This is a genomic window from Stenotrophomonas sp. SY1 (assembly GCF_021202945.1).
Classification (GTDB): domain Bacteria; phylum Pseudomonadota; class Gammaproteobacteria; order Xanthomonadales; family Xanthomonadaceae; genus Stenotrophomonas.
This window is the reverse complement of record NZ_JAJOYR010000002.1, coordinates 1-113,798: the sequence shown is the minus strand read 5'-3', so window position 1 is coordinate 113,798 and position 113,798 is coordinate 1. Positions and strand designations below refer to the sequence as shown.

Sequence of the window (113,798 nt, the reverse complement as noted above, 5' to 3'; positions counted from 1 at the left end):
GCGCTGGTCGATGGCAAGGTTGAGTTCTCGGTGAAGGGCGCCAACAAGCGCCGCACCGTCAGCGTGGTGACGGAAGTCTGATTCCGCACGCGCAGGCGCCCACGCCCAGCGTGGGCAGCTGACGAAAGCCCCGCTTCGGCGGGGTTTTTCGTTGGCGGCAGAAATGAAGCAGCGGGTTTTCGGGCCCGTTTTCCCTGGCAGCGCCAGGGCCGTTAGACTTTGCGGTCGGGCAATTCGCCTGCCGCCATCAGTGGGCAACCAGAATCATGAAACTTGTAGACGAAGCGGAGATCCAGGTCATCGCTGGCAACGGCGGTAACGGCTGCATCGGCTTTCGCCGAGAGAAGTTCATCCCGCTGGGTGGCCCGGATGGTGGTGACGGTGGCAATGGCGGCAGCGTGTGGATCCGCGCCGACGAGAACCTGAACACCCTGGTCGACTTCCGCCATGACCGCATCTTCAAGGCGCAGCGCGGCGAGAACGGCATGGGCCGGCAGGCCTACGGCAAGGGTGGCGAAGACCTGGTCATCACCGTGCCGGTCGGCACCGTGATCATCAACGTGGCCACCGACGAGGTGATCGGCGACCTGACCCAGCACGGCGACCGCCTGCTGGTGGCCAAGGGCGGCCGTGGCGGCCTGGGCAACATGCACTTCAAGAGCTCCACCAACCGCGCGCCGCGCCAGGCGCTGCCGGGCGAGGAGGGCGAGGAGCGCCTGCTCAAGCTGGAGCTGAAGCTGCTGGCCGACGTCGGCCTGCTGGGCTTCCCCAATGCCGGCAAGAGCACCCTGATTCGCGCGGTCTCGGCGGCGACGCCGAAGGTGGCCGATTACCCGTTCACCACGCTGTACCCGAACCTGGGTGTGGTGAAGGTGGAGAACTACCGCAGCTTCGTGATTGCCGACATTCCGGGCCTGATCGAGGGTGCGGCCGACGGCGCTGGCCTTGGTGCGCAGTTCCTGCGCCACCTGCAGCGCACCCGCCTGTTGCTGCACCTCGTGGACATCTCGCCGATGGAAGGGGGCGTGGAGGGCATCTCGCCGATCGAGCAGGTGCGCGCCATCGAGCGCGAGCTGGGCAAGCATGATCCGGAGCTGCTGGAGAAGCCGCGCTGGCTGGTGCTGAACAAGGCCGACCTGATGTTCGAGGACGAGGCGAAGGCCGCGGCCGAGCAGGTGGTCAAGGAGCTTGGCTGGACCGGCCCGTGGTACCTGGTGTCGGCGCTAGGCCGTGAGGGAACCTGGCCGATCATGAAGGACATCATGGCCTTCTTCGATCAGCAGAAGATCCTCGAGGCCGAGGAGCGCCACGCGCAGGGCTGAGGAATTCTCGGCATCTTCAGAAAGGCGCCGTTTTCCCAATGGGGAGGCGGCGTTTTTTGTGCCGATCATCCGGTGGTGCCGGGCCGCGCTCGGCAGGTGCTTCTCCGGATGGGCTTCAGCGGGGCGTGGTTCCGATCTGCGGGCAACAAAAAACCCGGCACGGGGCCGGGCTTTTCATGCCGGGAGCCTTGTGGCTCCTGGTGATCGCGCGAATCAGGCGGCCTTGATGGCCTTGATGCGGGCGGTCAGGCGGCTCTTGTGACGCGCAGCCTTGTTCTTGTGAATCAGGCCACGGGCGCTGAAACGGTCGAGGATCGGCTGGGCGACGGCAAAGGCAGCCTCGGCGCCAGCGGCGTCGTTGGCGTCCAGAGCCTTGATCACCTTCTTGACGGCGGTGCGCAGCATCGAACGCTGAGCCGTGTTACGCGCGTTGCGCACAACGGTCTGCTTGGCGCGCTTCTTGGCGGACTTGATATTGGCCACAGTGGTGGTTTCCTGAAAATCGATGTGGTGGGAACAGCAAGCTCACAAGTATGATGGCAGACCAAATGAACGTCAAGTCAAGTTGTCAAGGGGGAGTCGCGTGAGCGGCCGGTTACTGAAATCCACGGCTGTATTCAGCGCGATGACCTTCCTTTCCCGCATCAGTGGCTTGGTGCGGGACCAAGTGTACGCGCAGGTCTTTGGTGCGAGTGCGGCGATGGATGCTTTCGTCGTTGCATTCAGGATTCCAAACTTCATGCGCCGGCTTTCGGCTGAAGGCTCGTTTTCCATGGCCTTCGTCCCGGTTCTGGCCGAATACAAGGCCAAGGGCGACCATGCCGCGGTCAAAGCGCTGGTAGACCGGGTGGCCGGGGTGCTGACGGCCTCGTTGCTGGTGGTTACCGGCCTGGCAATCGTGCTGGCGCCGTGGGTGATGCGGGTGTTTGCCCCCGGATTTGCACCGGGCAGCGAGCAGGCCGAGCTGGCCACCCTGATGCTGCAGATCACCTTTCCTTATGCGCTGTTCATCTCCCTAGCATCGCTGGCGGGCGGGATACTGAACAGCTACCAGCGCTTTGCCATCCCGGCGCTGTCGCCAATCCTGCTCAACCTTTCGATGATCGCCGCGGCGCTGTGCCTGGTGCCGCATATGAAGGCCTGGGGATATGAACCGGTGCTGGCACTGGCCTGGGGTGTGTTTGTGGCCGGCATTCTGCAACTGGTGTTCCAGTTGCCGTCCCTGGCCCGGCTGGGGCTGTTGCCGAGGCCGCGCCTGGATATCGCCCATGCTGGGGTCCGCAAGATCATGAAGCTGATGGTGCCGACCCTGTTCGGCTCCTCGGTGGCCCAGGTGAACCTTCTGTTCAACACCTTGGCGGCGTCGTTGTTGATGGGCGGCAGCGTGACCTGGCTGTACTACAGCGACCGCCTGTTGGAGTTTCCGTTGGGCATGTTCGGCGTGGCGATCGGTACGGTGATCCTGCCCCATCTGTCCAGCCGGCATGCTGCGGTTGATCCTGCGGGCTATTCCAAGGGGCTGGACTGGGGTTTCCGCCTCTGTCTGTTGATTGGTGTACCGGCCTGCCTTGGGCTGGTGCTGTGTGCCCAGCCGTTGCTGGCAACGTTGTTCCAGTACGGCCGCTTCTCCGAGCAGGACATGCGCATGAGCAGTCTGAGCCTGATGGCGCAGTCGCTGGCGGTGCCGGCGTTCCTGCTGGTGAAGGTGCTGGCACCCGCGTTCTATTCGCGGCAGGACACCCGTACGCCGGTGAAAGCGGCCCTGGCGTCCATTGCCATCAACATCATCTGCACGATCGCGCTGTTTGTCGGGCTGCTCTGGTTCACTCCCTTGGGGCAGTCGGCGATGGCGGCGGCCGGTGGTGACTGGTTGGAGGCGCTCAAGAAGGTGGAGGGCGCGCACGCCCTGCTGGCCCTGGCCATCGCGGTGGCGGGTTGGGCCAATGCATTGCAACTGTGGTGGTACCTGCGCCGGGCTCAGGTCTACCAGCTGCAGCCTGGCTGGGGGCGCTTCCTCCGGCAGTTGCTTGTTGCCAGCGTACTGATGATTGTAGTGGTGCTGGCACTGCGCCTGCACTGGGCTGATTGGACGCCGTGGACCTGGCTGGGGCGCAGTTGGCGCCTGGCGGTGCTGGTCGGGGCCGGGGGCGCGGTGTACGCCGCAGGCCTGCTGCTGATGGGTTACCGGCCGCGTGAACTACGCGGGCAGTAAGCCGATAGCGGGGCGGGCGCCGCTATACTGCCCGGCTACATACGACAGAACCGGCCCGTATGGGGTCGGATCAATCCGGATTGAATGAGCAGGCTTTTTAGAGACGTCGAAGGCGGGGTGTTGTTCCCGCAGGGAAGCGTGGTCTGCATCGGTGCTTTCGACGGCCTGCACCTGGGCCACCGGGCACTGGTGCGCCACGCGGTCGCGCGTGCCCGTGCGCTGGGGGTTCCGGCCGTGGCGCTGGCCTTCGAGCCGCTGCCGCGTGAGTTTTTTGCCAAGGACAACCCGCCGCCGCGCCTGATGCTGGCCCGCGACAAGGTCGCCGCGCTGCGTGAGCTGGACGTGGACAGCGTCGGCCTGCTGCGCTTCGACGCCAAGATGGCGGCCACCTCGGCCGAGGATTTCGTGCGCGACATGCTGGTCCGCCGGTTGGGCGCGCGCGAGGTCTGGATCGGCCCCAAATTCCATTTCGGCAACCGCCGGGGCGGTGATATCGCGTTGTTGCAGGCGATGGGGGCCGAGCTGGGCTTCGTCGCCGGCGAGATCCAGCCGATCCACCTGAACGGTGAACGCATCTCCAGCACCCGCATCCGCGAGCTGCTGGTGGCCGGCAACTTCGCCCATGCCGGCGAGCTGCTGGGGCGCCCGTACGCGATCGGTGGGCGGGTGGTACGCGGGCGGCAGCTGGGGCGGACGCTGGGTTTCCCGACGGCCAACTTGCGTTTCCCTAAAACACCCGCACTTTCTGGTATCTACGCCACGTGGGTGCATGGCGTTTTCGATCGACCATGGCCGTCGGTGTCGAGCTTTGGCACGCGTCCGACCGTCGATGGCGTGGAGCCGCTGCTGGAAGCGCATCTGTTTGATTTCCAGGGCGACCTGTACGGCCGTCATATCCAGGTCGAATTCGTCGCCAAGCTGCGCGATGAAGAAAAGTTCAACGATCTGCCTGCGTTGACCGAGCAGATGCACCGCGATGCCGAACTGGCGCGCCGCATCCTTGCCGATCATGCGAGCGCCTCGCAACCGTCCGCTCATCCGAGCGCGGACGCCTCACTAAACGCTGCACAACGGTAAATGCCCGTGACCCAAGACTACAAAGCCACTCTCCATCTGCCGGCAACGGAATTCCCGATGCGCGGCGACCTGCCCAAGCGCGAGCCGGGCATCCTGGCGCGTTGGGAAGAGCAGGGCATTTACACGCAGCTTCGCGAGAACGCCAAGGGGCGTCCGCTGTTCGTGCTGCACGATGGCCCGCCGTATGCCAACGGCCAGATCCACCTGGGCCATGCGGTCAACAAGATCCTCAAGGACATCATCGTCAAGTCACGTTACCTCGACGGCTTCGATGCGCCGTACGTGCCCGGCTGGGATTGCCATGGCCTGCCGATCGAAATCGCGGTGGAGAAGAAGTGGGGCAAGGTTGGCACCAAGCTCGACGCCGAACAGTTCCGCCAGAAATGCCGCGAGTACGCCGAGGAGCAGATCGACATCCAGCGTCGCGACTTCAAGCGCCTGGGTGTGATCGGCGATTGGGACAACCCCTACAAGACGCTGAGCTTCGACTTCGAAGCCAACGAAATCCGCGCGCTGGCCAAGGTCGTGGCCAACGGTCACCTGGTGCGTGGCGCCAAGCCGGTGCATTGGTGCTTTGACTGTGGCTCGGCGCTGGCCGAGGCCGAGATCGAGTACCAGGACAAGACGTCGCCGGCCGTTGACGTGGCCTATGCCGCGCGCGATTCCAAGGCGCTGGCGGCCAGCTTCGGCGTTGAGCTACCGGCCGGCGTGGAAGTGGCGGTGCCGATCTGGACCACCACGCCATGGACGCTGCCCGCTTCGCTGGCGGTGTCGCTGGGCGCGGACATCGAATACGCGCTGGTCGAAGGCCCGGCCCACAACGGCCAGCCGCGCTGGCTGGTGCTGGCCTCGGCGCTGGCCGAGCGCTCGCTGTCGCGCTACGGCGTGACCGGGCTGGTCGTGCATGGCCATGCCAAGGGTTCGGCGCTGGAAAACCAGCTGCTGGCGCATCCGTTCTATGGGGATCGCGACATCCCGCTGCTCAATGGCGAGCACGTGTCCGATGCCGACGGTACCGGTGCGGTGCATACCGCTCCCGGCCACGGCCAGGAGGACTTCGCGGTCAGCCAGCAGTACGGCGTGATGGACAAGTACAACGCCGGCCAGATCAACCCGATCGATGGTCGCGGCGTGTACCTGTCTTCGACCCCGGCTGCCGGTGACGTGGTGCTGGCGGGCCAGCACCTGTGGAAGGCGCAGCCGCAGATCGTCGACGTGCTGAAGGCCAGTGGCGCACTGCTGGCGTTCTTCGAGATCCAGCACAGCTACCCGCATTGCTGGCGACACAAGACGCCGGTGGTGTTCCGCGCGACGCCGCAGTGGTTCATTTCGATGGACAAGGCCGGCCTGCGCGATGACGCCATGCGCGCCATCGACAACGTCAGCTGGTTCCCGAGCTGGGGCAAGGCGCGTATCTCGAGCATGGTCGACGGCCGTCCGGACTGGTGCATCAGCCGCCAGCGCACTTGGGGCGTGCCGATCGCGCTGTTCACGCATCGCGAAACCGGCGAGCCGCACCCGCGCACCGTCGAGCTGATGCAGCAGGTGGCCGACCGCGTGGAGCAGGGCGGCATCGATGTCTGGTATTCGCTGGATGCGGCCGAACTGCTCGGCGATGAAGCTGCGCAGTACGAAAAGGTCACCGACATCCTGGATGTCTGGTTCGACTCCGGTGTCACCCATGAAGGCGTGCTTTTGGCGCGTGGCTTTGGCAAGCCCGCCGACCTGTACCTGGAAGGTTCGGATCAGCACCGCGGCTGGTTCCAGTCCTCGCTGCTGACCGGCGTGGCCATCGACAAGGCTGCGCCGTACAAGCAATGCCTGACCCACGGTTTCACCGTGGACGAGCATGGCCGCAAGATGTCCAAGTCGTTGGGCAACGGCATCGAGCCGCAGGACATCATGAACAAGCTGGGCGCGGACATCCTGCGCCTGTGGATTGCCTCGGCCGACTACAGCAATGAAATGTCGCTGTCGCAGGAAATCCTCAAGCGCAACGCCGATGCCTACCGTCGCCTGCGCAACACCGCGCGCTTCCTGCTGGGCAACCTGGACGGTTTCGACCCGGTCCAGCACCTGCGCCCGCTGGAAGACATGGTCGCGCTGGACCGCTGGATCGTGCATCGCGCCTTCGAGCTGCAGGAGAAGATCAAGGCCGCGTACGCCAACTACAACATGGCCGAGATCGTGCAGCTGCTGCTGAACTTCTGCAGCGTGGATCTGGGTTCGCTGTACCTGGACGTGACCAAGGACCGCCTGTACACGATGCCGGAAGATTCGCGCGGCCGCCGTTCGGCGCAGAGCGCGATGTACCGCATCGCCGAGGCGTTCGTGCGCTGGGTGGCACCGATCCTGACCTTCACCGCCGAAGAGTTGTGGGGCTACCTGCCGGGCGAGCGCGTGGACAACGTGCTGTTCACCACGTGGTACGACGGGCTGGCACCGTTGCCGGCCGATGCGCAGCTGTCCGCTGCCGACTTCGACCAGCTGCTGGCGCTGCGTGAGCAGGTGTCCAAGGTACTGGAGCCGATGCGTGCCAATGGCGCCATCGGTGCCGCACTGGAAGCGGAGATCACTGTCGCTGCGAGTGAGGAGCAGGCCGCACGTTGGCAGCCGCTGGCCGAGGAAATGCGTTTCCTGTTCATCAGTGGTGACGTGAGCGTGCGCCCGGCGACCACCGACGAGGTGTTCGTCAGCGCCCAGCCCACCGAAAAGGCCAAGTGCGTGCGCTGCTGGCATTACCGCGCCGATGTCGGCTCGGTGGCAGCGCATCCGGAGCTGTGCGGCCGTTGTGTCAGCAACATCGACGGTGCCGGCGAAGACCGGCGCTGGTTCTAAGGCCCGGAAACGGGTGAGGAGGCGTGGAGACGAACGCAGGCCGCCGTGCTGGTTCGTTTCCACTCCCATTCTGATGAATTCGCACAGGCGTCCACATGCAAGCAAAAGCAGTTAAACCCAACGCATTGATCTGGCTGCTGGTGTCGGTGCTCGTCATAGTCCTGGACCAGTGGAGCAAGGCGTGGGTGCTGGCCAGCCTGCCCGAGTTCACGCCGGTGCCGGTGATCGACGGCTTCTGGAACTGGTACCGCACCTACAACACCGGCGCGGCATTCAGCTTCCTCAGCAATGCCGGTGGCTGGCAGCTGTGGTTCTTCACCGTGCTGGCGGTCGGCATCAGCGGGCTGATGGCGTTCTGGCTGTCGCGCACGCCGCGCGCGGCCTGGCGCAGCGCCCTGCCATACGCACTGGTGATCGGCGGCGCCATCGGCAACATCATCGACCGGCAGATTCACGGTCACGTGGTGGACTTCATCCAGTGGTACGTCGGCAGCTATTACTGGCCATCCTTCAATATCGCCGATTCAGCGATTGTGGTGGGCGCCATCGGCATCGCGTTGTCGGGGTTTTTAACCAAAGATGAAAAGCCGGCAGCCAATAATGGTTGATGCCGTACCGGTTCCCGTTCCTTCCCAGCCAGTTCCCGCTTCACAGGTATTCCAGATGGACGTCTTGCTCGCCAATCCCCGTGGTTTCTGCGCCGGTGTCGACCGCGCGATCGAGATCGTCAAGCGTGCGATCGAAACGCTGGGCGCACCCATCTATGTGCGGCACGAAGTGGTGCACAACCGTTTCGTGGTTGATGACCTGAAGGCGCGCGGCGCGATCTTCGTCGAGGAACTGGATGAGGTTCCGGACGGCAATACGGTCATCTTCAGTGCGCATGGCGTCTCGCAGGCGGTGCGCGGTGAAGCCGAGCGTCGTGGCCTGAAGGTGTTCGACGCCACCTGTCCGCTGGTGACCAAGGTTCACCTGGAAGTGGCGCGCCATTGCCGCGCGGGCCGCGACGTGGTGCTGATCGGCCACGAGGGCCACCCGGAGGTGGAAGGCACGATGGGCCAGTGGAACCGCGAGAAGGGCAGCGGCCACATCTACCTGGTGGAAAGCGTCGAGGACGTGGAAGCGTTGCAGGTCAGCCAGCCTGAGAACTTCGCCTACACCACCCAGACCACGCTGTCGGTGGACGATACCCGCGCGGTGATCGAAGCCCTGCGCACCCATTTCCCGGCCATCCAGGGCCCCAAGAACGACGACATCTGCTACGCCACGCAGAATCGCCAGGATGCGGTGCGCGATCTGGCCAAGCAGTGTGACCTGGTGCTGGTGGTGGGCTCGCCGAACAGCTCCAACTCCAATCGCCTCAGCGAACTGGCGCGGCGTGAAGGGGTGGAGTCGTACCTGATCGACGGTGCTCACGAAATCGACCCGCAGTGGGTGGTCGGCAAGCAGCGCATTGGCCTGACTGCAGGTGCCTCGGCGCCGCAGGTGCTGGTGGATGGCGTGATCGCCCGTCTGCGCGAGCTGGGTGCCAATGGCGTGGGCGAGCTGGATGGCGAGCCGGAATCGATGGTGTTCGCGTTGCCCAAGGAACTGCGGCTGCGTCTGGTTGACTGAGACGCCGGTTGCGCGTGACGGCCTCTACGCTGCGTTTGCAGATTGTCCGTAAAGCTGCGCGGTGATGCGCGCGGCGATGAAGTCGATGAAAACCCGGACGCGCGGCACTTTGCCGAGCATCTGCGGCCACACCAGGGAAACACTGCCGCGCTCCACCGCGTGGCTGACCAGTACGGGCTGCAATCGCCCCGCTGCGATCTCATCGGCGACTAGGTAAGCCGGTGTCTGAGCCAGGCCGAGTCCGGCGATGGCAGCGGCCGCGATGGCCTCTTCGTCATTGAGTATGGTCACCGGTGCCGGTGACCTGAATGGTGTGCAGCCCTCGAACAACCACGCCTCGACGCGACCGCTGCGGGTTGCCTGGTAGTGGATGCAGTGATGTCCTGCAAGTTCCGCTGGCGTGATCGGGATGCCGTGCCTGGATAGATAGCCGGGGGCGGCGAAGGTTGCGAGCGGGAGTGGCCCAAGTCGCCGCGCATGCAGGCTGGAGTCGGCCAGCTCACCCAGCCACAGCGCTACGTCGTACCCCTCTTCGATCAGGTCCAGCCGGCGGTCGTCCAGGCTGAGGCTGAGCATGACGTCCGGAAAGCGTTCGTGAAAGTCGAACATGGCCGGCAACACGATCCTGCGGCCAATGACCGTAGGCAAGCGGATCTTCAGCGGCCCGCGCGGCGCATGCTCCAGTAGATGCAGTTCGTGTTCGGCTTCGTTGAGGTTTCTGACGATATCCACGACATGCCGATACAGCACCTCACCTTCGGCGGTCAGCGACAGCGCTCGCGTGGTTCTGTTGAGCAGGCGTTTTCCCAGCCGCAGTTCGAGTCGTTCGATGGCTTTCCCAACGGCCGAAGCCGATAGCCCAAGCTCCCGGCTCGCCGCGGAAAAACTGCGCGCGTCCACCGCCGCGGCAAATGCAACAAGACCGCTGGGTGAATCGAGCGATGTCAGGCGGCTGGACATTCTGTCGGCAATGTTGAGACGGCTGGACGTATTCCGTCAACGACGCCGACGATCAATCATGGCTCCAGCGCATTGCTGCAGTGGTGTACCCGCGATCAATCGAAACAGTCGGTCGCGCAGATGCGTCACCAATGGAGGACGGGCAAATGAGCGATCAACACAAAGCCCCTGCGTCTCCGCGCCGGCAGCAGGATGCCGCGGCATTTGATTGCATCGTGGTAGGCGGCGGTTCTGCCGGAGCGGTGATGGCGGCACGTCTGAGCGAAGACGCCGATCGGCAGGTGTTGCTGCTTGAAGCCGGCCCGGCGTATGCGCCTGCCAACTATCCCGATTCCCTGCGTCTGCAGCACATCATTGGAGGTGATGCCGCGCACGATTGGGGGTACATGTCCGAGCCGGGCTGGCGTGGGGTGCACTTTCCGGTGCCGCGCGGCAAAGTGCTTGGTGGTTCATCGGCGATCAATGCCGGCGTGGCAATGCGTGCGCCGGCCGGAGATTTCGCACGTTGGACCGCGGCGGGACTGGAACACTGGACGGCCAGGGATGTGTTGCCGTTCTTCAGGAGAAGCGAGCGGACCGTGCATGGTCCGGATGCTGTCCATGGTCGCGATGGACCGTGGCCGATCCACCATCTGCTCGATGATGAGCTCTCCGACATGCAGCGCGCCTTCATTGCCTCGGCGGCAATGGCGGGGTTTGCCAACGTGCAGGATTTCAATGGTGAGCAGCCATTCGGCGCAGGTGCCTATCCGATGAACAATCGCGTGGGCCAGCGGCTGAATAGCGGCATGACGTATCTGTCGCAGGACGTGCGCGAGCGTCCCAACCTGACAATCCGTACGCAGCAGCTGGTGGATCGGGTCGAGGTCGATGATGGACGAGCGGTCGCTGTGGTGCTTGGTGATGGTCAGCGCTTCGCCGCCAAGGACATCGTGTTGTGCGCTGGCGCCTATGGCACCCCGGCGATACTGCTGCGCTCCGGCATCGGGCCGGCCGCGGATCTGCCTGCGCTGGGTGTGGAGCTTGTGGCTGATCTACCAGTTGGGCAGCGGCTGCAGGAGCATCCGTTCTACTACACGACGTGGGCGGCGCGGCCGGAGAAACTGGGGATCCCGTTGCCATTGGTGGGGGCCATGCTGTGGGCGCAATCCTCGGAGGCTGCAGCGGACGTCGGTGACCTGCATGTATCAGCGGTGCATTACGGTGATCCGGATAGTTCACCGACCGGTGCGGTGTTCGTGCTGGCACTTGGACTGACACGGCCACATTCGCTGGGCACCGTGACGCTGCGCTCGCGTGATCCAGCCGTCGCTCCGCGCATTGCGTTGAACGTGCTTGGCGATGAGCGTGACCGCCGGTTGATGGTGGAAGGGATCGAGTTGATCCGGCGCATCGTCCGGCATGGGCCGTTGGCCGAGATGATCACCGAGGAACTGGTGCCCGGGGCGGGGATTACCGGTTACGACGCACTGGAGGCGGCGCTGCCACTGGCCCTGGACATCTATCGCCATCCCGCTTCAACAGCGCCGATGGGTGGAGCGGGAGACGAGCACGCGGTGACGGACTATCAGGGTCGCGTGCTGGGCGTGGATGGCCTGCGTGTGGCGGATGCATCCTCGTTCCCGGATGTGCCCTGTGTAGCCCTCAACCCGACGGTCATCATGCTGGCCGAACGTATCAGCCAATGGATGCGGGGCGGTTGAGATGGCCTGGCGGGCGGACATCGTCCAGCGACTGAAGCAGACCGCAATGATCTGGCTGGCGGTGTATCCAAGCGTGCTGCTGGTGATGGCGCTTGCCGGAGATCGCTTCCGACAATGGCCGTTGCCACTGCGTGTACTGGCGTCGACGTTGCTGGTGGTACCGCTGGTCGTCAATTTGAGCGCGCCCTTGGTGCAGTTCATCGTCGCTGCCGTGGCCGATGCCTGGCGTCGGATCGGCCGGACCCGTACCCATCACAGATGAGCAGTGTTCACGGAGGTCGTATGGCTGTCACCCAGACATCCTTGCCCCGGCTGCCACATGCATCCAACTGGATCGGTGGTGCCGAGCGTTCCGAAGGGGCGCTTGAGGATTCCATCAATCCGGCGACCTATGAAGTGATTGGTCGCTACCCCGATGCAGGCCTTGCGGCAGCAATCGAGGCCGTCACAGCGGCCTCGGTGGCGTTCCGCCAGACACCGTGGGCGCATGATCACGCGTTGCGCGCGCGGGTGCTGGAGCAGCTGGCGGTGGCCTTTGAGCGCAATCGCGAGCGCTTGCTTCACATGTTGTCGCTGGAGAACGGCAAGGTCATGGGTGAGGCCGCCTTCGAGCTGGACATGGTGCCGAGCAAGCTGCGTTATGCCGCCGCGAGCGCAACACTGGACAGTGGGCGGGCAATGCGGCCGGCACCTGGTCGCCTGTCATTGATCCTGCGTCAGCCGATGGGCGTGGCCGGGGTGATCGCGCCGTGGAATTCGCCGGTGATACTGACCATCCGTTCATTGGCCCCGGCATTGGCTGCCGGTTGTACGGCAGTGATCAAGCTGCCTGCGCAGGTCGCGCAGACGGCGAGCATGATGGCGCGGATCATGGCCGAGGTGGAGGAGCTGCCGCGCGGGGTCATCAATCTGTTCTTCGAGCGTGGCGCAGAAGGATCGGCCTACATGGTGGAAAGCCCGTTGGTGCCGGTCATCAGTTTCACCGGTTCGACCCGTACCGGGCGTGCGATTGCCAGCGTGGGCGCGAAACATCTGAAGCGCTTCGGCATGGAGCTGGGTGGCAAGACGCCGATGATCGTATTCGATGATGCGGACCTGGAGGCGGCGTTGCCGGTGCTGGTGAAGGCGCTGACGGTCTTCGGTGGGCAGTTCTGCATGACCGGGTCGCGGTTGCTGGTGCAGCGGGGCGTTTACGAGACGGTGCGTGAGCGCATGGCGGAGCGATTGCACGCGGTCAACGTCGGGCCGGCGGCCGATTCGGGCAGCGACATGGGGCCGTTGATCGATCGGGCCAACGTGCAGCGGGTGGAGCAAGTGGTGGAGTCGGCACTGGCGGCGGGCGCTCGGGTGGTCGAGCGTGGCGGTGCCATCGACAGCGGCGTGCTGGCACGTGGGGCGTTCTTCCGTCCCGCGCTGTTGGAGGTGTTTGATAACGGATTGGACATCATCCAGCAGGAAACCTTTGGGCCGGTGCTGACCCTGCAGCGCTTCGACGACGAAGCCGAGGCCATCCAGCTGGCCAATGACAACGAGTACGGTCTGGCCGCCAGTGTCTGGACGCGTGACGTGGACCGGTCGCTGCGCATGGCGCAGGCCATCGATGCCGGCACGGTCTGGATCAACGATTGGGCGCAGGTGTTCGACGGCACCGAAGAAGGCGGGTTCAAGCAATCCGGCCTGGGTCGCCTGAATGGTCTGGCGGCGCTGGAGGACTTTCTGGAATACAAGCACATCGCGCTGCACCCCGGATTGGCCGGGCGGTGAAGGCGGAGCGTTGGTGCTGCTTGTGGCCAGTGATGGCGAGAAGGATGCATCCATGACGACGGAGATGGCCCAGGCGCTGATCGATGCCCTGCAGGCGGCAGGGCAGGTGGGTGTCGGCGAGCGGCTCAATCATGCGCGGGGCATCGTGCTCGATGGTCGCTTTCGTGCGACTGACATTGCGTCGGAGTTCTGTCTGGCGGAGATGTTTGCGGGCGCCGAACAGCCCGTGTTGGCGCGTTTTTCCAGTTCCGGTGCCGATCCGCATATCGATCAACGCAGCCCCCGCGCAGAACCTCGCGGACTGGCGCTGCGCATTGGCAACCATGCACCCATGGTGCTGGTGGGGCATGCGGTCGAGGGCTTTCCCGCCGCCGATCCGGCGCAGTTTCTCGCGGTGTTGAACGCGCTGCGCGCCGGTGCGCAGCCTGCCGCGGAATTGCTCGCGAATGCGGCCAAATGCCCGGCATGGGTGCGTTTCGAGGGCATGCGGCAGCGGCAGGCGGACAGCTTCAGTGGGTTGGACTACCACATGCTGCACCCGTACCAACTGGTTGGTGAGGGCGGGCAGGTGCATGTGGGGCGGCTGAGCGTGCGTGCGACCCGTCGCAGGCAGGGCGGGGAAGCGTTCGAGGGTCCGGATTGTCTGGACCGGCGGCTGTGCGATGAACTGGCGCATGGCTCGGTGGTTTTCGCGTTGCGGTTTACCCCGGTGGCGGGCGGGGCGGATCTGGCCGATCTGAGTGCCCCCTGGGACCCCGCACTGCCTTCGGTGACCCTGGGCCATGTGTGGCTGGAGCAACTGGCGGCTGAGCAGGACGCGCAGCGTCAGCGGGTATTCGACCCGGCCTTGCTGCCAGAGGACGTGGATTTCGCCGGCGACCCGATGATCGAGGTGCGGCTGCAAGCCTACCGTCTGGCGGCGCAGCGGCGATTGGGTGGATGAACCAGCGTCGGTCGGGCCGCCGTGGGGGCGGGTGCGCAGCCGGTACGCACATGAATTGACCATCGGCTTCAGCTTCGCCTAGAATTGGCGGCTCGCCGGAATAGCTCAGTTGGTAGAGCGGCGCATTCGTAATGCGTAGGTCGTAGGTTCGATTCCTATTTCCGGCACCAAGTTGTTTGCTTCAAGCGAAAGGCCAGTTCTTTATGAATTGGCCTTTTCCGTATTTGTACCTGCCTGTGCAGGCGTGAGATGTCTGGGGCTGGAAGCCAAAAGGGGGCGGACGTGCGTGACGCAAGGCTTGATGCGGCCAAGTTTGGTCTCATCGTACTGGTTGTTTTTGGTCATCTGCTCGAGCTGTTCAAAGGAGGCTCTCCTTGGTTCGAGTTGACGTACCGTTTTGTGTACATGTTCCACATGCCGGCGTTTGTGTTCCTTTCCGGAATGGTGAGCTCGGACTCTCTGGACGCTCGTACGGGGCGTCGCTTGCTGGCGACTGTGGTGATACCCCTGTTGGTTTTTCAAGCAGTTTTGCCCGCTTGGGAGGCTTACCTGAAGGGGGGCGAGTGGCGCTATAGCTTTGTGACGCCGTACTGGATCCTGTGGTACCTGGCCAGTCTGGTTGCCTGGAGATTGTTGTTGCCGCTGTTGACTGGTAGCGGCATGCCGATGTTGCTCTCAGTCCTTGTTTGCCTGGGAGCTGGCCTTGTTCCTGACATCGGTTACGCATACTCGGCGTCAAGAACGGCGACGTTCCTGCCATTTTTTGTTGCCGGATACCTCTACGCGCGTCGGCAGGGGTTGGTTTTGCCATCCATCAACCCTAGGGTGTGGATTGGCGCCGCGTTAATGATCGGCGTGTGGTTGGTAGCGAAGTGGAGTATTGGTTCCCCGATGCCCTGGTTATACGGGAGCGTGTCATATGCGGCCATGGGTATGGAGGGGGCAGAGGGAGTGATGTGGCGCACGCTGCTTCTGATTGTTGGCGGTTGTGGCCTGGTGGGATTCTTCTGCCTGGTGCCCAAGAGTGAACTGTTGGCAGGTTTGGGCCGGTACAGCATTGCTGCCTTTCTGTTGCACGCTTTTCTCATGAAACTAGCCCTTTACAAGGGGTGGCTCGCACCGCTTGTGAAGGCAAATCCACTCTATTCTTTGGTGCTTGCCATGTTGGTAGCGATCTTGCTGGCGGCGGGCCTTTGCTGGATTGGGAGGCTGCTCAACCCATTGTTCGACTACCGGTGGCTTTGGTCGGGTTTCGAGAAGCAGGACAGGCGAGCTGCTGTTTGAGGATTTAGCGCGAAACAGCTGGGTCCAACGGTCACGGAAGGCCGCCTGTTGGTTGTGCGACAGCCGGTTTTGGCGGGAGTGCGACAACATGTCGCACGGCTGTGAAGGCGTTTGCTGCGTTAAATCATTGTCAATGCCTATCTTAAGTGCTGCGTGAAGGCCTAAAATTGCGGCGCTGAATCTGGCACCCCCATGCACGCGTTCCCCCGGTGGCAATCTCCGGGCGGGCGTTCGCGTTAGCGCGCACGGGAATGCCGGACCAGGTACTCCCTCGCAATTGGATCGACCGATGATTCCGTTGAATACCCTTGGACGCTTGCTGCGTCCGGGCCTCGTTGTCGCTATGGCCGTCATGATGACGGGCTGCGACTGGGCCTTGTTTGACCCGAAGGGCCAGATCGCCCGGGACGAGCTCACGCTGCTGATCACCTGCACCGTGTTGATGCTGCTGGTGGTCGTGCCAGTGATCGTGATGACGCTGGTGTTTGCGTGGAAGTATCGCGCTTCCAACACCAAGGCCCGCTACGAGCCGAACTGGTCGCACTCCACCGCCATTGAAGTGGTGGTCTGGTCGATCCCGTGCATGATCATCCTGGTCCTGGCGGTGCTGACCTGGCGCTCTTCGCATGCGCTGGATCCGTACAAGCCGCTGGAATCGGATACCAAGCCGGTGGTGATCGAAGCGATCTCGCTGGATTGGAAGTGGCTGTTCGTGTACCCGGAAGAGAACATCGCCGTGGTCAACGAGCTGACCTTCCCGGTCGATGCGCCGCTGAACTTCAAGATCACCGCCGATACGGTGATGAACGCGTTCTTCATTCCGCATCTGGGCAGCATGATCTACTCGATGGCCGGCATGGAAACCAAGCTGCACCTGATCGCCAACGAGGCAGGCAGCTATGAAGGCCGCTCCTCGCATTACAGCGGTGCCGGCTTCAGCAAGATGCACTTCATGGCCCACGCGGTGAGCAATGAGGAATACCAGGCATGGCTGGCCAAGGTGCGTGCCGACGCCAAGGTGATGGACCAGAAGTCCTTCACTGAGCTGAGCGCCGAGAAGAACCACGACTGGCACCCGGTGACCTACTACGGCAGCACCGAGAAGGGGTTGTTCGACGCGATCCTGGCCAAGCACATGGGCGACAACCATCACTTCGGCATGAAGCACGATGGCAAGGCGATGTCGCACGAGGCCATGGGCCACGGCGCGATGAACCATGAAGCGATGGACCACGAGGCCGCCGGCCACGAAGGTCACGACGCTGCCGCCGCGCCTGCCGCCGTCGAGGCGGAAGGCCAGGCGGGTCACAATGCAAACGAGCACGCCGAGGCCGCGCATGCCGGCCACGGTCCCTCGGGAGAATGACGATGCTTGGAAAACTCTCATTTGATTCACTGCCGCACGATCCGATCGTGCTCACCACCCTGATCGGCGCGATCCTGGGCGGCCTGGCTGTTGTCGGTGCCATCACCAAGTTCAAGCTGTGGGGCTACCTGTGGAAGGAGTGGTTCACCTCGGTGGACCACAAGAAGATTGGCGCGATGTACCTGATCGTGGCGTTCGTGATGCTGCTGCGCGGCTTCTCCGACGCGATCATGATGCGTGCCCAGCAGGCTGTCGCCGCTGGTGGCGCCGAGGGCTACCTGCCGCCGCACCACTACGACCAGATCTTCACCGCCCACGGCGTGATCATGATCTTCTTCGTGGCCATGCCGCTGATCACCGGTTTGATGAACCTGGTGGTGCCGCTGCAGATCGGTGCACGCGACGTTGCCTTCCCGTTCCTGAACTCGCTTAGCTTCTGGCTGTTCGTCGCAGGCTGCGGCCTGATGATGATCTCGCTGTGGGTCGGTGAATTCGCTGCGACCGGCTGGCTGGCGTTCCCGCCGTTGTCGGGGCTGGAATACAGTCAAAGCGTGGGCATGGATTACTACATCTGGGCCCTGCAGGTTTCCGGCCTGGGTACCACGCTGAGCGGTATCAACTTCTTCATCACCATCCTCAAGATGCGTACCCCGGGTATGCCGCTGATGAAGATGCCGGTGTTCAGCTGGACCGCACTGGTCACCAACCTGCTGATCATCGCCGCCTTCCCGGTGCTGACCATCACCCTGGTGCTGCTGACCCTGGACCGTTACCTGGGCACGCACTTCTTCACCAACGATGGTGGCGGCAACGCCATGCTGTACATCAACCTGATCTGGATCTGGGGTCACCCGGAGGTCTACATCCTGGTGCTGCCGGCATTTGGCGTGTTCTCTGAAGTCATCGCCACGTTCTCGCGCAAGACGCTGTTCGGCTACAAGGGCATGGTCTACGCGACCTGTGCCATCGGCGTGCTGTCGTTCCTGGTGTGGCTGCACCACTTCTTCACCATGGGCTCGGGTGCCAACGTCAATGCCTTCTTCGGCATCACGACGATGATCATCTCGATCCCGACCGGCGTGAAGATCTTCAACTGGCTGTTCACGATGTACCGCGGTCGCGTGCACTTCACCTCCCCGGTGCTGTGGACGATCGGCTTCATGGTCACCTTCACCATCGGCGGCATGACCGGCGTGATGCTGGCGATCCCGGCCATCGACTTCGTGTTGCACAACTCGCTGTTCCTGATTGCGCACTTCCACAACGTCATCATCGGCGGCGTGGTGTTCGGCATGTTCGCCGGTATCACCTACTGGTGGCCGAAGATGTTCGGCTTCAAGCTGGATGAGACCTGGGGCAAGCGTGCGTTCTGGGGCTGGTTCATCGGCTTCTACGTGGCCTTCATGCCGCTGTACGCACTGGGCTTCATGGGTGCAACGCGCCGCATGCAGAGCTACCCGAACATGGAGTACCAGCCGTTCTTCATCGTCGCCGCCGTCGGCGCCGCGATCATCGCCCTGGGCATCGCATGCCAGGTCATCCAGATCGCCGTGTCCATCCGCGACCGCAAGAAGAACATGGACCTGACCGGCGACCCGTGGGATGCCCGTACCCTGGAGTGGGAAACCTCTTCTCCGGTGCAGTTCTACAACTTCGCCGTCCTGCCCAAGGGCGAGGAGCTGGATGATTTCTGGCAGCGCAAGCAGCGTGGCGAAGCCTGGGTCAAGCCGGCCAAGTACAGCGACATCCACATGCCGAAGAACACCGGCACCGGCGTCGTCATCGGTGCGTTCAGCCTGGTGCTGGGCTTTGCGATGGTGTGGCACGTGTGGTGGCTGGCCATCGTCGGCCTGGTCGGCATGATCGGCACCTTCATCTACCGCACCTTCGACAAGGACGTGGACTACTGGGTGCCGGCTGCCGAAGTCGAACGTATCGAGAATGAACACCGCCAGCACCTGGTCGCCCAGGGCCTGGTGAAGACCGAGGTGAAGGCATGAGCACTAACGCCCACACGATGACCCACGGTTCCGCCGCGCACGCGGCGGACCATGGTCACGACCACGAGCATCACGACACCGGCGAGAACACCGTCTTCGGTTTCTGGGTGTACCTGATGAGCGATCTGCTCATCTTCGCCACCCTGTTCGTGACCTACGTGGTGCTGTCCGGCGGCACCAACGGTGGCCCTGCGGCCAAGGATCTGTTCGACCTGTCCTTCGTTGCCTGGGAAACCGCGCTGCTGCTGATGTCCTCGCTGACCTTCGGCCTGGGCATGATTGCCCTGCACCAGTCCAAGCAGGGTTTGATGTTCTTCTGGCTGGCCATCACCTGGCTGCTCGGTGCCGGCTTCATGGGCATGGAAATCTGGGAGTTCAATCACCTGATCCATCAGGGCCACGGTCCGGACCAGAGTGCCTTCCTGTCGGCGTTCTTCGCCCTGGTCGGTACCCACGGTCTGCACGTGAGCGCCGGCATGCTGTGGCTGCTGGTGATGTTCATCCAGCTCAAGCGCGATGGCCTGACCCCGCGCAACAAGACCCGCATGGCGTGCCTGAGCCTGTTCTGGCACTTCCTGGATCTGGTCTGGATCGGCGTGTTCTCTGTCGTCTATCTGTCGGGAGCGATGTAATGTCCGCACATGACAATCATGCACACGGTGCCGGCGGCGAGAGCCACGGCAGCGTCAAGTCCTACCTGATCGGCTTCGTGCTGGCCGCAGTGCTCACCATCATCCCGTTCTGGGTGGTGATGAGCGGCGGTCTGTCCTCGAGCTTTGCCACCGGCGCGGTGATCGTGGTTGCAGGCATCCTGCAGCTGCTGGTGCACCTGGTGTTCTTCCTGCACCTGGACCGTTCCTCGGCCCAGCGCTGGAACGTCAACGCCGGCCTGTTCACCCTGGTGGTGATCGGCATCATCGTGCTCGGCACGCTGTGGGTGATGTGGAACATGAACTTCCACATGATGCACTGAGCGAGCTGATCGCTTGCGTCAACGAAAAAGGCCACCGCGAGGTGGCCTTTTTCGTTCCGGGGGAAAAGGGACGGGCGGATGAGGCCGAAGCCGGGGCACCCCAGTCCTGCCCTTCGTCAGGGAAGGGAAGGGGGAGCTCACGGGACCTGCCCGTCTGAGGTGAAGCGCTTCCAACGCCCTGCCTTTCACTTCACGAAGGGCGCCGTTGGGGAGGGGCTCGGCCGTAGTGTTCCCGAAGCCCGGCAACTCACTCCGGCTTTTCCGGGGTTTGCTACCCTGTGCTCCTTTACGGATGTGTCCCCGGTACTTCTATGGTGTGGTTGCGCGTTGCCCTGATTCTGCCGCTGATTGCCATCAATACGCTGCTTCACTGCCTGCCGCTGTTCGTGGTGGCGTTGGTGAAAGCGGTGTTGCCTTTCGGCGGTGTGCGTCGGTTCTGCAATCCGTTGCTGACCGGGCTGGCGGAGAGCTGGATCAGCGTCAACAGCAGAATGATCGCGCTGTTCACCGCGACCCGCTTCCAGGTCAGTGGCATCAGCGATCTCGAAAAGGACGGGCACTACCTGGTGCTGGCCAACCACCAGAGCTGGGTGGACATCCTGGTGCTGCAGAAGGTGTTCAACCGGCGCATTCCGCTGCTGCGTTTCTTCCTCAAGCGCTCGTTGTTCTGGGTGCCGGTGTTGGGCCTGGCATGGTGGGCGCTGGATTTCCCGTTCATGGGCCGCTACACGCGCAAGCAGATCGCAAAGAATCCCGAGCTGGGCCGCCGTGACATGGAAGCAACGCGCAAGGCCTGCGAGAAGTTCGCCAGCATTCCGGTGTCGGTGATGAATTTCGTCGAAGGCACCCGCTTCACCCAGAGCAAGCATGACGGCCAGAACTCGCCGTTCAAGTACCTGCTCAAGCCCAAATCCGGCGGCGTTGCGTTCGTGCTGGATGCGATGGGCAAGGGCCTGCATGCATTGCTGGACGTGACCATCGTTTACCCAAAGGGCATCCCGTCGATGATCGACCTGATGGCCAACCGTGTTCCTGAAGTGAAGGTGCTGGTGCGCAAGCGCCCGATCCCGGCCGAGCTGGTGGGGGGCAACTATCAGGATGACCGGACCTTCCGTGCCCAGTTCCAGCAATGGATGAACGGCGTGTGGCAGCAGAAGGACGAGGACATCAGCGCGATGCTTGAAGGCAAAGCCTGATCGCGGTTGCGCTCATGACAAAGGCCCCGAAAGGGGCCTTTGTCTTTGATACGGATGGCTCAGCGGTAAACGCGTTCGCAACGCGTCTCGACGACGCGCTGGCCGTTGCGCTCTTGGTTGCGGCCCTGCACGTTGCGCCCGACCAGGCCACCCGCCACCGCGCCTGCAGCAGTGGCGACCTTGCGGCCACTGCCGCCGCCGACCTGGTTGCCGAGCAGGCCACCAACCACCGCACCGGTGGCGGTGCCGGCGATACGGTTCTGGTCGCGGGCATTGTTGGCCACTTCGACCTTGCGGCATTCGACCCGGCTGCCATCGTTGAAACGGCGGCCTTCATCCTGGGGGCCGTAGGTCTGCGCCTGGGCACTGGCGGCGAACAGCATTCCCAGGCCGACGATAGTGGTCGCAAGCGTGCTGTGGAAAATGCGCATGATCGGCTCCTTACGAGTGTTGGCAGACGGGATCGGTGATCCCACGCGACAACCCTGCGCGCATGCGGGAAAACCGGAAGTGAAGGCCGGCCGCCGGGTTGAAGTGGGGTTCATCCTGCATGGCTTTCGGCAACTGAACACAGCCCGGCTTGGGTGTAGAGTGCGCGCCTGACCGTCATCTTCAACGAGGTACTGCATGAACACTGTTGCCGCTTTCTATCCGGTAGGCACGCCGGGCCAGCCGTGGGGTGCCCCCGAACGCGCGCAGTGGCTGGAACGCCAGGTGGTGCAGCGCAGTCATGCAGATGAAGTGGTGGCGAAGATCGATGCGCTGCGTGATCGTTTCGACGTGTCGCAATATGGTGAACTGGACTACCCAAGTGGCCGCTACCCGTTGTTGGCGGTGCGCAGCCGCGACTGGAACGACGCCTTGCCGGTGATGCTGGTCACCGGCGGCATACATGGCTACGAGACCAGTGGCGTGCAGGGCGCGCTGCAGTTCATCGATCAACATGCGGCTGCCTATGCCGGAAAGTGCAATCTGCTGGTCGTGCCGTGCGTAAGCCCCTGGGGTTATGAACGTATCCAGCGCTGGAACGCATTGGCGCTGGACCCGAACCGCTCCTTCGTGCCGAACAGCCCTGCGCCGGAGTCGGCTGCGCTGATGGCGCTGGTGGCGCCGCTGAAGGGCCAGATCGTGATGCATATCGATCTGCACGAAACCACCGATACCGATGAATCCGAGTTCCGTCCGGCGTTGGCTGCACGCGATGGCAAGCCGTTCGAGCCGGGTGAGATTCCCGACGGTTTCTATCTGGTGGATGACAGTGAGAACCGTCAGCCGGCATTCCAGCAGGCGGTGAATGCCGAGGTTGCGAAGGTCACACATATCGCTCCGGCCGATGCACGCGGCGAGATCATTGGTTCACCGGTGGTGGCTCCGGGCGTGATCGAGTACCCGCTCAAGGCGCTGGGCCTGTGCGCGAGTGTCAGCGGTGCGCGTTACACCACGACCACCGAGGTGTATCCGGACAGCCCCAAGGCAACGCCGCAGCAGTGCAACGATGCGCAGGTGGCTGCGGTGATTGGTGCACTGGATTACGCGCTGGGCAACGGCTGAAGCGGAGTTCCGGGTGAGCCGGGCAGGGGTTCTGCCAAAGGCCGCCCTCATCCGCCCTTCGGGCACCTTCTCCCGCTTGCGGGAGAAGGGCACTGCAGAGCAACAGCAACTGCAAAGCGCAGCTAGAGCAACAGCTGGAGCAAGAACAACAGCTGGAGCAAGAACAACAGCTGGAGCAAGAACAACAGCCAGGGCAACAGCAACAGCTAGTGCAAGAGCAACGGCAAGAGCAACGGCAAGAGCAACGGCAAGAGCAGCAGTAAGAGCAGCAGTAAGAGCAGCAGCAAGAGCCGGCGACATGCACACTCAGATCGCGTTGTTGCCTGACTACTCCCTTCTCCCGCAGGCGGGAGAAGGTGCCCGAAGGGCGGATGAGGGCGAAGTTGCTCCTGCCTCAGGATTGATCCCTGCAGGCTTCACACCCTGACTGCACTCCCTCATGTGAACTTCGGCATATGAAAAACGCCGCAACAGCAAGCCTGCTTCTGTCATTGATTGGCTTCGACGCCAGCGCCGACGAAGCGCCCGAGTACGACCGCCCTGGCATCGGCTTTTCCACGAGCACCTTGGGCAAAGGTGTCTTTGTCTGGGAGCAGGGCCTTCCCGACGGCAGCCGTGATCGCAGTGATGGCATCACCGTCACCGCCTGGACCGCCGATACGCTGCTCCGCCTTGGTCTGTCCGAAACCCTTGAGGTGCAGTTGGCCGCCGATACCTGGGGTGGCCTGCGCGTGCACGGTGCCGGCATCGACGAACAGGACACTGGCGGGGGCGACGGCAGCGTCGCATTGAAATGGGCGCCAGCCTTGGCCAGCGAGCGCTTCTCACTGGGACTCAAAGCCGGAGCCACCTTGCCATGGGGCAGCGCGCCCTTGGGCGACGGTGGGCAGGATTACGACCTGGGCGTCACCGTGGCGTGGGAGTTACCGGCCGGAACCAGCCTGGCGCTCTACGCGGACCGGCAATGGGGCGACAACGGCAGCGGCTGGCTGTTCTCGCCGAGCTACGGCTTCGCACTGGGCGAAGACGTCAGCGCCTATGTGGAAGGTGGTTACGGCACCGGCGCGCAGCACATGCGTGCGGCCGGTGCCGGCGTGACCTGGATGGCCACCTCGCGCCTGCAACTGGATGCGTCGTTCCTGCGTGGGCTGGATGACGAAACCATCGATTGGCAGGGCGGCGTGGGCCTGGCGTTGTACTTCGATTGACGCGCTCGCTCAGCGGTTGACCGCTGGCCCGTACACGCCGCTGTAACCGGACGCGCAATCGCTGCCGCAATTGCTGGTGAGCATGTTGCGCACGATCAGGCCGCTGTTGTTCTTGGAGCGGAAATGGCCGACGCCATTGCTGGTGTCACCACCGCCGAAGTTGTACGGGCCGCCGTCGCTCCAGTCCCAGTCGAAGCTGTAGGCGCTGCTGCCGGCGCCGATATCCACCTGCGCCTGGACGTTGGTTGCGCTGTTGAACAAGGCGCCGTCACTGCACCCGCTGCTGTAGCTGGTGGTGAAGCATTGCACCTGGTCACGCAGGCCGGCAGTGATCGTGTAGAAGCGGATGCCGGTGTAGGTCGCCGGGAAGGTGCGCAGGCTGCCACTGCCGCTGCCGGTCCAGCGGTTGTAGCCGTAGTAGGTCACGCCGCTGCTCGGGTACAGGCCGAAGGTGTAGTAGTTGTACGGGTAGACGTAGGCTTCGGCATTGCAGGTAGGTGCCAACGCGGACTGGTAGCCGGTGCTGCGGCAGGTCTGCAGCCCACGCAGGCCACCGGCGATGTTGATGAAGCGGCGCACGCTGCCCTGGTAGGCGTGGTACTTGATCGTCGCCAGGGCCATCGATGAACCCAGCGAATGCGTCACCAGGTCCACCTGGCTCTTGCCGGTATACGCCTTGACCTTGTCGATGAAGGTCTTGAGGACTTGATACGTGGCCGGCGAATGGTAGTTGTACTGCGGCGCCGCGCGTTCGCTGGCGCTCAGGTAGGTGATGCCGAACAGTTCGCAGTCGTTGTAGCCGGCGGCCTTGAGTTCGGCGTAGATCGAGCGTGGCGGCGTGGTGTAACCGCTGACCGCGCCAGCCGGCATGTCGAAGCTGATGGCGCTGTCGCCATTGCCGTGGATGAACACCACCGGGGTCCGGCTCGCGGTGCAGCTGCCACCGCCGAAGCCGCCCTGGCCGACGCCGGGGTTGAAGCCGCCCGCGTACTGGTTGGCGGTGCCGGCGCAGGTGTAGCCGTTGTTGCTGCCGCAATCCAGGGCACTGGCCGAGCCTGGCGCCAGCAGCGCGGCGGCAAGTGTCAGCGGAGCGGCGAGGGTACCGAACAACCAGGAAGCAAGGACGGGGACAGATCGGGTGATCGACATGCGGCAGCTCCGGCTAGTGATCCAGATGGATCGGGCCAGCATCGGGCCGCCGATGACCGACCGGCAGTGTCCTTTGGGGAAACTTGCAGCGCAGCAAAGCCGATGCGTTATTTCCGCTTGCGCACCAGGGTGGTGGCCGCCTGCAGGATCGCGCGGGTCAGCAGCGCCATGGTTTTGACTTCGCCCTTCCAGTGCTGCCAGTACAGCGGCACGTCTTCCCAGGCGCGGGCCTTCACGTAGACCAGGCGTCCGCTTTCCAGGTGGCGGCGTACCAGCGGCAGGGGGTTCATGGTCCAGCCCAGGCCACCGAGGTTGGCGTGGACGAACGCGCGGGTGGAGGGAATCCACCAGGTGGGTGCGTGCAGCGGCTGTTCGATCGGAGCCAGCCGACGCGCATAGCGGGCCTGCAGGTCATCCTTGCGGTTGAACACCAGCACCGGTGCCTGCGCCAGCGATTGCGCGTTCACCCCCTTGGCGAAGTAGCGGGCGTGGAATTCCGGGGTGCAGGTGGCCGCATAACGGATGCTGCCCAGTTCGTGGATCTGGCAGCCCTGTACCGGCTCGGACAGGGTGGTTACCGCACCGAGCACCGCGCCCTGGCGGAGCAGGGCGACGGTGTGGTCCTGGTCTTCGGTGTGCAGGTCCAACGTGGTGCTGGTGGTCTGCGAGAACGCCTGCACCGCGTCGGGAAACCAGGTTTCCATGCTGTCGTGGTTGACCGCCACCGGGATGCTGGCGCGGGGCAGTTCGCTGTCGGACAGGCCAATGCGCTCGAATGCATCACGTTCCAGCAGCGCGGTCTGCTCGGCCAGCTGCACCAGTACCTGGCCTTCCAAGGTGGCCTCGGTGGGGATGCTGCGCTTGACCAGCAGCTTGCCGACCCGGTCCTCCAGCGCCTTGATCCGCTGGGAAATGGCCGAGGAGGTCACGTTCAGGGTCAGCGCGGCGCGCTCGAAGCTGCCTTCCCGGATCACCGCCGCCAGCGCCCGCAATTGTGAGTGGTCGATGCGCATGATTAAGTTTTGCTAAAGATGGTTTAAGAAGTTTAGCTCTACTTTTTGATGCTGCGTTGCGACAATTGCCGCGTCAGGCCGGTCTGGTGCGTCTTCCCCAGCGGCCCTCCCCCCGTAGAAAAGGCAGTTCCCCCATGTTTTCCGTTGTTTCCGCCCAAGCCGCCGGTAGTGCCTGGCTCAGTGGTGCCGGTATCGGTATCGGTCTGTTCGCCATCGTGGGTGCGCAGAGTGCGTTCATCCTGCGCCAGGGCATCATGCGCCAGCACGTGATCCCGATCATCGCCACCTGCTTCGCCATCGATGCGGTTTTCATCCTGGCCAGCGTGGCCGGGCTGCGCACGCTTACCGCGCAGCTGCCGTGGCTGACCACGGTGCTGTTGTGGGGCGGCGTGGCGTTCCTGACCTGGTACGCGCTGCAGTCGGCACGGCGGGCGGTGGCCGGCGGTGGTGGCATGAACCTGGACGACAACGCCGAACAGTCGCTGCGCACGGCGTTGATGGCGGCAGCCGGCTTTTCCATCATCAACCCGCATTTCTGGCTGGACATGATGGTGATCGGGTCGATTGCCGACAATTTCGGCGAGTCGCGCATGGCCTTCGCTGCCGGCGTAGTCACCGCCAGCGGCATCTGGTTGACCGCTCAGGGCCTGGGCGCACGGCTGCTGGCGCCGTTGTTCACCAAGCCGTCGACCTGGCGCATTCTGGACGGCACCATCGCGGTGATCCTCAGCGTGCTGGCACTGACGCTGGCTCTGCGCGGAACTCATTGATCCGAGCGGACAGGTAACCATTGAAGGCCACGGCGCAGGCGCTGTGGCCTTCAATCGCTTACTGGTTGCCTGCACTCACCGCCGGCTCAACCCCAGCGTTCCGGCCATTGCCGGATGAACTCCTCGATCTGCGCCTGCGGCATCGGCCGGCCGAACACATACCCCTGACCTTCGCTGCAGTGTTCCTGCCTGAGCTGGGTCAGCTGGTCGTGGGTTTCCACGCCTTCGATGGTGGCGATGATGCCCAGCTTGTCGCACAGGTGCGATACCGCACCGATGATCGCGCTGCCCTGGCTCTGTTGGCCCAGGTCGCGGATGAAGGATTTGTCGATCTTGACCTTGTCGAACGGGAAGGCACGCAAGTAGCCCAGCGAGGAATAGCCGGTGCCGAAGTCGTCCATCACGATCGCCACGCCGGCCGCCTTGAGCCGCAGCAGCTTGGCCGATGCGGCTTGGATGTTGGCTACCAGCGCGTTCTCGGTGATTTCCAGCTCCAGCCGCGACGGAGCAAGGCCGGTGTCCGCCAGTGCCTGTTCGATGTTGCTGGCCAGCTCTGGCATTGCCAGCTGTGACACCGACAGATTCACCGCCACTTTCATATGTTCCGGCCACTGCATCGCGTCCTGCATGGCCTGGCGCAGGATCCAGTCGCCCAGCGGCACCATCAGCCCGATGTCCTCGGCCAGGCCCAGGAACTGGTCGGGATTGAGCAGGCCTCGTTCGGGGTGATCCCAGCGCAGCAGCGCCTCAAAGCCGGTGACGCGGCATTGCACCAGGTCCACCAGCGGTTGGTAGTGCAGTTGGAACTGCAGTTGTTGCAGGCCGGTGCGCAGCTCGGTTTCCAGCTGCCGCCGCCGCTGCATGCGGGTGTCCATTTCCTCTTCGAAGAAGCGATAGCAGCCTTTGCCGTCCTCTTTGGCGCGGTACAGCGCGAGATCAGCGTTGCGCATGAGCTTGTCGGCGGTTTCGGCCTGGCGGTCGATCAGTACGATGCCGATGCTGGTGCCGATGCCCAGCTGGTGGCCTTCCAGGTCGAACGGCTGTGACAGGGTGGCGATCAGGCGCTCGGCCAGGATCATTGCCGCTTCTGGCGGATGCGCTTCGGGTGCCATCAGGATGGCGAACTCGTCGCCGCCCAGCCGCGCCACCAGATCATTGGTGCGCACGCAGCCGAGCACGCGGCGGGCGACTTCCTGCAACAGACGGTCACCGCTGGGATGGCCCAGCGTGTCGTTGACTTCCTTGAACCGGTCCAGGTCCAGCAGCAGCAAGGCACTGGGGTGGCCACGCAGCGCGGTGGCCAGCGCGTGTTGGAGCTGGTCGAACAGGACCACGCGATTGGGCAGGGCGGTGAGCGGATCATGCTGGGCCAGGAACGCGATGCGTGCCTGCGCTTGGCGGCGCGCATCCACGTCTTCCAGCACGCCGGCCCAGTCGGATGGTTCGGCCTGGTCGGTGTCGATGCGGGCTCCGCGTGCACGCAGCCAGCGCCAGCGGCCGTACAGGTCCAGCACACGGAACTCCACGTCCAGCGGCGCGCCCTTGGAGAAGCTCTGCTCCAGCGCCGCGTCGATCTGCGGCAGGTCTTCTTCGTTGACCCGTTGCAGCCAGCCCCTGCCCAGTGCTTCTTCGTCGGGCTGCCCGGTCAGCTCGCGCCAGCCGGTGGCAGAGCGTATCTGCCAGTGCTTGCCCGACTCCCACAGCACCAGCGCGCCGGCTTCGGCCACCGCGCGGTAACGCTGCTCGCTGGTCATCAACTCGCGTGCCAGCGCATGGGCTTCGTCGGCGCTTTTCTTCAGCGCGTCTATGGTGTCGTTGAAGCTGTCCTGCAGGACGCGTACTTCGGTGATGTCCGAGGCAGGTGGGTCGGGCAGGGTGAGGTCATTGTTGATGATGCTGTGGCCGCGTTGGGCCAATGCCCGGATCGGCCGCAGGATGCTGCCGGCGATGGCGTTGGCGGCGAGCAGGGCGATGATCGCCGCCAGTGTGCCGCCGACGATGATGCCGGCCAGTGGCCGCTGCCAGCGGGCCTGGAAACTCGTCTGTGGTTCGCCGACCACCAACGCCCAACCCGGTGCGGCCTGCAGGCGATGGAAGGCGAAGACCACCGGCTGGCCTTCCTTGCTGATTGCCTCGAACACGCCTTGCGGGGTGCTGCCCTGCTGCAGTTTGTCGCGGCCGCTGACGGCCTGGCCGATGAACTGCTCCGGCTTGCGCGAGCGCGCGGCGATCACGCCGTTGCCGTCCACCACGGCAACCAGCAGGCTCTGCTCGCTGGCCGAACGCAGGATGGTGCTGATCAGGCGATTGGAAGGCTGCACCAGGGTCAGCACCCGTGTCTGGCCTTGGTCATCGGTGAAGGGCAGGGCAACGGCAACCTTGGGCGTGGTGCTGGCGGCGGTGGTGAACAGGTCCGACACCTGTGGCTGACCACTGGCGCGGGCGCGGGCCAGCAGTACTCCGGGCAGAATGTGCGCCTGTTCGGTGTCGTCGGAAATCAGTTCGATGTCCGGGTTCTGACGGGCCCAGGCGCGCAGCTGCGGCGCCGATTCCCGTGCCTGCGGTGCAAGCATGGTCAACAGGCGCAGCTGGTTGATGTTGTCCTGGATACCCTGGTCTACGCCGCGCGCCAGTGCGGTGGCCGTTTCCTGCAGGCGCTGCTCGGAATTCTGACGGTAGTCGCGGGCAGCCAGCCAGATCGCAATGGCGCCGATGATCAACAGCGGCAACAGCGTTACCAGGATCAGTTGGTGCAGGCGTGCATGCAGGCCACGCGTGGGCCGTGGAGCGTGGGTTGCAACGGATGCGGTCGTTGCCAAACCGTGATCTCCCGTTTGCACTGCGTAGGGCGCACTGGGCGCGGGAGCGCAGGCGATGTGCCGGGGTGGAAGCCGCTCATCGCACCGCGCCGTCATGGTTGGCGGTTCAATCGACTGGAAGGTGCCATGGCCCGGGCGTTGGGGCAAACCTTACGGGGACCAACGGCTGGGTAGCAGTTGCCTATGTGAAAACGATGTGAGTCGGTCAGTGAAGTCCGGCATCGGGTGGATTCAGTCTCCGGCTGTGGCTGGCCGTGTCATCAGACGTGAGAGCGCATCAAGGCCGGGTCAACGTTTCCGGGGGCTGCGATGGTCAATCGCGGTCGATGTGCCAGAATCGGCGGCCCGTGGCACCGTCCCGCCATCCGTACCGAGAACCTGCATGAAGAAACTGTTGATCGCCCCGCTGTTGCTGGCACTGGCGGCATGCAGCCAGGGGCTGGACGGCACCTACAGCGACCAGTTGGGCATGGTGGATTACGTGTTTGCGCCGGACGGCACGGTGACGGTGCAGATGCTGGGCACCTCGCAGCAGACCACCTACACGCGCCAGGACGACACGCTGCACGTGGTGGTGCCCGAAGCCGGTGCCGCGCCACTGGAATTTTCCATCGAGAAGGATGGTGCACTGCTGGGGCCGATGGGTGTGCGCTTGGTGAAAGTGGAGCGCTGAAGCGCACCGTGGACGTGGCGAAAACGGGCTGCAGAACCGCCAGCCGCTGCCGATAACTGAGGCAACGTAATGCGTGTAGTGCGGCGATGTCTGACTTGGTGATTGTCTCAGCGCTGATTGCAGCGGTTGTGGTGGGCGCTATTGCCTGGCACTGGCAGCGCCATCGTGGCAGAAGCCCCGTGATGCATGCGCGGACGGTCCTGGTTGCCCCGGTGGTCCAGGCCGGCGGCGCACCGGCGCTCAATCCCGAGGCGATACCGGACGTGCTGCTGCGCCGCTTCCTGCGGCATGCGTTGGCGATGGAGGGCAGCACCGTTGCGCAGTTGCCCTGCAGCAAGGTGGTCGAGGAGGTGGTGGCTGCGCTGGGTCGTGCCGATCTGTCCGCGCGCTACACACCGCGAAGGCCCAATCTGCTGCCGCAGCTGATCCAGAACGTCAACGACAGCACCGCTTCGTCCCGTTCCATCGCCCGCATCATCGGCAGTGACGCGGTGCTCGCCGCCACCTTGCTGCGCATCGCCAACAGCCCGCTATACCGGCTGCAACGACAGGACGTGCAGAGCATCGAGCGCGCGGTGACGTTGATCGGCAACGATGGCATCCGCCAGATCATTTCAGCCGCGTTGGTGCAGCCGGTGATGCAATCGGCCAGTGGTGGCGATGCGCTGTTCTCGCGGCAGCTGTGGGACTACACATTGCGGCTCTCACTGGCCGCGGCCGACCATGCCCGCAGCGTGGAGCACGAGGATGGCTTTGCCGCCCAGCTTGCCGGCCTGCTGCTGGGGTTGAGCGCGGCAATGGTGGTGCAGGCGGCCACGGATGTACTGGCGCAGCCGCCGTCGCGTGCGCGCGAAGCGGCCACGTTGCTCGAAGTGCTGGAGCGCTGCACGGTGCCAACGGCGGTGCGGATCGCCAGCCATTGGAAATTGTCGCCGGCCATCATCCAGGCGCTGCGCGGCACGCAGGAGGATGCACCAACGGGTTTGGCGCGCTCGCTGCACGTGGGCCAGTTGGCCGCGAGCGCGGCGATGCTGCAGGGCGCTGGCCTGATAAGCGAGGAGCAAGCACTGGCGGCGTTGTCGGCGGCGATGCCGGCGCATGTGGCCGCGTGGTTGTGGAAGCGTGTGAGTGAGCGCGGGGAATAGTTGGTGGGTTGAGCGGGGGTGGTTGATCGGGCGCTGGCTTCCGAGAGTCGAGAAGGCCAGGGCTTCGTGCGGAGCCGGCTTTGGGAGTTGCCGTTGCCTGTCCTTCTCCCGCATGCGGGAGAAGGTGGTGCGAAGCGCCGGATGAGGGGAGCTTTGCCAGCGCTTTTTTTATCGCGCGGCTTGCTCTACTCAACACCAGCTGCGGCAAACAAGTTCACAAAAGCCCCCCATCCGCCCTCCGGGCACCTTCCCCCGCACGCGGGAGAAGGGATGGTCAGTCAACAGTCACGTCGACGCCGCTGTCCGCATACGCATACGCATACGCATCAGCATCAGCATCAGCATCAGCATCAGCATCAACGGCAACGGCAACAGCAACAGCAACAGCAACAGCACACCAAGGCCAACATCCAAGGCCAACATCCAAGGCCTGCATCCGGCGTCAGGTCCGCTTGAGGCTTTGGCTCGTCCGGACCCTCAATCCCCACTCTTCAGAGCTGCGACTCCAATGGCAACCAGCTGATCACCCGCGTGGTTGTGCGCAACCACAGGCTGGTGTCCGGTTCGGTGCGGTAGGCCACCGGTGGCGTCACCGCGCGATCCAGCCAGCGCAGTTCCGAATCCTTGTTCAGGTACATCCAGTAACTCAGCTCCGGGCTGGAAAGGCGCAGGTATTCCTCGCGCAGGCGTTCGGCCAGCACCGGGTCGTCGAACAGCACGCCCATTTCGGTGTTGAGGTAGGCCGAGCGCGGGTCAAGGTTGAACGAGCCGACAAACCCGCGCCGGTCATCAACGACGAACGCCTTGGTGTGCAGGCTGGCGCCGCTGCTGCCAAAGGTCGACGCGCGTTCGGCATGGCCACGCGCCTTCAGTTCGTACAACTGCACGCCACCGGCCAACAGCGGCCTGCGATAGTGCATGTAGCCACTGTGGACGGCGGCTACGTCGTTGGCGGCCAGTGAGTTGGTGACGATGCCAACCTGCACGCCGTTGCGCGCCTGTTGGATCAGCGCCTTGGTGCCGCTGGCGCCGGGTACGAAGTAGGGCGATATCAGCAGCGAGCGCTGGCGCGCGCTGGCCAGTTCCTCCACCAGACGCGTGACCAGCCAGTCCGACTGGTCTTCCACCCCGCGCTTGCGCGGCGGGTCCGAACGGATCTGCACGCGTGCCGTCCAGTGCAGGTCCGTCTGCTTGCTGAGATAGGCATTGCCAAGATGCTCGCGTACCCGTTGCAGATACGGCATTGCCTCCTGCTGCAGGGCATCGCGTTCGGCTTCGGTGACGAAATTGCCCAGTTGTTGGCGGGTGCTGTAATGCAGTGCGCTGATCGGCACCACCGCATCGCTGTTCCAGAAGTTGTCGAATACTTCGCTGGCCTGCGCCGCTACCGGGCCAGCCAGCAGCAGGTCCAGGTCGCGGAAATTCACGTCCGGGCGCGCGTCGAAGTACTCGCCGCCGATGTTGCGACCACCGACGATGGCCACCCTGCCATCGGCGATCCAGGCCTTGTTGTGCATGCGATGGTTGATGCTGAAGGCGCGTTGCACCATCTCGAGCAGCCGCCACACGCCCTCGCGATTGCGGAACGGGTTGTACAGGCGGATCTCGATGTTGGGGTGGGTTTCCAGCGCCAGCATTTTCGGGTCCAGCCCGGCGGCATTCATGTCGTCCAGCAGCAGCCGCACGCGCACGCCGCGCTCGGCCGCCTTGTAGACATCGTGGGCAAGCAGATGGCCGACCATGTCGTCGTGCCACATGTAGTACTGCAGGTCCAGGCTGCGCCCGGCCTGGCCGGTGATGATCGAGCGCGCGGCGTAGGCTTCCAGCCCATCGGAAAGATAGGCCGCGCCGCTCTGGCCGGGATGGCGCTGCAGCAGCGGCGCCAGTTCGCGGTCAAGTACGGTCTGTGCCGGCTGCAGCGGCAGGGTGTGGGATGGCGCGCCGACGATGGAAGGCGTAAGCCGGTCGCCCAGCAGCAGGCCGCTGATGAGCAGCAGTACCAGCGCCGCCACTACATAGCCCAGCAGTCGCAGCAGGCGTCGGCCTGGGGAGCGGGGTGGGTTCATCGCACATCCTGTCAGTGTTCATTGCACTGACAAGGGTAACAAGCCAGACGTGACGTTCCGGGGATGTCATCGCCGGGCCAGTGGGCGAGAATCGGGGTTTGCTTCTGCCCGAGCCCGCAATGAATCACGCTTCCCCCTCCTTTCGAGCGCCCAGCCTTGTGGTGCAGATCGTCATCGGCCTGGTCGCCGGCATCGTGCTGGCAATGGCCTGGCCCCAGGGCGCCAAAGCGGTGGGGCTGCTGGGCACGGTGTTCATCTCCGCGTTGAAGGCGGTGGCCCCGGTGCTGGTGCTGGTACTGGTGACCGCCTCCATCGCCAATCACCAGCACGGGCAGAAGACCAACATCCGCTCGATCCTGCTGCTTTACGTGATCGGCACCCTGGCCGCCGCGCTGGTCGGTGTTGCGGCCAGCTTCCTGTTTCCGAGCACCTTGTCGCTCAAGACCGCCAGCCAGGCGGGGATGAGCGCACCCGGTGGCATCGGGGAGGTACTCAAGACGCTGCTCATGCAGATCGTCGACAACCCGGTGCATGCGCTGCTCAACGCCAATTACATCGGCTTGCTGGCCTGGGCGGTGGGCCTGGGGCTGGCGCTGCGCCATGCCAGTGCCGGCACCCGTGCGATGGTCAGCGACCTGTCCAATGCAGTCACCTGGGTGGTACGCGCGGTGATCAAGCTGGCGCCGCTGGGCGTATTCGGCATTGTCGCCTCGCTGCTGGCCGAATCCGGGCTGGGCGCGCTGAAGGGCTATCTGGAGCTGCTGTACGTGCTGGTCGGGGCGATGTTGTTCATGGCCTTCGTCGGCAACCCGCTGATCGTGGCAGTGGTGACTCGCCGCAATCCTTACCCGCTGGTGCTGCGCTGCCTGCGCGAGAGCGGCATCACCGCGTTCTTCACCCGTTCCTCGGCGGCCAATATTCCGGTCAACCTGGAGCTGTGCCGCAAGCTGGGCCTGCATGAAGAAACCTATTCGGTGGCCATTCCGCTGGGCGCCACCATCAACATGGCCGGCGCGGCGATCACCATTTCGGTGCTGACCCTGGCGGCGGTCAACACGCTGGGCATCGCGGTGGACCTGCCGACCGCGCTGCTGCTGAGCGTGGTTGCGGCCATTGGCGCCTGCGGTGCTTCGGGTGTGCCGGGCGGCTCGTTGCTGCTGATTCCGCTGGCCTGCGGCCTGTTCGGCATCTCCAACGATGTGGCGATGCAGGTGGTGGCGGTGGGCTTCATTGTTGGCGTGGTGCAGGACTCGGCCGAAACCGCGCTCAACTCCTCCACTGACGTGGTGTTCGTCGCTGCCGCCGAACAGGCGCACGGGCGCGGCTGAGGGCACGCAGATGCAATTGACGCCGGCGGTACGCATCGGTCTTTCCATCGCGGTGGCCACCGGCCTGTACGGCATCTCGTTCGGCGCGCTGGCGGTGGCTTCCGGTTTCAGCGTGGCGCAGACGATGGCGCTGAGCCTGCTGATGTTCACCGGCGGCTCGCAGTTCGCCTTCATCGGTGTGATCGGAGCCGGTGGTGCGGGCGCGGCGGCGTTCGGCGCGGCCACGCTGCTGGGCATCCGCAACGCGGTGTACGGGGCGCAGATCAACCGCATGCTGCGTCCGCGTGGCTGGCTGCGGCTGGTATCGGCGCAGGTCACCATCGACGAGTCGGCGGCAACCGCGGCCAGCCAACAGGAGCCGGCCGAGCAGCGGCGCGGTTTCTGGGTGGCCGGGGTCGGTGTCTATCTGTTCTGGAATCTGTTCACGCTGTTGGGTGCATTGCTTGGCGATGCACTGGGCGACCCGCGCCAGTGGGGCCTGGACGGCGCGGCGGTGGCGGCGTTCCTGGGCCTGTTGTGGCCGCGCCTGCGTTCGCGCGAACCGGTGGCCATCGCCATTGTGTGCGCGCTGGTGACCCTGCTGGCGCTGCCATGGGTGCCGGCCGGCGTGCCGATTCTGCTGGCCGCCGCGGTGGCCGCTATCTGGGGCTGGTTCGGGCGTGGCCCGGCCGATGAAGGGCTGGAGCCGGACGTGGCACCGGATGCGCTGTCAGACACCAACCAGGAGCAGCCGCGATGAACCTGTGGGGCTGGATAGTATTGGCCTGCGTGGCGGCGTGGGCGCTCAAGTTCGTCGGTTATCTGGTGCCGGTGCGCTGGATGGAGTCGGCACGGATGAACCGCGTGGCCGGTGCCTTGACCATCGGCCTGCTGGCATCGCTGACGACGATGAACGCGGTTTCGGCCGGGCAGGGGATCGTGCTGGATGCACGCATCGGCGCGTTGCTGGCGGCCGGCGTGGCGCTGGCGTTGCGATTGCCATTCCTGGCGGTGGTTGTGCTGGGCGCCCTGACAGCGGCACTCCTCCGCCTGCTGTAGTGCCGAGCCATGTTCGGCAGAAGCGTTGCCGGGAATGCCCCAGCGCAGCTTCGCTACGCTCTACCGAATCCCCAAGCCCTCAGAACCGCTGGCTGGGCAGCAGATAGCGCCACTGACCCTCAGGCATCTTGCTCAGGCCGATGCGACCGATGCGCAGGCGTCGCACCTGGGTCGCTTTCAGGCCCACTTCGCTGCACATGTACTGCAACTGGCCCGGGCGCACGTCCTTGATCGCAAAACGCAGGCGCTGCTCGCTTTGCCAGCTGACCTTGCAGCTCTGCAGGCTGCGGCCCTGGTAGATCAGGCCTTGGGTCAGGCGCGACATCGCCCACGGGCTCGGCTCGCCTTCCACGTCCACCATGTATTCCTGCTCCAGCGACGGGCCGGATTCGAGCAGATGGCGGCGTACCCGCCAGTCCTGGGTGAACACCAGCAGCCCGTTTGCGTCATCGTCCAGCGGCATCGGCATCTCCAGGCGCTGGAAATGCCGGCGCAGGATGCGTACGTCGGACGTGTCGTCGGCAAAGCGGTTGGCCTCATCGAGCAGGGCCAGCAGCGCGTTGCCGCTGACACCGGCCGGCTTGTTCAGCAGCAGGGTGGCCGGTTCGGCGCCTTCGGCGTTGGCATCCTCGGCCAGGGTGACGACTTCATCGGCCACCATGGTCTGCGGGGTTTCAACGACCACGCCGTCCACGCTGACCCAGCCGCCTTCGATGTATTGCTGCGCCTGGGTGCGCGAGCACTGCAGCTGCGCGGCCAGGTGTTTGTCCAGGCGAATGGGAGTGGTCATGGCGACAGCGGGTCATGCAAGGGGCGGCGAGTGTAACCCCCTTGGGTCGGCGGAGCGATGCGGCGGTCAGCCGGCGTCGTGCTCCAGCGCGGTCAGGTACAGGCGCAGGTCGAACTCCAACTGGTAGTAATCCGGCTCCATGTGCAGGCACAGCTGGTAGAAGGCCTTGTTGTGCTCGGCCTCCTTGATGTGGGCCAGCTCGTGGACCACGATCATCCGCAGGAACGGCGCCGGCGCATCGCGGAACACGCTGGCGATGCGGATCTCACGGCTGGCCTTGAGCTTGCCGCCATGGTTGCGGGAAACGGCGGTATGCGTGCCCAGCGCATGTTTGACCACCTGCAGCTTGCCGTCATACAGCACCTTGCCCAGCGGCTGCGACTGGCGCAGGTGGCGATCCTTCAGCGCCTGCACGTAGTCGTAGAGCTGGCGATCGTTGCGCACCGCATGCGGCTCGGCATAGCGACGCCGCACCATTTCGCCCAGGCGACCCTGCGCGAGCAGCTCGCGCGCCTGTTGCTGCAGGTGTTCAGGGTAGCCATTCAGGTACTTCAGGGCTTGCATGGTGACGTCGGCATGGGCGGGGCAGGCCGGTATCATGGCAGGCATCGGCAACAGAACCACGAAGACGACGATGGCAAAGGCGAATCCGCTCCAGGAACAGCTGCTCAAGGCTGGCCTGGTCAAGAAATCCCAGGTGTCCCAGGTGGCGCGCGAGCAGGTCAAGGCGCGCCATGGCAAGGGCCCGGCAGGCCCCACCGAAAGCCAGCGCGAGGCCGAGCGCATCCGCGCTGAAAAGGCCGAAGCCGACCGCGCGCTGGCCGCCGAGCGCAATGCACAGCGGCGCGCCGATGAACTGCGCGCACAGGCGCGGCAGATCATCGCCGACCGCAAGCTGCCGCGCGCCGGTGAGCTGGAGTACCGCTTCAATGACGGCGAGGTGATCCGCACCGTGCTGGTCACCGAGGCGCTGCGCAAGCAGCTGGCCGCCGGTGCGTTGGTGATCGTGCGCCATGCCGAGAGCTTCGAGCTGTTGCCGCGTGTGGCCGCCGAGAAAGTGCGCGAGCGCGCCGCCGAGCTGATCGTGCTCGACCACGGCCAGAGCGAGGACACTCCCGTCTCCACCGGCAATGCCGAAGACGACGCCTATTACGCCCAGTTCCAGGTGCCCGACGACCTGATGTGGTGACTGGCCGGCGTTGACCTGGCGCTCAGGCAACTGCGCTAGGCTGGCGTTTGGTTACCACGGAGTATCCGGACATGGCCACCGGCTGGGCGGGCGACACCGCCGTTCAGGATCAGATCGACGCCACGGTAGAGGACGCGATCAAGCGCGCCCGTAGCCGCTTGCCCAGCGGCCCGGGGCTGGAGCACTGCGAGGAATGCGACGCGCCGATTCCCGAGGCGCGGCGCAAGGCGGTGCCGGGCGTGCGCCTGTGCATCAGCTGCCAGCAGGCGCATGACGCCGAGGAAGCCGCGTCGTCCGGTTACAACCGCCGCGGCAGCAAGGACAGCCAGCTGCGCTGAGGCACCCTCCCGTAGGCGCGGCTTCAGTCGCGAAGCCGCGAATGCAACCGCGGCAGCGGCGCCCGTAGTTGCAGAGACCGCCCTTGTAGGAGCGGCGTAAGCCGCGAAGCCACTGCCATGTCAGTAGCCGGGATATCTGCGATTGCAGAAACAGCGCTTTTCAGGAGCGGCTCCAGCCGCGAAGCCGCTGCCATGGAAGCAGCGAAGATCACTGCAATTGCAGGCACTCGAAAAGCGGAACTTCTATTGGCTTCGCAGCTGAAGCCACTCCTGCGAAGGGCTGCAATTGCAGGCCTTTTCGCTGCGGTTGCATTCGCGGCTTACGCAGCTCCTACCCGTCCTGCAAACCCACCGGCCGTACCAGCCGTGGCCGCTCCATCGGCACAAAGCGCACGCCCTTGACCGTCTGCGGCGCGGCCTTGGCGAAGAAGCCGAACTGCTCGTACACCGGCACCGCGATCTCCGAGGAGTTGACCGTATACACCTGCCTGCCGTGGATGCGCAGCGCGTGTTCCCACAACTGCCGGGCAATGCCGCGTCGCCGCGCGGTGCGGCTCACGAACAGGTGATGGACGTGGCTGCCCTCGCGCATGGCGATCATGCCGCACAGCCTGCTGTCGTCCTCGATCAGGTAATGCGCGAACTGCGCTGAGCCGAGCCGTTCGGCGAAGCTGTCCGGCACGAGCGTGGCCAGGAACGAATGCGCGCTGGCCCCGGTGGTGGGGTCAAGCAGGTGCCGGGCCAGTGGCGTGACCAGCGCGCTCAACGCCGCCGCATCCGCCAGCGTTGCTTCGCGGAGAGTGTGATTTGACTCCATTGGCCGCCCCCATAGCCATGCTCGTGCCGAGCATAGTGGCAGCGACAACCGCGAGCTGCGACCGAACGCAGGTTTCAGTGATGGCCGCCGGACAGGCGAAAGCTGCCACTCCAGCGCAGCATCGCGAACAGGCACCACAACCAGCCCGCGACGGCCAGCAGCCCGCCGACCAGGCCGATGTGCTGCATGCCCAGGTGCAGGCTGACCTGGCTGCCGATCAGCGCGCCGGCACCAATGCCGATGTTGAAGATGCCCGAGAACAGCGCCATCGCCACGTCGGTGGCATCGGAAGCGAGGTTCAGCACTTTGGACTGCATCGAAAGCGCGAAGCAGATCATCGCCACGCCCCATACCGACACCAGCACATACAGCAGGGCGGTATTGCCCAGCCCGGTGCGCAGCAGCAACAGGCAGGAGGCCAGGGTGCCGATGGCCATCAGCAGGAAGCCACGCGGCCAGCGCAATCCGTAACGCGAGAACAGAACGCTGCCGACGAAGCCCATGCCACCGAACAGCAGCAGCACCAGTGTGGTGACGTGCCCATCGAAGCCGCCGACCTTCTGCACGAATGGCTCGATGTAGCTGTAACCGGTGAACTGGGCAGAAATCACCACCATCACCAGCACGTACAGCGCCACCAGCGCCGGGCGTCGCAGCAACAGCGGCAGGCTGCTGGCCGAGCCGGCGTTCTGGCTGGGGAGTGCCGGCAACAGCCGCGCCAGCACCACCATCGCCAGCAGTGCCACGCCGCCGATGGCCAGGAAAGTGACGCGCCAGCCCAGCCACTCACCGACGATGCGGCCCAGCGGAATGCCCAGCACCATCGCCACCGAAGTGCCGGTCGCCAGCAGGCCCAGCGCCTGCGGGCGCTTGTCGGCCGGTGCCACGCGCACCGCCAGCGAGGCGGTGATCGACCAGAACACCGCATGCGCCAGCGCGATGCCGACGCGACTGACCATCAGGATCGGGTAGCTCCAGGCCAGCGCCGAAAGCAGGTGGCTGACGACAAACAGCGCGAATACCCCCAGCAGCAGCCGGCGCCGGTCGAAATTGCGGGTTAGCAGCATGCACGGCAGAGAGGTCAGCGCCACCACCCAGGCATAGATGGTCAACATCAGCCCGACCTGCTCAATCGGCTTGCCGAAGCTGCCACCGATATCGCTCAACAGTCCGACCGGGACGAACTCACTGGTGTTGAACACGAACGCCGCCATGGCTAGGGCAATGACGCTGGCCCAGCGCTGGCGGTTACTGCGCTCATCCGGGATTTCGGAAACGGCGGAAGCGGTGCCTGCCGGGGCGGCAGGACAGGAGGCGTTTGAAGAGGACATCGTTCGCGGACGCTGCGGCTGGAAAAGCCGGAAGATGGGCAGGATTTTCGCATGCTGCAGTGCCGCATGAATGAAAAGCTGTGGTCCATCGGGCGATTGCTGGAGGCGTGTTCAGTTCGCAGCGCCAGTGCGGTGGGAGCCTCCTGCCGCTGGCGGAGGCGGGGCCCGATTCCTTTTTGCCGTTCACGGAAGACGTGGGCAGCGGTACGTCCACCAACCCGGCTGTTGGCTGAAAGCCCCTCTCAGGTTCACGGGAGGAGGGAGAAGGCCGCTGTTGCTTGAAAGCCCCTCTCCCGCGTGCGGGAGAGGGGTTGGGGAGAGGGCCGCTCTGGCTTGCGGTTGGCTCTTGCCCTGCTTCCGCGAGCGCAGGACTACCCGTCAGCCATCGCCCTCGATCGCATCCTGGGCGTTGTCCCCATGCCGCCAGCGGCGCAGGCCACGCTGGAAGAACAGGCTGTTGGGAATCTGCATCAGCGTGCCCTCGGCCGGGCCGCCGATCTCGTGCAAGGTGGTGTAGATCAGGTTGATGTCGTGTACGCGGCCCTTCAGGCCGGGCTTCTCGCCGTTCTCCAGCAGTTCGATCTGGTCGCCAAGCCGGAACGGGCGGGTGGTGAAGATCAGGAAGGTGCAGAAGATGTTGGACAACACGCTCCACGCCGCGAAAAACGCGACCGCACCCACTGCGGCAAAGCCGGTGAACGCGGTCCACAACACCTTGGCGTCCACGTTCAAGCGGTCGAGGATGACGACCAGCGCGACGCTGCCGATGATGAAATTGAACAGCCGGCGGATCGCCAGTTCGATCGGTCCCGGAAGGGTGTAATGGCGGCCCAGTCGTGCCAGCAGCCGGCGCATCAGCAGCCGCAGCAGCCAGGCCACCAGCAGGATCAGGGCGATGCTCAGCGCGATGCTGAGCGGGTTGATCCAGGTGTGCATCGAAGGGGGGAGGTACCGCGTCATCATCGATTTCCTTGCAGGCCGCGCATGGCAGGGGCAGGGCGCGTTTGGGGCGAGGCCTGGGCTTGCCACCCAGGCGCAGGAGCTGCTGGCAGCCACCGGAAGCTGGGGCACAACGGCGGCGCACGAACAAGGTGGGATTGTCGGCCAAGCGGTCCAAGGCTGCCAACCCGCGCAGGCGTATCGCGGCGATTGCATCGGCCTTTAAACCTTTTGTCTGCTGTCCGCATCCAACGGATATGCTCGACGCCACCGTGACCACCGCTGCTCCTTCATCGCCCGCCGTGGACGACGCCGCGTTGGCCCGTGCCGCCGCTGCCGGTGACGTACACGCCTTCGAACGGATCTACCGCCGTCATGCGGCCCGGCTCAACGCGTTGTTGTGGCGTCTGTGCGGTGGCAATGCCGCGCGTGCCGAGGACGTGCTGCAGGAAACCTTCATCCAGGCCTGGCGCAAGCTGCCGCAGTTCCGTGGTGAAAGCGCGCTGGGTACCTGGCTGCACCGCCTCGCCGTCAACACCGCACTGATGGAGCTGCGTGCCAGCGCTGTTTTTGAATCGTTGGACGCCGGCGAAAGCGGAATGGACGTGTTGGCCGAGATGGCCGCCATCCCGCGTTGCCACGCCACCGGCCTGGACCTTGAACGCGCCTTGCTGACCCTGCCGCCGCGCGCCCGTGCGGTGCTGGTGCTGCACGACATAGAAGGCTGGAAACACCAGGAAATCGCCACCGAACTGCAGATGGCCGTCGGCAGTTCCAAGGCACAGTTGCACCGCGCTCGCAGCCTGCTGCGCGTGCGGCTTGGAGAAGCATGATGGACGAACACGACAACGACCCGCTGGCCCAGCGCCTGCGTCAACTCCCTGCAGAACGCCTGCCTCCGGCAGCGGTGTGGCAACGCATTGCCGCCGAACTGGAAACCACCCCGCGCGACAGCGTCACCGTGCCGATGCCGCGACCGATCACTGCCAACGGCGCATCACGGCAACCGCGGCGTTGGCCGTGGCTGGCCGGCGCGGCCGCAGCGGTGCTGGCCCTGATCGGCAGTGTTGCGCTGTGGATGCCGCAGGAACGCTCCGCGCCGGATTCGCTGTTGCAGGCCCAGGCCAACGCCTTGACCCACGAGTACCGGTTGGCCATTGCCGCGATTCCCCAGCAACACATGCCGGCAGAGTTGCAACCAGCGTTGCGCGAGATCGACGCCAGTGCCGACAGCATCCGCAACGCCATCGATCAAAGCCCGCAGGCCGGTTTCCTGCTGGGCCAGTTGCAGCGCACCTACGCGCTGCGTCTTGAACTAACCCGGCAAGGCCTTGGCAACGCCGGTCTGTCTTCCTGAAGGAGCCTCCCATGATCATCTCCCTGCGAAACCTGTTGGTCGCAACCGTGCTGTTGGCCGCCGCAGCACCGGTGTTCGCGCAAACTACCGTCAATGAACGTCTGCCTCTGTCCAGCGGTGGCCGGGTTGATCTGAGCAATATCGCCGGTTCGGTCACCGTGCGCGGCTGGGACCGCAACGAAGTGCAGCTGACCGGCACGCTCGGTGCCGGCCAGCGTCTGGAAGTGGAAAGCAGTGCCAACCGGGTGCAGCTCAAGGTTGTCTACCCGCAGAACGGCCGCAGCCAGGGGGCGGAACTGGAGCTGCGGGTGCCGCGTGCGGCGCAGTTGCAGGCCAGCACGGTGAGTGCCGGCGTGGATGTGGCCGAGGTGAACCTGGCCCGTCTGCAGGCAACCACGGTCAGCGGCGCGATCACTGCCACCGGCCAGGCCAATGAAGTGGAATTGCAGACGGTCAGTGGTGCGATCCGTTCGCAGGTGCGCACTTCGCGACTGGAGCTGAGCAGCGTCAGTGGGTCGGTTACCGGCAGTGGTGCCGGTGGCGGTGACGTCAAGGCGAACACGGTGTCCGGCGGCATCAATCTGGACCTGTCGGCAGTGCAGCGCCTGGATGCGGAGACCGTGTCGGGCAGTCTTGGGGTGCGCAGTGCGGGCCTGCAACCGGGCGGGCGGATCAGCCTGCAGACGGTGAGCGCGTCGGTCTCGCTGACCTTGCCGGCGCAGACATCCGCGCAGTTGAAGGTCAACAGCTTCAGTGGCGACATCAATTCCGATGTCGGCAAGGTGGAGCGCCCGCGCTACGGCCCCGGCAGCAACCTGGACGCACGCCTGGGCAGCGGCGATGGCGACATTTCGATCAACTCGCATTCGGGCGATGTGCGGGTGAGCCTGGGCCGTCGCTGATCGGGGGCCGCCGTTGAGGTGGGCAGCCGCTCCATCGTAGGAGCGGCCTCGGCCACGAAGCTGTTGCTGCATCCGAAGCCGACAAGCGCATTGCCTGACCGACGCATGCGTGTTCGTTCAAGATCGCTAGCTTCGCGCCTGAAAGCGCTCCTACGTCAGAGCGTTGGGCGAAGCTTGCGGTGGAATCCAAGCAGCTCCGCTTTCTGTAGGAGCGGCGTAAGTCGCGAAGCTGCTGCGACATCCGAAGGCGATCAACGCATTGCCTGCCCGGAGATTGCGTGTTCGTCCAGAATCACCAGCTTCGCGGCTTACGCCGCTCCTGCAGGGCAACGCCGCTTACGCTGCAATTAGCTGTTGCACCTCGCAGCCTGTGACTCCGGGTTCTGTAGGAGCGGCCTTGGCCGCGAAGCCGCCGCAACATCCGAAGCCGATAAGCGCATTGCCTGACCGAAGCTTGGGCGTTCGTTCAAAACCATCCGCGTAGCGCTGAAGGCGCTCCAGCAACGGAGCGCCTGCTGATGGATCAGGCGTCCTGCGTCGCCGCCAGCGCCAGCCCCTGCACCACGCCAAACGATGGGTCGCCATGCACCAATCGGGCGTTCGGAAATGCGGCCGCAGCACTGCGCTGGATGTAACCGGCGCGCGACATGCCACCGGTCAGGAACACCGCAGCCGGTTCATGGCCGATGTCCTGGCGCACCTGTTGCAGCAACGCATCCAGCTCGGCCAGGTAGCCACCGGCGGCGTTGTCCAGTTGCAGTGCGCTGGTTTCCGCGGACAAGCCGGTTTCGATGAAATCCAGCACGCTGGCGTGCTGCTGCGTGCTGCTCAGGGCGATCTTGCATTGCTCCACGGCGCGGTACAGGCGCGCGGTGTTGCCGGTGTCCTGCAGCGCCTGCAGACGCGGGCCGAATGGGGCGTCCACCGCGCTGTAATCGTGCTGGCGGAAATCGCGCTGGCGCGGCATGTCCTGCACCATCGCCGCTTCCACGTAGTGGTGCGCCGGCACGCGGGTGATACCGCGTCCGAACAGCGGCATGTAACCGGCCAGGCTCAAGGCGAGGTCGATGTCGGTGCCGCCACGGGCAACACCCCAGGCGCGATGGATCTGCGGCGGTTCGTTGCCGCCGACGCTGGCATGGGCGATGTCGGTGGTGCCGCCACCCACGTCCACGATCACCGCTTCATGGCGTTGATCGCTGACCGCGTGGTAATGCATGGCCGCCGCGGCCGGCTCCTCCAGGAAGTCCACCTGGTCAAAGCCTGCCGCCAAGGCCGCGCTGCGCAGGATGTCCAGCGCCTGATCGTTGCCGGCCGCGCCGATGGAACTGCGGAACTGCACCGGCCGCCCCAACAGCGCGCCGCGCACGTTCTGGCCGAGCTGCTTGGATGCGGTCAGGCGGATGTGTTCCAGGATGTGCGTGGCGATGCCGGTGATGGTCTGCTTGGCGCGGGGATGCAGGTTGTAGCCGAGCATCGACTTGGGGCTCTGCACCAGGTTGCCTTCGTTCTCCTCGAAGTAGGCTTCCAGTGCATCGTCACCGTAAACCGCGTTCTGCAGCAGGGTGGTGGAGCTTTGTGGCTCGCGGATTCGTTCTTCCATCCACTGCCTGCGCACCACGCGCAGGGCGTCGCGGCGCAGCTGGTCGTGGGTACGGGTGTTGCCGGCGGCGCGGGCGTCGCGGCGGCCGGATTCGATCAGTTCCTCGACCTGTTGCTCGAGCGCGGGCGTCAGTTCGAAATCGTTCGGGTCGCGCATCACTTCCGGGAAATACACGGTGGTGCGGAACTGCTGCGCGTGGCCGAACTGCACCGGCACCACCTTGCCGTCGATATGTGCCGCGGCGGCGGAATTGCTGGTGCCGAAGTCGATGCCGAGTTTCATGAGGCTGTGTTCTTGGGGGTAAAACGGCCGCGCACTGTACTACGTGGGGCCGGGCTGGGCGTGAGCGCAAGGGTGAGCGGCTACAATGGCCGGCCCCTTCATTCCCCCGGGAGCCGCCATGCCCACTTCTTCCTGCCCGCAATGCACGCTGACCAACGTCTACCCGGACGGTGCGCTCTGGATCTGTGCCGATTGCGGCCATGAATGGTCGCCGGGCGAAGCCGCGGCCGATGCGCTGGTGGTGCGTGACAGCAACGGCAACGTGCTGGCGGCCGGCGACACCGTCACCGTGATCAAGGATCTGAAGGTCAAGGGTTCGTCCATCCCGCTCAAGCAAGGCACGGTGATCCGCAACATCCGCCTGGTCGAGGACGATGCCGAACATATCGAAGGCAACTCGGAAAAGATCAAGGGTCTGGTGCTGAAGACCTGTTTCCTGCGCAGGGCCTGAAGCAGGCGGCCGGGAATCCTGAATGCAGGAGCCGATGAAGGCGACGTAGTCTGCGCCTTTACCGGTTCCTGTTCTTTTTTGGGGGTGCTGCCCGGTCAATGCGCGGCATGCTGCGCGCTCAGCCGCCGGATCGCATCCAGTTTGGACTGGTAGATGGCCCGCATGCGGTCGTTGCCGCCCAGGGCGCGGGCCTTGGTCATCTCGCGCTCGGCCTGGCGGTTGTTGCCGGTCAGGAAGTAGGCCCGGGCCAGGCCGAAGTGGAACTGGTGGGCGGTGCCATGCAGCCGCACCGCATCGCGGTAGTGCGCCACCGCTCCGGTGTAATCACCAACGCGTTCGGCATTGACGCCCAGCAGGAACTGATAGAACGGGTCGCGACTGCGGCTGCGTTCCAGACGCTTGTGGAGCTGGGCTGCGCGACGGCTGTCGCCCATGCGCTGGTAAAGATTGGTGGCGTTATGCAGTGAGGGGGCGTGGTCACGGTTGATCGACAGTGCAATGTCGAAGTCACGGCTGGCGGCCGGAAGGTCGTCCAGACGCGCGTCGAGCACGCCCAGGTTGCTCCAGGCCGGGACGAAGCGCGGATCCATCTGCAGGGCCATTTCGAAATAGCGCCGGGCCGCGGCATGGTCGCGCACTGCCAGCTGTTCGGCGCCCCGGTTGTTGTAGAAATGGGCGAGCGCGCGCTGGTCGCTGATCACGCGCGGGCCACGCCGGTCGTAAAGCACATTGCTGTCCAGATCTAGCGTGGCCTGGCGTCCATCCATGCGCATGCCGACATTGACGTGCCCGGCGTTGAAGATCAGCCCCTGCTCCTGGTACCAGGTCACCACCTGGCCGACCTCCTGCATGTCCGCGTCCAGCCCGACCTCGCGTGCCAGGGCAACAAACATGAGGGTGAAGGACAGGCAGTTGGCGCGGCGCTGCTGCCAGGTCTCGGCAACTGTCAGGGTGGCCTCGGTGTCGTACTGCAAACCCATGCCGCTGGGCTCGAAGACCAGTTCGACCAGCCGTTGCAGGCGCTTTTCAGGAGAGTTGGTGGTGCTGGTCACCCGTTCGCGCAGTTGCGCCTTTGCGTCGGCCGGGATGGCCATGACCTGCGCGGGTGTCGGCGGGACCGGCGGGGGCGGGGGCGCCACGCTGGTGGCGGCAATCAGGACTAGCGCGTTCCAACCGATCATGGCGACCACCCGGAGGTTGCTGCGGCAGCCCGAGTGTATGCCTGTGGCACCGCACCGGCGTGAGCGTTGGCGCAACGGTGGCTGACGGTGCCGGGCGGGCCGGGCAGCCAGGGCCGCGCCGGGAAGGGCGGCTTCGCCACGCAATCCACAGGCGGTGTGGATCAGCACTTGGCAAACATGTGGATAACCTTTGGCAGCCCCCGGAACGCCTGGGCTCGCGGAAGCTGGCTAGAAATTGTCCAGTCATCGTCCCGGCGGCGGTTGGGGTCTGCTAGTATCCGCGGCCCCAGTCAGTATCGGTCGCCGCAACATGCGAGCTGGCCGGCGGCTTTGAACGCGAATCCATGAAGAAGTTTCTTCCCTCTGACCAGGCACAGCTCTCGCTGGGCATTGGCAGTGACATTCCAACCGAGCGCCTGTTCTTCGCGGTGCTGCCGGACCCGCTCACCGCCGAGCGGGTCGCCGAGCTGGCCGATGGGCTGCGGGACGAGCATGGGCTGGAAGGACACCCGCTGGCGACCGAGCGCCTGCACATCACCCTGCATCACGTCGGCGATTACGCCGGCCTGCCGCCGAGCCTGCTGGCCAAGATGCGGCAGGCGGCCGGGCGGGTGCGGATGCCGGAGTTCGAGGTCTGCTTCGACCAGGTGGGCAGCTTTGCCGGCAACCGGCAGAACCCGTTCGTGCTGCGCAGCGAGTACGGTGCCGAGCTGCTCAATGGCCTGCATGAAGAACTGGCGCGTTGCTTGCAGGGCGTCGGTGGCAAGCCGGACCCGCGCTTCACCCCGCACATGACCCTGCTGTACGACAAGCGGCGCATGCCGATCCAGCCGGTGCAGCCGCTGCGCTGGTTCGTACGCGAGTTTGTGCTGATCCGCAGTTTCCTGGGCCAAAGCCGCTACCAGTTGGAAGGGCGCTGGCAGTTGGGCTGAAGACAGGCAATGCCTGAAGGGCCGTGAGAGACAGCCAGCGCCGGCTCGGTTTCCATTGCGGCTGCTCGCCAGCACGCGCTGTTGTTCACGCATTCGCGTTGCCGGGAGCAGAATGGGCGCATGGACCTGCTGCCGCTGTCACTACCCCCGCTACTGCTGACCGAACTGGAGGCCGCCTACGCGCAGCCGCCACGGGCGTATCACAACTTCGGCCACGTGCAGGCGCTGCTGCATCACTACCGTGACGTTGCTGCCGGGCCGGGCTGGAAGCAGCCACGGGAAGTGGCGCTGGCGGTGCTGTATCACGATGCGATCTACGAAGCCGGCCGCGCCGACAACGAATCGCGCTCCGCACAACTGGCCGTTGCGGCGATCGCGCGCTGGTTGCCCGATGCGGGCATCGATGCGGCCCGCGTCGCGCAGCTGATCGAGCTGACCGCCCGCCACGGGCAGTTGCGTGGCGAGGAGCTGGACGCCGATGCGGCGTTGTTCCTGGACAGCGACATGGCCATCCTCGGCGCGCCGCCGGAGGTGTTTGACGCCTACGACCGTGGTATCACGCAGGAGTACCAGGGCAAGGTGCCGGGGGTCCTGTTCCGCATCAACCGCCGCCGCTTCCTGAGGGCCGTGCTTGCGCAGCCGCGCATCTTCTTCAGCGCGTTCTTCCATGAACGCTACGATGCCGCGGCGCGGGCCAACCTGCGGCGGGTGACCGGCACGGCACCGGCCACTGGTTAAAATGCGGGCTTGTCGTGTTGCCGAACTGCCCGCCGTTGCGCCGTGATGAGCCAGAACCCCCTTCCTGATACTGATCCCCGTCCGTTGCCACCCGAGGCGCCCGGACCGAACGAGTGCTGCGGCAGCGGCTGCCCGCTGTGCGTGCTGGACCTGTATGCCGATGAGCTTGCCCGCTACCGGCAGGCACTGGCAGCCTGGAAGCTGCGCCACCCGGAAGCAACCGACTGACATCGCCGCCCTGACACTACCGCCGCGCCTGCAGGCGTAGGCTTCCGCTTCCCGATTCCTGAGAACAATCCATGCTGCGACTGCTGCTGGGGATGATGCTGGCGTTGGTGTTGCAGGCCGCGCCGGTGCAGGCCTCCGAACGGGTCAGCCATGGCCGCTTCGAGAACGTGCCGGTGCAGATGCCCAAGGGGCCGCCGCAGCGCGTGGTGCTGTGGTTCGCCGGCACTGGCCCGGCCGCAGTGCGGCAGGTGCGGTTGCAGGCCCTGCGCGATGACGGCGCGATGGTGGTCGATATCGATACCGCCCAGTTGCAGCGGCGGCTGGCCAGCGAAGGCGGCACGTGCGGGTTTTCTGCCGGCGACGTGGAGAATTTTTCGCGCTACGTGCAGGCCTATCTTCATGTGCCCACCTACCGCCTGCCGATCCTCGGTGGCGATGGAGCAGGCGCTGCGCTGGCCTATGCGATGGCCAGCCAAGCCGGTCCGCAGGTGTTCGCGGCGCTGCTGACCGATGACTTCTGTCCGCAATGGCAGGGCGGGGCGATGAGCTGCGGTGACGCCATCCGTGGCCGTGACCTGCTGCCCAGGGCGCTGCCCATGCCGTGGCTGTCGGCCGCGCCTGGGGCGCACGCCACATGCGCGGCCAGCAAGGTCGAAAAGTTTCTTGCCGAAGTGCCTTCGGCCCGCGCGTTCCAGCGCACCCGCAGCGGCGACGTGCTGCCCGGCCTCGTGGCCGCTGCGCGCGTGCTCGGGGCGCAGCGCGGCGTGAGCCTGCCACCGGTGCCGCATGAGTTGGATGGCCTGCCGCTGGTGGAGGTACCGGCAACCGCGCCGGGCGACACGTTTGCGATCTTCGTTTCCGGTGACGGCGGCTGGGCCGGCCTGGACAAGGAAGTGGCCGAAGCGCTGAGCAGTAGCGGCATCGCGGTGGTGGGCGTGGATTCGCTGCGCTACTTCTGGAGCGAACGGACACCTGCCGGTTTTGCTGCTGACCTGGATCGCATCGCGCAGCATTATGCGCGGCAATGGCAGCGGCCCCATCTGCTGCTGGTCGGCTTCTCGCAGGGCGCCGACGTGCTGCCAGCGGCGATCAACCAGCTGCCGGAAAGCGCCGCGTCGATGCTGCGGATGACTGCATTGATGTCAGCCGGCACCCGCGCCGACTACGAGTTCCATGTCAGCAACTGGCTGGGCGGCGGTGATGACGACGGTCTGCCGATCACGCCGGAGGTGATCAAGCTGGCGCCTGCGCGGACGCTGTGCATTTACGGGCAGGACGATGCAGCTGCGTTGTGCCCGCAGTTACCCAAAGGCAGTGCGCAGGTGGTGAAGCTGCCGGGCGATCATCATTTCCAGGGCGATTACGCCGCGTTGGCGCGGGTTATCCAGCAGCAGTTGCAGGCAACCGCCAGCCCGTAGTTCGCGCTGTTGTAGGAGCGGCGTCAGCCGCGAAGCTCATGTTGCAACCGATGATCGGGTTGCGTGGTTCGCTTCGATCTGAAGATGCTCCGGCTTCGCGGCTGACGCCGCTCCTACAACCGCCTGCGGTGTGGATGTCGCGCCACGGCCGGAACAGCCTTTTGTAGGAGCGGCGTCAGCCGCGGAGCTGATGCTGCAACCGATCATCGAATTGCGTGGTTCTCTTCGATCTGAAAATGCTCTGGCTTCGCTGCTCACGCCGCTCCTACGTGATGCTCCTACGCGGTGTCCTTGCGGCGCGGGTCCAGCGAGATCAATCGGGTGACATCCAGCAGCGCTGCCGGCAGGTGCATGCCGCCGGGTGCGGCCAGATAACGCGGGCGCCAGTCCGGTGCGAATTTGGATTTGAAGCGGCGCAAACCGCCGAAGCCGTAGAAGCGCTCGCCATGACGCGCGACCAGGTTGGCGAAGCGGTTCCAGCGGCCGGCCAGGCGGTGCTCGGCCAGCCCGGTAAGCGGCGCCATGCCCAGCGAGAACCGCGTATAGCCGTTGGCCGCGCCCCACAGGAACAGCTCGATGAAAAGAAAATCCATCGTGCCCTTGGGCGCATCGGGGCGATGGCGCATCAGATCCACCGACAGTTCGTGCCCGGCCGGGGCCTGCCAGACGTTGGCGAAGGCGACGATGCGGCCTTCGGATTCGACCAACGCGACCGGGAACCGGCACAGGTAGGCGGCATCGAAGCTGCCCAGTGAGAAGCCCTTTTCCTCGCCAGCCTTTTCCTCAAGCCAGCCATCAGAGATCGCTCCCAGCTCCGGCAGCAGCCCTTGTACCTCCGCTGCATCGGCGATACGGAAGCTCAGGCCCGAGCGCTTGCCGCGATTCCAGGCCTGGCGCAGATCAGCGCGGCTGCTGCCGCTCAGGCTGAAATCGGTCAGCGGCACCATGGCTTCTTCGCCCAGTTTCACCAGCGTCAGGCCGAGGTCCAGATAGGTCTGCCAATGCTGCTCGCCGGTCTGGTAGAACACCGGGCGCAGGCCGAGGCGGTCGGCTTCCTCGCGGAATTTCCAGATCAGCCCGCGCACCACTTCCGGTGGTCCGACCGGGTCGCCCATCGACACCAGCGAACCGCCGTAGCGCTGCATCATCACGAAACCATCGCCGTGTTCGCTGCTCAGGATGGCCTTGTCGCCGGTCATCGCCAGGCAGGCCTGGGTGTCATGGGCCTGCGCCAGTACCGGGCGCAGCCGTTCCAGCGTCTCGTCATCAGGGACCGGCAACGGCCCGCGCGTGCTGTGCAACAGCCGTGCGAGCCCGAACACGATCACCACCAGGCTGACCAGCAACAGCGCACGCAATGCACGCGGCGCGTTGCCGGAGGTGGCGAACTGCCACCACAACTCGTTCTGGTATTCGACATGGCTGTAGACGAAGAACAGCAGCCAGACCGTCGCCACCAGGACCAGCGCAACGTTGCGCAGCCACGGCCATGACCAGGCTTCGTCGAGCAGTGCACCTTGCCGATAGAACTCGCGTCGCGCCGCCCAAAGCGCGATGGCGACCAGCGGCAACGTCAGCGCGACCAAGGCATGACCGCCACGCAGCCAGGCGGGTACCGGCAAGCCCACGCACAGCACCAATGCGATCAACCATGCCGCGTGGCTGCGCCGTTGCAGGCCCTGGCCGATCAACAGCAAGGCAACACCGCCCAGGCTGCCGAGCAGGTGCGAGGTTTCCACCAGCGGTAACGGTGCCGGCAGGACGCGGTGGCGTGGTACCGGCAGGGTGCCGTCGATCAGCAACAGGGCGCCGACCGCAAAAACCGCCAATGCGATGATCTGCGGCAGCCACGGTCGCAGTGCTGTCCAAGCCGCACCGGCACCACTGCGCAATGGCCGGCGCACGCTGGCCACTGCCGCCAGCACCGCGGCCAACAACAGCGGCAGCAGGTAATAGCTGACGCGATAGGCCACCGCAGCGGCAAGCACGCTGGCCGGCGCTGCCTGCGGCAGCAGTTTGAGCAGGCTCCACTCGAACACGCCCAGCCCGGCTGGGACCGTCGATAGCAGGCCAGCGACCACCGCGACCAGGAACAACCCGACAAAGCCGATGAAGCCCGTCTGCGCCTGCGCCGGCAGCAGCACGTACAGCGCGGCCGACGCCAGGCACAGTTCCACCACGCTCAGTGCGGTGATCTCCAGCACGGTGCGTCGATCCGGCAGCCAGATGTGATGGCCGCGCCAGCCAAGGCTGCGGCCATCGCGGCCCAACAGCACCAGTATCAGTACGAACAGCAGCAACAGGCCGATGCCCAGCACGCGGATGTGGGTTGCGGTCAACGGCAGGGCGCGCGCCGCCGCCGCTGGCTCCAGCCACAGGGCCAGCCCCAGCAACAGCCGCGCACCAAACACGAAGCCGAGTGTGCTCATCAGCACCACCTGGCCAACTTCAGTCAGGTTCAGACCGGCGCGCCCGTAGCTGCGCACGCGGATGGCCCCGCCGGTAAGTGCGGCAAAGCCCAGCGTTTGCCCGGCGGTATGCGCCAGAAACGCGGTGATGCCCACGCGGCTGGCGGGCAGGCGGTGCCGCGCAAGGCGCAGACCAATGGCATCAAAGCCGATCAGGCAGGCGTAACTGGCCATGCCCAGCACCGTGGCCAGCACCAGCTGCTGCCAGTCCAAGCCCTGCAATGCGACGCGCACCTGGTGGTAGCCGTGCTCGTCGAACTGCCCGGCCAGCGCATGCAGGGCCAGGCCCATGATGGCCAGCGTGACGATAACGGCCGCCAGTCGGCGCCAGCCTGCGGTCTTGGAGTCCGGTGTGGCGGAAGGAGCGCTCATGCAGGCGGTGGCAGGGCGCTTGGAGGCGCGGGGCGACAAGACTATCGCCAGCCGGTGACGGCGATGGCAAGGGGCGCGCGGGCATTGTTGCCCGCTTCAGCCAGCGGCTACGGACGGGCTTGATTAGACTGGGCCTCTCCACGCCGAGGCGGCAATTGATATGCAGGGGATGTCAGTGGCAGCGCAGCGGGTATGGCGGACGTTGGTGATGGGCGTGCTGGTCGGCCTGCTGGTGTTCCTGGCCTGCGCGAGCTGGTTGCAATACGCGCGTGCCGACCTGGATTTTCTGCGTGCCACCTTGAGCCTGTACCTGCACGGCCCGCATGGCCTGCTGCTGCGTATTGCCTACTGCGTGCTGGCCGTGGCCATCGCTCTGCTGGGCTGGGCGTTGTACAGCGAGCTGCGCGGCGCTGCGCGACGTGGCTTGCCGGCAGTGCTGTTCAGCATGGCTGGTCTGGGTTTGGCGGCAGTGGCGATAGGCGACAGCTGGCTGCCGCAGTACGCACCGTTGCTTGCGCCGCTGGTGCATGGGCTGGCGGCGCAGACGGCATTCCTGTGCGTGACCGTGGCGATGCTGCTGCAGGCCTGGTGCTTCAGCCGTGACAGCCGTTGGCGCGCGCTGCACCGGTGGGCCTGGTGGTGGGCATGGCTGACCTTTGCCGGTTTGTGGTTGCACGTGTTGTGGCGCGAGAGTCCGCGCGGGCTTGGGCAGAAGCTGGTGATCGTCATGGTGGTGGGCTGGCTGCTGATGGTGGCACTGGCGTTGTGGCGCCGGCTGCACAAAGAACCAGCTGAAACCACCGGTTCCGGTCACAATGGCAGCCACATCCAACCGAGGGAAACATCCCCATGATCGAGCGTTTCGATACCGGCCCGCGCATGTCGGAAATGACCATCCACCACGGCGTGGCCTATCTGGCCGGGCAGGTGCCGGAAGACACCAGCGCCGATATCGTCGGCCAGACCGAGCAGGTTCTGCAGGCCATCGACGACCTGCTGCGCCTGGCGCCGACCGACAAGAACCACATCCTGCGTGCGGAAATCTTCCTTGCCGACATGGCCGATTTCGCCGGCATGAACGAGGCCTGGGACAAGTGGGTGCCGAAGGATGCCGCCCCGGCGCGTGCCACGGTGCAGGCCAAGCTGGCCAACCCGGAGTGGAAGATCGAGATCGTGATCACCGCAGCGATGCCGTAAGCGGCGTCTGTGATCGGCCCCGGATGCCTTGGTATCCGGGGCAACCCCGGCATTGATGCTGGCGTGAGGGTGGCAGGGATGGAAATGAAACGATGGCTGCTGTTTGCCGTGTCCTGTGCGTTGCACGCGGCACCGGCCATGGGCGCACCGCCGCCGAAGATGATCTATGCGCGCCCACCGCTGGCGCGTATCGAGCCGCTGGACTACCCGCAGTTCGGATTGATCGACGCCGAGCTGCGCAACACGGTGCGGCGCCACGGCGATCGCAGCGTTCCCAACACATTCTGTGCCGTGGGCTATCGCCTTGATGGCGGAACGTTGGAGACGGTGTTGATCTGGGACGACGCGCAGTGGTTGATCCGCTGGTGGGGCGGCGACGAACTGGCCACGTCGGAGGAGCGCTATGCCGTCTCCGCGTCGTTCTCGGCGGTGACCGACCTGAGGGCGGATGTTGTCGAGGATGCACGTTTTCCGCTTGGCACCCGAACCGTGGTGCGCGCCGATGCACAGGCGCTGATTGCCGATTGCCGGCAGAATGGCCGCCAGTACACGGTGCCGCCATTGCCGGCAAAGGGCGAGGACGACGATTTCTGAGGATGCTGCCGGGCAGGTGCGCGGCGGGATTACAGCGCTTCGAGCACGATGCAATCCACCGGGCATGGCGGAATGCACAGCTCGCAGCCGGTGCACAGATCAGCCAACACGGTGTGCATGTACTTGGCGCCGCCGACGATGGCATCCACCGGGCAGGCCTGGATGCACTTTGTGCAACCGATGCAGTCGGCTTCAACAATGACGGCAACCTGCGCCGGTTTGTGTTCACCACGGCTGCGGTCGAACGGCAGTGGGGCCACGCCCAGCACATGCGCCAATGCGCGCGCGCCGGCGTCGCCACCGGGCGGGCAGTGATCAACGCCGGCTTCGCCGCGTGCCATTGCCTCGGCATACGGACGGCAACCGTCAAAGCCGCATTGCCCGCATTGGGTTTGCGGCAGCAGGCGGTCCAGGCGTTCGACCAGGTTGTTCGATGTTTCCTGCATGCGTGGCGTAGGGCTGCGCGAAAGGGGGATCAGGAGAGCGGTTTGCCGCGGTACCAGCGCTCATGCGCCAGTGCCAGCATCGGCTTGTCTTCACGGCTGTCGCCGTAGGCGTGGATGCGCTGGTAGCGGCTCAGGTCGAACAGCTTGCGGATGCGCGCCACCTTGCGCGGGCCACAATCGCCGTTGGCGTAGCGACCGGTGAGGCGGTTGTCCTGTACTTCCAGCGTGTTGCAGATCATCTGCAGGCCCTGCGCGTCGCACCAGTGCTGCAGGTACAGATCCAGCGAGCCCGACACGACGACCACGGTATGACCCTGCGCCTTGTGCCACTGGATCTGTTCCAGCATTTCCGGCCGCATCATGCCGGGCAGGTGCTCACGCGCGTAGTCGCGTGCCATCTGGGTGATTTCACCGGCATGGCGGCCGGTGAATACCTGTGCGGTGACGCGACGACGGATGCGCTCGGCCGAGATCAACTTCAACCGGTATGCCAGCAGCCACGGCCCGATCCGCCACCATGCCTGCGCGCGCTGTTCCGGAGTGGCCACGCGCCGCAGGAACCGGCTGTAGGTGTCACAGGCGGTGATGGTGTGGTCGAAATCGAACAGGGCCAGTTGCATGGTCCGCTCCGGGAGAAGGGCGCGCCAAGGCGCGCCCACTGCATCAACGAACCGGCATGCCCGGCAGGGCGCCGCCGTCGGCATCCAGCAGCGCCAGTGCACCGCCGTCGAAGCCGGCCGACAGGATCATGCCTTCGCTCAGGCCGAAGCGCATCTTGCGCGGGGCCAGGTTGGCGATGAACACCACGTTGCGGCCGACCAGTGCTTCCGGTTCGGCGTAGCTGCCGCGGATGCCCGAGAAGATCTGGCGCTGGCCCAGGTCACCGGCGTCCAGCAGGAAGCGCAGCAGCTTGTCCGAGCCTTCGACGAAACCGCACTCGAGCACCTTGCCGATGCGCAGGTCGAGCTTGGCGAAATCATCGATGCCGATGTACGCGGAGGCTTCACCTTCGGCCTTGGGTTCCGGCTTGGCTTCCACCTTTGCCGGCTTCTCGGCCTTGGCAGGCTTGGCGTCGGCGGCGGGCGGGGCGGAGAGGGTGTCCTTGGAAGCGTCGGTCATGGCGTCAATCATTTTCGGGTCGATACGGGTGAACAGCGGCACGTAGGTGGCGATGGTGTGGGCGGTGAGCGGCTTGGCGATATCGCCCCAGCCGGTCATCGGTGCGTTGAGGAACGTTTCGGCCTGCAGCGCGGTGGCCGGCAGCACCGGCTTGAGCGCGGCCACCAGCACACGGAACAGGTTCAGGCCCTGGGTGCAGACCGCCTGCAGTTCGGCGTCGGCACCCTCCTGCTTGGCGATCACCCACGGCTTGGTGTCGTCGATGTATTTGTTGGCTTCATCGGCCAGCGCCATGGTCAGGCGGATGGCGGCCGCCGCATCGTTGCGCTCATAGGCTTCACGCACCGGTGCCAGCGCGGCGACGAAGTGGTCGTACTGGGCCGGGTTTGGCAGCGTGTCGGCCAGCTTGCCGTCGAAACGCTTGGCGATGAAACCGGCGCAGCGGCTGGCCAGGTTGACGAACTTGCCGACCAGGTCGGCGTTCACGCGCGCGGTGAAGTCGGACAGGTTCAGGTCCAGGTCGTCCACGCCGCCGGAGGACTTGGCCGCGAAGTAGTAGCGCAGCGCTTCCGGGGCCAGGCCGGCGTCCAGGTAGGTGCGGGCCATGACGAAGGTGCCGCGCGACTTGCTCATCTTGGCGCCGTCCACGGTCAGGTAGCCGTTGACGTGCAGGCGGGTCGGCGCACGCAGGCCGGTGCCGTGCAGCACCGACGGCCAGAACAGGCCGTGGAAATTGACGATGTCCTTGCCGATGAAGTGGTGCAGCTCGGTGCTGCTGTCGGCGGCCAGCACGGCGTCGAAATCATCGCCGGTCTTCGCACACAGGTTCTTGAAGCTGGACAGGTAGCCGATCGGCGCGTCCAGCCACACGTAGAAGTACTTGCCCGGCGCGCCGGGGATCTCGAAGCCGAAATAGGGCGCATCACGGGAGATGTCCCACGCGCGCAGGCCGCCTTCGGCATCCAGCCATTCGGCCAGCTTGGCCTTCACGCCCGGTACGGCCACATCGCCGGCCAGCCACTGGCGCAGGAAATCCTGGAAGCGGCCCACTTCGAAGAAGTAGTGCTCCGAATCGCGCATTTCCGGGGTTGCACCGGAGACCACCGACTTGGGGTCGATCAGGTCGGTCGGGCCGTAGGTGGCGCCGCACACTTCGCAGTTGTCGCCGTACTGATCGGGCGACTTGCACTTCGGGCAGGTGCCCTTGATGTAGCGGTCCGGCAGGAACATGCCCTTGGCCGGGTCGTAGAACTGGGCGATCGAGCGGCGGCTGATGTGGCCGGCGGCGTCGAGCTTGTTGTACAGGGCTTCGGTCAGCTCGCGGTTGGCGGCCGAGTTGGTCGAATCGTAATGGTCGAACTCCACGCCGAACGCCGCGAAATCGCGCTCATGGCCGGCCTGGATGTTGGCGATGAAGGTTTCCGGGGTGACCCCGGCCTTTTCGGCGGCCAGCATGATCGGCGTGCCGTGGGTGTCGTCAGCGCAGACGTACCAGACCTTTTCACCCATGAGCCGGCGGGCGCGCACCCAGATATCGGCCTGGATGTAGCCGACCATGTGACCCAGATGAAGCGGGCCGTTGGCATAGGGCAGGGCATTGGTGACGAGCGCGTTACGGGTCATGGCCATCATTTGGTGCAGGGGAACGCGGGATTATCGCATGACCGAAAACAGCCAGCCCCGGGAAGGCCCGGGGCTGGCGTGCTTCCTTCTCCGTCGGGAGAAGGTGCCCCGAAGGGGCGGATGAGGGTGAGGGATGGGCGGACGCACCCTCTCCCCAACCCCTCTCCCGATGGGAGAGGGGCTTCAAAGCGGATTACTGGTCGCGCAACCAGGTCTGCGAGCGGCAGATGAAGGCGATGCAGCCGGAGACTTCCAGCTTGCGGCCGTTCTCGACCAGGGCGACCTTGGAGCTGTAGGTCTTGCCCTTGGCCGGGTCGAGGATGGTGCCGTTGGCCCACTTGTTGGCGCCGTCCGGACGCAGGTTCCAGAGGATGGTCATGCCCTGGATCGGCTTGCCCTTGTTGGCGCCGTCGCACTTGTCGCAGACCGGGTTCGGGCCCTGCGCCGACTGCAGCACCTGCAGGACCTTGCCATTCAGGGTGCCATTGGCGGCCTGGGTGATCTCGACGATGGACTTCACCCGGCCGGTTTCGTCGTCAATGGTCTTCCAGCGGCCGGTAGCGCCGTCCGAGGCACTGGCGGAAAAGCCGGCAGCCAGCAGCGGCAGGGCCAGCAACAGGGTTTTGATCGTGGTGCGCATGTTTCCCCTCCCAGGGTCTGTGTCGGCTTCCGGCGACGCCGGTACGGTGCCGAATGTAACCGCATTCGGCGCCGTACGGAATCCGCGATGCAGCAGATTGAAGTGACTTTCGCTCCAGGATTGCAGAGACGTTCAAGTGGCCCCTTCTCACGCGCGTGGGGCGATCAGTTTGCGCGGCACGGGCTTGTGCGGGGCTGATGGCGGCGCAGGCTATGCCGTGCTCGGGACGTGGAGCGGGATGCTCGGAAGGGGCGGATCAGAAGGGCGTTGGGTCGTTTTCTGCGGTGATGGTGATGGCTGGCGAAGTAGCAAGAGCGAAGTCAGGAGCTGCCCTCACCCCAACCCCTCTCCCATGAATGGGAGAGGGGCTCAATCAAAAGCCTCAATCAAGAGCCTCAATCAAAAGCCTCAATCAAAAGCCTCAATCAAAAGCCTTAAGCAAAGCCCTCAAGCAAAGGCATCGAGCAAGAGCCCCAAGCAAGGACCTCAAGCAAATGCCGCAAGCCAACACTGAGGGCTACTGAACGGTCAGTCGTTTGCGGTTGTCCGCAGATACCCGGTCGATCAGTTTGTTGTACGGGTCGAACCCGGCTTCGCTCGGTTTCTGGTCCACCGTGACGGTGATGGTCGGCGAGGCTCCGGTGATGTGGTGGCGCTGCAGGTACAGCACCTTCTCATCGCGTTCCTTGCCCGATGGGCCGCTGGCGAACACGCCCACTTCGATCCAGTCGTCCAGCGTGCCGGCTGTTTCCTTGCCCAGGCCGTCGGCGTAACGTTTGTCAGCGTGCAGTTGCAGGGTCACGTCGTAGCGGCCGTCGGTCCGCTTCTTGGCCGATGCCTCGACCACGCGGTTGTCGTAGAAGCTGATCTTCTCGAACAGGTCGGTGATCAATGCCTGTTGCTCGGGCTTGGCTTCGGCGCGGATGAACTCCAGCAGTTCTGCAGACGTGGTGTACGGCGGTTGCTGGAAGGCCTTGGCCTGGATGAAGCGGCTCAACGCGCGGTTCAGTGCTTCCTCGCCCATTTCCTCGCGCAGGCGGTAGAACACCACCGAACCCTTGCGGTAATGGATGTACTGCTGGTTCTCCACGCGATACAGCGGCTGTTCTTCCACGTTCTCACCGCCGCGTCCGGACAGGTAGCTGTCCAGTTCGTCCTTGAGGAACTGGCGCATGTGGCTTCGTCCGTATTCCTTCTCCATCACCATCAGTGCCGAGTATTGCGACAGCGACTCGGACAGCACGGTGGCACCCTGCACGTTGGCGCCGATCACCTGGTGTGCCCACCACTGGTGCGCGATCTCATGGGCGGTGACATAGAACACGTAGTCGATGTTGTCCTTGTCACGCAGGTCGGCGATGAAGCCGATCGACTCCGAGTAGGGGATCGTATTGGCGAAGCTCTGCGCGAACGACTGGTAGCCCGGGAACTCGATGATGCGCACCTGACGGTGCTGGTATGGACTGAAGTTGGCTTCGTAGTACGCCAGCGATTTCTGCACGCCTTCGATCATCCGGTCCACGTTGAACGGATGCTTGGGGTCGTAGTAGATCTCGATCGGGATGTCCTTGTACGTCGCTTTCTTCACCTCCCAGCGTGCCGACAGGTAGGCGTAGAAATTGAGCATCGGGCGATCCATCGCGTAGCTGAAACAGCGGCGGCCATCACGTTCAAACTCCTTCTGCAGGTAGCCCGGGGCCAGGGCGACCTGGTCCGGCGCCGTGCAGATGGTGGTACTGAAATCCAGCCAATCCGAATCGTTGGAGATGTAGTTGTTGGCGCGTGCGGCTTCGTCCTCCAGTTTCGGCATGCGCGTGGGCTCGCCGAGGTCACGCTTGCGGCGCTCGTTGCGGTCACTGATCTCCACGCCGGTGTCATAGCCGAACGCAGGCAGTACGCGGCTGTTGAAGAAGCTGCCGTTGTCGACGATCTGGCTTTGCGCCTGGTCGGCAGTGACACCATTGGGATGGATGTCCACGGTAAAGCTGATGTCGCGCTCTTCACCCGGTTGCAGCGGTTTGTCCAGGGTGTAGATGCGGTAGCCCAGTTCTTCATCGTGCGTGGTCAGCTTGGCGCCGCCCATGTCGATGGACGTCAGCGTGCGGTCGTCACCCATTGCCACATGGACGGTCGGGATTGCAGCGGTGTGCGTGTTGCGCACGCGGTAGCGGCCATCGATGTGCAGTGACTGGGTTTCCGGATGCAGGTCGACCTTGTTGTCGACGGCGATGATGCGCGGTTGCGGCAGATCCTTGTACTTGCGGTATTCGCGTTCGTAACGGGCCTGGCGGTCCAGCGACTGGTCCGGTGAGACGAACTCGTTGCGGATGTTGGTGCTCCAGTACAGCCAGCCACCGCAGGCGACGAAAGCGATGACCGAGGCAGCCAGCGCCACGCCGAGCTTGCCGCGCAGACGCTGGCGGGCCAGTTTCAGGCGCTGGCGCAGGCCCGAATCGACGCCACGCACCCATAGCGCGGCGCAGACCAGCAACAGGGCCAGCAGGAACAGCGACCAGTACCCCTGGAACGCCAGCTGCCCGGTCAGGAAGTGGCCATAGCCGTTCATGTCCGAGTACGGGGCGATCGGCCAGCTGCCGAAGTTGTACAGGTTCTGGGTGTAGTCGAGCATGCCCAGCACCGACTGCCCGATCAGCAGCAGGATCAGCAACGCATAGCCGAGGAACTTGTTGTTGCTCAGTACCTGCAGCACCAGCGCCATGCCGCCCATCAGGATGTACACCACCGAATCCAGTGCCAGCGTCTTGACGTACAGCAGCGGCTCGATCTGGGTGTAACCCTTGCTCAGCTGGATGGCGATGGCGGTAAGCCCGCCGACCGCCTGGAAGGCGAACACCACCGCGATCAACGTGAGGAACTTGCCCAGCAGCGGCACCCAGTTGGGCACCGGCATGGCATCGCTGATGCCGGCGATGCGCGCGCTGCGCTCACGCCAGACCAGCTCGCCGGCGTAGAACAGCACGATGATGATCAGCAGGAAGCTGTAGCTCTGCTGCAATGCCTCCAGCATCTGCGAGGTCACCGGCCAGCTGGGCGTGCCGTACATGCTCTTGCGGAACAGCGCGCTGGGGATGAAATTGGCCATGCCCAGCACCAGCAGCACCAGGAACGGTGCGCTGCGGAACACGCCGAAGGCATCGAAGCCGACCTGGCGCAGCAGCTGCTTCCAGCCCGTGGCTGCGTTGAACGCAGGCGTCACCTTCGGGGCGGTGACTGCGGGGCGCGTGCTGTCGGTGGTGGCGACGCTGGCGATCTTCCTGCCGCGCCTGCGGCCGGTGCCGCTGCGTTCGGTACGGAACAGCGCGAAGGTGGCGGCAAACAAGGCGCCGGTCAAGGCCAGCCACAGCAGGCGGTTCTCCAGCAGGTAACCGGTGAAGGCGGGCAGGCCGGTATTGCGTTCCTCGGCTGACCAGTAGCGCATCGCCTGCGACATCGCGCGCATGCCCAGCGGATCGAGCAGCGAAGACAGACGCAGGTTGTCGATGTCGGCCAGGATCGCGCGGCTGACGCCGTACAGCACGAAGAACACGATCACGCCGATGTACACCCACAGGATGTTGCGGGTGGTCACCGCCAGCACCGACAGCAGGGCGGTGGTGAACAGCACGTTCGGCAGCACCATGTACAGGAACGACCACAGATAGGGCTGCAGCGATACCGGGCCGAGCCGCGCTGCATCGATCCATGGCATGAACTGGGCGATGAACAGGCCAATGGCGATGATGACGTACATCAACAGGCTGGCCAGCAAGGCCGCACCGATGCGGCCCAGCAGATAGTCGCGGCGCTTGATCGGGCTGGAGAACACCAGCTCGGCGGTGCCAAGTTCGAAGTCGCGCAGCAACGCATTGCTGACGAACAGCGTGACCACCAGCAGCCCGAGCAGGGTGAACGAGGTCATCAAGGTGGCGATCACCGACGGTGCATTGCGATGCACATTGCCGATGCTCCCGCCGATCTGGATGGCATCACTGGAGGCGGCGCCGAAGGCCATCAGTGCGAACAGCACCGCCAGCAACCACAGCAGCGGTGAACGCAGCTGCTCGCGCAGCTCGAAGCGCAGGAAATTCAATGTCATGGCCGTCTCCGTCAGGCCGCTTGCGCTTGCAGGCGCAGGCGCTGGAAGTAGACATCTTCCAGGCCCGGTTCCACCAGCTCGAAGCCGGGTTCCGGACACGATTGGCTGAAGACATGGATCACCGGGTGCCCACCCATCAGGCGGGTGGACAGCACGGTGAAGCGCGATTCGTAACCGGGCAGCGCCACCTTGGTCACCTGCTTGCGCCACACCTGCGCCTGCAATGCGGCGATGGCATCGGCCGGGCGGCCGGTCAGCAGTACCTGGCCCTTGTTCATGATGGCCATGCTCGGGCACAGGTCGGTGACATCCTCGACGATGTGCGTGGACAGGATCACCGCCACGTTCTCGCCGATCTCGGCCAGCAGGTTGAGGAAGCGGTTGCGCTCTTCCGGATCCAGGCCAGCGGTGGGTTCATCGACGATCACCAGCTGCGGGTTGCCCAGCAGTGCCTGGGCGATGCCGAAACGTTGGCGCATGCCACCGGAATAGGTGCCGAGCTTGCGCTTGCGCGCATCCCACAGGTTGACCTGCTGCAACAGTCCTTCGACCACTTCCTTGCGCTGCTTGCGCGCGGTCAGGCCCTTGAGTACGGCGAAATGGTCGAGCAGATCCAATGCGCTGACCTTCGGGTACACGCCGAAATCCTGCGGCAGGTAGCCCAGCTTGCGACGCAGCAGGTCCTTGTCGCGGAGGATGTCGATGCTGGCGCCGTCGGCGGTGGCCAGTATGGCGCTGCCGGAGTCGGCTTCCTGCAGCGTGGCCAGGGTGCGCATCAGCGATGATTTGCCGGCGCCATTGGGGCCGAGCAGGCCGAACATGCCGCGCGGGATGTCCAGGTCGACATCCTTCAGTGCATGCACGCCGTTGGCGTAGGTTTTCGACAAACCACGGATCTGCAGCATGGACAACCTCTCCTTGGATGATGGAAGCATCATTCCGGCCTGGCCCGGGACGGGCAATGCGCCGGAAGTCACTAGGTCATAGGACGTGCGGGTGTGGCGGATGTGACGTGTGGGGTGAGGGCATACGGATACATATGCGCCGATCTGATCCCTTCTCCCGTTCACGGGGTGATGGCATGCGGTTTACGGGCTACTGGTTTGTGCATGGTCGAAAACAGAAGCCAAAGCCAAAGCCAAAGCGGCCCTCACCCCAACCCCTCTCCCATGAGATGGGAGAGGGGCCAGATCAGGAGCCAAAAGCCAAAAGTGGGAAGCGATAAAGCTAAAAGCGATGAAGCCAAAGGCAATGGAGCCCAAAGGCTCAGCCGCCTTCGTAAAGTTCCAGTGGCAGGTCATCCGGGTCGGCAAAGAAGGTGAAACGTCGTCCAGTGAACTCGTCCACGCGAATCGGCTCGCAATCCACACCTTCGCTTTGCAGGTGGGCGACAACCGAGTCCAGGTTGTCGACGCGGAATGCCAGGTGGCGCAGGCCGCAGGCTTCGGGCCGGCTTGGACGCGCTGGTGGACTGGGAAAGGAGAACAACTCCAGCTGGCTGCCATCGGGCAGGCGCAGGTCCAGCTTCCAGGAGTTGCGCTCGGCACGGAAATTCTCGGCAATGACTTCGAGCCCGAGAATGCGCGTATAGAAATCACGTGACCGCGCGTAGTCGGAGGCGATCAGCGCGACGTGGTGGATGCCGGCAAGCAGCTTCATCGGGCGGCATCCAGCCAGCGGCGGGCGATGTCGATGGCCAGCGCATAAGGCTCTGGTTCGTTGCGGTTGGTCAGCACGATCACCGTCAGCTTCTGTTTCGGATAACGCACGATCACGTTGCGGAAGCCGATGCTCTCGCCGCTGTGCCACAACGCATCGCCATTGATGCGCCAGCCGAAACCATAGTGCGGCACGTCCGGCTCGTTGGTTTTCGTCGCCGGGCTGAAGGCCAGTTGCAATGAGCTGCGACGCAGCAGGCGTTCGTCGTACAAAGCGGCGTCCCACCTGGCCAGATCATCAATGGAAGAGTAGATGCCGCCATCGCCCAGCACCGCGCTGGTGGTGCTCTGGTCGGTGCGCTGCCAGCGCCCGTCGATCTGGCTGTAGCCGTAGACGCGGTTGGGCACATCGTCCACGCCATCCTGGTGCGCGTAGGTATTCTTCATGCCCAGCGGCAGGAAGATGCGCTGGCGCAGGAAGCTGGCGAAGTCGCTGCCCGATGCCTTGCCGACCACCAACGCCAGCAGCGCATAGCCGCTGTTGCTGTAGCGGTAGTTGCTGCCCGGTGCGAAGTAGCTACGGTTCTCTTTCTCCAGCAGATGCAGCACATCGATGTCGTGGACCTGGCGGGTGTCGGCCGGGTCCATCAGCTCTTCGTAATCGTGCAGGCCGCTGGTGTGGCTGAGCAGCTGGCGCAAGGTCATCGTGTCGGCAATGGCCGGCAGGCTGGGCAGCCACATCTTGAGCGGATCGTCGATGGACAGCTTGCCATCTTCAGCCAGCAGCAGAATGGCCGCAGCGGTGAACTGCTTGCTCACCGAGGCCAGCCGGTAATTGCTGGCCGGTGTGCTGGGGGTGCCGTCCTCCATCACTGCCAGGCCGTAGCTGCGGCGGAAAGCCGCCTGGCCGTCCTTGAGCACCAGCACCGAGGCGCCGGGCACCTGGCCGTCATAGCGCTGCATCAGCGCATCGATGCCGGGATCGGGAGGGGTTACTGCGGGAGCGGCAGTTGCCGTGGAAAACGCGAACAGGCACAGCGGGGCGAGTCGGGGTATCCAGCGGAACATGCGGGCTCCTTGGTTTGTGATGGCGTGCTTCAGTGGCGTGTTGAGCGGGTGATCTGATCGGCGTCTCAGAGCTTTCCCCCACCCAAACCCCTCTCGCGCAGGCGGGAGAGGGGCTGACCAGACTTCAGGCTTTTTTGCTGGCGATCCAACGGTCGATCTTGGCTTCCAGGATATCCAGCGGCATGGAGCCGTCCTTGAGGATTTCATGGTGGAACTCGCGCACGTCGAAGCGCTCACCCAGCGCGGCCTTGGCCTTGTCGCGCAGCTGCTGGATCGTGATTTCACCGACACGATGCGCCAACGTCTGCCCCGGCAGGGCCATGAAACGCTCCACTTCCGATGCCGCATCCGATGCGGAGATGTCGGCGTTCTTCTGCATGTAGTCGATGGCCTGTTGACGGTTCCAGCCGGCGGCATTCAGGCCGGTGTCGGCGACCAGCCGCACCGTGCGCAGCAAGGTGGTCTGCAGGTAGCCCAGGTGATCGTAAGGGTCGTTGTACAGGCCCAGCTCCTGGCCCAGCGACTCGGCGTACAGGCCCCAGCCTTCGACAAAGGCGACGTCACCACCCAGGCGGCGGAAACGTGGCAGCGCGGCCAGTTCCTGCTGTGCACCGAGCTGGAAGTGATGGCCGGGGATGCCCTCGTGCAGATACTGCAGGGTTACCGACCAGCGTTTGCGCGATGGCAGGTCGCTGGTGTTGACGTACAGCACGCCCGGCTGCTGGCCGTCGGCGCTGCCAGGCTGGTAGCTCGCGGCGCTGGCGGTGAGTGCGCGCTCCAGTTCCACCGGTTTGATTTCCAGCGCGGCCTTGGGGCGCTGGTTGAACAGTGCCGGCAACGCGGTGTCGACACGTTGGCCGGTCTGGCGGTACTGGGCCAGAAGGGCGTCGGGGTCTTTGAAAACGAATCGACGGTCGCTGCGCATCGCATCGAAGGTCTTCTGGATGCTGCCGCGGATCCGGGCCTCCTTCATCACGGCAGCGATCTGCGCCTGCAGATCCTTTACTTCCTGTTCGCCCAGCGCATGGATCTCCGCTGGCGTGCGGCCGGGCGCGGTGGTGCTGGATACGTTGTGCGCATACCACGCCTGGCCGTTGGGCAGCGCGCCCATGCCGTCGGTGCGGCGCGTGGCCGGCATGTATTCGGTGGCGATGAAACCGCGCAGGGAGCGGTAGGCCGGCATGATCCGATACTCAATCATGCGCTTGTATTCGGCGGTCAGGCGCACCTTGTCTTCGGCGGAGAAGTCCTCGGGCAGGTTGCGGATCGGGCCCCAGAACAGGCTTTCCTCGGCGGTCGGCTTGATCACCGCATCCAGCTGCGGCAGTACCTTCTCCATCAACGCGCGTGGCTGCACCACGCCGGCACGCATGCCCTGGCGCATGTTGTCGATGGCCTGGTCGAACAGCGGCGCGATGCCGAGTGAGCGCTTGGACCAGTTCTCGTAGTCGCTGACCGTGCGGAACGGTTGCGCGCCCGCACCGGAGCCGAGCACGGCGATGATGCTGGACAGGTTGTAGTACTGGTTGATCGGCAGCATCCAGCTCGGGTACTTCTCGGCGGCCAGTGACACCTGCGCATCGCGCACGAAGATTTCGTAACTGAGCAGGTCCTGGCCCTGCAGGCCCTCGGGGCCGATCTTCTCCGCCTTGCCCAGCCACTGCACCATGAAATCGTGCGATTGCTGGCGCGACGCGGCTGACAGGAAGTTGGGCAGCTGGTCGTTGAAGCGGCTGTCACCCTGGAACGTGGCCTGCAGCGGATTGATCCGCATCGAGGCGTCCCAGTACTCGTCGTAGATGCGGTTGAGCTGTTGCGCCTTGTCCTGGCGGATCGGCAGCGGTGCCGGTGTGGCGCGGCGGGCGGCCGGGCGAGGCGTCGCACGCGGTCTGGCAGTCCGGGCCTGCGTTGTGGTGGTGCGCTGGGTCTTCTTCTTGGCGGCCTCCGCTGTTGGAGCGGCAGGCAGGATCAGGATTGAAGCAATGGCGAGCGCCAGAAGGCGGAGCGGACTAAAGGACATCGGTGGTTCCGGGTACACACAGGCTCGGGAGCTTGCCCGATAACGGCGGGCACGACCAGCCGCGTGGTACCAGGACACGGCACCTTTCTGTTGGTGCCGTTACGAAGCCGTTAAATGCGTTCGCTGATGCAGCTTGTTGTACTCCCGGCGAAGCTTCCGGGCGACAAGCTCCGGGTTCGGTGCCGGCCCATTCATCGTGCTGGATGTCAGTTGTGGAACGTTCCGGGGGCGATTTCCCCGCCCCCGGGTTGCCGGTTCACGCCCGGACGTTCAGGTCCTGTCGCCGGCGCGGGTGAACGGCACGGTTTCCGGGGCGACGGCGCCACCGGAGATGATGAAACTCATGGCCTGGTCCACCGTCCAGTCGGTGGGGGTCAGCAGTTCCACCGGCACGATCTCCAGATAGCCGGAGGTGGGGTTGGGCGTGGTCGGTACGTACACGGCGGCCAGCTCGCGGCCGGTGCCGGTTTCACGGATGACACGGGTGACCAGGCCCACCGACTTCATGTCACGGTGCGGGAAGTCGATCAGCACCACGCGCTGGGTGCTGCCCGGCTGGGTCTGCAGGATGTCCAGCAGCTTCTTGGCGCTGTCGTAGATGATGCTGGCCAGCGGGATGCGGCGGATTATCGCGCCAAACCAGCGCAGCAGTCGCTGGCCGATCACGCGGCGGCTGAGGATGCCCACCGCCAGGATCACCAGCATGGTGGCCAGCAGGGCAATGATGTCCTGCATCCACTCCACCTTGATCCAGCCCAGGTAGTGCGGGAATGAGGCGGCGATGCGTTCGGACAGTGGAATTACCAGCGGGCTGCTGATGCCCGACAACAGGACGAATACGAACTTGACGACCACCCAGGTCAACCAGATCGGCAACAGCGTGAGCAGGCCGGTCAGGAAAAGACGTTGCAGGGAGGGACGGGGGGAGGGGGAAACGGCATCGGGCGACATGTGCGGATTGTAGCGGTCTGTCGGGGCCGGATAAGCTCGGCCCGGTTCAGGGACGGATGCAGGGGAAGAACGCTGTGTTGAAAGCACTACGTTGGGGCTTGGGATCGCTGCTGGCCGTGCTGCTGTTGGTTGCCGGCGTGTGGGCGGTGTCGCGGCTGATGCCGATACCCGCCGCCCAGCAGCAGGCGTTGGCGCTGCTGCACCACTCCGCTGCCGAACCAGCGCCGGGCCGCAATGCCTTCGATGGGCTGTGGTTGCTGGGCCTGGAGGAGGTGTCCGACGCCGAGCGCGCTGCGATCCTGGCCGAAGACATCGAGCAGATGCAGCGTCTGGCCGAACGTCCGATCGATGTGCCGTTGCTGCCAGCGGATGTCGCAAGCGTTGCGCAGGCGCCTCATGGTCAGGTGCCGCAGATGCAGGGTTTGTGCGGATGGCGCGGGGGCGATTGCCTGGCCCGGGTCCGTGCCGATCCGGCCGCTGTGGAAGCGGCATTGGCGGGGCAACAGGGATTGCTGGCGCGGATCAGCGCCCTGTCAGGCGCGGGTCACTATCGCAACCGCTTCGTCGCCGACGCGCGCCTGCCGATGCCGAATTTCATTCTGCTGCAGCGTTCACTGCCGGCCCATGCGCTGGCCCATGTGCAGGGGCGCAGCGACGCGGCGCTGGCAGGCATCTGCGCGGATGTGCGCACGGCAAAGGTGTTGATTTCGCATAGCGACGGTCTGCTGCCGGCGAATGTGGGCGCGGCGATGATCGGCGGCAATGTGCAGCTGCTGGCATCGGTGTTGGCCGAGCTGCCACTGGATCATCCCTTGCCGGCGGCCTGCGATGGCGTGTTTGTCGCAGTGGAACCGCAGGCGCTGAGTCAGTGCCCGGCGATGCGCGGCGAATTCGCGATGGTCAGTCGTGGTGTCCAGGTTGCGCCGCAGCGCTTGCAGTGGCTGGTGTGGGACAAGCGGAAAACCGATGGCTTGATTGCACTGTCGATGGCCGGGGCCTGCAGTTCGCGCACGGCAGAAGCAGTGCAGGCAGATGTTCCCCCGTCATGGACGTCCGTGCCGCGCAGTATCTGGCGATTGGAGTGCGCGGCCAACGCGGCCGGCTGCATGGTGGCGAGCATTGCAGCACCGGCGTATGACCGCTACGGCCTGGCTCTGCAGGATGGCGGTGCACGGCTGCGCCTGGCTGAAGCGCTGTTGTGGCTGCGGGCGAACCCGCAGGCCGACGCGAGCACGGCGTTGCTGCAGATGCCGGCGCGCTTGCGCGAGGGAGAGCGGCCGCTGTTGCTGGGCAGTGATGCTGCCAGCCTGCAGGTTGCGTCCTACTACGCCAAGGACAACGGCGCGGCCTTCTCGGTGCCGTTGCCGGGCACCGCGTCCAGGCGTTGATCGCGCCGTCTGGAGCGGCGGATGGAACTCAGCTCTGCGCGCGTGCTTCGGGTTTGAGCCGTACGTAGACCTGCTTGCGCACCCGCGCCACCACTTCGCCCTGTGCGTCGAGCACGTCGTTCTCGAACCAGTGCAGGTACTTGCCACCATCGAGCGTGGAGGCCCTGACTTCGGCCAGGGTGGCATCATCCAGGCGGAACTCGGTCCACACCACGCCACGGCCGGGTTTGACGAAATCGATGCTGCCGCTCTTGTCCCACACGTAGTAGCGGCTGCCCAGGTTGCGCAGCAGGCACAGCATCCAGAACGGATCGGTCATTGCGAACAGGCTGCCACCGAAATGGGTGCGTACATAGTTCACGTTCCAGGGCCGCTGGCGCAGTTCGACCCGCACGTAGCGGTAGTCGTCGCTGATGTCGGTGACGTGGATGCCGGCAAACAGGAAGGGCGGCCACAGGTTGATGCCGCGACGGAACAGGCTGGCTTTCATTGCGAACGGAGATGGGGCGAGAGGGGAGTCGAGTCTAGCATTCGCATGCGTATGGTGAGGGTGTTGGCACGGCCCGACGGAGCTTCGTCAGGCCCAGGCCAGCGCCAGCGGCGGGGTGATTTCAGCCGCGAGGTTGGTGGGAGCTCAGGCTGAGCGGATATCCGCAATCGCTGAGGCGCCGGCCATGCCTGCATTGCCTGAAGTCGCGTCTGCCCGTTGCAGTGGCGCTGCATTGCCCCGACAGGGCGTTCTGCGGACCGCCGGGCGGCCGCGCTATGAAGAGCGGGGTTACGGGCTGGCGTGGAAGGTGTCGCGACCGGCCTGTTTGGCCAGGTACAGGGCGGCGTCGGCGGCCTCGAACAAGCGGGCCGGAAGCTCACTGGTGCCAGCCATGGCGGTGTGGATGCCGACAGTGACGCTCACCCGCGCCTGGCGTCCGCGGTCCACGCCGATGCCCAGCTCACGGACATGGGTGAGCAGGGTCTGGACCAGTTGTACGGCGCCTTCCTGCGAAGTGTCGGGCAATACCAGCGCGAACTCATCACCACCGAAACGAGCGGCCAGGTCGCGCGGCCGGCGGGCCAGCTGATCGATGGTTTGTGCCACCTGCTGCAGGATGCGGTCGCCGATGTAGTGGCCGTAGGTGTCGTTGTAGGACTTGAAGTGATCCACGTCGATCAGCACCAGGCTCAGTGGTCGGCCGCTGCGTCGGGCAGCGTCGGTTTCCATGCGCAGGGTTTCCTCGAAGCGCATGCGGTTGGCGAGTGCGGTCAGAGGGTCGCGGTTGGCCTGGTGCCGCCAGTAGCGCATCTGCCACAGGCCCCAGCCCAGCAGCAGGGCCAGGATGCCGGCCATTGCCGCCACCGGCGCGAACCACAGGTTGAATCCGTGCAGCAACAGGAAGCCGAACAGCAGCGGTGCGGGCACGGCGATGCAGGCGGTGAGCCACGGCGGCATTGCGGTGGTCATGCCCAATGCGCACAACATCACCAGCAGCGCCACGATGCCGCTCTGCGCCAATGGTGGCAGGGGGAGCAGCGTGTGCTTGCCCAGCAGCATCGAGGCGACGTTGGCCTGGTACTCGCTGCCGCTCATCCAGCGTTCGTGCGAAGTGGGGGTGAGCAGGCGCGGGGCCACGCCGCTGGCGGTCATGCCGACGATCACCAACCGGTCGCGCAGCAACGCAGCAGGCACCCGGCCGGTGAGTACGTCGCTGTAGGACACCTGCGCGAAGGTGCCCGGCGCGCCGGCATAGCGCACGCGCACATAGTTGTCGCGCCGCCACTGATATGGCGAAGGCACATCTGCCAGCGGTCCGAGCAGGCCTGGCAACGGCTCGCCGCTGCCGGCCAGCGCCGCACCCAGTGCCGGCCAGTGCGCTTCACCGACCCCTGCTTTCAGGTACAGGCCACGGGTCACGCCATCGCCGTCGATCTCGATGTCGGTGTGTGCAAGGCCCGCTGCTGCTGCGGCGATTTCCGGCACCGGCAACAGTTCTTCCGGAACCGCTTCGATGCTGGGTGCGACCGCCAGTACCGGCAGCACCACCTTGCCGTTGCGGGCGATGGCCTGGGCCAGCAGGATGTCCTGCTGCCGATCGCCGCGGTCCGGCTCAAGGAACATCAGATCCAGCGCAACCCGCTTTGCGCCAGCGTCGGTCAGCCGATCCAGCAGCCGTGCGTGGGTGCTGCGCGGCCACGGCCATTGGCCCAGCTGATGCAGGCTGCGGTCATCGATGGCGACGATCAGCAATTGCTGGTCGGGCGGGTAATCCCAGTTGCCGACCAGCTGGTCATACAGTTTTTCGTCTACCTGCCAGAACGTCTGCGCCTGGCTGGCCCAGCCCGCCAGCAGGCCGATCACCGTAGCGATCAGCAGGCGGTGCAGCCAGCGCAGGCGCAGCGCTCTCACAGCGCCAGCAGCAGCAAGGCGCCGGCACCGGCGCCATAGCAAAGCCCGCACGGCAGACGGACCTGCTGGACGGGGGAGAATGCGCCGGCATAGCCGTCATCGTCGATGGTCTGCACGCGAACATGCAGGGTGCCGCCGCGCCAGGGGCGCTTGAGTGCGATTTCGGGCGTGGCGGTTTCCTGGTCGAGCAGCGGCTTGCTGAAGTCACCACGGCGGGCGACCTGCACGCGGTAGCGCTGGCCGGGTTCGCCGGCCTGCCAGCGCAGAGTGAAGTAGCCCTTGGCTGCCTTGGCCGATTCCAGCTGCGGGTCCACCGGCGCGTCGCTGACCTGCAGCGGCAGGGCCTGGCCAAAGCGGCCGCGCTGGCCCTGCGCATCGAGTGAGGCCACGCGCCAGAAGTAGTTGCCCGGTGCCAGTTCGGTCTTCGGGCGCAGGCGGTTGGAGCGGGTCTGCTGCTCGACCAGCGGTTGCAGGAACAACGCGTCGCTGGCGACCTGCACCACGCTGGCGGCGGCGTCGGGAACCATCGCCCATTCGAAACGGGGCTGCGGCTGGTGCACGGTCTGGCCATGCAGTGGCGCAAGCGTCAACGGCGGTTGCGGGCCATCGGGAACCGGGAAATCACGCTCGGCATCGCGCCCTTCGGTGCCATCGGCGGCCACTGCGCGTACCAGCAGGCGCAGTTGTCCGGGGGGCAGGTCGTCGATGTGCAGTTCCGGGGTGGCGGTATCGCGGGCAAACAGCAGCACTTCCGGCGCCTGTGCCTGCACCACTTCGACGCGATAGCCGGAAGCACCGGCCAATGGTTGCCAGGCGGCCAGCAACGGCAGCGATTCCAGCCGCAGCCGGGCCGGGTCCAACTGCGGTGCCGGCAACAGCGGCTGCGCTTTGGCCGGGGCCTGGCTGGCCGAACTGCTGACCGTGGCATGGCCGGAGTCGACCAGCTCATCGCCACCACGGTTGCCGACCTGCACGCGGCCTTCCAGCACTTCGGTGGCCGGTGCCTGCTGCGCGCCGTTGCCGGCGCTGACGCGGAACACGGTGCCGCGCACGCTGCTGGTCGCGGTGGGGGCGGTGATCATGTAACGCGAAGCGGGACCGCGCGCCGGTGTCACCCGGTTGCTGCTGCGACCGCGCTGCAGGCGGATGCGGGTATCCACCATGCCGGTGTCGCCGTAGCTGCTGAGCTGATCCAGCTGCAATTGCGAGTTCTCGCGCAGTTGCAGGTGCGAGTCATCGGCGAAGACCAGGGTCACACTGGCATCGGCACCGGTCTGGATCTGGCTGCCGATTCCCAGGGTCATGCCTTCCTGCACGGCGCGGCTGCTCAGGTGTGCCGCGCTGACCTGCACCGGGCCGCGCACGGCCAGCACGCGGGCCGGCGCCGGCTCCACCCGCAACCATGCAATGGGGAAGCGCAGGGTCTGTCCAGGTGGCAGTTGATAAGGGTTGGCGACGCGGTTGTGCGCCTGCAGCGAGTGCCATGAAACGCTGGGCTTGAGGTAGCGGCTGCCCAGATCCCACAACGTATCGCCCGGGCGTACCCGGTAGCTCCAGTCCTGGGCGGTGGCAGGGAAGACACAGGCAAGCAACAGGACGACGAGCGCGGCCCGTAACAGGGCGTTCAAACGTAACAGCCGCGGATTGAGCGATGGCACGGGCTTCCAGATCCTAAGGCACGGGAACATGGCGCCCGGCAGCACCGGGCATCCCCATCCCCCGAGCGTCGCAGCGGGGCGCTACGACGCGCTCATCACGATGATGAACGTCACAATTATCGCCCGTCAGGCTCCCCGCAAACCTGAACGCAGGGAGGGTCAGAACAGCAGCGAGGACATCCTGCGGCGGTAACGGCCCACCAGGTCTTCATCCTCGATGACCCGGAAGGCGTCGATCAGGGCCTTCTTCGGCAGGCTGTCGCGGAAGCTGCGGTCGATGCGCAGCATTTCCAGGAACTGCTCCAGCGCCGCTTCGTCCTGGCCGCCGAGCAGGTGGTGGATACCCAGCTGGTAACGGGCTTCCAGATCATTGCCGTCGGCATCCACGCGACCTGCCAGTGCCTCGGTCGTGGGGGCATCCTTGAGCGCATTGCCGAAATCCAGGCGGGCGCGGGCGCGGATGGCGCGATCATCGGTGGCCAGGTTGGCGGGCAGGGCGTCGAGCAGTTCCCCGGCCTCATCGGTGGCGCCGGTCTTGAGCAGGGCCAGGGCCAGGTCGAGCTTGAGTTCGGCCTTGTCCGGCTCGGCGGTGATGGCCTCGCGCAGGGCCGCCACTTCGGCCTGCGGGTCCAGTGGCAGCGCTTCGGGTTCGGCAGCGACGTCGGCCGGAGCCTCCAGCGGGGTGACGCCATGCTGGGTGAGGAATTCACGCAGCTGGCCCTCCGGCATCGCACCGGGGAAACCATCAACGATCTGCCCATCCTTGATCAGGAATACGGTGGGCACCGAGCGGATCTGGAAGGCGGCAGCAATCTGCTGCTCCTTGTCCACGTCCACCTTGGCCAGTTCGAAGGCGCCGTGATAGTCGCCGGCCAGCTTTTCCAGGATCGGCCCGAGGGTCTTGCACGGCCCGCACCAGGTGGCCCAGAAATCGACCAGTACCGGCGTCTGCATCGATTTCTGCAGGACTTCGGCTTCGAAGGTTTCGGTGGTGGCCTCGAATACGTGGGGGAGATCGCTCATGGCTGGCTTGATGACTGACGGGACAGGAGTTCCCTTTATGGCGACGCACAGCCAGGTTCTCAACCGCCAGATTGCTGGGGAATGCTGTGTGCAGAAGCGGCGTAAGCCGCGAAGCCGGGCAGACGCCGGTTGAGCGCCTGCCCGTGAGTGTGGATTGCCCGATGGTTCGGGCGGCACGGTCAGCTTCGCGGCTGAAGCCGCTCCTGCGAAGGGGCCGCAGCGCTCAAGGCTGCGGCGGCAGGTCCTGGGTCTGCGCGGGGACCGCGGCAGCGGACGGGGCCACGCTCGGCGCAGCCGGCAGCGACAGCTCCGGGTTGACCTGCAGTGCCTGCAAGGCCTGGATCTGCTTGTTCAGCGAATCCAGCTGCGAATTGGTGGCGCGCAGGTCCGAACTCAGGGCTACCGCCTGCTGCTTGCGCTCCTGGATGGCGTTGCTGACCTGCAGCGATTGCTGGCGCTGCTGCTCCACTTCCTGTTGCAGCCCGCGCAGGCGCCGTTCGTTGAGGCTCACCAGCTTCTCGCTGTAAGCCTTGCCGGCCTGCAGGCGAACAGTATCCAGGTAGACCTGGGCCAACTGCTTGGTCTGCTCGGCGAAGGTCAGGTACAGCGACTCGGCGTTCTCCACCGACTCGGTGCGGATCACGCGCCAGAACTCCTTCTCGTGGAACAGCGCCACGTAGTAGTTCAGCGAATCGGCATGGAACAACAGGCTGGCGCCGTAGTTGCCGTTGTAGGTGGTGCGCAGTTCGGTCAGCTCGCGGTTGTTCATCAACCGCTGCAGATCGGCCACGGTGTTGCCGATGGCCGAATCCTCGCTGTTGGCCGGTGCGGCGGGGACGGCCGCCTCACCGCGTTGCCAACGCCCGGCTTGGGCTTCGGGGGCGGCGCTTACCAGGCCGGTTACGACCAGCATTGCCCAGCACAACCGGGCCGGCAGTGTCTCGATGCTTCTCATAGGACTTCGTAATTCCCCCGAATTGCGATGGCCGTCGCATCAGAAGACTGCGCACGGGATGGCGGCGAGCATAGCACGCAGAAATGCGTCAGAAAGTGCCTCGTAGAAGGCTCGGATGACATGGTCGCTGGCCTATTCCACGAGCTGGCCGCGGCCGCATTGGATGGACTGCATGTGCACGTCGGTGCGGCCCAGTTGCAAGCCCAATACGTCGGAAAGAATGACCGACAGCAGCTTGCCCACGGCGTCGAGCAAGGGCCGCAGCACCTGCTCGATCACTGGCTTGATCAGCACGCACAGCACACTGGAACAACTGCCGCCGCCGGTGGCCGGGTTGTAGCCGCCGCTGCCGGAAAGCCCGCCGGGTTTGGTCTGCAGATACTTGGCCAGCGAGTCGCGCACGCAATCGTTGTAGCGCAGCAGGCCGGTGATCAGGCCATCGCAGGCGGTGATGCCGAGCACGTCCAGCAGACCGCCCACCAGGCTGCTGTCACTGATGCCGGTCTCGCGCTTGAAACCTTCCCAGACATTGCCCTGCTCCTTGGTGGGAATGCACACCAGCACGATGTTCTTGCAGCCGGGAATCTCGGTGGTCCAGTTGCCCAGCGCCGGCAGGTCGAGTTGGTTTGCAGCGGCGTCGTGTCCGTTCTGCAGGGCGTCGACGACCTTGGCGGGGTTGTAGAAACCATTGACCTTGGTGGCTTCCAGATATTGGGTAGCCAGTTGCTTGGCTGCTTCGGAATTGTTGCCCTGGGGTGCGAACAAGGCGCCGAGCGTGCCGAGCAGTTCATTGACCAGCTTGGACACCAGCGTGCCGACCTGCAGGTCGTTGGGTTTGACGGTGCCGGTCTGGCCCTCGCTCAGTACCAGCTGGTCGCGCTGTGACAGCGCATCGAGTGCGATCTTCTTGGTGAGCACGTTGCCGCCGAACAGGGTGATCAACTGTTCGTCGGCCAGCCCGGTGCGGCACAGCTCGCGGGTCGAGTCCCAGGGCGTGCTGGCCTTGCCGACGCAGATGTTGGCGATGGCGCTGGTGACGTCCACCGTGGCCGTTGCCGGTTGCGCGTTGCAGTTGATTGCTTCCAGCCGGCCGAAGCCATCGATCACGTCGATGTAGGTGGGTAGCCTGATGCGGGTGCCGAGCCAGTCCAACACCGCGCCCAGCGCGGGAATGCGCTTGGAGTCGATATCCAGGAACAACCGCACCTGGCTGTTGTAGGCGGTGGTGCCGACCGGGCCGATCGCAATCGAAGCGGGTTCGACCACGCTGGCCTTGGCTTGCACCAGGCCCAGCAGGTTCAGTTGTGGCACTTCCACCGCGTGCCGGGAATTGGCGATGGAAATGCTGGTGCCGATCAGTTCCAGCGCATTGAGGTCCAGGTCAAGTGCGCCGCTGGCCGCCTGGCTGCCGCCGACGATGTTGGCGAACAGCCCGTTGCTGGTTGCGGTGGAGCCGAGTTGCACCATGACATCGCGCAGGCCAACCCGCGCCAGTTCCTGCTTCAGCAGGCCGACGCCAACACCGAGTACGCCCTGTTCATTGGCGGCGGTGGCCATGAGATCGAGCAGCTGGCCGACGCTGATCTGGTTGGCGGCCAGCAGACTGTTGAGTTCGCCGGCGTTGATGTGGGCTTTCACGTGCACGCCGAGCGCTTCGAGCAGGCCGCGCGGAGTAATCTTCACCTTGGCTAGGCCCTGGTAGCTGCCGATCTGGGTCTGGTTGAGGTCGATGCCGACCAGCCGCAACAGCCCTTGCAGCGGTGTATTGCTGTTGACGTTGAGCAGGCGCGAGCCAACGCTGAAGGCAGCCTGCGGTGGCGTGCGCCGGGCCACGGCGGTGGCGCTGATGACAGGCATGGCGCCCAGCTGGCCGAGGAAGGGGATGGCCTGGCGTGATGCGGTGACACGCACGGCATTCAACGGGCGGCTGGCGGTGATGGCAACGAAGCGCGCGTCGGCCGGCAGTTCCGCGCCCCAGTAACCGCAATCGATGGCAAGCGTGCCGCTGAAGGCGTTGTCGGTGAGGGCGTTGCGGCGCGCGGCCAGGTTGTCGCGATAGTCGGTGGTGCATTGCTCCAGCCGCTGCGCGCCGGCCAGTGCGGCCAGGTCGGCGGTCTTCTGCACATCGCGCTTGGTCCAGAACAGGTAACCCACTTCCACCAGGCCAAGGATCACGACCAGGCCCAGCAGCAACAGCATCATCATCACGGCTGCGCCGCCGCGCTGGTCGCCGTGGCGGGAGCGGAGGCGGGCATGGACGCCGCTGTGGTTCATGGCGCGGTTTCCAAGTGTGGGTTGGATTTCTCTGTTGTGTATGCAGGGGGCGGTGGGATCGGATATCGCGGTGCGCTGCGCTTGTCGCGCACTGCGCGTTTGCCCTCATCCGCCCTCCGGGCACCTTCTCCCGCCAGCGGGAGAAGGGAGTTGAGGCCAGAGCTGGGGCCAGAGCCAAAGCCAAAGCCAAAGCCAGAGCTGGAGCCGAAGCCGAAGCCGAAGCCAGAGCTGGAGCCGAAGCCAGAGCCGAAGCCAAAGCCAAAGCCAAAGCCAAAGCCAAAGCCCGCATGCGGCAGAGGGCAGGCCATGTCCGTATGCGTGTCTGGCTTCATGGCGCCCTCAGTTGCCGCCACCTTGTTCGGAACTTGGCAGGGTGGCTTCGAAGTACTCCGGAATCGGATGGTCGAAGCTGTTGAGGTAGCGCTGGTAGCTGCGGCTGGCGGCTTCGCCGAGCATCGGCAGGGCGTTTCCGGCGCGGCTGCCGTCGGCCTGTAGCTGCAACAGGGCCCGGGTGGTGTCACCGATCTGTGCGCGCGTCGGGTTGCTGTTGACGACGGCGACAGTCGACGGCTGGTTCGCGCTGGTTGTCTGCGTGGTGGTGTTAGCCGGCGGGTCGGCCATGCGTTCGATCAACGGTGAATGTTGTGCGGAGGCAAGCGCTGCCCAGCCGAACAGAACCGGCAGCAGCGCGGAGGTGAACCGACGAGGCATGTTCATTGGATCAGCTCCTGTGGCTTGGCGGCGGGGTTGAAGCGGTCCAGCATCGAGCCCGGTGGCAAGGGCGGCAGCGCGGTGGCCGATGCGGATTGCTGCGCAGCCAGTGGCGGCTGCGGGCCGGCACTGGCCGCTGCCGGTCGGCGCAGGGTCTGCGCCAGCCGATGGATCTCCTGACGCGTGGCGTTGGGCAGGTTGGCGCGCTGGATCATGGCCTCGGCCATCGACGACTGGCCGCTGAGCAGTGCCCACAGCGCCAGGTTGGACACCGCGCGTGCATTGCCCGGTGCCAGTTCGGCTGCCTTGGCCAGTGGTGCGCGGGCCGCCTCGGTGTCGCCCGACTGCAGCAGCGCGAAGCCGAGGTCGCCCAGGTAGGTGACGTTGAGCGGATCGGACTGCACCGCGTTGCGCAGTGCTTGGTTTGCCTGGGCGAGATCGTTGTCGCTGGCCGCGATCAGCCCCAGCCCGTGCCAGGCCGATGCGGACTGCGGGCCTTTGAGCAGGCTGCGATACAACTGGGTGGCGGCGGCATTCTCGCCGGTCTGGCGCAGCGCATCAGCTTGCAGGACGCGCAGCTCAGGGCTGTCGCCGAAGCGCTGGCGGAACGCATCGATGTGCGCCAGCGATGCGAAGTAGGCGCCCTGGTCCTGCATCTGCCGCAGCAGGTCCAGATACATGGCGCGATCGTTCTGCGGGGTTTCCACCAGCGCTGGTTCCGGCGGTGGCGATTTGTAGGCCGCGCGCGGGCCGCAGGCGGTGGCCAGCAGCGGCAGCAACAGGACGAGCAGATAGTTCGGCGTGCGCATCACATCCCCTTGATCGCGTTGGCCAGCGAAATGATGGCCGGGCCACCGAGCACCAGCATCAGCGCCGGCAGCAGGGTGAGCATCATCACCACGGTCATCTTCACCGACAGCTTTCCCACCTTTTCCTTCATCTTCATCCGGCGCTGTTCGCGCAGGCGCATGCCGAACTGCTTGAGCGGCTCCTGTACCGCGCCGCCGTGCTGGTGAACCTGCAGCACCATCTGGATCAGGCTGCGCAGATCGTCGTTGCCGAAGGATTCGGACAGACGCCGCAGCGATTGCTCGCGGCTGCGTCCGCGCGTGTAGCTGGTGTTGGCCAGTTGCAGCTCCTTGCCCAGCACCGGTATGGCGATGTGCAGCTTCTCGCCGATCATCTGCAGGCTCTGGTCGATGCTGAAACCCACGCCCTGCAACAACCGCAGCAGGTCGATCAGCAGCGGCAGTTCCTCGTTGACCTTGCGCCGCAGACGCCCGGCCCAAGTGCGCAGGATCAGCTTGGGCAGCAGGATGCCCAGCGCGAACCCGACCAGCAGCACGATCAGCGCCTGGCTGCCCTGCGGACGCACCAGCAGCAGGCCAAGCACCGGCAGCGACAGGGCCAGCACGATGCGCAGCGCAAGGAACATGGCGGTGCCGTTGCTGTGGTTCCAGCCGACCTGCTCCAGCAGCAGCCGGTCTTCCGGTGCCAACAGTGCCTTCTGGATGCGGCTGCCATCGAAGTGCTGGCCGATCGCGGCCAGCTCGGCCAGGCGTTGTTGCCACCAGCCACGCGGGGCGTCGGTTGTTTCGGCGCTGGGCTTCTTGTGGTCCAGCGCGCTTTGCAGCGCGACGTTGGCCTGCTGGTTGCGGCGACCGCGATACAACAGCCCGGCAGTGGCCAGCAGCAGCGCCAGTACCACCAGCAGCAGCGACAGTGACAGCAGCAGGTTCATAGCGATTTGGCCAGACGGTACAGCGCGAATGCGCCCACGCCTTCGAGCAGGATCGCGATCAGCATGATCTTCCTGCCAAGCGGGTCATGCAGCATGGGTTGAAAAAAGTCCGGGCTCAGCAGTGCCATGAACAGCGCTGCCAGCACCGGCAGCGATCCCAGCACCCAGGCGGACATGCGGGTTTCGGAAGTGGTGGCCTGCAATTCGCGCTGGACCTCTTCCAGGTCGCGCATGAAGTCGCTCATGCGTTGCAGGATCTGGTCACTACGCCCGCCGATGCGGATGCTGGTGCCGAGGATCACCGCCAACATTTCCAGCGGACGCAGGCGGTAGGCCTGGGCGGCGTGTTGCAGGGCGCGGTCCAGGTCCATGCCGGCGCGGGTGTAGCTCAGGGCGTTGTCCAGAATGGGCCGCAGCGGCGGATCCACGTTCTGCGTAGCGCTCTGGAAAGCCATCGACAGGCTGTTGCCGATGCCGGCCATGCGCACCATGTTTTCCAGGAAGTCCGGCATCTGCGAGATCAGCCGCTGCTGGGTCTTCTCGATGCGGCGATGCAGCCACAGGCCGGCACCGAGCAGGTACAGGGCCAGCACGAACAGCCCGAACAGGACCGAGTTCATGCGCATGCTTGTGCCGACCGCAGCCAGTACGCCGGGCAGCGCCAGCAGCACCAGCGTGCGCGGTGATTCGGGCAGGCTGGCGCGACGCAACAGCTCGGCCCAGCGCCGCACCGGTTTGCGCTGTGCCGCGGCCGGGTCGGCCGCGCCTTGCGGGCTGGTATTGGACAGGCGGGTTTCCGCATGCTCGGCGGCCGCGCGCTGTTGCGCACGCGTGGCCAGCCCCCACCACAGCCCCATCGCGATGGCGACGAGCAGCAGCGCGGAACTGCCGAGCAGCAGCGGCAACATCAGGCCATCCCCGCCATGTTGGCCTCGCGCAGTTCCTGGCGGAACGGTTCGAGTTTGTGGCAGTGCGGGTGGAAGCCCAGGCCCACCCAGCGGTCGCGTTCGCGGCTGTCGCCGTCCACCCAGGCTTCGTGTTTGAACAGCTCCTGGCTGGTGATGATGTTGTCGCTGACGCCGGTGATCTCGGTGATGGAGGTGATGACACGACGGCCACTGCCCAGCCGCGAGATCTGCACGATGAAGTCGATGGCGCTGGCGATCTGCCGACGCAGGCTGTCCTCGCTGCCCTGGAACCCGGCAAAGCCGGCCAGCATCTCCAGCCGGTACAGGCAGTCGCGCGGCGAATTTGCGTGGATGGTGGCCATCGAACCGTCGTGACCGGTGTTCATCGCCTGCAGCATTTCCAGCACTTCGGCGCCACGCACTTCGCCGACCACGATGCGATCCGGACGCATGCGCAGGCTGTTGCGCACCAGGTCGCGGATGCTGACCGCACCGGCACCGTCAAAGCCGCCCAGGCGGCTTTCCAGCCGCACCACATGCGGATGATTGAGCGAGAGTTCGGCGGTGTCCTCGACGGTGATGACGCGTTCGTTGTGCGGGATGAACGCCGCCAGTGCGTTCAGCAGTGACGTCTTGCCCGAGCTGGTGCCGCCGGAGATCAGGATGTTGCAGCGTCCACGCACCATCGCGTTGAGCAGCGCATACATCGGCTTGTCGAACGCGCCACGGCCAAGCAGTTCGTCCGGGGTGAACGGGTCCTTGCGGAATTTGCGGATCGACACCATCGGCCCGTCCACGGCCAGTGGCGAGATGATCGCGTTGAGGCGGCCGCCGTTGGGCAGGCGCGCATCGACCATCGGATTGGAGTCGTCCAGGCGGCGACCAAGCGGGGCGATGATCCGACGCAGGATGCGCAGCAGGTGGCGGTCATCGCTGAAGCGCTGTGTGGCCCGGCGCAGCTGGCCGCCACTGGAGACATGCACGTCGCGGTAGCCATTGATCAGGATGTCTTCGATCTCCGGGTCGTGCAGCAGGTCGTCCAGCGGGCCAAAGCCGGTCAGTTCCTTCTGCAGGGCGCGCGCGACCGCCTCCATCTCGTGCGCGTTGACCGGGATCTTCCATTCCTTGACGAAGGCGGCGGTCTGCGACTGCACGTAGCGGCCTACCGTTTCCGGCGACCAGGAGTCGATGTCCACGCGCTGGTCTTCGACGTGGTTGAGCAGGTACTCATGTGCGGCCGAGAGCACGCTCTGGAATTGTTCGGTCTGCTCGAACGGCAGGCTCGCCAGCGGTTCGGCGGGCAGCGGCGGCACGTTCGCGCGGGCGGGCAGCGGAGTGACTTTGTCTTCCATCTTTATTTACCGAGCAGGTTGGCGAGGCGGGCCAAGGGAGACGCCGGTGCCGGCGCGGCGGTGGCGCCTTGGCGCCGGTCGAGCAGGTGCTGCAGTGGCGCAAGCGCCTTGAGGTAAGGGTCGCGCGGTGCGGCTTCGGTCAGCAGCCGGCCCAGCCCTGCGTTGGAACGCAGTACGCGCGAGCGATCCGGGATGGTGGCCAACAGCGGCAGCTGGAAACGCTGCGCGATCTGCGTATCGGCCAAGCCGCCATTGGCGTCGTAGTGGTTGACGATCAGTTTCAGCCGCGCATCGCGTTGGCCGCGCTGGTCCAGCTCGCGAACGGTCTGGTCCAGTGACACCAGCGAGCCGATGGCCTGGTCGGCGACCAGCCAGATTTCGGTGGCACTGCGCAGTAGTGCGTCGGGCAGCAGCTGGATCGGCAAGCCGCCGGCATCGCACAGGGTCAGCGCGAACACGCTGCGCAGGCGGTCGAGCAGTGCACCGGGCTCGTGCTTCTTCAACAGCGTGCCGCTGGCGTTGCCGAGCAGGGCCAGGCCGCTGGCATGGTGGGCGAACGCCGTACCAGCGAAGGTGCGGTCAAGGCGCTCGACGCTGTGCAGGGCCTGTTCGTAGTTGAAGTGGCTTTCCATGCCCAGGTAAAGCGCGGCATCGGCCGAGGGCTGGCCCAGGTCGAGCAGCAGCAGCCAGCTGTGCAGTTGGCCGTTCTCGGGGACCGGCGGGTCCTGCTCGGCGAGCATCGCACCCAGATGCGTGGCCAGCGTGCTGGTGCCCACGCCGGGGCGCACGCCCAGCAGCAGCACCAGCCGGCCGCTGGGTTTGGTTTCCGGTGCGGGCATGGCCATGTTGCGGGTTGGCGTGGGCGTGCTGCCGACACGCTCGAACACTTCCAGCATCTGCGTGGTGGTGTTGTCGATATCGATGAAGTCACGCACCCCGGAGCGGACCGCCGCCAGCAGGTGGTTGGCCTGTTCCGGGCCGGTGGTGCCGACGCCGATCAACGAGGTGCCGGGCTGCTGGCTGCTCAGCTGGCGCGCGATGTCGGTGGAATAGGCCGCGTTGCCGCCGCAATAGTCCAGCAGCACCACCGCATCATCGGGCGTGCCTTCGAGCAGTTGCCGGGCGCTGATCTCGCGGCTGTCCACCCAGCGGATTTCCGCGTGCCCGGACAACATCGTGCCCAGCCGCGCGATATGCCGGTTGTCCGGCGCGTACAGCACCAGCTGCAATGCGTTCGTGCTTGGGGTCAGGGGCAACGGCATCACCGGGGACATGGGGGCGGGCTTCAGCGTGAGAAACCGGGGAGCTGGTCGGGGCCGGCAGGCGCCAGCAGCCACGAGCCCCAGACCGGCAGTTTGGGTTGTGATTCGCGCTGCCCAGGCAGCGGAATGTCGGTGCCGCGAGCCAGCGGCTTGACCAGCCGCGGTGTCACCACGATCACCAGTTCCTTGTCCTCGCGCTTGTAGTTGAGGTTGCGGAAGAACGAGCCGATCACCGGGATGTCGCCCAGCAACGGAATCTTGTTGACCACCGAGGACAGCTGGCTGCTGACCAACCCGCCAATGACGAAGCTCTCGCCATCGCCGAGTTCCACCGTGGTGTCGGCGCGGCGGGTGGAGATGGCCGGGATCTGGGTGCCGTCCAGGACGATGCCGCGGCTGTAATCCAGGTCGCTGGCTTCCGGCGCCACCTTCAGCGAAATACGGTCGGCCGAGAGCACTGTCGGGGTGACGGTCAGGCCGATGCCGAATGGTTTGAAGGTCACCGTGGTGGTGCCAAGGCCCTGCGGTTCGAGAATGGGCAGCTCACCGCCGGCCAGAAAGCTGGCGCTCTGCCCGGACAGCGCCACCAGCGTCGGCTCGGCCAGCACCCGCGCCATGCCGTTGCTTTGCAGCAGGTCGATGTTGGCGTCCCATTGGCCGGGCAGGGATTTGGCCACCAGCTTGAATGCCGAGGACAGTGCGCCGCCGTCGCCACCACCGGCCGGCGAGGCGATGCCGTAACTGAAGCCGCCATTGGTGTTGGTGAAGTTGATGCCGATCTGCTTCATCACCGTCTTGTTGAATTCCACCACCTTCACTTCCACCTGCACCACGCCGCTGTTGGCGATGGTGGAGGCGTCGGCAATCAGGCCCTTGTCACCTACCGATGAGGCCGCTGCCTTGCGGCTGGCCTCGTGTTCCAGCAGCGATGCCGAGCTGCCGGACAGCAGCGCCTGCGTCCCCTGCACGGTGACTTGGCTGCCGCCACCATCCAGCAGACCGCCCTGGATGGCGTTGCGTACTTCGACCCGCACCCGCGACGGCGCGGCCTGGTTGCGCAGCCACAACAGCAACGTGGTGCTGCCGGCCGACTTGCCGACCAGCAGGGCCTCGTTGTTGCGGCCCAGGCGGGTGATGTCGGCGATGGACGGGTCGGCAATTGCGATGCGTTCCACCCCGCTGGGCAGGTTCCAGGGACGCTGTTCGTTGAGCTCCAGCAGCACCATGTTGGCCGGTGCTTCGGCATGTGCGGGCGGGGCAAGCAGCAGCGGCATCACGCCCGCGCCAGACAGCAGCAGCGCGGCGAGCAGGGAAGTGGATGTGTGCGAACGCTGGAACAAGAGCGGGCCTCCGGTCATGGCGAAGACAGGCGATTGGACGGTGTCGTCCCACGGATGATTTCGATGTTGTTGCGGTTGACCGGGCGGTTGCCGCGCGCCCTTGGTGCTTGCGCCTGCGCCGGGACTGCGGTGGGCTTGCGTGTGTCATCGCCGGCCAGTGCGGCCAGGCTGATGCCGGCAAAGGCCTGGTTTTCAGGACGGCTGGCGGCATCGGCATCGGCCGCATCCAGGTTCCCGCGCAGCGCCAGTACCGGCGCCGGTGCGGCGAACAGCGAGGCGTCGGCCAGTGCGGTGTCACCAGGGTTGCGTAGCGCCAGGAACAGCCGGCCATTGTGTGCGGCCAGCAGCAGTTGCCCGGCATCTTCCACCGGCACCGCGAGGATCGCGCTGCGCGCGGGAGCGTTGGCCTGGTCACTGCTGGAACCGCTGGCATTGCGTGAGGCGATGGTCTCAGCGCGGCTGCCGGGTTCGGGCTGGCCGGTGCTGCCTTCAGTGCTGGCGGCCTGTTGCCGGCCGACATCATCGGCGCCGTAACCAAGCACGCGCAGACGTGACAACAGCAGCCGTGCCTGCGGATTGGCATTCTGGTTGCTGTCATCGGTGGGGCTTTGCAGGCTCACGAATACATCCACGTAGTCGCCGGGCGTGACCCGGTTGCTGACGCCGGCCAGCTCGTCCACCGGCACCGATACCGCGCGCTCGCCGGGTTTGACGGTGGCCGCGATGCCCTGCAGCAGTTGGCTCGGCGCGAGCATCGCGCCGGCAGCGATGTCCCTGCCAGGCACCCGTCCGGCAACCTCGTCGATGCTGGCAAAGCCTTCGTTGGGGGCCACGGGAAGTTCGGTGGTGGACAGGTCGGCAGCGGCAATGGGTTGCCCGGCAATCAGCGCGCGGGTGGCGACCACCACCACGCGTGCCGGGACCTTGGCTGTTGTGGCGGCAGCGACCGGCGCATCGGCGGCCGGCGCGGAACGGCGCGCGATGCCAACGGCCAGTACGGCCAGTATTCCGGCCAGTACCAGCAACAGGATGGCGGCTATGCGTATTGCCTTTGGCATCGTGAAGCTCCCTGTTGCGCGGTTCGATGGGTCAGCGGGTGCCCAGGTCCAGTTGCACGACTGCGGTGCTGCTCAGTGATTGACCCAGGCTCCAGCTCAGCAGGCGACCGGTGCCGGGCAGGAACGGATGGGCGTCGTAGTTGTAGGAGGCGGTGACCCGGATGCACTGCACGCTGGCATCGGAGGTGCAGGCATAGGACTGCGACACCACCACCGGTGGCGCATCGGCCACGCCGCAGGCCGGCGTGGTCCGCGAGAAATTGAGCAGCCATTGCATCGAGCGCGCGGCTGCCTGGCAGGCATTGCTGCGGCGCTCGGTGATGTCGCCGTAGCGCAGCGCAGCGCGCGCGCCTTCGCCGGCCGCCAGCGCCAGCGACTGCTGGGCGGCGAAGATCATCACCCCGGTGAAGGTGACCAGCAGCAACGGCAGCACCCCAAACATCAGCAGGAACGCGAATTCGATGGTCACCACGCCGCGTGTGTGGCGTCGTTGGTGGTAGCGACGCTCAGACATGGCCGCCTCCGATCAATGTGTAACCGATCATCGCCAGGCCCAGGTAGGCAGCGTAAGGAATGCCACTGCGTCCCTGCCGTGCCACACGCAGATCGCGTTGCCAGTGGTGCAGCCAGGCCGGAGCCGGACGGGCTGACAGCGGGCCGGTGATTGCAGTCAGAGAACCGGCCACCAAAGGCCACGCGACGACGAGGAGCGCGTGGCCTCCGGCAGCAAGGCTGGCAAATACCCAGATGGGCAGCAATGCCTTGGTGCCCAGCAGGAAGCCGATGGTCGAGAACAACTTCACGTCACCGGCTCCCATCCAGCCGATGGCATGGAAGGGCAACAACACCAGCAGCCCGATCACGCCACCCAGCAGGCATTGGCCGATGGACGGGGAGGGTGCTGCCCCCTCTGCCAGGGAAATCATCTGCGCGAGGGCCACCACACCCAGCACCGTCAACAATGCGCGATTGCTGACGCGACGTGCGGTCATGTCGCTGATGGCCACATGCAGGCCGAGCAGCAGAGCGGTGAGGGTGAGCAGGCTCATGGCGCTTGCCTGATGGCTCAGCCTGCAGGAGGCGTGGTGCTGCCACCGCCGGTGCCACTGACCACGGCTTTGATCTTGGTCAGCACGGCGTTGAAGACTTCGGTGAGGCCATCGCGCGCGAAGAGAATGATGATGCCGGCAATGACCGCCGCCAGCAGCCCGTACTCCAGTGCGGTGACGCCATCTTCTTCTTTGAAGAACTTCCGGATCTGAGCGTTCATTGCGTTCTCCCTGATGACCCGGTTGTCGGTGTTGCACCGACAAACAGCCGGGCAAAGTAGGGCATTGCTGCCCGATAAGGTCATTGGGTTGCCCTGCACCGACAGGCGTGCCGATGGCGGTTTGCATAGCCGAACTACCGGCTTTTCCCCGCCGATGCTTCCGCCTCCCCTGTCGGCATGCGTGGCATGCCCGGGAGCATCATTGCAACAAGGGTGTGAAGCCGGATGCGCAAATTCGGCAATAACCAACTGTTTTTCATTTCCGTGATGTAAGTCTCTATTTCACACATCCGCTCTTACAGAGAACTCATCGTTTATTTGTCAGTATCGGAACCGTTGGCGATGTAGCCCAGTTGTACGAATTCAGGTTTTCCGCCGTTGTTTTCAGCATGTGCGTCAGGGGATTGCAGGTGGCGATGACGGCCTGCGATGGCAAGTCTGGCTTCTGAAGTGGCACCCGTCCGGGTGCCGCAAAGGCGTTTCACATGGATGCGGTTGCTGACGGTCGTGGTTTGCGGTCCTTCGATCTGGCGTCGCTGGGGAGCACCCTGCGGGTATGCCATGTCGAGCTGGTGCTGCTCGACGACCAGCCGCCGACTGCTGCGATCTCCTCGTTCGTGCATGACCAGGCACTGCTGTGCACCTTCGAAATGGGCGCACGCACGCGCGGGCGCTTCGTGCTGCCGCTGGATTGGTGCCTGCTGGGCTGGCTGCAGTCGGTGGATGCCGAAAGCAGCTGGTGCCACGGGGTGCCACTGACCTCCGGCAATGTCGTCTCGGTGATGCCTGAAGGCGTTACCGAGTTCGCACTGGGTGCCGGTAGCCGCGTGACCTTCGTGCTGGTGCCACTGAAGCGATTCCAGGAGCGGGCCGCGGCACAGCGCCTGGGCGGGCTGGGCGAGGAGGCGCCGGGCATGCCGCTGGTCAGTGGTCGGCCGCACATTCCGTTGCAGGCGTACTACCAGGGGCTGCATGAGCGCATCACCCAGGGCGAGGTCACCAGCGACGAGATCAACGCCATGCTCGATGCGCATGTGAAGGAGCTGATCTCCAATGGCCCGGTGGAGCGGGTGTCGTGCAACCGCAGTCGGCGTCAGCGCTACCTGATCTTCCGCCGTGCCGAAGACTTGATGTACGCCAATCTGCGTCGCCATATCTACATGCAGGAACTGTGCGATGCCGCCGGGGTCAGCGAACGGGCGCTGCGTTACGCGTTCGAAGAACTGGTCGGTATTTCGCCCGTGCGTTATCTGTCGATGCTACGGCTGTGCGAGGCGTGTCGCGGGCTTTCCAATGCCGATGCCGGGCGCAAGTCGGTCAAGTCCATCGCACTCAGTTGCGGACTGTGGGATCTGTCGCGCTTTGCCGACAACTACCGCCGGGTGTTCGGCGAGCTGCCCAGCGAAACCCTGATGCGCGGCACCTACACGCCGGCTTGAGGTTTCGTTTCTTTCATCCCTAAGCCTTCCGTTTCTCCTTTGCCATTGCCGCGAAGCAGACGCTTCTGTTTTTGCGTTCGCCTCTGATGCAGCAGAACAGAGAACGTAAGAGCGCGATTGATGCCCCGACATCCGTCGATTGAAAGCGGCGCGTTTGCGGAAATGCCGAGCGAATGCGGAAGTCCGATCGCCCCTCCGCCGCAGCTGCGTGACGGGCACGTCAAAGGAAATCCACGATTGCCGAATACGTGCATCGGCTTGCCGGTAACGGGTAACGCTTTGCCAATTCGTCCTATGGATGTGCCGGATGCGGGTAATTGCGCGTCGTGGCACGCGGTGTACTGGCCTCACGAAACCAAGACTCGTCCGCGCCCGGATGGATCGAAACGGAGGCTCCTGATGAACCGCATCTACCGACTGGTCTGGAACCACACCCTCAATGCGTTCGTGGTGGGTTCGGAGCTGGCAAGCGCGCACGGCAAACGCACTGGGCCGGCGAAATTGTCGCAGGCCTACAACTGGGCCCTGGCAGGCATCTGTGGCGCCATTGCGCTGGCGATGGCCGGGCCAGCGGCGGCTACCGACGCCAGGCTGGCCGACCTGCAGGACCTGGTGGCCAAGTACAGCAGCACCGACGCGCAGCAGATCGTTGCCAGCGCATTGCCGCCGGTCGATGCCAAGGCATCGCTGGGTGTGTCGGTGAAACTGCCGGCCGTCGCCCAGCTGGATGTTGCCGTTGCAGCGGCGGTCAAGCCGCGCCAGTCCACGCCCGTACCGGCAGTACGTGCGCAGGTCGCAGTGAAGGCCGGCGTTCGGCAAACCCCGACGTCGATGCCGGCGGCAGGGCTGTCAGTGGCGGCTGATGCCCTGTTGACGGCAAAGCCGGCGGCTGCCACTGCGAAGGTGACCGCAGTCGTTGCAGCGCTGCCGCACGGCACACCTGATCTGCTGGGTCTGGGCAACGTGCTGCTGCCGGGCAAGGAAGAAGGCGGCAACCCGTTGCACGGCACGCTGGCTTCCACCGCAGGCGCAGTCAAGGAACTCACCGGCGAGGTGCTTGCCGGCAAGCCGCAGGCAGCGGTGCAGACGCTGGTTTCGCACGTGGACAACACCTTGACCTCGGTCGGCGGGCAGACCGGTGAGGGCCTGCTGGGATTGGGCAATGTGTTGTCGCCGGGCAAGGAGGAGGGCGGCAATGCCCTGCATGACACGCTGGCATCCACCGCAGGGGCGGTGAAGGAACTGACCGGTGAAGTGCTCACCGGCAAGCCCGGCGCCGCCGTGGAAACACTGACTTCGCATCTGACCACCACTGTCGCATCGGTCAGCCAGCACACCGGCGATGGCGTACTCGGCCTGGGTGGCGTGCTGCTGCCGGGCGCGCAGGACGGAAGCAACCCGGTGGCCAGCACGGTGACCGGCACCGTCAAGGCGGTGGAAGAACTGACCGGTGGCGTCGCCAAGGGCACTGGTCTGGGTGGATTGGTCGATGGCCTGGTCAATGGTGTGACGCCGGTGCTGGATGGCGTCGGCGACTTGCTCGGTGGTGTGGTCAAGGGTGTCACCGGCTCGAACACGCTGGGCAATGGCATCAGCGACACGGTGGGCGCATTGGCCGGCGGGCTGAAGGACACGACCGGCGCACTGGCCGAGGGGAATGTCACCGGCACCGTGCAGAACCTGCTGGGCACGGTGGACAACACCGCCAGCACCCTGCTCGACAGCACCGGCAACACGCTCGGTGGCCTTACCGGGTCCAACTCCGGCGTAAAAGGCGTGACCGACCTGCTGGGCGGATTGACCGGCGCGGTCACCGGCGGGCTGTCCAATACGGTCGGCCAGCTCACCGGCACCGCGCCTCCCGTAGCGCCGACGCTGGCACCTCCGCCGAAGACCAACGCCAGCGGCCTGATTGTCGGCACCGGCGGGCTGGTCGGCAGCGTGGACCAGTTGGTTGGCCCGACGCTGGGGTCGGTGCTGGGCGGCAACGGCTATCTGACCGACGGCAACCTGGCATTGAGCAACGCCAACATCGCCCAGGGCTACGCGGTGACCAACCTGCTGGGCGTTCCGCTGGTCAACCTGACCCCGGTAGGCCAGCTGCTGGACGGTGCAGGCAACCTGGCCACCGGCTCCAACTCGCACCTGACCCTGATCGGTGGCGTCACCTCCGACAGCTACATCTACAACATCAACAACGGCGATCCCAATGGCCTGCTGGGTCTGGTGCTGCCGGAAGATGCGCCGGCCTGGGCAAGCACCTGCGCCAACGTGCTGGGTCTGGTGAGCGTGGAGTGCTGGTCGGTGAACGCCGCGCAGGACTACCAGGTGCTGATCGGCGAGGGCGCCTATGCCAACGGCTCGAAGGAAGTGGTGATCGGTTCCAACGCCGAGCACCGCCTGGCCCAGCAGGATGCCAGCGTCGCCTTCCCCGGTGCCGGGCCGAACGACCCCAACAATCCCACCGGCGTTCCCACCGCCGACTACGATGCGCGCCAGGGCCACTCTGTGGTGGTCGGTGACAGCGCCAAGGGCACCGCCAATGCGCAGACCCTGCTCGGTGCCGGCGCCACTTCGGACAAGGCCAACAGTGTGGCGTTGGGTTTCAAATCCAACGCCGAACGTGGCGGCCAGGACAACTACACCGCGTTCGGCTTGACCGCCGCCCAAACCTCCATCGGCGAGGTTGCGGTGGGCTCGGCTGGACGTGAGCGGCAGATCACCCACGTCGCTGCCGGCAGCCAGGACACCGATGCGGTCAACGTCAAGCAACTGCGCGGTGCGCTGGACCAGATCGACGACCTCGGCCTGGCCGCGGTGGTCTATGACGAAGACGCTGCCGGAGTGGTCGACTACACGCGGGTAACGCTGGGCAGTGGCAACGCGCCGTCCGGCACCGTGATCACCAACCTGGCCGCCGGTGCGGTGGCTGCCGGCAGCAGCGATGCGATCAATGGCGGGCAGTTGTTCGGCATGGGCAGCTCGTTGACCACCATCCTGGGTGGCGGCGCGAGCTTCAGCGGTGGCGTGTTCGGCGCGCCGAGCTACCAGATCAACAACATCAACGCGCAGGGTCAGGCATCGCTGCTGGGCTACGCCGATATCGGCGGCGCGTTCTCATCGATCAGCGAATCGCTGTTGAACCTCAGCAAGCTGCCACGCACTGGCCCGGGCGGCAGTGATCCGCTGGCGGTGCTGTACACCGCCGATGGCGCGGGCAACGCCACCAACGAAGTACGGCTGACCGGTGACGGCAGCGGCGCGCCGGTGGCGGTGCGCAACGTCGCCAACGGCAGCGTCGCCAGCGGCAGCCTGGATGCCATCAACGGTGGCCAGCTGGCAGCCACCAATGACGCGGTGGCTTCGGCGATTGGCGGCACCATGCAGTTCAACAGCAGTACCGGGCAATGGTCCGCGGCCAGCTTCAACGTCACCTCGATCAACAGTGCCGGTGCCAGCACCCAGCAGACCTTCGGCAATGTCACCGATGCGCTGGAGGCGATGGATGGTTCCATCGTCAACGTCAACAAGCGCATCGACAACATCCAGAACGGTGGCGCCGGCAATGCCTACTTCGCGGTCAAGTCGACCAAGGCGGCGGCGTCGGCAACCGGGCAGGACAGCCTCGCCGCCGGCCCTGCTGCCACTGCCAGTGGCACCCAGGCCGTGGCCATCGGTGATGGCGCCACGGCGTCGGCCAACGGCAGCGTTGCGTTGGGCGCCGGGTCGGTGGCCAGTCGCGCCAATACCGTCTCGGTGGGCGCGGCAGGGGCCGAACGTCAGATCACCAACGTGGCAGACGGTGCCGAAGCCACCGATGCGGTCAACCTGCGCCAGTTGCAGGCCTCGCAACAGGGCACGGTGCGCTACGACCAGAACACCGACGGCACCACCAACTACGCCAGCGTGACGATGGGCAAGCCCGGCACCAGCACCGTGATCCACAACGTAGCCACCGGCGTGGCGCCGACCGATGCAGTCAACGTTGCACAACTCAACAAAGGCCTGGGGGAGGCGATGGACTGGTCGAAGAACTACACCGATCAACGTTTCAATGACATCGGTCGCGACATCAAGCGGGTGGACGACCGCGCCTCGGCCGGTATCGCCTCGGCGATGGCCATGGCGGGCCTGCCGCAACCGTCTGAAGCCGGCAAGCGCATGGCATCGGTCGCGGCCAGCACCTTCCACGGCGAATCGAGCATGGCGGTGGGCGTGTCCGGTGTGACCGACGGCGGCCGCTGGATCTACAAGCTCAGCGGCTCGGCCAATACCCGCGGCGACGGCGGCGTGACCGTCGGTGCCGGCTTCCAGTGGTGATGACAGACAACGTGCCGGCGCGCCGCGCCGGCACCTGATGGCTGCGCCAACGCGCACGGGGGTAATCATGGACAAGAAATGGCTTGTGCTGGCCTTGCTGGCGACACTTACCGCATGCAGCAGCAAGGGGCAGGTGCGCGAAGACACCCTCCCCGATCCGGCCCGGGCCTATCCGGCCGGCGGCACCTACGTGAACCTGGACAACCTGCGCCAATACGCGCCGGGCATGAACAAGGACCAGTTGCAGACGTTGTTGGGCACGCCGCACTTCAATGAAGGCCTGTGGGGCGTGCGCGAGTGGAATTACCTGTTCAACTTCCGACGCAGCGTCGGCGCGGCGCCCATCCAATGCCAGTTCCAGGTGCGGTTCAACGCGGACGGTAGCTCCAGTGGCCAGGCCTGGAAGCCGGAAAGCTGCGCGGCATTGCTGGAGCCGCCGCCGGCACCGGCGCCGCCAGCGCCCCCGGCAGCTGCGGCACCGCTGCGCATTTCCGCCGATGCCTTGTTCGCCTTCGACAGCGCCACCTTGGCCGAAGGTGGCAGGGCCAGGCTTGCCGAGGTGGTGAGCGGCCTCGGGCCGAGGGTGAACGACGTGAATCTGGTGGTCATCGGCTATACCGACCGCATCGGCAGTGATGCCTACAACCGGACACTGTCGCAACGACGTGCCGACGCGGTGCGCGAATACCTGGTCCAGCAGGGCGTGCCAGCCAACGCCATCCGTGCCGAAGGACGTGGCAACACCGAGCCGTTGGTGGATTGCAGTGGGTCCAGTGGCACTGCCCTGATCAGCTGCCTGGCCCCGAACCGGCGCGTGGAGATTTCCGGCATCGGCGGGTAAGGATTCTGACGGACTGCTGTTCCCTCACGCTGGCTCCTGCGGCGAAAGAGAGGGAGCGGGGCGAACGCAACGCGCCTCCCTGACGCCGCAATGGCCGCTCCGCTCCCTCCCTTTCGCCGCAGGCCGAAACACCCGCCGCCTCCTTCCCCGGGCGGGTCGCAGCATCCAGCCCCTCCCGTTCGCCGCAGGCGAATGGCAGTGCCAGTGAGGGGCGACGCCTCCTTTCCTGATGGGTCACGGCATCCAGTCCCTCCCTTTCGTCGCAGGCGAAGGGGAGGGCGGGGGAGCGGTAACGCGGGCTCCACCGCCAGGCAGTGCACCCGCGCATCACGCCGGTCACAATGACGCCGGTTAGCCGGGGCATGTCAGCGTCGGCCAGAAACGCAAAGGTGTGCGGTGTCGAAAATGAAGATGTTGGCCTGGACCGGTCCCTTGGCGGCGGTCATCTGGATTGCAGCCGTGGTGGTGTTTGGCACACGGCTGGAGGGCTATGACCAGTTGCGCCATCCGGTGTCACTGCTTGGCGCGCGTGGCGTGCCCGATGGTGAGCTGTTCAGTGCACTGGGCTTCGTGTTGCCTGGCCTGCTGGCCGGTGCGGCGGCGTTGGACCTGATCCTGCGCATGCCCGCCAACGCTCCGCGCACGTTGCGCATTGCCGGGCAGATGCTGCTGCTGGCGGCGGTTGCCTTCGTGGCGATGGGCGGCCTGCCGCTGGACGTGGAGGACATTGAGAACCAGGCCAGCCAGTTCCACGCCAGCGCCTGGCTGTTGTGGCTGGTGGCCTTCACCGCCGGCGCCGTTGCGCTGCGCCTTGGCGCGGCCAAGGCAGCTGCATGGCGGCCCTTGGCAACCCTGGCGGTAGCCTGCGCGCTGTGGAGCGTGTGCAGCGCGTTCCTGTTCGAGATCGCGATGCCGGCGGCGATGGCGCAGCGCCTGGCCTTCCTCGGTTGGCTGGTCTGGTTGCTGGGAGCATGGCGGCTGGCGCCACCGCGCGGCTGAGCCGCAGGCGCGGGGAATCGGCTGAAGTGCCAGTGTTCTGCGGTATTTCGGGAATTCGGTGAGTTCCCGAAACTCCCATCAGATCAACTACCTGCGGTTTTCCGCTGACCGGGCAGGGGGGTCCGATTGGAGTGCCATGATGCACTGCGGTACCCTTTGCGGCTTTGCCGTTGCCCAGCGTTGCCATGTCCAGCGTCGAACCCACTATGTACGATCCCCAGCAGGTTGAATCCGCCGCCCAGAAATTCTGGGAGGACACGCGCGCCTTCGAGGTCACCGAGACCTCGGACAAGCCCAAGTACTACTGCCTGTCGATGCTTCCGTACCCGTCCGGTGCGCTGCACATGGGCCACGTGCGCAACTACACCATCGGCGACGTCATCAGCCGCTACAAGCGCATGACCGGCCACAACGTGCTGCAGCCGATGGGCTGGGATGCGTTCGGCCTGCCCGCCGAAAACGCCGCGATCAAGAACAGGACCGCGCCGGCCAAGTGGACCTACGCCAACATCGACCACATGCGTGGCCAGTTCAAGGCGATGGGCTATGCGATCGACTGGTCGCGCGAGTTCGCCACCTGCACGCCTGAGTACTACGTGCATGAACAGCGCATGTTCACCCGGCTGATGCGCAAGGGCCTGGCTTACCGCCGCAATTCGGTGGTGAACTGGGACCCGGTGGACAACACCGTATTGGCCAACGAGCAGGTCATCGACGGCCGCGGCTGGCGCTCCGGCGCATTGGTCGAGAAGCGTGAGATCCCGCAGTGGTTCCTGCGCATCACCGACTACGCCCAGGAACTGCTGGACGGCCTGGACGAACTGCCGGGCTGGCCGGATTCGGTCAAGACCATGCAGCGCAACTGGATCGGCCGCTCCGAAGGCCTGGAAATCCAGTTCGACGTGCGTGACGTGGATGGCGCCGCGCTGGACCCGCTGCGCGTGTTCACCACCCGCCCGGACACGGTGATGGGCGTGAGCTTTGTCTCCATTGCTGGTGAACACCCGCTGGCCCTGCACGCAGCCAAGAGCAACCCGGCGCTGGCCGCGCTGCTGGCTGAATTGAAGCAGGGCGGTGTGTCCGAGGCTGAACTGGAAACCCAGGAAAAGCGCGGCATGGACACCGGCCTGAAGGCCGTCCATCCGGTCAGTGGCGAGCAGGTGCCGATCTGGGTCGCCAACTTCGTGCTGATGGGCTACGGCACCGGCGCGGTGATGGCCGTTCCCGGCCACGACCAGCGCGATTTCGAGTTCGCCACCAAGTACAACCTGCCCAAGAAGCAGGTCATCGCGCTGAAGAACCCGAAGAACGACGACGAGCGCACTTACGACGCCAACCGTTGGCAGGACTGGTACACCGACAAGAGCCGCGAGACCGAGCTAGTCAATTCGGCCGAGTTCGACGGCCTGGATTTCCAGGGTGCCTTCGAGGCACTGGCCGAGCGCTTCGAGCGCAAGGGCCAGGGCCAGCGCCGCATCAATTACCGCCTGCGCGACTGGGGCGTGAGCCGTCAGCGTTATTGGGGCTGCCCGATCCCGGTGATCTACTGCGACAAGTGCGGCGCGGTGCCGGTGCCGGAAGACCAGCTGCCGGTGATCCTGCCCGAGAACGTCGAGCTCAACGGTACCGGTTCGCCGATCAAGGCTGATCTGGAATGGCGCAAGACCACCTGCCCGGACTGCGGCGGCGCGGCCGAGCGTGAAACCGACACCTTCGACACCTTCATGGAGTCGAGCTGGTACTACGCGCGCTACACCTCGCCGGGTGCCCGCGACGCGGTGGACAAGCGCGGCAACTACTGGCTGCCGGTGGATCAGTACATCGGTGGCATCGAGCACGCCATCCTGCACCTGATGTATTTCCGTTTCTTCCACAAGCTGCTGCGTGACGCACGCATGGTGGAAAGCAACGAGCCGGCGCAGAACCTGCTGTGCCAGGGCATGGTCATCGCCGAAACCTTCTACCGCCAGAACAGCGACGGTTCCAAGGATTGGTTCAACCCGGCCGATGTGGACACCGTGCGTGACGAGCGTGGCCGCATCGTCGGCGCGACGCTGCGCAGCGACGGCCAGCCGGTGGTGATCGGCGGCACCGAGAAGATGTCCAAGTCCAAGAACAACGGCGTCGATCCGCAGGCGATGGTGGCCAAGTACGGCGCCGACACCGTGCGCCTGTTCTCGATGTTCGCCGCACCGCCGGAACAGTCGCTGGAATGGAACGAAGCCGGCGTCGACGGCATGGCGCGCTTCCTGCGTCGCCTGTGGACGATGGTGCAGAAGCACGCCGACGGCGGTGCTGCGCCGGCACTGGACGTGGCAGCACTGACCGCCGAGCAGAAGGCCGTGCGTCGCAAGACCCACGAAACAATCGGCAAGGTCAGCGATGACTTTGGCCGTCGTCACGCCTTCAACACCGCCATCGCCGCGGTGATGGAGCTGCTCAACGCACTGGCCAAGTTCGACGATGCCAGCGAGCAGGGCCGTGCGGTGCGCCAGGAGGCGTTGCAGGCCACGGTGCTGCTGCTGAATCCGATCACCCCACACGCCTGTCACGCCATGTGGCAGCTGCTGGGCAATGGCGAGACGCTGCTGGAAGACCAGCCGTTCCCGCAGGCCGACGCTGCCGCATTGGTGAAGGACGCCCTGACCCTGGCCGTGCAGGTCAACGGCAAGCTGCGTGGCACGATCGACGTGGCCGCCGATGCTTCGCGCGAGCTGATTGAAGCCACTGCCAAGGACGAGCCGAACACGGCCAAGTTCCTGGACGGCCTGACCATCCGCAAGGTCATCATCGTCCCGGGCAAAATCGTCAACATCGTGGCGGCGTAACGCCTCCGGATGGTAGGAACCAAGGCACGCCCCGCTCGCGGGGCGTGCTTTTTTGTTTGGCGCCTGCAATTCCCACGCAAGCCGACCGTGGGTTTTTCGTGGCCCGCACTAGAATCGCAGCGTCCCATCTCCGCCAGTGGCCGTGCTGTCGCTACTACGGCAAGCGGGCAGTGTTGTTCCCATCCCTCGCAAGCGGACTGGGCTTTCCCGTTCTCCAACAAGCGGGCCGCGCCGTCCCTTTCCGGGCGAGCAGGCCGAGCTCCCCCTTCTCCCGCGAGCGGGCCGAGCTTTTCCCTTCTTCCGCAAGCGGACTGAGCTTTCCCTTCTCCCGCAAGCGGAACGAGCTTCCCCTTCTCCCGCAAGCGGACTGAGCTTTCCCTTCTCCCGCAAGCGGGAGAAGGTGCCCGGAGGGCGGATGAGGGCGCTCCTGTTCTTGCCTTGCAGCTCCAGCGCCAGTCGCTAGGCAACGCAAGGTTCCAGCGATCGCATGCGTCGCCGACAACGCACGGTTTCATCCCCGCTCACATCCGATGCGCGATGATGCCGAGCCGTTTTCTATTGCCGCTCCCGGCCGGCTCCGCCAGACTGTGCCAATGACCCGATACCTGATCGCCTTGATCCTCGCTGCCGGCCTGACCGGCTGTGGCTTCCATCTGCGCAACAAGCTCGCCCTGCCTGCGGACATGCCGGCGGTGAAAGTGGAATCGACAGTGCGTTACAGCGAGCTGGTGAAGCTGCTCAACCGGGGCCTGCGCTCCTCCGGCGCCACTGTCGTCGGCGAGGATGGCACTCCGGGCCAGGGCAAGGACGATCCGGCGCTTGCGCGCCTGCAGATCCGCTCCGAGCGCTGGGGCGACCTGCCGATCGCCATCGACGGCCAGGGCCGCGCGCAGGAGTACAGCCTGCGCTACGCCGTGGTGTTCTCCTTCCTCAAGCCAGATGGCAGCGCGCTGGTGCCGGAGCAGGCGGTCGAACTGTCACGCGATTACGTCTCGCCGCCCGAAGACGCCACCGGCACCACCACCGAGCGCGAGATCCTGGCCGATGAACTGCGCCGGGAAATGGCAGCCTCGATCCTGCGCCGCATCGACAGCGTGGTCCGCGCCGATCTGGAAAAGCAGAAGCTGGCCCCGCCGCAGGCGCCGCCCGTGCAGGGCGCAGGCGACGTTGACTGATCGCGCCCCGCAGGCTGCCTGAGCCATGGAACTGCGCCCGGAACAATTGATCAGCCAGATCGGTGGCCAGGCGCTTGCGCCGGTCTACCTGATTGCCGGCCCCGAGTTGCTGCGGGTGATCGAAGCAGCCGATGCGGTGCGAGCCAAGGCCCGCGCCGACGGCATCGGCGAACGCGAAGTGTTTGACGCGGACGGCCGCGATTTCGACTGGGGCCAACTGGCGTCCAGCTTCAATGCGCCCAGCCTGTTCAGCGCCAGGCGCCTGGTCGAGCTGCGCCTGCCCAGCGGCAAGCCGGGCAAGGAAGGCGCCGAGGTCATCAGTGATTTCTGCGCACGTCCGGCTGACGATGTGGTGCTGCTGATCACCGCAGGCGAGTGGAGCAAGGCACACCAGGGCAAATGGGCCGAAGCGGTGAGCAAGGTCGGTGTGCTGTCGGTGGCCTGGGCGATCAAGCCGCATGAGCTGGGTGACTGGATCGAACGCCGCCTGCGCGCGAAAGGCCTGCGCGCCGAGCCGGCTGCGGTGCAACGCCTGAGTGAGCGCGTGGAAGGCAATCTGCTCGCCGCCGCGCAGGAAATCGACAAGCTGGCGCTGCTCGCCGACGGCCAGTCGCTGGACGTGGCAAAAATGGAATCGCTGGTGGCCGATGCCGCCCGCTATGACGTGTTCCGCCTCAGCGAAGCCGCCTTCTCCGGGCAGCCGCAGGCGGTACTGCGGATGCTGGCCGGGCTGCGCGCTGAAGGCGAAGCGGTGGCCGCGCTGATGCCGATCCTGATCCGTGAGCTGCTGCTGACTGCCGGGCTGTCCCGGGTCCAGGCCAGTGGCGGCAATCTGGCTGGCGAAATGAAGGCCAAGGGCATCTGGGAGTCGCGCCAGGCGCCGTTCAAGCGTGCCTTGCAGCGGCATCCTGATCCGCGCCGCTGGGAGCGCTTCGTCGCTGAGGCCTCGCAGGTGGATCGCATGGCCAAAGGCCGTGCCGACGGCGATCCGTGGCTGGGTCTGGAGCGGCTGCTGATAGCCTTGTCCGAGGCCCAGGCGGTGCGCCTGCTGGTGCGCGGTGCGCGCTGAGGCGGCGCCGCAGCCGGCGCCGGTCCGGCAGCGCCAGGTCAACACCAATTCGCTGCTGCTGTTCTACGGCGGCACCTTCGACCCGATCCACAACGGCCACTTGGCGATCGCGCACAGCGCGGCCCGTGAGCTGAATGTGCCGGTGCGGCTGATGCCGGCAGCCGATCCACCGCATCGCCCGCCGCCGGGCGCCGACGCGCTGCAACGGGCCGCCATGCTCGAACTGGCGGTGGCCGGCGATCCGGATTTCATCATCGACCTGCGCGAACTGCGGCGTGCCGAGCAGCATCCGGGGGTGCCGTCGTGGACCGTGGATACCCTGCGCGAGATCCGCGAGGACGTCGGCATGGGCCAGCCGCTGGCACTGCTGATGGGCGCCGACAGCCTGCTTGGCCTGCCCGGTTGGCACGAGTGGGAGCATCTGCTCGACCTGGCCCACATCGTGGTGGCCGACCGCTCCGGCAACGCCCTGGACGGCCAGCTGCCCGAGCCGCTGGCCCAACGCCTGCACGGGGCCTGGGCAGGTTCTGCCGAAGAATTGCTGGAAACTGCTGCCGGGCGGGTCTGGTGCCTGCATCAACCGCTGCATGCCGGCTCGGCGACCGCCGTGCGTGAACAGATTGCCGGGGGCGGACAGTGGCAGTCGCTGGTGCCCGGGGCGGTAGCTGACTACATCCAAGCCAACGGGCTGTACATCAGCCGTTGACCGTCGTGAATGCCGCTTGCCGCCGGGTTCTCTATAATCGACCCCTTATTCATCGAGTTCTGCCGTTTTGACCTCCGAAGCCCAAGTCATCAAGACCCAATTGCCCAGCCCGCCGCCGTCCGTTCCGGCCCTGCTGGCGTCCGTTCACGCCGCGCTGGAAGAGATCAAGGCCAAGGACGCGGTGGAGATCGACGTTCGCGGCAAGTCCAGCGTCGCCGACTTCATGGTCGTCGTTTCCGGTACCTCCACCCGCCACGTGAAATCCATTGGTGATGAAGTGGTGCGCTTTGCCAAGAACCTGGGCGTCATGCCGCTGGGTGTGGAGGGCGAGCGCGAAGCGGAGTGGGTGCTGGTGGATCTGGGCGATGTGATCGTCCACGTCATGCTGCCGCGCGTGCGCGAGTTCTATGCGCTGGAGCGCCTGTGGACGGTGGGTGACCAGCCGCCGCAAGCCTATGAGGATGACCAGGACGATCGCTGATCGTTTCCTGCAACATGCTTCGCGACGGCGCCGCAGGGCGCCGTCTTCGTTTCAACGCCCGCTGGAGGCCGTGACATGAAAGCCAGGTTGATCGCTACCGGCGAGCGTGCCCCTTCCTGGGTGGCACAGGGCTTTGCCGAGTACCAGAAGCGCTTGTCGCACTGGTTGCCGCTGGAGTTGGTGGAAATCGAACCTGGCCTGCGCGGCAAGGGCCGTGATCCCAAGCGCGCCATCGAAGATGAAGGCAGGCGCGTGTTGGCGGCGCTGCCGAAAAATCCGTACGTGGTGGCGCTGGATGTGCCGGGGCGGCAACTCAGTTCGGAGCAGTTGGCGCAGCGTCTGGAGCATTGGCGTTCGCAGGGGCGCGATCTTGCATTCCTGATCGGCGGCCCGGAAGGGCATGCAGCAGAAGTGTCTGCGGTTGCCGATGAAAAGTGGTCGATCGGCCCGCTGACCTTGCCGCACATGCTGGTGCGGTTGGTTGTGGCCGAGCAGTTGTATCGCGCAGCGGCAATGTTGGCCAATCACCCCTACCATCGCGCGTAACATGCGTATAGAATGCGCCTCCCCGCCCGAATAGCTCAGCCGGTTAGAGCACTTGACTGTTAATCAGGGGGTCGTTGGTTCGAGTCCAACTTCGGGCGCCAGATACTGAAAAAGCCGCGAGCAATCGCGGCTTTTTCTTTGCCCGGCGTTTGTGGTGCCGCAGCCTGTTGTAGGAGCGGCTTCAGCCGCGAAGCTGATGATTCCGGGCGATGCCGGAAGTGCACGCAATTGCAGAATGCACGACGGCGATTGCGCATCGGCCCGATGGCTCACGAGGCCTCCACATCAGCAGCGTCGTTATCGCGCCTCAACAATCTGGGCTGCAGCGCCAATGACCCACGTTGCATTGGCATCGCATATGTCGGGATTTCATCCCGGCCTGCCAATTGCGGGCTTCGGCAGGCATGGAATTGCATTGCATGGATCGAAACATTGCGGAGAGACCTGGCCGCCATGGCGATTGCAATCGCCGGTATCCGTGCCCAGTGGACACATCCCCAGCTTCGCGGCTGAAGCCGCTCCTACGAATGCCCGTGGACTCGCGAACTGCGGGCAACAAAAAAGCCTGCGATTGCTCGCAGGCTTTTTTGTTGAATGCTTGGCGCCCGAAGTTGGACTCGAACCAACGACCCCCTGATTAACAGTCAAGTGCTCTAACCGGCTGAGCTATTCGGGCGGGGAGGCGCATTCTAATCGTCCTGAGCGAGGTGCGCAACACTTGCGCGGCGGGTTTTCGCATCATCCGGGGCAGCGCCGTGCCGCCGCGGGCCGTTGGCTGCGTACGCGTCCGGCGTTGTTGACGATGATCTGCGAGAGCAGGGTGCCGTCCTGATTGCAGATGGAAATGGTGAGGTTGGAGCCGGCGCTGCGCCCGTCGGGCAGGTAACGGACGCCGGATCGGCCACGGGTGCCGACCAGGCGCAGGTGCCGGGATGCGGGCCCGGTTTCGGCGCGGAGGACGTCGCTGGCGCGGTCGGGCGCCCGGTTGCCATCGCGATCCAGGAACAGCAGCCAGCCTATGTTCCAGTCGCTGCCGCGTGCGCATCGCCGGCCATCAAGCGAAGGGCACAGTACCGTCGTGTTCCCGTGGGTTACCGCAGCCATGCGTGCCAGGTTCAGATGGCGGATCAACACGTGCTCGGCGGCGATCGCGCGATGCCGTTCCAGCAAGGCTTTCAACGACGGTGCGGCGATGGCCGACAGTAACGCCAATACGGCGAGGCAGGTGATCAGTTCGACCAGGGTGATGCCGCCGTTGTGCGCGGGAGCAGAGGGGCGGGACGTGGCGGCATCGGGCATCGCGCGACCTGTGGCGGGGAGGACCGGCCATGGTTGCCAGCGGCGATGGCGCCGGGCAGCCGGTTGCGCACCTGACTGAACGTGGGGTTGTGCCTTGCCCGATCGTCATCCCGTGGCTGGCTATACTCGACAGTCCACGCGCGCCAGTACCCGACATGTCCGACAGCTTCCAGCTTGTATCGCCGTACTCGCCAGCCGGTGACCAGCCCGCCGCCATCGACAAGCTGGTGGCAAACTTCGAGGCCGGCATCGCCAAGCAGACGCTGCTCGGGGTGACCGGCTCGGGCAAGACCTACACCATCGCCAACGTCGTGCAGCAGGTGCAGCGGCCGACGCTGGTGATGGCGCCGAACAAGACCCTGGCCGCGCAGTTGTACGGCGAGTTCAAGGCGTTCTTCCCGCACAACGCGGTGGAGTACTTCGTCAGCTACTACGATTACTACCAGCCCGAGGCCTATGTGCCGTCGTCGGATACCTTCATCGAGAAGGACAGTTCGATCAACGAGCACATCGAGCAGATGAGACTGGCGGCGACCAAAACGTTGCTGTCGCGACCGGATGCGATCGTGGTGGCGACGGTGTCGGCGATCTATGGCCTGGGCGCGCCGGAAGACTATCTGTCGCTGCGCCTGATCCTGTCCAAGGGCGAGCGCATCGATCAGCGCGACCTGATCAAGCATCTCACCCAGTTGCAATACACGCGCAACGAGTACGAACTGCATCGCGGCACCTTCCGTGTGCGCGGCGAGGTGATCGATGTGTTTCCCGCCGAACTGGACAGCGAAGCGGTGCGTATCGAACTGTTCGATGGTGAGATCGAACAGTTGAGCATGTTTGATCCGCTCACCGGCGAAAGCCTGCGCAGGATGCAGCGTTATACGATCTACCCCAAGACCCACTACGCAACCACGCGCGAGCGGGTGCTGGCCGCCGTGGAGACGATCAAGGTCGAACTGAAGGAACGGCTGGAGCAGCTGTACGCGCAGAACAAGCTGGTCGAGGCGCAGCGCTTGGCCCAGCGCACCCAGTACGACCTGGAGATGATGGCCGAGGTGGGCTACTGCAACGGCATCGAAAACTATTCGCGGCACCTCACCGGCAAGGGCCCGGGCGAGCCGCCGCCGACCTTGTTCGATTACCTGCCGGCCGATGCCTTGCTGGTCATCGACGAATCGCACGTCACCATTCCGCAGATCGGTGCGATGTACAAGGGCGACCGCTCGCGCAAGGAAACGCTGGTGGAGTTCGGTTTCCGCCTGCCGTCGGCGCTGGACAACCGCCCCCTGCGTTTCGAGGAATGGGAGGCACGCTCGCCACGCAGCATCTACGTGTCGGCAACGCCTGGTCCGTACGAACTGCGTGAGTCGGGCGAGGAGATCACCGAACTGGTCGTGCGCCCGACCGGCCTGATCGACCCGCAGGTGGAGATCCGCCCGGTCGGCACCCAGGTTGATGACCTGATGTCCGAGTGCAATGCGCGGATCAAGATGGGCGACCGTGTGCTGGTCACCACGCTGACCAAGCGCATGGCCGAGAACCTGACCGAGTACCTGGGCGAGCACGGCATCCGCGTGCGTTACCTGCATTCGGACATCGATACGGTGGAGCGCGTGGAGATCATCCGCGATCTGCGCCTGGGCAAGTTCGATGTGCTGGTCGGCATCAACCTGCTGCGCGAAGGCCTGGACATGCCGGAGGTGTCGCTGGTGGCGATTCTGGACGCGGACAAGGAAGGCTTCCTGCGCTCGACCGGTTCGTTGATCCAGACCATTGGTCGCGCCGCCCGCAACGTGCGCGGCAAGGCGATCCTGTATGCCGACAAGATGACCCGCTCGATGCAGGCGGCCATCGACGAAACCGACCGTCGCCGGCAGAAGCAGGTGGAGTACAACGAGGCGCATGGCATCGTGCCCAAATCGGTGGCCCGGCCCATCGTCGATATTCTCGAGGGCGCCTATGACGACGGCTCGGCCAAATCCGCCGCCAAGGGCAAGGGCCGCCGCGTGGCCGAGCCGGAACCGGACTTCCTGCCGCTGGACCCGGCCAAGCTCGGCGCCCGTATCAAGGAGCTGGAGCAGCAGATGTACCAGCACGCGCGCGATCTGGAGTTCGAGGATGCCGCCCGGGTGCGCGACCAGATTCACCGGCTGAAGGAGGCCAATCTGGGCTGAGCGGGTCAATGTGAAGATTTTTTCAAAAATCTATTGTCCTACCCGGTTTCGTTGGTTAAGATACGCGCCCTCGCAACGAACAAATTGTTGCTGAGAAGGGCGGTTAGCTCAGCGGTAGAGCACTACCTTGACATGGTAGGGGTCACAGGTTCGAACCCTGTACCGCCCACCACTTGAAACCTCGCAGTAGCAACGGTTTCGGTGGACGCAGTATCAGCAATGCCAGCTTGTTGTGTCATCGCACTGGCATCGCGCATCCTCGGCACTTCTGCCGACAACTCCAACATCCAATCATCAAGCGCTTTCTTCGCGCCGGCGAGGTACTCCGGATCGAACTTGGCGTAGTTCTCTGTGGTCGGCGAGCTCTCGCCTTTCTTGTGGCCCATCTGGCCGCTCACGTCCCAGCCCTTTACGCCGCGACGACGCAGCTCGGTACCGACGGTGTGGCGCATGATTTTCGGAATGAACCATACCGGCAGGGCTGCGTCTTTGCGGAGCTTCCGCCACGTCGTGCGCACGCTGCTGACCTTCTTGCCATGCCAGTTCACGTAGTGCGTCGCCTTCGGCAGCGTGGCCAGGTACGCAGCAAGGAACTCGGTCAGCGGCACGATGGGCCGGAACTTCTTCGTCTGCTGTCGACCCGCGGGATTGAGGTTGATCAGCCCCATGTGTGCGTCGACCTGGAACGGCTGTAGATCGAGGGTGGCATCGCCGCGGCAGCCGGTGTTCAACCGGATCATGCAGTAGGTGAACACGTGCTCGGGCATGTCCTGGTTGAGGAAGCGCACCAGCTGCTCGCGTTTGGCGTAGTGGGGATAGCCCGCGCCAATCGGCGGCAGGCGCACGAATGGCACGCGGGTGATCTCCTGGTCTTCCCAAGCAAGGTTCAGTGCAGCCTTGCCCACGCCGAGCACACGGCGTGCATAGGATTCCGTCCAGCCCTTTACCACCACCATCCATTTCAAGAACGCGCGCTGCCGGGCCGGCAGCAGGGTATCGACCGTGTCGTCGGTGAAGTATTCGGCCCAGACGTCCGTGGCGCGCCTTGCGGTGTCCGCGCTGGCCAGGTGCTGGCCGTGCCGCAGGTAGTAGCGCTCGATGACGTCGGCGATGCCAGCATCTGCCGGCAGCGCGTCCCGCACCTCGGCGTGCTCCAGGATCAGCTTCCGGGCTGTCTGCTTGGCCTGCCCAAGATCTGCGCTGCGCGTAGAGCGCCGGACTGGCCGCCCGTTCTCCCGCCACTCGAGGTAGAGCAGCGGTGAGCCGTCGCGTCGGACGATGGCGTATTCATCGGTGATTCGGTAGACGATGCGGTCCGGGTCACCGGCCCGTTTAGATTTTGCGTCAACAGCCATTCAAGATCTTCCAATGTGTATTTAGGGGTGCCGCACAGGTCGCGCCAACGGATCTGGCCCGCCTTGCGGAGACGCTGCAGCGTCCGCACTGACACACCGAGCCAAATGGCCACCTGCTCCTCTGAATAGAGCGCAGGCAGCGGGCTGGGCGATGCCAGTTGGGTAGGGGACGCGGGCAGCACGTTGGCGCCCTCGTTCACCCTCGGCAACCCTCGAGATTGCGCAGTGCTCATCGCAGGCCTGCGCTCCTGAGATCACGGACTAAGCGGGTGGCAATCTGGCGGCCAATTTGGCGCGCCACAGCTTCGGCTGGCGCGTTTAGCAACGCTGCTGACGAAATTGCGTAGGCCGCCTTCCCACCTGCCAAGCGCACCAGGAAGTGAAGGAAGTTTGTCTGGTGGGTGCTGTCGACGATGCAGTCGAAGGTCATCGCACGCACTTCGACCGCGTCACCTGATGGTCCCGGCAGGCGGGCCCGGTCCAGTTCGTAGAGGCGCCAGATCTCGCCGGCGAGCATCTGCGGTGGAAGTCCCATGAAGTGTGGGCCCAGCGCCTCCCGGACGTCGTCCAGCTGGCACCGAAGCTGGGCGGCATTGATCTCTGCGCGCCTGGTACGTTGATCGAGCACCACAGCTTGGGCCTCGAGCTGTGCGACTTGTTCGCGCGCCCGCCGGCGCTGGTTCCGGCCGTAACGTCTGCTCACTCTTCACTCTCCTGCGGGCGGGCGGCGGCCAAGGCAGCCTGCATATGCGGCCGCGCCTCGTCCAAGTACGCCTCCGACCACCTGTATCCCCGGGGGTCAATCTCGGTTGAAACCGGATAGGCGCAACCGACCATCATGCGGAGCACTTCTCCTGGCACCAGCACGAACCCCTCCGGCGCGGCGCGCAGGGCGGCGGTGATGGCGCGGAGCGCTTCATCTTCGGCGTATGTCGTGGCTTTTTTCGGGTCTCGAATCCACGCCGCTGCTTTGTGAAATCCATCCCGATCAATCTCCGCAGCCAGCAACTCCCTGGCGCGCTGCTGGTCATCCATTGCGCACCGCCCTGAACATCCGGTGCCACTTGCACACCGTCGCGCCCTGACGCGTGCCGCTCCAGCCTTGCCGATACGCGGCGCGCGCCATCTTCATGTGCCGAAGCTTCATTCCGACACCCCCGCGCCGTGGATGATTGCGCGTGCCTGGTCAGGCGTGGCCACTTCAAAGTGCGGATGGGCCTTTCCGTCTTCGGTGACCACCTCGAGCTCATGGAGCGCGAACAGGCCGCCCAAAGTCCAGTTGCACGGAGCCCCATCGGGCTGGGCGCGCGCGCTGCCGGCACCGGTGAATCGGCCGACACAAGAGAAGCCAAGGTACTTTTCGACGGAGGCAAGGTCAGCGCCGGCACCCGCGGTAATGAGGCTGCGTGCTGACTGCACCGTCGCGCACCGTGGGCAGATGAAGGCGATGTCTTCGCGATCAACGTTTTGGGCGTCGATCGCCGCCCGGAACTCAGAAACGGCTAGGGTTTTCAAGCGCATGCCTCCTGTTGGTAGTCTTCCCACGCGCGCTGCACGCGCTCGAACTTATCGCGATCGCCACCGTTGTCGGGGTGGTGTTGGGAACGCAGGCGGCGGTAGCTGCCCAGCGGATCCGCAGCGTCGAGTACGTTCGCCCACGGTTCGCGAGTGGCACCCGGAAGGGCGGTGAAGCCGGTGAAGGCGCGCTCGAGGATCTCGGCACCGCCATGACGTTCGATTGCCCGCATTGCTTCCAGCGTCGCGGCCACGGCGGCCAGGTTGTCGGCCACGCGGTCGTAGCGGTCGATTGCCATGCAGCGCGGCGGTTCTCCGCGGCTGAAGCGATCCGACCAGTACACCGCCGCACCCGGGTCTCTGGGTTCGCGCTGGCCCGAACGTGGCCAGCCATCCAGGCGCAGCTCGAGGTTGGTGCTGACAACCAGGTCATCGTCGTGAATGCCCATCATCTGCAGCTGGGTGCGCACGCGCTCGAGGGCCTGCGCGATGGTCAGCTCGGTTTTGGTGTTCCAGCTGCCCTGGGTGCTGCGGACGCGCTTGCCGAACTTGGCATTGGCGCGGTCGCCGGCTGGTGTGCGCCGCCAGCCAACCGGCCATGCGAGGGGGAATGCAGGAATCGACATTATTCGCCTCCCGCGCCGTTGTTCACGGGCATCTGCTTTCGCTGTTCGGAGCGGATTTGCATCACGTAGAACAAGTCAGCCAAGCATTCAATTGAGTCGATAATTTCCGCCGCCACAACAGTCCCGTCGGGCGTCTCAATGCAGTGGGTAATCGGGTTGTATGTTTCCCATCTGCTCACGACTTCACCTCGGCGCCGGTGGCCAGCTTGGCAACGCGAACGATCCCGAACCCGCGAACGTGCAATTCGCGCAGCAGTGACAGGCCGTGATCGATGGAGTCACCGCCCGGGTGAGCAAGGCGGGCACAGTCGCCCAACGCGCTCGCGCCAAGGTTCCCCGGCTGATTCTGGTAGGTCCACGGGTAGCTGCGGAGGCCATTGTCTGCGTCGATATGGTCACGCGTTGGAGCATCGCTGCCGCCCTTGGGGCTGGCGTCGGCCAGCGGGGCAGAGAGCACACGACGAAGCGCCCATCGTGCTTTTGCGGCAGCCTCCATCACCTCCCCGGGTCTGTCATCGGGAAGTTCGTCCAGGGTGTCGAGCGCCTTCCCGACTGCAGCGAACTCACTGCGCTCTATGGTCAGGCTCTCGCCGTTGTCCTCTCCGTTGTCTGCGGCATTCCACGCCGCGTAGGCCAGCGCCAACAGAGCCTCAATCACATCAACTTCGGCTGTCGTCAGGTCGAGCCCCGGCGCTGCGGGGGAGGGACCGGGTAGCGGGGTGTCGAAGTGCAGCGCGTTCTTCGATTCTTGCTTTGCGCGGATCTTCGCCATCACCGCCGGCTGGTTGATACGCGCCAGCTCGACATCGCCAGCGGAGTGCATGTCCAGGCCTGCGACCCAGCAGTACGCGGCGAGCGTGACCATGACGCCGCCAACCTCCTGTGCCGGCTGGCCAATCGGGCGCCCAAACACGTAATTCACCAGCGTGGGCACGCGTGCCCGGTCGTACCCATGAGCCTGCAACAGCTCCAGCACTTCCTCGAGCAGGCGGTCTCCGCGCTCGGTCATGTTGCTGTAGAGCGAGGGGAAGAAGCACTCGGCCATCCAGGCGCCCACGCTGTCCTGGAAGGACGGCGCGGCATCCGTGTGCTCAATGATGGTACCGACAGGGTCTCGGTCTGCGGGCCAATTGGCTGCCAGTGAGGCGCCAGCCGCGGGCACCAGGAACACCGGCGCGACACGCCAGCCGAGTTCCTCCATACGGGCCTCATAGGTGCCGGTGTAGCCCTGACCACAGGCCTTGGCCATCACCGCGCGCGCGATGTCGTTGGGCGTCCCCGAGTAGCCACAGGCGACGGTACCGAACTCGTCGGTATCGGCCACGACCACATGGGTGATGTGCTTGGAAGCGGCGTTCAGGCGTTGCCACATGGCCACCTCGGTTTCCATCGCCGGTCGGCAGCTGTCGTTGGCGAACACCAGAACGTCGACGCCGGACCGGTTCTCGATGGTGAACCCCAGATTCGACGGGCCGTTCACGACCCCACCTCGGCGCTGGTGGCCTGCATCTGCTGCACGTGCCACATGGCTTCGCGGATCAGCGGGACTGGCCGCTGATCTGGGCTGTACTGAAGGTCATCCAGTGCATTGGAGAGGTGGGCCAGAGCAGCGCAGGCATGATCGATCCCCGGCGCTGCGGCGACGGTGGCAACAGTTTCCATTTCGGCAACGGTTGCGGCGACGGCGGGTCGGCATTCGTTGGCGTGTTTCGGGCAGGGGTAGCGTAGGGAGCCGTCGCCACTGGGGCATGTGCATGCGACGTCGGGTGCGGCAATCACTTCCCCGGGGGCATAGAACGGACCAGCAATCTGGACGGTCCGATTGAAGTGTTCTGGGTCAAGTTGGCTATCGAGCTGCAGTGACCACAGGCCATCTGCGTTGAACACCAGCGGCACGGTGAAGCCCGGGCGCGCGCTGTCGCTGGCCAGATAGATCCCTTGGCGCTGCAGCATGGTGCGCACCGCGGGCAGAAGCAGGTCGATGGTTTCGGCCTGTCCGAGCAGAATGGGGTTGCGAGGCGTGTTCATTGGCGGCGTCCAGGAAGGGCGGGGTTTTGCGGCGCTTCCACTGCGACAGTGGTGCGGCCGACTTCGTGGTGGAGCTCAATTGCATCCAGCTCGACCTTGACCGCGCCGATGTAGGTGTTGGCCACCAAGGACGTTGCCTTAGCACGCTCGATGGTCAGAGCCATCTTTTCGGGCGACGCGGTGTCGTCGCCCAAGTTCTCAAGCATCGCGACCAGGTGGTCGCGGACATCACTAACTTTGTTCTTCATCGCGCTGCTCCTTATTGCGGCGATTGATGGCTCGGGTAAGGCGGGCCTTGAGCATCACGAGCTCGGCCAGATCCTTCGGGTATCTGGTGTGGTAGCTGTTGCGGCGCATGTTCTCGGCGAACGTCACGACCTCGAGCCGGTCGACGGTGATTTCGGCGGAAACAAAGGTCTTCATGCCGGGCTTGAAGATCACGATGTGTCCTTCCGGTACCGCGCCGTTTGCTGCCTCCCATGCCATGACGTGGACCGGGCGCCAGCGATTCGCTGGGAAGAGATTCGGATCGTCGGTCACCTTGCGCATCAGTACCTTTCGCTTGGGCTCGATTTTCTCGGTGCCGATTGGCACGTAGTTGCGTGCCTCATGTGCTGCACGGCCTTTCTTGAACTGGGTTTCCTTCATGCGCCCCGCGTGCCATCCGGGGCGCCGCAAACCCTTATTGACCGGTACCTGCCCAGGTTGGAAGCGCGCGGCGACGCTCTCCGGGGCCTGCGTTCCGTTCCAAAGGTGTGCCAGTGGGTGCTGGTTGAACTGCGGCGATTTCGACAGGCGCAAAGTCTTGGCGCGCCGATGCACGGAACCGAGCGTGCGCCCCAGCACGTGGGCAACGAGGAACGCAGGGAAGAGGGGATAGTTGAGCCGCATGGTCTCGTCCTCGTCCTCAGTCCACGGAGCGCGGTGCTTCATTGCGCCTCCAGGCATAGGCAGGCGGCTCGTCGAGCAGCCAGATATGACGAACGTTGGCCACGTCGACGAGATCGCGCGCTGCAGGGAAGATCTCCACGGCGTAGCGCTCGGCGTATCCGGCTTGCGCCTTGAGGTTCTGGATCTCGTCCCACGTGATGCCGTCGGCCCAGCGGCCGTTGCCCAGCATGCGCAGGCGATTGATCGACAGGCGCGTCGGTGCGCCGTCCACCACGTATTGCTGCACCAGGAAGCTGCGGCTACGCCAGACACGCTCGGGCGGGGCCTTGAGCGCGATCGCGCTGGGTGGCCACAGATGCGTGGGGATCTCGACGAGTTGCTCCGGCAGGGCACGATGCTGCGCCGTCAAGGCTCGACGCTCAGTCCTGTTGAGGCGGCGCTCAGTCACGGCGCACCTCGCGAACTTGGATCACCCCCTGCTCGCTGACGTCGGCTTCCACGTGCATGTCAGGACTGTTGGCAAGATCGATTCCGACCCATGCGGTCCCCTTCAACGTTGCCTTGGCCAGCGCCTCGCTAAGCACGCGGATGTGCGACTGCGAGGCCGCGTCCAGGGTGTCGGGGTGCATCCATGCTTCCGCAGTGGCCGTGACGTCGTGCAGGCCCTGATACAACGCCGACTGGTTGTCGATGCCGGCGGCCACAAGGGCGAAACGCAGGTCCTGCAGGCGGAAGCTCAGGGCCGTGCGCTGCTGGTAGCGGAGCAAGGTCTCGGCGCGCAGGATCCGCGCGGCATTGCGGAGCTCGGCGACCGTTGCATCCGGCGAATCGACAACCTTGAGTGCCTGGTCGATCTCTTCGGTGGACGCCTCCCACACGACTGGCTGCAGGCGTGGGTGAAGGGCGAGGCAGTCATCGTCGGGGTCCAGGATGTTGCTGACCAGGATGCTGTGCATGCCGCCGGCAACGCGAAACAGGCCGCCGCCGGCACCTGCGGTGGCGGCGATCACGTGGTCATAGAGTTCGCGCAGATGCCCAGTATCATCCGCGTCGAAGAAGTCGGCTTCGCCGGGGTGTTGGTCCTTGTGCAGGCCTTCGATGAGCGCCGCGATCTTCATCGCGCTATCAACGTCTTCGTGGGTGGCCTTGGCCATGCGCACGGTGTGAGTGGTCTTCCCGCTCATACGTTCGCAGCCTCCTGCCGCTTGGCCAGCTCAACCGGTTCGAGCAGCTCCTGGCGGGCGACGTTCACTTCGCGCGGTGCGGTGATGCCAATGCGGACCTGGTTGCCTTTGATGCCCAGGACGGTGACGACGACGTTGTCGCCGATATACAGGGTTTCGCTTTCACGACGGGTGAGGACGAGCATGTGGATCTCCTGTTTCCTTGGAGCCCGGCCGCACGCTGC

General features: G+C 65.1%; 105 protein-coding genes and 4 tRNA genes (1 of these 109 running past the window's edge). 53 read left to right on the top strand and 56 right to left on the bottom strand.

Annotated elements, in window-relative coordinates:
* Window positions 1–81, top strand: the end of a protein-coding gene (rpmA, locus tag LR961_RS12055) for a 50S ribosomal protein L27 (protein ID WP_232149523.1). The gene continues 180 nt to the left of window position 1, outside the view; 81 of the gene's 261 nt are visible here — the last part of the coding sequence; its start codon lies off the left edge, out of view; it ends in the stop codon at window positions 79–81.
* A 185-nt stretch (window positions 82–266) separates the two neighbouring features.
* On the top strand, window positions 267–1,322 hold the full coding sequence (gene obgE, locus LR961_RS12050) for a GTPase ObgE (RefSeq protein ID WP_232149521.1): 1,056 nt from the start codon (window positions 267–269) through the stop codon (window positions 1,320–1,322).
* Between the two features lie 213 nt (window positions 1,323–1,535).
* Here the strand turns inward: obgE and rpsT are convergent, their stop codons facing one another.
* Complete coding sequence (gene rpsT, locus LR961_RS12045; protein WP_057629708.1) at window positions 1,536–1,805, bottom strand: 30S ribosomal protein S20; 270 nt, start codon at window positions 1,803–1,805, stop codon at window positions 1,536–1,538.
* 100 nt (window positions 1,806–1,905) lie between these two features.
* On the opposite strand from rpsT, the gene murJ reads away from it, so the two are divergent.
* From murJ to ispH, 5 genes are all read left to right on the top strand, one after another.
* Complete coding sequence (gene murJ / locus LR961_RS12040; RefSeq protein ID WP_332311034.1) at window positions 1,906–3,534, top strand: murein biosynthesis integral membrane protein MurJ; 1,629 nt, start codon at window positions 1,906–1,908, stop codon at window positions 3,532–3,534.
* Window positions 3,535–3,618: 84 nt separating this feature from the next.
* A complete protein-coding gene (locus LR961_RS12035) occupies window positions 3,619–4,611 on the top strand; it encodes a bifunctional riboflavin kinase/FAD synthetase (protein ID WP_232149518.1) in 993 nt (330 codons plus the stop codon).
* Window positions 4,612–4,617: 6 nt separating this feature from the next.
* Window positions 4,618–7,449: an isoleucine--tRNA ligase gene (gene ileS / locus LR961_RS12030; protein WP_232149516.1), complete on the top strand. Its 2,832-nt coding sequence runs from the start codon at window positions 4,618–4,620 to the stop codon at window positions 7,447–7,449.
* Between the two features lie 95 nt (window positions 7,450–7,544).
* Entirely contained in the window at window positions 7,545–8,057 is a 513-nt protein-coding gene (gene lspA / locus LR961_RS12025; protein ID WP_232149515.1) for a signal peptidase II, read from the top strand.
* 55 nt (window positions 8,058–8,112) lie between these two features.
* A complete protein-coding gene (gene ispH / locus LR961_RS12020) occupies window positions 8,113–9,063 on the top strand; it encodes a 4-hydroxy-3-methylbut-2-enyl diphosphate reductase (protein ID WP_232149514.1) in 951 nt (316 codons plus the stop codon).
* Between the two features lie 24 nt (window positions 9,064–9,087).
* On the opposite strand, the gene LR961_RS12015 is transcribed toward ispH, so the two are convergent.
* The gene (locus LR961_RS12015) at window positions 9,088–10,023 is read right to left on the bottom strand and encodes a LysR family transcriptional regulator (RefSeq protein WP_232149513.1); all 936 of its coding nucleotides are present in this window, start codon (window positions 10,021–10,023) and stop codon (window positions 9,088–9,090) included.
* 131 nt (window positions 10,024–10,154) lie between these two features.
* Between LR961_RS12015 and LR961_RS12010 the strand changes: the two genes are divergently transcribed.
* The 11 genes from LR961_RS12010 to LR961_RS11960 all read left to right on the top strand — a co-directional run bounded on the left by LR961_RS12010 (window position 10,155) and on the right by LR961_RS11960 (window position 21,252).
* Entirely contained in the window at window positions 10,155–11,726 is a 1,572-nt protein-coding gene (locus LR961_RS12010) for a GMC family oxidoreductase N-terminal domain-containing protein (RefSeq protein ID WP_332311033.1), read from the top strand.
* 1 nt (window position 11,727) lies between these two features.
* A complete protein-coding gene (locus tag LR961_RS12005; RefSeq protein WP_232149511.1) occupies window positions 11,728–11,988 on the top strand; it encodes a hypothetical protein in 261 nt (86 codons plus the stop codon).
* Window positions 11,989–12,008: 20 nt separating this feature from the next.
* Complete coding sequence (locus LR961_RS12000) at window positions 12,009–13,490, top strand: aldehyde dehydrogenase family protein (RefSeq protein WP_232149510.1); 1,482 nt, start codon at window positions 12,009–12,011, stop codon at window positions 13,488–13,490.
* Window positions 13,491–13,542: 52 nt separating this feature from the next.
* Window positions 13,543–14,433, top strand: a complete 891-nt coding sequence (locus tag LR961_RS11995; protein ID WP_232149509.1) for a catalase — start codon at window positions 13,543–13,545, stop codon at window positions 14,431–14,433.
* Window positions 14,434–14,527: 94 nt separating this feature from the next.
* Window positions 14,528–14,603 (top strand) — tRNA-Thr (locus LR961_RS11990).
* A 112-nt stretch (window positions 14,604–14,715) separates the two neighbouring features.
* On the top strand, window positions 14,716–15,717 hold the full coding sequence (locus LR961_RS11985) for an acyltransferase family protein (RefSeq protein ID WP_232149508.1): 1,002 nt from the start codon (window positions 14,716–14,718) through the stop codon (window positions 15,715–15,717).
* A gap of 289 nt (window positions 15,718–16,006) precedes the next feature.
* The gene (gene cyoA, locus LR961_RS11980; RefSeq protein WP_232149507.1) at window positions 16,007–17,083 is read left to right on the top strand and encodes a ubiquinol oxidase subunit II; all 1,077 of its coding nucleotides are present in this window, start codon (window positions 16,007–16,009) and stop codon (window positions 17,081–17,083) included.
* Window positions 17,084–17,085: 2 nt separating this feature from the next.
* The gene (cyoB, locus tag LR961_RS11975) at window positions 17,086–19,083 is read left to right on the top strand and encodes a cytochrome o ubiquinol oxidase subunit I (RefSeq protein ID WP_232149505.1); all 1,998 of its coding nucleotides are present in this window, start codon (window positions 17,086–17,088) and stop codon (window positions 19,081–19,083) included.
* Window positions 19,080–19,715, top strand: a complete 636-nt coding sequence (cyoC, locus tag LR961_RS11970; protein WP_232149503.1) for a cytochrome o ubiquinol oxidase subunit III — start codon at window positions 19,080–19,082, stop codon at window positions 19,713–19,715. The genes cyoB and cyoC overlap by 4 nt, the downstream gene beginning before the upstream one ends.
* On the top strand, window positions 19,715–20,056 hold the full coding sequence (cyoD, locus tag LR961_RS11965; RefSeq protein WP_232149501.1) for a cytochrome o ubiquinol oxidase subunit IV: 342 nt from the start codon (window positions 19,715–19,717) through the stop codon (window positions 20,054–20,056). Before cyoC ends, cyoD begins: the two co-directional genes overlap by 1 nt.
* A 311-nt stretch (window positions 20,057–20,367) precedes the next feature.
* On the top strand, window positions 20,368–21,252 hold the full coding sequence (locus LR961_RS11960) for an acyltransferase (protein WP_232149500.1): 885 nt from the start codon (window positions 20,368–20,370) through the stop codon (window positions 21,250–21,252).
* A 59-nt stretch (window positions 21,253–21,311) separates the two neighbouring features.
* Here the strand turns inward: LR961_RS11960 and LR961_RS11955 are convergent, their stop codons facing one another.
* Window positions 21,312–21,683: a glycine zipper 2TM domain-containing protein gene (locus LR961_RS11955; RefSeq protein WP_232149499.1), complete on the bottom strand. Its 372-nt coding sequence runs from the start codon at window positions 21,681–21,683 to the stop codon at window positions 21,312–21,314.
* Between the two features lie 196 nt (window positions 21,684–21,879).
* Between LR961_RS11955 and LR961_RS11950 the strand changes: the two genes are divergently transcribed.
* Window positions 21,880–22,803, top strand: a complete 924-nt coding sequence (locus LR961_RS11950) for a M14 family metallocarboxypeptidase (RefSeq protein WP_232149497.1) — start codon at window positions 21,880–21,882, stop codon at window positions 22,801–22,803.
* A gap of 455 nt (window positions 22,804–23,258) precedes the next feature.
* Complete coding sequence (locus LR961_RS11945) at window positions 23,259–24,011, top strand: transporter (RefSeq protein ID WP_232149496.1); 753 nt, start codon at window positions 23,259–23,261, stop codon at window positions 24,009–24,011.
* A 9-nt stretch (window positions 24,012–24,020) separates the two neighbouring features.
* Here the strand turns inward: LR961_RS11945 and LR961_RS11940 are convergent, their stop codons facing one another.
* Both LR961_RS11940 and LR961_RS11935 read right to left on the bottom strand, forming a co-directional pair.
* Complete coding sequence (locus LR961_RS11940) at window positions 24,021–25,160, bottom strand: hypothetical protein (protein WP_232149495.1); 1,140 nt, start codon at window positions 25,158–25,160, stop codon at window positions 24,021–24,023.
* Window positions 25,161–25,267: 107 nt separating this feature from the next.
* Entirely contained in the window at window positions 25,268–26,173 is a 906-nt protein-coding gene (locus tag LR961_RS11935) for a LysR family transcriptional regulator ArgP (protein WP_232149494.1), read from the bottom strand.
* 134 nt (window positions 26,174–26,307) lie between these two features.
* On the opposite strand from LR961_RS11935, the gene LR961_RS11930 reads away from it, so the two are divergent.
* Window positions 26,308–26,943 carry a LysE family transporter gene (locus LR961_RS11930; protein WP_232149490.1) on the top strand — a complete coding sequence of 212 codons (636 nt, stop codon included), beginning with the start codon at window positions 26,308–26,310 and terminating at the stop codon, window positions 26,941–26,943.
* 86 nt (window positions 26,944–27,029) lie between these two features.
* On the opposite strand, the gene LR961_RS11925 is transcribed toward LR961_RS11930, so the two are convergent.
* The gene (locus LR961_RS11925) at window positions 27,030–29,762 is read right to left on the bottom strand and encodes an EAL domain-containing protein (RefSeq protein ID WP_232149488.1); all 2,733 of its coding nucleotides are present in this window, start codon (window positions 29,760–29,762) and stop codon (window positions 27,030–27,032) included.
* A 382-nt stretch (window positions 29,763–30,144) separates the two neighbouring features.
* Here LR961_RS11925 and LR961_RS11920 point away from each other — a divergent pair, with 382 nt between their 5' ends.
* The gene (locus LR961_RS11920) at window positions 30,145–30,435 is read left to right on the top strand and encodes a hypothetical protein (RefSeq protein ID WP_232149486.1); all 291 of its coding nucleotides are present in this window, start codon (window positions 30,145–30,147) and stop codon (window positions 30,433–30,435) included.
* 182 nt (window positions 30,436–30,617) lie between these two features.
* On the top strand, window positions 30,618–31,580 hold the full coding sequence (locus LR961_RS11915; protein ID WP_232149484.1) for an HDOD domain-containing protein: 963 nt from the start codon (window positions 30,618–30,620) through the stop codon (window positions 31,578–31,580).
* Window positions 31,581–31,865: 285 nt separating this feature from the next.
* Here the strand turns inward: LR961_RS11915 and LR961_RS11910 are convergent, their stop codons facing one another.
* Both LR961_RS11910 and LR961_RS11905 read right to left on the bottom strand, forming a co-directional pair.
* Window positions 31,866–32,003, bottom strand: coding sequence for a hypothetical protein (locus LR961_RS11910; protein WP_232149482.1), 138 nt, complete (start codon window positions 32,001–32,003; stop codon window positions 31,866–31,868).
* 68 nt (window positions 32,004–32,071) lie between these two features.
* Window positions 32,072–33,646: a phospholipase D family protein gene (locus LR961_RS11905; protein WP_232149480.1), complete on the bottom strand. Its 1,575-nt coding sequence runs from the start codon at window positions 33,644–33,646 to the stop codon at window positions 32,072–32,074.
* Between the two features lie 119 nt (window positions 33,647–33,765).
* On the opposite strand from LR961_RS11905, the gene sstT reads away from it, so the two are divergent.
* From sstT to LR961_RS11890, 3 genes are read left to right on the top strand one after another with little or no spacing between them, the layout of a single operon-like run.
* Window positions 33,766–34,974: a serine/threonine transporter SstT gene (sstT, locus tag LR961_RS11900; RefSeq protein WP_232149479.1), complete on the top strand. Its 1,209-nt coding sequence runs from the start codon at window positions 33,766–33,768 to the stop codon at window positions 34,972–34,974.
* Window positions 34,975–34,984: 10 nt separating this feature from the next.
* Window positions 34,985–35,713, top strand: coding sequence for an AzlC family ABC transporter permease (locus tag LR961_RS11895; protein WP_232149477.1), 729 nt, complete (start codon window positions 34,985–34,987; stop codon window positions 35,711–35,713).
* Complete coding sequence (locus tag LR961_RS11890; protein ID WP_232149476.1) at window positions 35,710–36,012, top strand: AzlD domain-containing protein; 303 nt, start codon at window positions 35,710–35,712, stop codon at window positions 36,010–36,012. The genes LR961_RS11895 and LR961_RS11890 overlap by 4 nt, the downstream gene beginning before the upstream one ends.
* A 79-nt stretch (window positions 36,013–36,091) precedes the next feature.
* On the opposite strand, the gene LR961_RS11885 is transcribed toward LR961_RS11890, so the two are convergent.
* Window positions 36,092–36,802 (bottom strand): rRNA pseudouridine synthase, encoded by a 711-nt coding sequence (locus LR961_RS11885; protein ID WP_232149474.1) that lies wholly within the window; start codon window positions 36,800–36,802, stop codon window positions 36,092–36,094.
* A gap of 66 nt (window positions 36,803–36,868) precedes the next feature.
* Window positions 36,869–37,366, bottom strand: a complete 498-nt coding sequence (locus tag LR961_RS11880) for a M48 family metallopeptidase (RefSeq protein ID WP_232151137.1) — start codon at window positions 37,364–37,366, stop codon at window positions 36,869–36,871.
* Between the two features lie 70 nt (window positions 37,367–37,436).
* On the opposite strand from LR961_RS11880, the gene LR961_RS11875 reads away from it, so the two are divergent.
* Together LR961_RS11875 and LR961_RS11870 are read left to right on the top strand one after the other, a co-directional pair.
* A complete protein-coding gene (locus LR961_RS11875; RefSeq protein ID WP_232149473.1) occupies window positions 37,437–37,991 on the top strand; it encodes a DUF2058 domain-containing protein in 555 nt (184 codons plus the stop codon).
* A 71-nt stretch (window positions 37,992–38,062) separates the two neighbouring features.
* On the top strand, window positions 38,063–38,329 hold the full coding sequence (locus LR961_RS11870) for a DksA/TraR family C4-type zinc finger protein (protein ID WP_232149472.1): 267 nt from the start codon (window positions 38,063–38,065) through the stop codon (window positions 38,327–38,329).
* A gap of 331 nt (window positions 38,330–38,660) precedes the next feature.
* On the opposite strand, the gene LR961_RS11865 is transcribed toward LR961_RS11870, so the two are convergent.
* The 3 genes from LR961_RS11865 to LR961_RS11855 form a co-directional block, all read right to left on the bottom strand.
* The gene (locus LR961_RS11865; RefSeq protein WP_232149470.1) at window positions 38,661–39,146 is read right to left on the bottom strand and encodes a GNAT family N-acetyltransferase; all 486 of its coding nucleotides are present in this window, start codon (window positions 39,144–39,146) and stop codon (window positions 38,661–38,663) included.
* A 74-nt stretch (window positions 39,147–39,220) separates the two neighbouring features.
* Window positions 39,221–40,477 carry a sugar transporter gene (locus tag LR961_RS11860; RefSeq protein ID WP_269670720.1) on the bottom strand — a complete coding sequence of 419 codons (1,257 nt, stop codon included), beginning with the start codon at window positions 40,475–40,477 and terminating at the stop codon, window positions 39,221–39,223.
* Window positions 40,478–40,855: 378 nt separating this feature from the next.
* Window positions 40,856–41,437: a mechanosensitive ion channel family protein gene (locus tag LR961_RS11855; protein WP_232149468.1), complete on the bottom strand. Its 582-nt coding sequence runs from the start codon at window positions 41,435–41,437 to the stop codon at window positions 40,856–40,858.
* Between the two features lie 236 nt (window positions 41,438–41,673).
* Here LR961_RS11855 and LR961_RS11850 point away from each other — a divergent pair, with 236 nt between their 5' ends.
* From LR961_RS11850 to LR961_RS11840, 3 genes are read left to right on the top strand one after another with little or no spacing between them, the layout of a single operon-like run.
* Window positions 41,674–42,249, top strand: coding sequence for a sigma-70 family RNA polymerase sigma factor (locus tag LR961_RS11850; RefSeq protein WP_232149467.1), 576 nt, complete (start codon window positions 41,674–41,676; stop codon window positions 42,247–42,249).
* On the top strand, window positions 42,249–42,773 hold the full coding sequence (locus tag LR961_RS11845; RefSeq protein ID WP_232149466.1) for a hypothetical protein: 525 nt from the start codon (window positions 42,249–42,251) through the stop codon (window positions 42,771–42,773). The genes LR961_RS11850 and LR961_RS11845 overlap by 1 nt, the downstream gene beginning before the upstream one ends.
* Before the next feature lie 11 nt (window positions 42,774–42,784).
* Window positions 42,785–43,675 carry a DUF4097 family beta strand repeat-containing protein gene (locus LR961_RS11840; RefSeq protein ID WP_232149465.1) on the top strand — a complete coding sequence of 297 codons (891 nt, stop codon included), beginning with the start codon at window positions 42,785–42,787 and terminating at the stop codon, window positions 43,673–43,675.
* A gap of 523 nt (window positions 43,676–44,198) precedes the next feature.
* Here the strand turns inward: LR961_RS11840 and LR961_RS11835 are convergent.
* The gene (locus LR961_RS11835) at window positions 44,199–45,560 is read right to left on the bottom strand and encodes an Hsp70 family protein (RefSeq protein WP_232149464.1); all 1,362 of its coding nucleotides are present in this window, start codon (window positions 45,558–45,560) and stop codon (window positions 44,199–44,201) included.
* A gap of 118 nt (window positions 45,561–45,678) precedes the next feature.
* On the opposite strand from LR961_RS11835, the gene LR961_RS11830 reads away from it, so the two are divergent.
* Window positions 45,679–46,011 carry a zinc ribbon domain-containing protein YjdM gene (locus LR961_RS11830; RefSeq protein ID WP_232149463.1) on the top strand — a complete coding sequence of 111 codons (333 nt, stop codon included), beginning with the start codon at window positions 45,679–45,681 and terminating at the stop codon, window positions 46,009–46,011.
* Between the two features lie 95 nt (window positions 46,012–46,106).
* Here LR961_RS11830 and LR961_RS11825 read toward each other — a convergent pair whose 3' ends face one another.
* Window positions 46,107–47,192, bottom strand: coding sequence for a tetratricopeptide repeat protein (locus LR961_RS11825; protein WP_232149462.1), 1,086 nt, complete (start codon window positions 47,190–47,192; stop codon window positions 46,107–46,109).
* Between the two features lie 344 nt (window positions 47,193–47,536).
* Here LR961_RS11825 and thpR point away from each other — a divergent pair, with 344 nt between their 5' ends.
* From thpR to LR961_RS11805, 4 genes are all read left to right on the top strand, one after another.
* Window positions 47,537–48,124, top strand: coding sequence for an RNA 2',3'-cyclic phosphodiesterase (gene thpR, locus LR961_RS11820; RefSeq protein ID WP_232149460.1), 588 nt, complete (start codon window positions 47,537–47,539; stop codon window positions 48,122–48,124).
* Between the two features lie 120 nt (window positions 48,125–48,244).
* Window positions 48,245–48,862, top strand: a complete 618-nt coding sequence (locus LR961_RS11815) for a hypothetical protein (RefSeq protein WP_232149458.1) — start codon at window positions 48,245–48,247, stop codon at window positions 48,860–48,862.
* Window positions 48,863–48,907: 45 nt separating this feature from the next.
* The gene (locus LR961_RS11810) at window positions 48,908–49,090 is read left to right on the top strand and encodes an oxidoreductase-like domain-containing protein (protein ID WP_232149457.1); all 183 of its coding nucleotides are present in this window, start codon (window positions 48,908–48,910) and stop codon (window positions 49,088–49,090) included.
* Between the two features lie 71 nt (window positions 49,091–49,161).
* A complete protein-coding gene (locus LR961_RS11805; RefSeq protein WP_232149455.1) occupies window positions 49,162–50,508 on the top strand; it encodes an AcvB/VirJ family lysyl-phosphatidylglycerol hydrolase in 1,347 nt (448 codons plus the stop codon).
* A gap of 278 nt (window positions 50,509–50,786) precedes the next feature.
* Here the strand turns inward: LR961_RS11805 and mprF are convergent, their stop codons facing one another.
* The gene (mprF, locus tag LR961_RS11800; protein WP_232149451.1) at window positions 50,787–53,348 is read right to left on the bottom strand and encodes a bifunctional lysylphosphatidylglycerol flippase/synthetase MprF; all 2,562 of its coding nucleotides are present in this window, start codon (window positions 53,346–53,348) and stop codon (window positions 50,787–50,789) included.
* A gap of 169 nt (window positions 53,349–53,517) precedes the next feature.
* Between mprF and LR961_RS11795 the strand changes: the two genes are divergently transcribed.
* The 3 genes from LR961_RS11795 (at window position 53,518) to LR961_RS11785 (ending at window position 55,139) form a co-directional block, all read left to right on the top strand.
* Window positions 53,518–54,201 (top strand): DUF998 domain-containing protein, encoded by a 684-nt coding sequence (locus LR961_RS11795; RefSeq protein ID WP_232149446.1) that lies wholly within the window; start codon window positions 53,518–53,520, stop codon window positions 54,199–54,201.
* Entirely contained in the window at window positions 54,198–54,545 is a 348-nt protein-coding gene (locus LR961_RS11790; protein ID WP_232149445.1) for a RidA family protein, read from the top strand. Before LR961_RS11795 ends, LR961_RS11790 begins: the two co-directional genes overlap by 4 nt.
* An 84-nt stretch (window positions 54,546–54,629) precedes the next feature.
* Complete coding sequence (locus LR961_RS11785) at window positions 54,630–55,139, top strand: hypothetical protein (protein ID WP_232149444.1); 510 nt, start codon at window positions 54,630–54,632, stop codon at window positions 55,137–55,139.
* Window positions 55,140–55,168: 29 nt separating this feature from the next.
* Here the strand turns inward: LR961_RS11785 and rnfB are convergent, their stop codons facing one another.
* The 10 genes from rnfB to LR961_RS11735 form a co-directional block, all read right to left on the bottom strand.
* On the bottom strand, window positions 55,169–55,585 hold the full coding sequence (gene rnfB / locus LR961_RS11780; protein WP_232149443.1) for an Rnf electron transport complex subunit RnfB: 417 nt from the start codon (window positions 55,583–55,585) through the stop codon (window positions 55,169–55,171).
* Window positions 55,586–55,614: 29 nt separating this feature from the next.
* Complete coding sequence (locus LR961_RS11775) at window positions 55,615–56,205, bottom strand: HAD family hydrolase (RefSeq protein WP_232149442.1); 591 nt, start codon at window positions 56,203–56,205, stop codon at window positions 55,615–55,617.
* Between the two features lie 43 nt (window positions 56,206–56,248).
* Window positions 56,249–58,327, bottom strand: a complete 2,079-nt coding sequence (gene metG, locus LR961_RS11770) for a methionine--tRNA ligase (RefSeq protein ID WP_232149440.1) — start codon at window positions 58,325–58,327, stop codon at window positions 56,249–56,251.
* Window positions 58,328–58,520: 193 nt separating this feature from the next.
* Entirely contained in the window at window positions 58,521–58,967 is a 447-nt protein-coding gene (locus LR961_RS11765) for a DUF2147 domain-containing protein (RefSeq protein WP_232149437.1), read from the bottom strand.
* 517 nt (window positions 58,968–59,484) lie between these two features.
* The gene (locus LR961_RS11760) at window positions 59,485–63,063 is read right to left on the bottom strand and encodes a M1 family aminopeptidase (protein WP_232149435.1); all 3,579 of its coding nucleotides are present in this window, start codon (window positions 63,061–63,063) and stop codon (window positions 59,485–59,487) included.
* An 11-nt stretch (window positions 63,064–63,074) separates the two neighbouring features.
* Complete coding sequence (locus LR961_RS11755; protein ID WP_232149434.1) at window positions 63,075–63,968, bottom strand: ABC transporter ATP-binding protein; 894 nt, start codon at window positions 63,966–63,968, stop codon at window positions 63,075–63,077.
* A 361-nt stretch (window positions 63,969–64,329) separates the two neighbouring features.
* Window positions 64,330–64,722 (bottom strand): VOC family protein, encoded by a 393-nt coding sequence (locus tag LR961_RS11750; protein WP_232149433.1) that lies wholly within the window; start codon window positions 64,720–64,722, stop codon window positions 64,330–64,332.
* Window positions 64,719–65,789, bottom strand: coding sequence for a serine hydrolase domain-containing protein (locus LR961_RS11745; RefSeq protein WP_232149432.1), 1,071 nt, complete (start codon window positions 65,787–65,789; stop codon window positions 64,719–64,721). Before LR961_RS11745 ends, LR961_RS11750 begins: the two co-directional genes overlap by 4 nt.
* A 124-nt stretch (window positions 65,790–65,913) precedes the next feature.
* Window positions 65,914–67,809 carry a DUF885 family protein gene (locus LR961_RS11740; RefSeq protein ID WP_232149431.1) on the bottom strand — a complete coding sequence of 632 codons (1,896 nt, stop codon included), beginning with the start codon at window positions 67,807–67,809 and terminating at the stop codon, window positions 65,914–65,916.
* A 270-nt stretch (window positions 67,810–68,079) separates the two neighbouring features.
* Window positions 68,080–68,760, bottom strand: coding sequence for a DUF502 domain-containing protein (locus LR961_RS11735; RefSeq protein WP_232149429.1), 681 nt, complete (start codon window positions 68,758–68,760; stop codon window positions 68,080–68,082).
* A gap of 77 nt (window positions 68,761–68,837) precedes the next feature.
* Here LR961_RS11735 and LR961_RS11730 point away from each other — a divergent pair, with 77 nt between their 5' ends.
* Window positions 68,838–70,148 carry a hypothetical protein gene (locus LR961_RS11730; protein ID WP_232149414.1) on the top strand — a complete coding sequence of 437 codons (1,311 nt, stop codon included), beginning with the start codon at window positions 68,838–68,840 and terminating at the stop codon, window positions 70,146–70,148.
* Window positions 70,149–70,176: 28 nt separating this feature from the next.
* Here LR961_RS11730 and LR961_RS11725 read toward each other — a convergent pair whose 3' ends face one another.
* The 17 genes from LR961_RS11725 to LR961_RS11645 all read right to left on the bottom strand — a co-directional run bounded on the left by LR961_RS11725 (window position 70,177) and on the right by LR961_RS11645 (window position 88,101).
* Window positions 70,177–70,638, bottom strand: a complete 462-nt coding sequence (locus tag LR961_RS11725; protein WP_232149412.1) for a DUF4442 domain-containing protein — start codon at window positions 70,636–70,638, stop codon at window positions 70,177–70,179.
* Window positions 70,639–70,926: 288 nt separating this feature from the next.
* Window positions 70,927–72,549 (bottom strand): CHASE2 domain-containing protein, encoded by a 1,623-nt coding sequence (locus tag LR961_RS11720; RefSeq protein ID WP_232149410.1) that lies wholly within the window; start codon window positions 72,547–72,549, stop codon window positions 70,927–70,929.
* On the bottom strand, window positions 72,546–74,177 hold the full coding sequence (locus LR961_RS11715; RefSeq protein WP_232149408.1) for a FecR domain-containing protein: 1,632 nt from the start codon (window positions 74,175–74,177) through the stop codon (window positions 72,546–72,548). The genes LR961_RS11720 and LR961_RS11715 overlap by 4 nt, the downstream gene beginning before the upstream one ends.
* A 189-nt stretch (window positions 74,178–74,366) precedes the next feature.
* Complete coding sequence (trxA, locus tag LR961_RS11710) at window positions 74,367–75,230, bottom strand: thioredoxin (RefSeq protein WP_232149406.1); 864 nt, start codon at window positions 75,228–75,230, stop codon at window positions 74,367–74,369.
* Between the two features lie 223 nt (window positions 75,231–75,453).
* Entirely contained in the window at window positions 75,454–76,143 is a 690-nt protein-coding gene (locus LR961_RS11705; protein WP_232149404.1) for a DUF2968 domain-containing protein, read from the bottom strand.
* A 174-nt stretch (window positions 76,144–76,317) separates the two neighbouring features.
* Window positions 76,318–78,459: a TadG family pilus assembly protein gene (locus LR961_RS11700; protein WP_232149398.1), complete on the bottom strand. Its 2,142-nt coding sequence runs from the start codon at window positions 78,457–78,459 to the stop codon at window positions 76,318–76,320.
* Between the two features lie 339 nt (window positions 78,460–78,798).
* Window positions 78,799–79,176, bottom strand: a complete 378-nt coding sequence (locus tag LR961_RS11695) for a DUF3613 domain-containing protein (RefSeq protein ID WP_232149394.1) — start codon at window positions 79,174–79,176, stop codon at window positions 78,799–78,801.
* The gene (locus tag LR961_RS11690) at window positions 79,173–79,979 is read right to left on the bottom strand and encodes a tetratricopeptide repeat protein (RefSeq protein WP_232149391.1); all 807 of its coding nucleotides are present in this window, start codon (window positions 79,977–79,979) and stop codon (window positions 79,173–79,175) included. Before LR961_RS11690 ends, LR961_RS11695 begins: the two co-directional genes overlap by 4 nt.
* Window positions 79,979–80,911 carry a type II secretion system F family protein gene (locus LR961_RS11685; protein WP_232149389.1) on the bottom strand — a complete coding sequence of 311 codons (933 nt, stop codon included), beginning with the start codon at window positions 80,909–80,911 and terminating at the stop codon, window positions 79,979–79,981. The genes LR961_RS11690 and LR961_RS11685 overlap by 1 nt, the downstream gene beginning before the upstream one ends.
* Complete coding sequence (locus LR961_RS11680) at window positions 80,908–81,819, bottom strand: type II secretion system F family protein (protein WP_232149387.1); 912 nt, start codon at window positions 81,817–81,819, stop codon at window positions 80,908–80,910. Before LR961_RS11680 ends, LR961_RS11685 begins: the two co-directional genes overlap by 4 nt.
* Complete coding sequence (locus LR961_RS11675) at window positions 81,819–83,171, bottom strand: CpaF family protein (RefSeq protein ID WP_232149385.1); 1,353 nt, start codon at window positions 83,169–83,171, stop codon at window positions 81,819–81,821. The genes LR961_RS11680 and LR961_RS11675 overlap by 1 nt, the downstream gene beginning before the upstream one ends.
* A gap of 2 nt (window positions 83,172–83,173) precedes the next feature.
* Window positions 83,174–84,427, bottom strand: a complete 1,254-nt coding sequence (locus tag LR961_RS11670; RefSeq protein ID WP_232149383.1) for a fimbrial protein — start codon at window positions 84,425–84,427, stop codon at window positions 83,174–83,176.
* Window positions 84,428–84,456: 29 nt separating this feature from the next.
* Entirely contained in the window at window positions 84,457–85,707 is a 1,251-nt protein-coding gene (locus tag LR961_RS11665; RefSeq protein WP_232151135.1) for a type II and III secretion system protein family protein, read from the bottom strand.
* Between the two features lie 80 nt (window positions 85,708–85,787).
* Complete coding sequence (gene cpaB / locus LR961_RS11660; protein WP_232149381.1) at window positions 85,788–86,831, bottom strand: Flp pilus assembly protein CpaB; 1,044 nt, start codon at window positions 86,829–86,831, stop codon at window positions 85,788–85,790.
* 31 nt (window positions 86,832–86,862) lie between these two features.
* A complete protein-coding gene (locus LR961_RS11655) occupies window positions 86,863–87,345 on the bottom strand; it encodes a pilus assembly protein (protein ID WP_232149380.1) in 483 nt (160 codons plus the stop codon).
* Window positions 87,338–87,880, bottom strand: coding sequence for a prepilin peptidase (locus LR961_RS11650; RefSeq protein ID WP_232149378.1), 543 nt, complete (start codon window positions 87,878–87,880; stop codon window positions 87,338–87,340). Before LR961_RS11650 ends, LR961_RS11655 begins: the two co-directional genes overlap by 8 nt.
* A gap of 17 nt (window positions 87,881–87,897) precedes the next feature.
* The gene (locus LR961_RS11645; protein ID WP_232149375.1) at window positions 87,898–88,101 is read right to left on the bottom strand and encodes a Flp family type IVb pilin; all 204 of its coding nucleotides are present in this window, start codon (window positions 88,099–88,101) and stop codon (window positions 87,898–87,900) included.
* 485 nt (window positions 88,102–88,586) lie between these two features.
* Here LR961_RS11645 and LR961_RS11640 point away from each other — a divergent pair, with 485 nt between their 5' ends.
* From LR961_RS11640 to LR961_RS11590, 11 genes are all read left to right on the top strand, one after another.
* Window positions 88,587–89,540 carry a helix-turn-helix domain-containing protein gene (locus LR961_RS11640; RefSeq protein WP_232149370.1) on the top strand — a complete coding sequence of 318 codons (954 nt, stop codon included), beginning with the start codon at window positions 88,587–88,589 and terminating at the stop codon, window positions 89,538–89,540.
* A gap of 399 nt (window positions 89,541–89,939) precedes the next feature.
* Window positions 89,940–93,860 (top strand): YadA-like family protein, encoded by a 3,921-nt coding sequence (locus tag LR961_RS11635; RefSeq protein ID WP_232149369.1) that lies wholly within the window; start codon window positions 89,940–89,942, stop codon window positions 93,858–93,860.
* Between the two features lie 67 nt (window positions 93,861–93,927).
* Window positions 93,928–94,701, top strand: a complete 774-nt coding sequence (locus LR961_RS11630; protein WP_232149368.1) for an OmpA family protein — start codon at window positions 93,928–93,930, stop codon at window positions 94,699–94,701.
* Between the two features lie 405 nt (window positions 94,702–95,106).
* Window positions 95,107–95,700: a DUF998 domain-containing protein gene (locus tag LR961_RS11625; RefSeq protein ID WP_232149367.1), complete on the top strand. Its 594-nt coding sequence runs from the start codon at window positions 95,107–95,109 to the stop codon at window positions 95,698–95,700.
* Between the two features lie 185 nt (window positions 95,701–95,885).
* The gene (leuS, locus tag LR961_RS11620; protein WP_232149366.1) at window positions 95,886–98,528 is read left to right on the top strand and encodes a leucine--tRNA ligase; all 2,643 of its coding nucleotides are present in this window, start codon (window positions 95,886–95,888) and stop codon (window positions 98,526–98,528) included.
* A 593-nt stretch (window positions 98,529–99,121) separates the two neighbouring features.
* The gene (gene lptE, locus LR961_RS11615) at window positions 99,122–99,703 is read left to right on the top strand and encodes an LPS assembly lipoprotein LptE (protein WP_232149365.1); all 582 of its coding nucleotides are present in this window, start codon (window positions 99,122–99,124) and stop codon (window positions 99,701–99,703) included.
* 25 nt (window positions 99,704–99,728) lie between these two features.
* A complete protein-coding gene (holA, locus tag LR961_RS11610; RefSeq protein WP_232149364.1) occupies window positions 99,729–100,772 on the top strand; it encodes a DNA polymerase III subunit delta in 1,044 nt (347 codons plus the stop codon).
* A complete protein-coding gene (gene nadD, locus LR961_RS11605; protein ID WP_232149363.1) occupies window positions 100,762–101,478 on the top strand; it encodes a nicotinate-nucleotide adenylyltransferase in 717 nt (238 codons plus the stop codon). Before holA ends, nadD begins: the two co-directional genes overlap by 11 nt.
* 67 nt (window positions 101,479–101,545) lie before the next feature.
* Window positions 101,546–101,959, top strand: coding sequence for a ribosome silencing factor (rsfS, locus tag LR961_RS11600; RefSeq protein WP_232149362.1), 414 nt, complete (start codon window positions 101,546–101,548; stop codon window positions 101,957–101,959).
* A gap of 75 nt (window positions 101,960–102,034) precedes the next feature.
* Window positions 102,035–102,505 carry a 23S rRNA (pseudouridine(1915)-N(3))-methyltransferase RlmH gene (rlmH, locus tag LR961_RS11595; RefSeq protein ID WP_232149361.1) on the top strand — a complete coding sequence of 157 codons (471 nt, stop codon included), beginning with the start codon at window positions 102,035–102,037 and terminating at the stop codon, window positions 102,503–102,505.
* Window positions 102,506–102,529: 24 nt separating this feature from the next.
* Window positions 102,530–102,606, top strand: a tRNA-Asn gene (locus tag LR961_RS11590).
* 498 nt (window positions 102,607–103,104) lie between these two features.
* Here LR961_RS11590 and LR961_RS11585 read toward each other — a convergent pair.
* Window positions 103,105–103,181: transfer RNA gene (locus LR961_RS11585), tRNA-Asn, on the bottom strand.
* A 62-nt stretch (window positions 103,182–103,243) separates the two neighbouring features.
* Entirely contained in the window at window positions 103,244–103,804 is a 561-nt protein-coding gene (locus LR961_RS11580; RefSeq protein WP_232149360.1) for a GspH/FimT family pseudopilin, read from the bottom strand.
* A 155-nt stretch (window positions 103,805–103,959) separates the two neighbouring features.
* Between LR961_RS11580 and uvrB the strand changes: the two genes are divergently transcribed.
* Entirely contained in the window at window positions 103,960–105,975 is a 2,016-nt protein-coding gene (gene uvrB / locus LR961_RS11575; RefSeq protein ID WP_232149359.1) for an excinuclease ABC subunit UvrB, read from the top strand.
* Window positions 105,976–106,072: 97 nt separating this feature from the next.
* Window positions 106,073–106,147 (top strand) — tRNA-Val (locus LR961_RS11570).
* Window positions 106,148–107,559: 1,412 nt separating this feature from the next.
* On the opposite strand, the gene LR961_RS11565 is transcribed toward LR961_RS11570, so the two are convergent.
* From LR961_RS11565 to csrA, 11 genes are all read right to left on the bottom strand, one after another.
* Window positions 107,560–108,033, bottom strand: a complete 474-nt coding sequence (locus tag LR961_RS11565; protein WP_232149358.1) for a hypothetical protein — start codon at window positions 108,031–108,033, stop codon at window positions 107,560–107,562.
* Window positions 108,030–108,365, bottom strand: coding sequence for a hypothetical protein (locus tag LR961_RS11560; protein ID WP_232149357.1), 336 nt, complete (start codon window positions 108,363–108,365; stop codon window positions 108,030–108,032). Before LR961_RS11560 ends, LR961_RS11565 begins: the two co-directional genes overlap by 4 nt.
* Before the next feature lie 108 nt (window positions 108,366–108,473).
* A complete protein-coding gene (locus LR961_RS11555; protein WP_232149356.1) occupies window positions 108,474–108,845 on the bottom strand; it encodes a VVA0879 family protein in 372 nt (123 codons plus the stop codon).
* Window positions 108,842–109,471: a J domain-containing protein gene (locus LR961_RS11550; RefSeq protein WP_232149355.1), complete on the bottom strand. Its 630-nt coding sequence runs from the start codon at window positions 109,469–109,471 to the stop codon at window positions 108,842–108,844. The genes LR961_RS11555 and LR961_RS11550 overlap by 4 nt, the downstream gene beginning before the upstream one ends.
* A 175-nt stretch (window positions 109,472–109,646) precedes the next feature.
* On the bottom strand, window positions 109,647–110,951 hold the full coding sequence (locus tag LR961_RS11545; protein WP_232149354.1) for a hypothetical protein: 1,305 nt from the start codon (window positions 110,949–110,951) through the stop codon (window positions 109,647–109,649).
* On the bottom strand, window positions 110,948–111,499 hold the full coding sequence (locus tag LR961_RS11540) for a hypothetical protein (protein WP_232149352.1): 552 nt from the start codon (window positions 111,497–111,499) through the stop codon (window positions 110,948–110,950). Before LR961_RS11540 ends, LR961_RS11545 begins: the two co-directional genes overlap by 4 nt.
* Window positions 111,496–111,747: a hypothetical protein gene (locus LR961_RS11535; protein ID WP_232149350.1), complete on the bottom strand. Its 252-nt coding sequence runs from the start codon at window positions 111,745–111,747 to the stop codon at window positions 111,496–111,498. The genes LR961_RS11540 and LR961_RS11535 overlap by 4 nt, the downstream gene beginning before the upstream one ends.
* Entirely contained in the window at window positions 111,731–112,432 is a 702-nt protein-coding gene (locus LR961_RS11530; protein ID WP_232149349.1) for an HNH endonuclease, read from the bottom strand. The genes LR961_RS11535 and LR961_RS11530 overlap by 17 nt, the downstream gene beginning before the upstream one ends.
* Window positions 112,407–112,838 (bottom strand): hypothetical protein, encoded by a 432-nt coding sequence (locus LR961_RS11525; protein ID WP_232149348.1) that lies wholly within the window; start codon window positions 112,836–112,838, stop codon window positions 112,407–112,409. The genes LR961_RS11530 and LR961_RS11525 overlap by 26 nt, the downstream gene beginning before the upstream one ends.
* Window positions 112,831–113,574 (bottom strand): hypothetical protein, encoded by a 744-nt coding sequence (locus LR961_RS11520; RefSeq protein ID WP_232149347.1) that lies wholly within the window; start codon window positions 113,572–113,574, stop codon window positions 112,831–112,833. The genes LR961_RS11525 and LR961_RS11520 overlap by 8 nt, the downstream gene beginning before the upstream one ends.
* Window positions 113,571–113,759, bottom strand: a complete 189-nt coding sequence (csrA, locus tag LR961_RS11515; RefSeq protein WP_232149346.1) for a carbon storage regulator CsrA — start codon at window positions 113,757–113,759, stop codon at window positions 113,571–113,573. The genes LR961_RS11520 and csrA overlap by 4 nt, the downstream gene beginning before the upstream one ends.
* Window positions 113,760–113,798 lie beyond the last annotated feature (39 nt).

Coding starts and splice junctions, on each gene's coding strand:
- obgE (WP_232149521.1), top strand. CDS start 267: ATGAAACTTGTAGACGAAGCGGAGATCCAGGTCATCGCTGGCAACGGC.
- LR961_RS12035 (WP_232149518.1), top strand. CDS start 3,619: ATGAGCAGGCTTTTTAGAGACGTCGAAGGCGGGGTGTTGTTCCCGCAG.
- lspA (WP_232149515.1), top strand. CDS start 7,545: ATGCAAGCAAAAGCAGTTAAACCCAACGCATTGATCTGGCTGCTGGTG.
- ispH (WP_232149514.1), top strand. CDS start 8,113: ATGGACGTCTTGCTCGCCAATCCCCGTGGTTTCTGCGCCGGTGTCGAC.
- LR961_RS12015 (WP_232149513.1), bottom strand. CDS start 10,023: ATGTCCAGCCGCCTGACATCGCTCGATTCACCCAGCGGTCTTGTTGCA.
- LR961_RS12010 (WP_332311033.1), top strand. CDS start 10,155: ATGGAGGACGGGCAAATGAGCGATCAACACAAAGCCCCTGCGTCTCCG.
- LR961_RS12005 (WP_232149511.1), top strand. CDS start 11,728: ATGGCCTGGCGGGCGGACATCGTCCAGCGACTGAAGCAGACCGCAATG.
- LR961_RS12000 (WP_232149510.1), top strand. CDS start 12,009: ATGGCTGTCACCCAGACATCCTTGCCCCGGCTGCCACATGCATCCAAC.
- LR961_RS11995 (WP_232149509.1), top strand. CDS start 13,543: ATGACGACGGAGATGGCCCAGGCGCTGATCGATGCCCTGCAGGCGGCA.
- cyoA (WP_232149507.1), top strand. CDS start 16,007: ATGATTCCGTTGAATACCCTTGGACGCTTGCTGCGTCCGGGCCTCGTT.
- cyoB (WP_232149505.1), top strand. CDS start 17,086: ATGCTTGGAAAACTCTCATTTGATTCACTGCCGCACGATCCGATCGTG.
- cyoC (WP_232149503.1), top strand. CDS start 19,080: ATGAGCACTAACGCCCACACGATGACCCACGGTTCCGCCGCGCACGCG.
- cyoD (WP_232149501.1), top strand. CDS start 19,715: ATGTCCGCACATGACAATCATGCACACGGTGCCGGCGGCGAGAGCCAC.
- LR961_RS11960 (WP_232149500.1), top strand. CDS start 20,368: ATGGTGTGGTTGCGCGTTGCCCTGATTCTGCCGCTGATTGCCATCAAT.
- LR961_RS11955 (WP_232149499.1), bottom strand. CDS start 21,683: ATGCGCATTTTCCACAGCACGCTTGCGACCACTATCGTCGGCCTGGGA.
- LR961_RS11950 (WP_232149497.1), top strand. CDS start 21,880: ATGAACACTGTTGCCGCTTTCTATCCGGTAGGCACGCCGGGCCAGCCG.
- LR961_RS11945 (WP_232149496.1), top strand. CDS start 23,259: ATGAAAAACGCCGCAACAGCAAGCCTGCTTCTGTCATTGATTGGCTTC.
- LR961_RS11940 (WP_232149495.1), bottom strand. CDS start 25,160: ATGTCGATCACCCGATCTGTCCCCGTCCTTGCTTCCTGGTTGTTCGGT.
- LR961_RS11935 (WP_232149494.1), bottom strand. CDS start 26,173: ATGCGCATCGACCACTCACAATTGCGGGCGCTGGCGGCGGTGATCCGG.
- LR961_RS11930 (WP_232149490.1), top strand. CDS start 26,308: ATGTTTTCCGTTGTTTCCGCCCAAGCCGCCGGTAGTGCCTGGCTCAGT.
- LR961_RS11920 (WP_232149486.1), top strand. CDS start 30,145: ATGAAGAAACTGTTGATCGCCCCGCTGTTGCTGGCACTGGCGGCATGC.
- LR961_RS11915 (WP_232149484.1), top strand. CDS start 30,618: ATGCATGCGCGGACGGTCCTGGTTGCCCCGGTGGTCCAGGCCGGCGGC.
- LR961_RS11910 (WP_232149482.1), bottom strand. CDS start 32,003: ATGTTGGCCTTGGATGTTGGCCTTGGTGTGCTGTTGCTGTTGCTGTTG.
- LR961_RS11905 (WP_232149480.1), bottom strand. CDS start 33,646: ATGAACCCACCCCGCTCCCCAGGCCGACGCCTGCTGCGACTGCTGGGC.
- sstT (WP_232149479.1), top strand. CDS start 33,766: ATGAATCACGCTTCCCCCTCCTTTCGAGCGCCCAGCCTTGTGGTGCAG.
- LR961_RS11895 (WP_232149477.1), top strand. CDS start 34,985: ATGCAATTGACGCCGGCGGTACGCATCGGTCTTTCCATCGCGGTGGCC.
- LR961_RS11890 (WP_232149476.1), top strand. CDS start 35,710: ATGAACCTGTGGGGCTGGATAGTATTGGCCTGCGTGGCGGCGTGGGCG.
- LR961_RS11885 (WP_232149474.1), bottom strand. CDS start 36,802: ATGACCACTCCCATTCGCCTGGACAAACACCTGGCCGCGCAGCTGCAG.
- LR961_RS11880 (WP_232151137.1), bottom strand. CDS start 37,366: ATGCAAGCCCTGAAGTACCTGAATGGCTACCCTGAACACCTGCAGCAA.
- LR961_RS11875 (WP_232149473.1), top strand. CDS start 37,437: ATGGCAAAGGCGAATCCGCTCCAGGAACAGCTGCTCAAGGCTGGCCTG.
- LR961_RS11870 (WP_232149472.1), top strand. CDS start 38,063: ATGGCCACCGGCTGGGCGGGCGACACCGCCGTTCAGGATCAGATCGAC.
- LR961_RS11865 (WP_232149470.1), bottom strand. CDS start 39,146: ATGGAGTCAAATCACACTCTCCGCGAAGCAACGCTGGCGGATGCGGCG.
- LR961_RS11860 (WP_269670720.1), bottom strand. CDS start 40,477: ATGTCCTCTTCAAACGCCTCCTGTCCTGCCGCCCCGGCAGGCACCGCT.
- LR961_RS11855 (WP_232149468.1), bottom strand. CDS start 41,437: ATGACGCGGTACCTCCCCCCTTCGATGCACACCTGGATCAACCCGCTC.
- LR961_RS11850 (WP_232149467.1), top strand. CDS start 41,674: ATGCTCGACGCCACCGTGACCACCGCTGCTCCTTCATCGCCCGCCGTG.
- LR961_RS11845 (WP_232149466.1), top strand. CDS start 42,249: ATGGACGAACACGACAACGACCCGCTGGCCCAGCGCCTGCGTCAACTC.
- LR961_RS11840 (WP_232149465.1), top strand. CDS start 42,785: ATGATCATCTCCCTGCGAAACCTGTTGGTCGCAACCGTGCTGTTGGCC.
- LR961_RS11835 (WP_232149464.1), bottom strand. CDS start 45,560: ATGAAACTCGGCATCGACTTCGGCACCAGCAATTCCGCCGCCGCGGCA.
- LR961_RS11830 (WP_232149463.1), top strand. CDS start 45,679: ATGCCCACTTCTTCCTGCCCGCAATGCACGCTGACCAACGTCTACCCG.
- LR961_RS11825 (WP_232149462.1), bottom strand. CDS start 47,192: ATGATCGGTTGGAACGCGCTAGTCCTGATTGCCGCCACCAGCGTGGCG.
- thpR (WP_232149460.1), top strand. CDS start 47,537: ATGAAGAAGTTTCTTCCCTCTGACCAGGCACAGCTCTCGCTGGGCATT.
- LR961_RS11815 (WP_232149458.1), top strand. CDS start 48,245: ATGGACCTGCTGCCGCTGTCACTACCCCCGCTACTGCTGACCGAACTG.
- LR961_RS11810 (WP_232149457.1), top strand. CDS start 48,908: ATGAGCCAGAACCCCCTTCCTGATACTGATCCCCGTCCGTTGCCACCC.
- LR961_RS11805 (WP_232149455.1), top strand. CDS start 49,162: ATGCTGCGACTGCTGCTGGGGATGATGCTGGCGTTGGTGTTGCAGGCC.
- mprF (WP_232149451.1), bottom strand. CDS start 53,348: ATGAGCGCTCCTTCCGCCACACCGGACTCCAAGACCGCAGGCTGGCGC.
- LR961_RS11795 (WP_232149446.1), top strand. CDS start 53,518: ATGTCAGTGGCAGCGCAGCGGGTATGGCGGACGTTGGTGATGGGCGTG.
- LR961_RS11790 (WP_232149445.1), top strand. CDS start 54,198: ATGATCGAGCGTTTCGATACCGGCCCGCGCATGTCGGAAATGACCATC.
- LR961_RS11785 (WP_232149444.1), top strand. CDS start 54,630: ATGAAACGATGGCTGCTGTTTGCCGTGTCCTGTGCGTTGCACGCGGCA.
- rnfB (WP_232149443.1), bottom strand. CDS start 55,585: ATGCAGGAAACATCGAACAACCTGGTCGAACGCCTGGACCGCCTGCTG.
- LR961_RS11775 (WP_232149442.1), bottom strand. CDS start 56,205: ATGCAACTGGCCCTGTTCGATTTCGACCACACCATCACCGCCTGTGAC.
- metG (WP_232149440.1), bottom strand. CDS start 58,327: ATGACCCGTAACGCGCTCGTCACCAATGCCCTGCCCTATGCCAACGGC.
- LR961_RS11765 (WP_232149437.1), bottom strand. CDS start 58,967: ATGCGCACCACGATCAAAACCCTGTTGCTGGCCCTGCCGCTGCTGGCT.
- LR961_RS11760 (WP_232149435.1), bottom strand. CDS start 63,063: ATGACATTGAATTTCCTGCGCTTCGAGCTGCGCGAGCAGCTGCGTTCA.
- LR961_RS11755 (WP_232149434.1), bottom strand. CDS start 63,968: ATGCTGCAGATCCGTGGTTTGTCGAAAACCTACGCCAACGGCGTGCAT.
- LR961_RS11750 (WP_232149433.1), bottom strand. CDS start 64,722: ATGAAGCTGCTTGCCGGCATCCACCACGTCGCGCTGATCGCCTCCGAC.
- LR961_RS11745 (WP_232149432.1), bottom strand. CDS start 65,789: ATGTTCCGCTGGATACCCCGACTCGCCCCGCTGTGCCTGTTCGCGTTT.
- LR961_RS11740 (WP_232149431.1), bottom strand. CDS start 67,809: ATGTCCTTTAGTCCGCTCCGCCTTCTGGCGCTCGCCATTGCTTCAATC.
- LR961_RS11735 (WP_232149429.1), bottom strand. CDS start 68,760: ATGTCGCCCGATGCCGTTTCCCCCTCCCCCCGTCCCTCCCTGCAACGT.
- LR961_RS11725 (WP_232149412.1), bottom strand. CDS start 70,638: ATGAAAGCCAGCCTGTTCCGTCGCGGCATCAACCTGTGGCCGCCCTTC.
- trxA (WP_232149406.1), bottom strand. CDS start 75,230: ATGAGCGATCTCCCCCACGTATTCGAGGCCACCACCGAAACCTTCGAA.
- LR961_RS11705 (WP_232149404.1), bottom strand. CDS start 76,143: ATGCTGGTCGTAACCGGCCTGGTAAGCGCCGCCCCCGAAGCCCAAGCC.
- LR961_RS11700 (WP_232149398.1), bottom strand. CDS start 78,459: ATGAACCACAGCGGCGTCCATGCCCGCCTCCGCTCCCGCCACGGCGAC.
- LR961_RS11695 (WP_232149394.1), bottom strand. CDS start 79,176: ATGAACATGCCTCGTCGGTTCACCTCCGCGCTGCTGCCGGTTCTGTTC.
- LR961_RS11690 (WP_232149391.1), bottom strand. CDS start 79,979: ATGCGCACGCCGAACTATCTGCTCGTCCTGTTGCTGCCGCTGCTGGCC.
- LR961_RS11685 (WP_232149389.1), bottom strand. CDS start 80,911: ATGAACCTGCTGCTGTCACTGTCGCTGCTGCTGGTGGTACTGGCGCTG.
- LR961_RS11680 (WP_232149387.1), bottom strand. CDS start 81,819: ATGTTGCCGCTGCTGCTCGGCAGTTCCGCGCTGCTGCTCGTCGCCATC.
- LR961_RS11675 (WP_232149385.1), bottom strand. CDS start 83,171: ATGGAAGACAAAGTCACTCCGCTGCCCGCCCGCGCGAACGTGCCGCCG.
- LR961_RS11665 (WP_232151135.1), bottom strand. CDS start 85,707: ATGCCGCTGCTGCTTGCCCCGCCCGCACATGCCGAAGCACCGGCCAAC.
- cpaB (WP_232149381.1), bottom strand. CDS start 86,831: ATGCCAAAGGCAATACGCATAGCCGCCATCCTGTTGCTGGTACTGGCC.
- LR961_RS11655 (WP_232149380.1), bottom strand. CDS start 87,345: ATGTCTGAGCGTCGCTACCACCAACGACGCCACACACGCGGCGTGGTG.
- LR961_RS11650 (WP_232149378.1), bottom strand. CDS start 87,880: ATGAGCCTGCTCACCCTCACCGCTCTGCTGCTCGGCCTGCATGTGGCC.
- LR961_RS11645 (WP_232149375.1), bottom strand. CDS start 88,101: ATGAACGCTCAGATCCGGAAGTTCTTCAAAGAAGAAGATGGCGTCACC.
- LR961_RS11640 (WP_232149370.1), top strand. CDS start 88,587: ATGGATGCGGTTGCTGACGGTCGTGGTTTGCGGTCCTTCGATCTGGCG.
- LR961_RS11635 (WP_232149369.1), top strand. CDS start 89,940: ATGAACCGCATCTACCGACTGGTCTGGAACCACACCCTCAATGCGTTC.
- LR961_RS11630 (WP_232149368.1), top strand. CDS start 93,928: ATGGACAAGAAATGGCTTGTGCTGGCCTTGCTGGCGACACTTACCGCA.
- LR961_RS11625 (WP_232149367.1), top strand. CDS start 95,107: ATGAAGATGTTGGCCTGGACCGGTCCCTTGGCGGCGGTCATCTGGATT.
- leuS (WP_232149366.1), top strand. CDS start 95,886: ATGTCCAGCGTCGAACCCACTATGTACGATCCCCAGCAGGTTGAATCC.
- lptE (WP_232149365.1), top strand. CDS start 99,122: ATGACCCGATACCTGATCGCCTTGATCCTCGCTGCCGGCCTGACCGGC.
- holA (WP_232149364.1), top strand. CDS start 99,729: ATGGAACTGCGCCCGGAACAATTGATCAGCCAGATCGGTGGCCAGGCG.
- rlmH (WP_232149361.1), top strand. CDS start 102,035: ATGAAAGCCAGGTTGATCGCTACCGGCGAGCGTGCCCCTTCCTGGGTG.
- LR961_RS11580 (WP_232149360.1), bottom strand. CDS start 103,804: ATGCCCGATGCCGCCACGTCCCGCCCCTCTGCTCCCGCGCACAACGGC.
- uvrB (WP_232149359.1), top strand. CDS start 103,960: ATGTCCGACAGCTTCCAGCTTGTATCGCCGTACTCGCCAGCCGGTGAC.
- LR961_RS11560 (WP_232149357.1), bottom strand. CDS start 108,365: ATGGATGACCAGCAGCGCGCCAGGGAGTTGCTGGCTGCGGAGATTGAT.
- LR961_RS11550 (WP_232149355.1), bottom strand. CDS start 109,471: ATGTCGATTCCTGCATTCCCCCTCGCATGGCCGGTTGGCTGGCGGCGC.
- LR961_RS11540 (WP_232149352.1), bottom strand. CDS start 111,499: ATGAACACGCCTCGCAACCCCATTCTGCTCGGACAGGCCGAAACCATC.
- LR961_RS11535 (WP_232149350.1), bottom strand. CDS start 111,747: ATGAAGAACAAAGTTAGTGATGTCCGCGACCACCTGGTCGCGATGCTT.
- LR961_RS11530 (WP_232149349.1), bottom strand. CDS start 112,432: ATGAAGCACCGCGCTCCGTGGACTGAGGACGAGGACGAGACCATGCGG.
- LR961_RS11520 (WP_232149347.1), bottom strand. CDS start 113,574: ATGAGCGGGAAGACCACTCACACCGTGCGCATGGCCAAGGCCACCCAC.
- csrA (WP_232149346.1), bottom strand. CDS start 113,759: ATGCTCGTCCTCACCCGTCGTGAAAGCGAAACCCTGTATATCGGCGAC.